Origin of the sequence: Parapedobacter sp. ISTM3 (assembly GCF_016533505.1) — a bacterium.
Taxonomy (GTDB): domain Bacteria; phylum Bacteroidota; class Bacteroidia; order Sphingobacteriales; family Sphingobacteriaceae; genus Parapedobacter; species Parapedobacter luteus.
The window spans coordinates 1-115,343 of the sequence record NZ_JAENGN010000009.1; the positions used below are offsets into that span (position 1 = coordinate 1).

The 115,343-nt window shown below is 49.8% G+C and carries 86 protein-coding genes and 2 pseudogenes (1 of these 88 running past the window's edge); 64 read left to right on the top strand and 24 right to left on the bottom strand.

The genetic code is table 11. From position 1 onward, the window contains the following. Positions 1 to 177 precede the first annotated feature (177 nt). From JHJ32_RS13225 to JHJ32_RS13250, 6 genes are all read right to left on the bottom strand, one after another. Positions 178 to 813, bottom strand: coding sequence for a fibronectin type III domain-containing protein (locus JHJ32_RS13225; protein WP_200121261.1), 636 nt, complete (start codon positions 811 to 813; stop codon positions 178 to 180). A gap of 36 nt (positions 814 to 849) precedes the next feature. Next, the gene (locus JHJ32_RS13230; protein WP_200121262.1) at positions 850 to 1,434 is read right to left on the bottom strand and encodes a CHAP domain-containing protein; all 585 of its coding nucleotides are present in this window, start codon (positions 1,432 to 1,434) and stop codon (positions 850 to 852) included. A gap of 21 nt (positions 1,435 to 1,455) precedes the next feature. Beyond that, complete coding sequence (locus JHJ32_RS13235; RefSeq protein WP_200121263.1) at positions 1,456 to 1,725, bottom strand: hypothetical protein; 270 nt, start codon at positions 1,723 to 1,725, stop codon at positions 1,456 to 1,458. 136 nt (positions 1,726 to 1,861) lie between these two features. Continuing rightward, the gene (locus tag JHJ32_RS13240) at positions 1,862 to 2,116 is read right to left on the bottom strand and encodes a hypothetical protein (protein ID WP_200121264.1); all 255 of its coding nucleotides are present in this window, start codon (positions 2,114 to 2,116) and stop codon (positions 1,862 to 1,864) included. Between the two features lie 206 nt (positions 2,117 to 2,322). Then, positions 2,323 to 2,667: a hypothetical protein gene (locus tag JHJ32_RS13245; protein ID WP_200121265.1), complete on the bottom strand. Its 345-nt coding sequence runs from the start codon at positions 2,665 to 2,667 to the stop codon at positions 2,323 to 2,325. A gap of 39 nt (positions 2,668 to 2,706) precedes the next feature. After that, positions 2,707 to 3,708, bottom strand: a complete 1,002-nt coding sequence (locus JHJ32_RS13250; RefSeq protein ID WP_200121266.1) for a helix-turn-helix domain-containing protein — start codon at positions 3,706 to 3,708, stop codon at positions 2,707 to 2,709. A 178-nt stretch (positions 3,709 to 3,886) separates the two neighbouring features. On the opposite strand from JHJ32_RS13250, the pseudogene JHJ32_RS13255 reads away from it, so the two are divergent. From JHJ32_RS13255 to JHJ32_RS22870, 25 genes and pseudogenes are all read left to right on the top strand, one after another. Beyond that, a pseudogene (locus JHJ32_RS13255) lies at positions 3,887 to 4,036 on the top strand (helix-turn-helix domain-containing protein); the annotation flags it as partial. A 514-nt stretch (positions 4,037 to 4,550) separates the two neighbouring features. Then, the gene (locus JHJ32_RS13260) at positions 4,551 to 7,031 is read left to right on the top strand and encodes a bacterial transcriptional activator domain-containing protein (RefSeq protein WP_200121268.1); all 2,481 of its coding nucleotides are present in this window, start codon (positions 4,551 to 4,553) and stop codon (positions 7,029 to 7,031) included. Positions 7,032 to 7,130: 99 nt separating this feature from the next. Continuing rightward, complete coding sequence (locus JHJ32_RS13265; RefSeq protein ID WP_200121269.1) at positions 7,131 to 9,317, top strand: GH92 family glycosyl hydrolase; 2,187 nt, start codon at positions 7,131 to 7,133, stop codon at positions 9,315 to 9,317. 36 nt (positions 9,318 to 9,353) lie between these two features. Further along, positions 9,354 to 12,383, top strand: a complete 3,030-nt coding sequence (locus JHJ32_RS13270) for a TonB-dependent receptor (RefSeq protein WP_200121270.1) — start codon at positions 9,354 to 9,356, stop codon at positions 12,381 to 12,383. 10 nt (positions 12,384 to 12,393) lie between these two features. Then, positions 12,394 to 14,010 carry a RagB/SusD family nutrient uptake outer membrane protein gene (locus JHJ32_RS13275; protein WP_200121271.1) on the top strand — a complete coding sequence of 539 codons (1,617 nt, stop codon included), beginning with the start codon at positions 12,394 to 12,396 and terminating at the stop codon, positions 14,008 to 14,010. Between the two features lie 45 nt (positions 14,011 to 14,055). After that, on the top strand, positions 14,056 to 14,841 hold the full coding sequence (locus tag JHJ32_RS13280; protein ID WP_200121272.1) for a hypothetical protein: 786 nt from the start codon (positions 14,056 to 14,058) through the stop codon (positions 14,839 to 14,841). A gap of 4 nt (positions 14,842 to 14,845) precedes the next feature. Beyond that, positions 14,846 to 16,768, top strand: coding sequence for a GxGYxYP domain-containing protein (locus JHJ32_RS13285; protein ID WP_200121273.1), 1,923 nt, complete (start codon positions 14,846 to 14,848; stop codon positions 16,766 to 16,768). Further along, a complete protein-coding gene (locus tag JHJ32_RS13290; RefSeq protein ID WP_200121274.1) occupies positions 16,765 to 18,066 on the top strand; it encodes a beta-galactosidase in 1,302 nt (433 codons plus the stop codon). The genes JHJ32_RS13285 and JHJ32_RS13290 overlap by 4 nt, the downstream gene beginning before the upstream one ends. 40 nt (positions 18,067 to 18,106) lie before the next feature. Continuing rightward, entirely contained in the window at positions 18,107 to 18,748 is a 642-nt protein-coding gene (locus tag JHJ32_RS13295; RefSeq protein ID WP_200121275.1) for a Fic family protein, read from the top strand. A 6-nt stretch (positions 18,749 to 18,754) separates the two neighbouring features. Then, a complete protein-coding gene (locus JHJ32_RS13300; RefSeq protein WP_200121276.1) occupies positions 18,755 to 19,081 on the top strand; it encodes a DUF3024 domain-containing protein in 327 nt (108 codons plus the stop codon). A gap of 193 nt (positions 19,082 to 19,274) precedes the next feature. After that, on the top strand, positions 19,275 to 20,384 hold the full coding sequence (locus JHJ32_RS13305) for a Fic family protein (RefSeq protein ID WP_233632648.1): 1,110 nt from the start codon (positions 19,275 to 19,277) through the stop codon (positions 20,382 to 20,384). Between the two features lie 125 nt (positions 20,385 to 20,509). Then, positions 20,510 to 20,680, top strand: coding sequence for a Fic family protein (locus tag JHJ32_RS13310; RefSeq protein WP_200121277.1), 171 nt, complete (start codon positions 20,510 to 20,512; stop codon positions 20,678 to 20,680). A 6-nt stretch (positions 20,681 to 20,686) separates the two neighbouring features. Next, positions 20,687 to 20,962 (top strand): DUF3024 domain-containing protein, encoded by a 276-nt coding sequence (locus tag JHJ32_RS23215; RefSeq protein WP_200121278.1) that lies wholly within the window; start codon positions 20,687 to 20,689, stop codon positions 20,960 to 20,962. Positions 20,963 to 21,046: 84 nt separating this feature from the next. After that, positions 21,047 to 22,156 (top strand): Fic family protein, encoded by a 1,110-nt coding sequence (locus tag JHJ32_RS13320; protein ID WP_233632649.1) that lies wholly within the window; start codon positions 21,047 to 21,049, stop codon positions 22,154 to 22,156. Between the two features lie 183 nt (positions 22,157 to 22,339). Next, positions 22,340 to 22,915, top strand: a complete 576-nt coding sequence (locus JHJ32_RS13325) for an RNA polymerase sigma factor (protein WP_200121279.1) — start codon at positions 22,340 to 22,342, stop codon at positions 22,913 to 22,915. Positions 22,916 to 22,920: 5 nt separating this feature from the next. After that, entirely contained in the window at positions 22,921 to 24,069 is a 1,149-nt protein-coding gene (locus JHJ32_RS13330) for a FecR family protein (protein ID WP_200121280.1), read from the top strand. Positions 24,070 to 24,207: 138 nt separating this feature from the next. After that, entirely contained in the window at positions 24,208 to 27,537 is a 3,330-nt protein-coding gene (locus JHJ32_RS13335) for a SusC/RagA family TonB-linked outer membrane protein (RefSeq protein WP_200121281.1), read from the top strand. Positions 27,538 to 27,546: 9 nt separating this feature from the next. Continuing rightward, positions 27,547 to 28,905, top strand: coding sequence for a RagB/SusD family nutrient uptake outer membrane protein (locus tag JHJ32_RS13340; protein ID WP_200121282.1), 1,359 nt, complete (start codon positions 27,547 to 27,549; stop codon positions 28,903 to 28,905). 11 nt (positions 28,906 to 28,916) lie between these two features. Then, the gene (locus JHJ32_RS13345; RefSeq protein WP_200121283.1) at positions 28,917 to 30,233 is read left to right on the top strand and encodes a redoxin family protein; all 1,317 of its coding nucleotides are present in this window, start codon (positions 28,917 to 28,919) and stop codon (positions 30,231 to 30,233) included. An 82-nt stretch (positions 30,234 to 30,315) separates the two neighbouring features. Next, complete coding sequence (locus tag JHJ32_RS13350; RefSeq protein ID WP_200121284.1) at positions 30,316 to 31,011, top strand: RNA polymerase sigma factor; 696 nt, start codon at positions 30,316 to 30,318, stop codon at positions 31,009 to 31,011. A gap of 73 nt (positions 31,012 to 31,084) precedes the next feature. Then, the gene (locus JHJ32_RS13355) at positions 31,085 to 32,356 is read left to right on the top strand and encodes a FecR family protein (protein WP_200121285.1); all 1,272 of its coding nucleotides are present in this window, start codon (positions 31,085 to 31,087) and stop codon (positions 32,354 to 32,356) included. A 184-nt stretch (positions 32,357 to 32,540) separates the two neighbouring features. Next, positions 32,541 to 36,017 carry a SusC/RagA family TonB-linked outer membrane protein gene (locus JHJ32_RS13360; RefSeq protein ID WP_200121286.1) on the top strand — a complete coding sequence of 1,159 codons (3,477 nt, stop codon included), beginning with the start codon at positions 32,541 to 32,543 and terminating at the stop codon, positions 36,015 to 36,017. A 103-nt stretch (positions 36,018 to 36,120) separates the two neighbouring features. Continuing rightward, positions 36,121 to 37,482, top strand: a complete 1,362-nt coding sequence (locus JHJ32_RS13365; protein ID WP_200121287.1) for a RagB/SusD family nutrient uptake outer membrane protein — start codon at positions 36,121 to 36,123, stop codon at positions 37,480 to 37,482. A gap of 109 nt (positions 37,483 to 37,591) precedes the next feature. Then, positions 37,592 to 38,794: a TlpA disulfide reductase family protein gene (locus JHJ32_RS13370; protein WP_200121288.1), complete on the top strand. Its 1,203-nt coding sequence runs from the start codon at positions 37,592 to 37,594 to the stop codon at positions 38,792 to 38,794. A gap of 143 nt (positions 38,795 to 38,937) precedes the next feature. Beyond that, positions 38,938 to 39,321 (top strand): annotated as a pseudogene (locus tag JHJ32_RS22870) (HU family DNA-binding protein). 234 nt (positions 39,322 to 39,555) lie between these two features. Here JHJ32_RS22870 and JHJ32_RS13390 read toward each other — a convergent pair. Then, positions 39,556 to 40,425 (bottom strand): hypothetical protein, encoded by an 870-nt coding sequence (locus JHJ32_RS13390; RefSeq protein ID WP_200121291.1) that lies wholly within the window; start codon positions 40,423 to 40,425, stop codon positions 39,556 to 39,558. 398 nt (positions 40,426 to 40,823) lie between these two features. Continuing rightward, complete coding sequence (locus JHJ32_RS13395; RefSeq protein WP_200121292.1) at positions 40,824 to 45,221, bottom strand: translocation/assembly module TamB domain-containing protein; 4,398 nt, start codon at positions 45,219 to 45,221, stop codon at positions 40,824 to 40,826. Positions 45,222 to 45,232: 11 nt separating this feature from the next. Between JHJ32_RS13395 and tsaD the strand changes: the two genes are divergently transcribed. Together tsaD and mgrA are read left to right on the top strand one after the other, a co-directional pair. Continuing rightward, on the top strand, positions 45,233 to 46,234 hold the full coding sequence (gene tsaD, locus JHJ32_RS13400; protein ID WP_200121293.1) for a tRNA (adenosine(37)-N6)-threonylcarbamoyltransferase complex transferase subunit TsaD: 1,002 nt from the start codon (positions 45,233 to 45,235) through the stop codon (positions 46,232 to 46,234). Between the two features lie 37 nt (positions 46,235 to 46,271). Then, positions 46,272 to 47,303: an L-glyceraldehyde 3-phosphate reductase gene (gene mgrA, locus JHJ32_RS13405; RefSeq protein WP_200121294.1), complete on the top strand. Its 1,032-nt coding sequence runs from the start codon at positions 46,272 to 46,274 to the stop codon at positions 47,301 to 47,303. A gap of 5 nt (positions 47,304 to 47,308) precedes the next feature. Here mgrA and ggpS read toward each other — a convergent pair whose 3' ends face one another. The 5 genes from ggpS to JHJ32_RS13430 all read right to left on the bottom strand — a co-directional run bounded on the left by ggpS (position 47,309) and on the right by JHJ32_RS13430 (position 54,139). Continuing rightward, positions 47,309 to 49,564: a glucosylglycerol-phosphate synthase gene (gene ggpS / locus JHJ32_RS13410; RefSeq protein ID WP_233632650.1), complete on the bottom strand. Its 2,256-nt coding sequence runs from the start codon at positions 49,562 to 49,564 to the stop codon at positions 47,309 to 47,311. A 98-nt stretch (positions 49,565 to 49,662) separates the two neighbouring features. After that, positions 49,663 to 51,048 (bottom strand): LutB/LldF family L-lactate oxidation iron-sulfur protein, encoded by a 1,386-nt coding sequence (locus tag JHJ32_RS13415; protein ID WP_200121295.1) that lies wholly within the window; start codon positions 51,046 to 51,048, stop codon positions 49,663 to 49,665. Between the two features lie 79 nt (positions 51,049 to 51,127). Beyond that, positions 51,128 to 52,870, bottom strand: a complete 1,743-nt coding sequence (gene aspS / locus JHJ32_RS13420; protein ID WP_079717728.1) for an aspartate--tRNA ligase — start codon at positions 52,868 to 52,870, stop codon at positions 51,128 to 51,130. Between the two features lie 88 nt (positions 52,871 to 52,958). Continuing rightward, the gene (locus JHJ32_RS13425) at positions 52,959 to 53,642 is read right to left on the bottom strand and encodes a response regulator (RefSeq protein ID WP_079717729.1); all 684 of its coding nucleotides are present in this window, start codon (positions 53,640 to 53,642) and stop codon (positions 52,959 to 52,961) included. Between the two features lie 155 nt (positions 53,643 to 53,797). Next, positions 53,798 to 54,139 carry a hypothetical protein gene (locus JHJ32_RS13430; RefSeq protein ID WP_200121296.1) on the bottom strand — a complete coding sequence of 114 codons (342 nt, stop codon included), beginning with the start codon at positions 54,137 to 54,139 and terminating at the stop codon, positions 53,798 to 53,800. A gap of 316 nt (positions 54,140 to 54,455) precedes the next feature. On the opposite strand from JHJ32_RS13430, the gene mraZ reads away from it, so the two are divergent. From mraZ to JHJ32_RS13510, 16 genes are all read left to right on the top strand, one after another. Then, a complete protein-coding gene (gene mraZ, locus JHJ32_RS13435) occupies positions 54,456 to 54,929 on the top strand; it encodes a division/cell wall cluster transcriptional repressor MraZ (protein ID WP_079717731.1) in 474 nt (157 codons plus the stop codon). Next, a complete protein-coding gene (gene rsmH / locus JHJ32_RS13440) occupies positions 54,922 to 55,851 on the top strand; it encodes a 16S rRNA (cytosine(1402)-N(4))-methyltransferase RsmH (protein WP_079717732.1) in 930 nt (309 codons plus the stop codon). The genes mraZ and rsmH overlap by 8 nt, the downstream gene beginning before the upstream one ends. Positions 55,852 to 55,868: 17 nt before the next feature. After that, complete coding sequence (locus JHJ32_RS13445) at positions 55,869 to 56,276, top strand: FtsL-like putative cell division protein (protein WP_079717733.1); 408 nt, start codon at positions 55,869 to 55,871, stop codon at positions 56,274 to 56,276. Between the two features lie 28 nt (positions 56,277 to 56,304). Further along, positions 56,305 to 58,398, top strand: a complete 2,094-nt coding sequence (locus JHJ32_RS13450) for a penicillin-binding protein (protein WP_079717734.1) — start codon at positions 56,305 to 56,307, stop codon at positions 58,396 to 58,398. Next, entirely contained in the window at positions 58,395 to 59,852 is a 1,458-nt protein-coding gene (locus JHJ32_RS13455; RefSeq protein ID WP_079717735.1) for a UDP-N-acetylmuramoyl-L-alanyl-D-glutamate--2,6-diaminopimelate ligase, read from the top strand. Before JHJ32_RS13450 ends, JHJ32_RS13455 begins: the two co-directional genes overlap by 4 nt. Before the next feature lie 8 nt (positions 59,853 to 59,860). Further along, the gene (gene mraY, locus JHJ32_RS13460) at positions 59,861 to 61,105 is read left to right on the top strand and encodes a phospho-N-acetylmuramoyl-pentapeptide-transferase (RefSeq protein WP_079717736.1); all 1,245 of its coding nucleotides are present in this window, start codon (positions 59,861 to 59,863) and stop codon (positions 61,103 to 61,105) included. A 16-nt stretch (positions 61,106 to 61,121) separates the two neighbouring features. Further along, positions 61,122 to 62,495, top strand: coding sequence for a UDP-N-acetylmuramoyl-L-alanine--D-glutamate ligase (gene murD, locus JHJ32_RS13465; protein ID WP_079717737.1), 1,374 nt, complete (start codon positions 61,122 to 61,124; stop codon positions 62,493 to 62,495). A 49-nt stretch (positions 62,496 to 62,544) separates the two neighbouring features. Beyond that, positions 62,545 to 63,720 carry an FtsW/RodA/SpoVE family cell cycle protein gene (locus JHJ32_RS13470; protein ID WP_079717738.1) on the top strand — a complete coding sequence of 392 codons (1,176 nt, stop codon included), beginning with the start codon at positions 62,545 to 62,547 and terminating at the stop codon, positions 63,718 to 63,720. A 32-nt stretch (positions 63,721 to 63,752) separates the two neighbouring features. After that, positions 63,753 to 64,862: an undecaprenyldiphospho-muramoylpentapeptide beta-N-acetylglucosaminyltransferase gene (gene murG, locus JHJ32_RS13475; RefSeq protein ID WP_079717739.1), complete on the top strand. Its 1,110-nt coding sequence runs from the start codon at positions 63,753 to 63,755 to the stop codon at positions 64,860 to 64,862. A gap of 55 nt (positions 64,863 to 64,917) precedes the next feature. Next, positions 64,918 to 66,273 carry a UDP-N-acetylmuramate--L-alanine ligase gene (gene murC, locus JHJ32_RS13480; RefSeq protein ID WP_200121297.1) on the top strand — a complete coding sequence of 452 codons (1,356 nt, stop codon included), beginning with the start codon at positions 64,918 to 64,920 and terminating at the stop codon, positions 66,271 to 66,273. Then, positions 66,266 to 67,129: a cell division protein FtsQ/DivIB gene (locus tag JHJ32_RS13485; protein WP_200121298.1), complete on the top strand. Its 864-nt coding sequence runs from the start codon at positions 66,266 to 66,268 to the stop codon at positions 67,127 to 67,129. Before murC ends, JHJ32_RS13485 begins: the two co-directional genes overlap by 8 nt. A 2-nt stretch (positions 67,130 to 67,131) precedes the next feature. Further along, entirely contained in the window at positions 67,132 to 68,478 is a 1,347-nt protein-coding gene (gene ftsA, locus JHJ32_RS13490; protein WP_079717741.1) for a cell division protein FtsA, read from the top strand. 139 nt (positions 68,479 to 68,617) lie between these two features. Then, positions 68,618 to 70,324, top strand: coding sequence for a cell division protein FtsZ (gene ftsZ, locus JHJ32_RS13495; RefSeq protein WP_079717742.1), 1,707 nt, complete (start codon positions 68,618 to 68,620; stop codon positions 70,322 to 70,324). A 209-nt stretch (positions 70,325 to 70,533) separates the two neighbouring features. Beyond that, on the top strand, positions 70,534 to 71,778 hold the full coding sequence (locus JHJ32_RS13500) for an aminotransferase class I/II-fold pyridoxal phosphate-dependent enzyme (protein ID WP_200121299.1): 1,245 nt from the start codon (positions 70,534 to 70,536) through the stop codon (positions 71,776 to 71,778). A gap of 285 nt (positions 71,779 to 72,063) precedes the next feature. Continuing rightward, positions 72,064 to 72,249 carry a histone H1 gene (locus JHJ32_RS13505; RefSeq protein ID WP_079717743.1) on the top strand — a complete coding sequence of 62 codons (186 nt, stop codon included), beginning with the start codon at positions 72,064 to 72,066 and terminating at the stop codon, positions 72,247 to 72,249. Positions 72,250 to 72,396: 147 nt separating this feature from the next. Further along, positions 72,397 to 73,506, top strand: a complete 1,110-nt coding sequence (locus JHJ32_RS13510; RefSeq protein WP_233632651.1) for a sugar phosphate isomerase/epimerase — start codon at positions 72,397 to 72,399, stop codon at positions 73,504 to 73,506. Between the two features lie 27 nt (positions 73,507 to 73,533). Here JHJ32_RS13510 and JHJ32_RS13515 read toward each other — a convergent pair whose 3' ends face one another. Then, a complete protein-coding gene (locus JHJ32_RS13515; RefSeq protein WP_079717744.1) occupies positions 73,534 to 74,175 on the bottom strand; it encodes a response regulator transcription factor in 642 nt (213 codons plus the stop codon). Between the two features lie 288 nt (positions 74,176 to 74,463). On the opposite strand from JHJ32_RS13515, the gene mscL reads away from it, so the two are divergent. Next, positions 74,464 to 74,874 (top strand): large-conductance mechanosensitive channel protein MscL, encoded by a 411-nt coding sequence (gene mscL, locus JHJ32_RS13520; protein ID WP_200121300.1) that lies wholly within the window; start codon positions 74,464 to 74,466, stop codon positions 74,872 to 74,874. 76 nt (positions 74,875 to 74,950) lie between these two features. On the opposite strand, the gene JHJ32_RS13525 is transcribed toward mscL, so the two are convergent. Further along, positions 74,951 to 75,829 carry a ChaN family lipoprotein gene (locus tag JHJ32_RS13525; protein ID WP_079717746.1) on the bottom strand — a complete coding sequence of 293 codons (879 nt, stop codon included), beginning with the start codon at positions 75,827 to 75,829 and terminating at the stop codon, positions 74,951 to 74,953. A 130-nt stretch (positions 75,830 to 75,959) separates the two neighbouring features. Here JHJ32_RS13525 and rpmH point away from each other — a divergent pair, with 130 nt between their 5' ends. From rpmH to tsaB, 4 genes are all read left to right on the top strand, one after another. After that, a complete protein-coding gene (gene rpmH, locus JHJ32_RS13530) occupies positions 75,960 to 76,118 on the top strand; it encodes a 50S ribosomal protein L34 (RefSeq protein ID WP_079717747.1) in 159 nt (52 codons plus the stop codon). A gap of 65 nt (positions 76,119 to 76,183) precedes the next feature. Then, on the top strand, positions 76,184 to 76,603 hold the full coding sequence (locus JHJ32_RS13535) for a ribonuclease P protein component (RefSeq protein WP_079717748.1): 420 nt from the start codon (positions 76,184 to 76,186) through the stop codon (positions 76,601 to 76,603). Further along, positions 76,590 to 76,844 (top strand): membrane protein insertion efficiency factor YidD, encoded by a 255-nt coding sequence (gene yidD, locus JHJ32_RS13540; protein ID WP_079717749.1) that lies wholly within the window; start codon positions 76,590 to 76,592, stop codon positions 76,842 to 76,844. Before JHJ32_RS13535 ends, yidD begins: the two co-directional genes overlap by 14 nt. A 58-nt stretch (positions 76,845 to 76,902) precedes the next feature. After that, entirely contained in the window at positions 76,903 to 77,604 is a 702-nt protein-coding gene (gene tsaB, locus JHJ32_RS13545; protein ID WP_079717750.1) for a tRNA (adenosine(37)-N6)-threonylcarbamoyltransferase complex dimerization subunit type 1 TsaB, read from the top strand. A gap of 90 nt (positions 77,605 to 77,694) precedes the next feature. Here tsaB and JHJ32_RS13550 read toward each other — a convergent pair whose 3' ends face one another. Continuing rightward, a complete protein-coding gene (locus JHJ32_RS13550) occupies positions 77,695 to 78,597 on the bottom strand; it encodes a CorA family divalent cation transporter (protein WP_200121301.1) in 903 nt (300 codons plus the stop codon). A gap of 127 nt (positions 78,598 to 78,724) precedes the next feature. On the opposite strand from JHJ32_RS13550, the gene JHJ32_RS13555 reads away from it, so the two are divergent. Further along, entirely contained in the window at positions 78,725 to 80,221 is a 1,497-nt protein-coding gene (locus JHJ32_RS13555; protein ID WP_200121302.1) for a glycoside hydrolase family 130 protein, read from the top strand. On the opposite strand, the gene JHJ32_RS13560 is transcribed toward JHJ32_RS13555, so the two are convergent. From JHJ32_RS13560 to JHJ32_RS13570, 3 genes are all read right to left on the bottom strand, one after another. After that, on the bottom strand, positions 80,210 to 81,220 hold the full coding sequence (locus JHJ32_RS13560; protein ID WP_079717753.1) for a glycosyltransferase family 4 protein: 1,011 nt from the start codon (positions 81,218 to 81,220) through the stop codon (positions 80,210 to 80,212). The genes JHJ32_RS13555 and JHJ32_RS13560 overlap by 12 nt on opposite strands. Beyond that, a complete protein-coding gene (locus tag JHJ32_RS13565) occupies positions 81,171 to 83,459 on the bottom strand; it encodes a glycosyltransferase family 4 protein (RefSeq protein WP_079717754.1) in 2,289 nt (762 codons plus the stop codon). The genes JHJ32_RS13560 and JHJ32_RS13565 overlap by 50 nt, the downstream gene beginning before the upstream one ends. Positions 83,460 to 83,717: 258 nt before the next feature. After that, a complete protein-coding gene (locus JHJ32_RS13570; RefSeq protein ID WP_233632652.1) occupies positions 83,718 to 84,335 on the bottom strand; it encodes an OmpH family outer membrane protein in 618 nt (205 codons plus the stop codon). A gap of 323 nt (positions 84,336 to 84,658) precedes the next feature. On the opposite strand from JHJ32_RS13570, the gene gyrB reads away from it, so the two are divergent. After that, positions 84,659 to 86,617 carry a DNA topoisomerase (ATP-hydrolyzing) subunit B gene (gyrB, locus tag JHJ32_RS13575; RefSeq protein WP_079717756.1) on the top strand — a complete coding sequence of 653 codons (1,959 nt, stop codon included), beginning with the start codon at positions 84,659 to 84,661 and terminating at the stop codon, positions 86,615 to 86,617. 106 nt (positions 86,618 to 86,723) lie between these two features. On the opposite strand, the gene JHJ32_RS13580 is transcribed toward gyrB, so the two are convergent. Beyond that, entirely contained in the window at positions 86,724 to 87,611 is an 888-nt protein-coding gene (locus JHJ32_RS13580; RefSeq protein ID WP_079717757.1) for an AraC family transcriptional regulator, read from the bottom strand. Between the two features lie 300 nt (positions 87,612 to 87,911). Here JHJ32_RS13580 and JHJ32_RS13585 point away from each other — a divergent pair, with 300 nt between their 5' ends. From JHJ32_RS13585 to JHJ32_RS13635, 11 genes are all read left to right on the top strand, one after another. After that, the gene (locus JHJ32_RS13585) at positions 87,912 to 89,477 is read left to right on the top strand and encodes a sodium:solute symporter (RefSeq protein ID WP_200121303.1); all 1,566 of its coding nucleotides are present in this window, start codon (positions 87,912 to 87,914) and stop codon (positions 89,475 to 89,477) included. Between the two features lie 99 nt (positions 89,478 to 89,576). Then, complete coding sequence (locus JHJ32_RS13590; RefSeq protein WP_200121304.1) at positions 89,577 to 90,533, top strand: dihydrodipicolinate synthase family protein; 957 nt, start codon at positions 89,577 to 89,579, stop codon at positions 90,531 to 90,533. A gap of 69 nt (positions 90,534 to 90,602) precedes the next feature. Beyond that, on the top strand, positions 90,603 to 91,772 hold the full coding sequence (locus tag JHJ32_RS13595) for an exo-alpha-sialidase (RefSeq protein ID WP_217698152.1): 1,170 nt from the start codon (positions 90,603 to 90,605) through the stop codon (positions 91,770 to 91,772). Between the two features lie 216 nt (positions 91,773 to 91,988). Next, a complete protein-coding gene (locus JHJ32_RS13600) occupies positions 91,989 to 92,369 on the top strand; it encodes an SRPBCC domain-containing protein (protein WP_079717761.1) in 381 nt (126 codons plus the stop codon). Positions 92,370 to 92,487: 118 nt separating this feature from the next. Next, a complete protein-coding gene (locus JHJ32_RS13605) occupies positions 92,488 to 93,795 on the top strand; it encodes a metallophosphoesterase family protein (RefSeq protein WP_200121305.1) in 1,308 nt (435 codons plus the stop codon). A 16-nt stretch (positions 93,796 to 93,811) separates the two neighbouring features. Further along, a complete protein-coding gene (locus JHJ32_RS13610; protein ID WP_079717763.1) occupies positions 93,812 to 94,993 on the top strand; it encodes an exo-alpha-sialidase in 1,182 nt (393 codons plus the stop codon). A gap of 52 nt (positions 94,994 to 95,045) precedes the next feature. Further along, positions 95,046 to 97,313: a hypothetical protein gene (locus JHJ32_RS13615; RefSeq protein WP_200121306.1), complete on the top strand. Its 2,268-nt coding sequence runs from the start codon at positions 95,046 to 95,048 to the stop codon at positions 97,311 to 97,313. Between the two features lie 285 nt (positions 97,314 to 97,598). Continuing rightward, positions 97,599 to 98,711 carry an acyltransferase family protein gene (locus JHJ32_RS13620; protein ID WP_079717765.1) on the top strand — a complete coding sequence of 371 codons (1,113 nt, stop codon included), beginning with the start codon at positions 97,599 to 97,601 and terminating at the stop codon, positions 98,709 to 98,711. A 103-nt stretch (positions 98,712 to 98,814) separates the two neighbouring features. After that, positions 98,815 to 102,147, top strand: a complete 3,333-nt coding sequence (locus JHJ32_RS13625) for a SusC/RagA family TonB-linked outer membrane protein (RefSeq protein WP_200121307.1) — start codon at positions 98,815 to 98,817, stop codon at positions 102,145 to 102,147. Positions 102,148 to 102,183: 36 nt separating this feature from the next. Beyond that, a complete protein-coding gene (locus tag JHJ32_RS13630) occupies positions 102,184 to 103,872 on the top strand; it encodes a SusD/RagB family nutrient-binding outer membrane lipoprotein (RefSeq protein WP_200121308.1) in 1,689 nt (562 codons plus the stop codon). 97 nt (positions 103,873 to 103,969) lie between these two features. Continuing rightward, positions 103,970 to 105,286, top strand: coding sequence for an acetylxylan esterase (locus tag JHJ32_RS13635; protein ID WP_200121309.1), 1,317 nt, complete (start codon positions 103,970 to 103,972; stop codon positions 105,284 to 105,286). A gap of 68 nt (positions 105,287 to 105,354) precedes the next feature. On the opposite strand, the gene JHJ32_RS13640 is transcribed toward JHJ32_RS13635, so the two are convergent. After that, positions 105,355 to 106,965, bottom strand: coding sequence for a M20/M25/M40 family metallo-hydrolase (locus JHJ32_RS13640; RefSeq protein ID WP_233632653.1), 1,611 nt, complete (start codon positions 106,963 to 106,965; stop codon positions 105,355 to 105,357). A 234-nt stretch (positions 106,966 to 107,199) separates the two neighbouring features. On the opposite strand from JHJ32_RS13640, the gene JHJ32_RS13645 reads away from it, so the two are divergent. Then, positions 107,200 to 108,606 carry a DUF3748 domain-containing protein gene (locus JHJ32_RS13645; protein WP_233632654.1) on the top strand — a complete coding sequence of 469 codons (1,407 nt, stop codon included), beginning with the start codon at positions 107,200 to 107,202 and terminating at the stop codon, positions 108,604 to 108,606. Positions 108,607 to 108,640: 34 nt separating this feature from the next. Here the strand turns inward: JHJ32_RS13645 and JHJ32_RS13650 are convergent, their stop codons facing one another. Then, a complete protein-coding gene (locus JHJ32_RS13650; RefSeq protein ID WP_200121310.1) occupies positions 108,641 to 111,373 on the bottom strand; it encodes an outer membrane beta-barrel protein in 2,733 nt (910 codons plus the stop codon). A gap of 250 nt (positions 111,374 to 111,623) precedes the next feature. Between JHJ32_RS13650 and JHJ32_RS13655 the strand changes: the two genes are divergently transcribed. Beyond that, positions 111,624 to 112,865, top strand: coding sequence for a cysteine desulfurase (locus JHJ32_RS13655; RefSeq protein WP_200121311.1), 1,242 nt, complete (start codon positions 111,624 to 111,626; stop codon positions 112,863 to 112,865). Between the two features lie 83 nt (positions 112,866 to 112,948). Beyond that, on the top strand, positions 112,949 to 113,374 hold the full coding sequence (locus JHJ32_RS13660; protein WP_079717769.1) for a SufE family protein: 426 nt from the start codon (positions 112,949 to 112,951) through the stop codon (positions 113,372 to 113,374). Between the two features lie 53 nt (positions 113,375 to 113,427). Here the strand turns inward: JHJ32_RS13660 and JHJ32_RS13665 are convergent, their stop codons facing one another. Both JHJ32_RS13665 and lysS read right to left on the bottom strand, forming a co-directional pair. After that, a complete protein-coding gene (locus JHJ32_RS13665; RefSeq protein WP_200121312.1) occupies positions 113,428 to 114,252 on the bottom strand; it encodes an MOSC domain-containing protein in 825 nt (274 codons plus the stop codon). A 9-nt stretch (positions 114,253 to 114,261) separates the two neighbouring features. Further along, positions 114,262 to 115,343 carry the 3' portion of a lysine--tRNA ligase gene (lysS, locus tag JHJ32_RS13670; RefSeq protein ID WP_079717771.1) on the bottom strand. 637 nt of this gene lie beyond the right edge of the window, so only the last 1,082 of its 1,719 coding nucleotides appear in the window; its start codon lies beyond the right edge, outside the window; its stop codon occupies positions 114,262 to 114,264.

The following is a 115,343-nucleotide window of genomic DNA, read 5'->3' on the forward strand; positions in this document are numbered from 1 at the left end:
TTTGCACGTAGCTGCTGTCCCGGTGAGATATTTGCCGGATACGATGGGTTTGGCAGGCACACAAAAGGCAGAGCAGCAACAATAGTAAACATTTCATTTTCTTGTTGATTAATCAGCCCCACCGGCAACATAGGGCCGCCGGCAGGGTTGGGGTTCATGGCTTCACACTATCTGTAGCTATCGGGCAATCTGCGAAACAGGGTCGCTCCAGTCGCTTACCCCCTGCGGATTGCGTGCGCGTACACGCACATAGTAGGTTACCGCAGGTGTAAGGGAGTCGATGATGTTGTCGCGTTTATTTCGCCCATTGCGGAGCGAAGCCATTTCGCTCCAGGCAATTTCGCCGTCGACCATCGTACCCACGTGGTACTCAAACTCCGTTGCGTTGGGTACCGGGTCGAATAAGAGTGCCAACTGACCGCTCAACTCGCCATCCACGAGGCGGGGACGGGTAGGTGTGGTCGGCACGGTAAGACCTTTGGGGAGGTTCTTGAGTCGGAACCCCGAGCTGAGCAATTGGTGCACCACACCGTTACATGTGGTATTTACGTAAAAGGCCAACCTGCGCAGTACGTCAACCAACACCGCTTTGCTGGCATTCTTGGCTTCGGAATCGTACGGGCTACCCTTCCGGTTGGTAAACTGCATCTTCTCGTCGTAGTCCGCAATGGCGGCCTCCAGTTCCGCCAGCGGCGGATTGGGTTCGGTGAAAAGCTCCGCATTTTCGGTGATTGCCTGGAGTACCGTGCTGGCGAGGTAACCCAGGTCAGCATCGCGGTAATCTGCATAGTTGATTTTTACTTGTCGTTTCATGATTGAAAAATTGAATGTATTAAATGAAGTAATTAATTAATGGGTGCCGGACTCCGATAGCCAATCGGCTACGGCATGCAGGCTTCCGATGTGTCGCCTTTTCCGGAGCACCCGGTTGTCCGCGTTGCCCTCTACGGTAACCAACCACTCGCCATCTATCCGGTCTACGAATCCTACGTGCGCAATGCGGTTCAGCGTGGGATAGTGGATGCCGAATACGTCGCCCTGCTTTATCGCCCCGGCGTAGCCTCCCTTTTTCCAAACCGTACGGCTGGCGGGGAAGAGTGCCGGACTCCAGGGGTTGCGCGGCTGCGGGTACCCCGCTTTGCCGAAGCACCAACTCACATAGGCTGCGCACCACGCGTAGCCGGGCCCGAGGTCGCAGTAGCGGAGGTACTCCTCCACGCTTGTGCCGTCGTTCCAGCCGGTGGCTTCCTTCACACCCAGCTCAGCCAGGTAGATGCTGCGAATCCGTTGACGGTCATTGGTTACGGCCTCTTCGAGGCTCGCCCCGACTGCCGGTGTCGTGGGGTGCGCATCTAGAGCAGTGCGATAAGTACCAGCACAAAGCCCCAGAACAACGAGCAGAACAAGGCCAGCAGCAAAAGCAGGTGTTGCCATGGTTTCATCGGATTTAAGGGTTTAACCATAGCAGCGGTAGCGTGTCGCGCCAACGCTGTTGTAAGCAGTCGGGCCAGTAAGCTGGCTGCCAGCACCGCGGCGACGGCATAGGCCAGCGCTTAATAAACCGACGTCGAACGGTGCGGCCGTGGCGTCCAACTGGCGGAGCAATGACCCGCTGAAGACGAATGCTAGGAGCGTGCATAACAACATGGACACGTCCAGCGCGATGCGCCCACCGCTCCAGGGAATGGTGCCCCGTGGGGCAGCTAATAGAATTGATTTTAACATAATAATTGTTTTTAAAGTAATTAACTCGTTCCTACTCTCATTCGCAGGTTTTCGGATTTCCCCTGGTCGTTGCAACAGACAGGGGCAAACATAGGCCGGGGGGTGCGCCGCTTCAATTTTTTAGACAAGGATGAACTTACTTGAACTGAAATGGAATGACTTGCACTTCGGAAGTCGTTGCTTCCGGCTCACAAGCAGTCCCTTTCGGGGCGTAAGCCGTTACTTCCGGTACGGTGGTAACCGCTTGTGGATGGGAAGCTGCTGCTTCCGGTACGCGCGCCATCGCCTGCGGCATGGAAGCTGGTGCATGTGGGTCGGCCACTGTTACTTCCGGTGTGGTGGCTACGGCTTGTAGGTGGGAAGCGGTTACTTCTGGTAGGGCAGTTGTCACTTATGCGGCAGAAGCCGTTACTTTCCGAACTAAGGTAACGGCTTGTGGGTTGGAAGCCATCGCCGAAGACGTGGACGCTATCGCTTGCCGTACGGAAGCCGTTGCTTCCGGGTCGCCGGTAATCCCTTTCGGGGATGAAGCCGTTACTCCCAGGCCGCACGCAATGGGTTATGTATCGCAAGCCATCGTTTATGGGAGGGAAGTGATCACTTATCCGCTTTCTTTTTCCGGTCCGTGTTTAGTTTCTTGAACCCGAGATGCTTCTTTTTGCGTTCGGTCATCAATTCGATGACGTCCGATTTCAGGTAATAGGGGCGGCGGCCAATGTTCAGGACGGCTTCCAGCAGCTTGCCATCCACCTCGTTGTAAAAGGTGCCCTTGGAGATGCCGAAGTAATCGGTCAACCACGTGATGTCTACATGTTCGGGTAGCTCGTTGGCCGGTCGCGGCGCAGGGTTTACTTGGCCGTGCTTCGGTAGGTGTTCGGCCAGCAGGTCGCGGATTTTTCTGGTTTCTTCCAGCAGGAGGGTCAACACCAAGTTTGTTTCCATAATAGATGATGCAGATAATCAGCAAGCAAATTTCATCCATTATCGGTTCGGCAGGTAGTTTGTTACGGACAAATGCGGGGGGATATTTCGGACAGTCGACGCTTCGGATGGCAGGTGGCCAAACACCCGGCGGTATGCTTTTGAGAAGGTCGACTTATCCGCGTACCCCATTAGGTGGGCGACCTCCTGAACGGAAATAGGTCCGTTTTGCGAAAGCAGTTCGTGGGCGGTCGCCATCCGGAGGTTGAGGAGCATGCGACCAGGGCTAATGGTACCTTTTGAAACGCGGTGAAAGGCACGGTTCAACGTTTTGGGCGAAACGTGCATGGCGGCAGCAATGGTTTCGACGCAGGAAAATTCGGCAAGGAGGAGGGACTGGTTGCAACGGTTGATAAATTCGCGGACGATATGCGTATAGGTACGGCGCGTTGCCGATTTCTTTATGGTTTCTGCCAATAAATGGTCGTAATGCGCCATGATCCGGTTTAGGTTATGGAAGTGGTCCAGCTCAGTAGCAAGCGTTTCGTTGGCCGATTGATAGGTGATGGCAAGGAGGTGCTTTGCAAATGCATCGGGCAAAGGGTAGTTGGGGAAAATGATGGCTTCCTGATGCGGCAGCATGGCTCCCGAAATTTCGTTGATGATTGGCAGCGTTTGCTTGATGCGCCTGATCCACGCGGTAGCGGATGCGAAGTAAACCAGCCGATGCCTACCAGGGGAAAACGTGACGGCGTAGTCGCCCTTGCACAGATAAAGCGACTGGCAATGGTTGGCCGATGAAGAAACGGGGATATCTGCTGTGTCTGTGCGCTTCATCAGGAGTTGGCCTTTGATTAATACAAAAAGGTAGAGGCCGGTTTCGGATATGGTTACGGTCGCATGCGTGGTTGCGGGTGTGTCTATGTTGACTACCATTTGTCTATAGTGAACAATAGTCGCTGTTTTGGCGGTTGCGGTAATTTCATCGGAATCAGTCTCTACGATGGCTCTTGCCTCCGGATCGGACAGGGCAGGGAAGCGTATGGCTACGGTCGGTTTCATGGCGGATGTTTTTCATTCTAGTAAATGGGAGCTATGAAGATAGCGAATTTTGTTTTAAACCCCAACAGTTTGGGATTGAATAAAAGGTTATTGTCCTAAATAGGCTTATCGTCTTGGTGTTAAAGGCGTCGAATTCGATGCCTTTAGCATCGCTTAATGTACATACGAAAAAGGCGTTACACAAACCCGGCTTGCTGAGCAGTTGGGTAAAAGTTATAACATGGTGAATGCCTATGTGCAGAACCGGCAGCAGCCAAGGCTGGAGGTGCTGTTTGAGATAGCGAGGATTTTGGAGGTGGATGTGAGGGAATTATTGAAAGTTGAGTGATGTGACTAGTACTAATATGGAACAATTGCAAAAAAGGGGACAGGTTTCAATACCCTAAAAGCCAAGTGGTATTAAATGTCTGCAAACGCACCTACTCGGAAGTTGATCTTAGAATCGGCGGAAACATTATTCTAAAGTGAATAATTCGGAAAATTAACGCCTGCACGAAAACCATAGCCCAGTTCCTGGGCAAAAGCGGGTAGAGAAACCAGCGCAAACGCAGCGGCGGCAAGAAACAAGAAATAAACGGGAAGGGTGCTTTTTTGAAAGATGCATAATTTTAGAATATGATAGTTACGTTGGCTAAGTTCAGTTCAATAAATCCCGCTTTTTTAACCATATTTTTCAAAGATCGCAAAATGCAGCATTAAAAAGCTACGCTCAATGTTAATGGCATACGCCTGCACAGCCAGATCGCACAACCTACGGCCGACTTCTCAAAACTTCCTGTATCTTTGCCGCAAAGACTAAATCTCTGCGTAGTTGTAGGGGTTACGCAGGTTATGAACAGGATATGTACGCTTTACTCCTTTCGGGTTTCTTTGGATTGATCGCCCTATTTCCGATTATGGCTGCTGACCAGCCGGCATCGGGGCTGAAATTCGTCAGCCATGACCGGCTGCCGGACGAGCGGACCGGGCTGAATATCACGGCAAACCAACCCTTCTTTCCCAAGGGAGATTTTTGCATATCGTTTGATTTTCGGTTTGAAGAAGGGCATATCGTGTACTTTGGCTACATTTTCCGCATCATCAACGGGCAGACAAACTTCGATTTTCTGCTTTACGACGATACGAAGGTGCTGAATACCCATCTCGGGCTGGTTGCCGGCAATACGGAGCGCCCGGTCGTGATTGATATGCCCCAGGCCGATTATTTCGGCCAATGGGTGACCATGACGGCCCGGTTTGATTTCAGCAGGCAGGAAGTCGTTTGTACACTCAATGACAGGCAGTATGTCATGAAGCTGCCCCTGAGACGTGACGAACCTTTTCAATTGCTGTTCGGTGCACATCACCATGACCAGTTTTCATCCAATGACGTGCCCCCCATGACCTTGCGCAACATTCAGCTCTACAACGCCGACCGGGTGCTTGGCCATTGGCCGCTGGATGAGGATGTCGGCCGGACTGCCCATGACAAAAAAGCGGGCAACCACGGGTCGGTGAGGAATCCGGTATGGACCAGGGCCGAACACACACGCTGGAAACCCCTGCTGTCCCTAAAAAGCTCACCCGCAACAAGTGTGGCATTTGATGGAAATACGGACAGGTTGTTTATTGTGGGCACTGATTCGTTGATCATCGTGGACGTGGCCACCGGCACGCCGGAAGTGATTACCTACAGGACTCCCCGAGGTACCCCGAAAGTGGGCAACCAGTCGCTCTATATCGCACAGCAGCGTACGCTGTACAACATTTACCCCGATGACCGGCTGCTAACGGCATTTGACTTCACCGACCGGTCATGGTCGGATGTTTTCCGCAATGCGGATAGCATTACCGCATACTGGCATTTCAACAAATTTTATAACCCTGCGGATTCCAGCATCTATCTGCTCAACGGGTATGGTTACCGGACTTACAAGAATACGGTATTCCGAGTGCACACCCGTAGCGGCAAGTGGGAGAAGGTAACGCCAAAAAATGCCCATACGCCACGTTACCTGGCTGGTTTAGGAAGCCTGGGAGACTCGGCCTATTTCATCGGCGGTTATGGCAGCGAAACCGGAAACCAGCTGGTAAATCCGAAAAACTTGTATGACTTCATATGTTACCATACGTCTGATTTCTCGACACGTCGGGTGTATTCCTTGGCTCCGGGCGAGCGTGGCTTTGCCTTTGCCAACAGCCTAGTCATCGACGGCAAAGACCGGTTCTTCGGCCTTGTTTTTCCGAATAACCAGTACGAGGGGTCGCTGCGGCTGGTGAGCGGATCGCTAAACAAGCCCGGCCTGACGTTCTTGGCAGACAGCATTCCTTACAAATTCCTAGATATCCGGTCGTTTGCTGACCTTTTTTATGCCCAGCATGCGCAACAGCTGGTAGCTGTCACCATCCTAGAAAATGAGGAGGAGGCTACCGTATCTGTGTATACGCTGAAAACACCCCCCGCTGAACGCTCCGCACCACCGAACGCCGCCCGCGGCTTGTCACCGATGCTGTGGTGGTGTGCCGCAGGCGCCATCCTGCTCGTGGTGTCGTGGCTCATGTGGCGCCGGTTCAAGTCGCGCAAAGAACGGCCTGACACACAAGTGGCTAGGCCTGTAAGCAACGCGATTTTCCTCTTCGGCGAATTCCAGTTATTTGACCGGGAAGGTAACGAAATCGTGCAGCGCATGCCCCCGCTGCTTAAAGAGTTCCTCCTGTTGGCACTGGTGCACAGCACCCGGCATCAGGCGGGCATCAGCTCCCGGTTGCTCTACGAGACCCTGTGGCCGGACAAGCCGACAAGCAGTGCGCGCAACAACAAAGCGGTAAATGTGGCCAAGCTGAAAAACCTGCTGGAAAGCGTGCCATCGATCAGGCTCGTATCCGAGCACAGCATGCTCCAGGTAATATTCGATCCGGAAATCATATACTTCGATTATAAAAAGCTCCTAGACGTGCTGCATGCCGCTCCTGAAAAAGCCGGCCCCGACCTCGAAACGCTGATTCCCATCCTCTCACGCGGACCGTTTTTGCCGCACTTGGACTACCCGTGGCTGGATCAGATCAAGGCGGAAGTGGCCAACGAGGTGATCGACCTGCTTTCACACCAGCTCAAGACAGGAAAGTTATCCAAAGACCCTGAAACACAGATCAGGTTCGCCAACTGCATATTCCATCTCGACCCGGCCAATGAGGATGCCATGCGGTTGAAGTGCAGGGCACTGGCCGCCCTCGGCAAACATTCGCTTGCGAAGCAGACATTTGATGATTTTGCCCATCGATATGAACAGATCTACGGCGAAGCTTTTCCCTTAAGGTTCACAGACGCGATGAAAGATTTTTAAGATTAATCCACTTTTTTCTGATTGTTAATCGCTTTGCTAATGGCCTTGTTAAGCCCCGGGGCGTAGTTTTGCCTGTATTATAAACTTAATTATTATTGCATGCCTTTCAAATTTTTGAGCGCTTTGGGTGGGATTACCGCGTTTGCTATATTAACTGTTCTTGCGCAGGAGCGACTCCCTGCCAATGCTTCCTACATGGATCCGCGCATTGGCAACGTGGGCCATATCCTTGAACCGACACGACCCACCGTACATCTGCCGAATCAAGCCATGCGGATGTACCCGCTGCGCAAAGACCAGCTAGACGACCAGATCGATGGATTCCCCCTCTTGGTGGTGTCGCACCGTCTGGGAGAAGCGTTTGTCATCAAGCCGCATGCAGGCAGTATCGGGCCAGATGCCTGGGATCAACGCCTGTTACGCGATCCTGATCTGGAAGTTATCCACCCGTGGCATTATGCAGCGCGGTTGCTGGAGCCAGACGTAGACGTCGCCTTTGTCCCTGGCAATAAAACAGGAATATTCCGATTTTCGTTTCCGACGGCAGATGCTCATCACCTGTTGCTGAGCCTGCGCGGCGATAAAGGAAGCTGGCGCTTCGACGGCGATTCGGTGCTTTACGGCACCGAAATATACCGGCCGAATGTAAACGTATATGTCTATGCCCGCTTGCAGGCCGCCGGAAAGGTGACCATGCAGGTACACGGAGATTCCGGAAGGGCACATGTGTCCCTGCCGGCAGGTCAGGACGCGCAAGCGGAGTTCCGCTATGCGATCTCATTTATCGATCACGAACAGGCCCGGCGCAATTATGAGCATGAGCTTGCTGGCACGTCTTTCGAAGCCATGCGGGCCCGTGGCGAACAGGTATGGCATGAAGTGGCCGATCAGATCCAAGTAAGTGGCGGCACGGAAGCGCAACGGCGCGTTTTTTACACCGCATTATACCGCTGCTACGAACGCATGGTAGACATTACCGAAGATGGCCGCTACTACAGCGGCTATGACAACCGTGTACACCAAACGGACAGGCCATTTTACGTAGACGACTGGGCTTGGGATACGTATCTTGCCCATCACCCACTGCGCATTATCCTCAACCCTGCTCAACAGGCGGACATGCTGAACTCCTATCTTGCCATGTATGCACAAAGCGGATGGCTGCCCACGTTCCCGGTGGTATTTGGCGACCATGCGTGCATGAACGGTTTCCATTCGTCCGTCAATTTTCTGGATGCATACCGTAAAGGGGTGACCGGCTTCCCTGTGCATCAAGCCTATGAAGGGATGCGCAAAAACGCAATCAGCGCCACCATGATACCTTGGCGAAATGGCCCCGCCACGTCGCTGGACAGCCTATATGAACCGCTGGGCTACTTTCCCTCGCTACATCCCGGCGAAGCGGAAACAGAGCCGCTGGTCGACGGATTCGAAAAGCGGCAGTCGGTTGCTGTGACCCTCGGCCATAGTTATGACGACTGGGCTTTGGCGGAAATGGCCAAACTGCTTGGGCATGATGCGGATGCACAGCGTTTTGGTAAGCGGGCGGATTATTACAAAAATCTGTGGCATCCAAAACACCAGCTGTTTATGCCCAAAGACGCCTTGGGCAACTGGATCGATATCGATCCCAAATTTGACGGAGGAATGGGCGGCCGAGATTACTACGATGAAAACAACGGCTGGACCTATGCGTGGCAGGTTCAGCACGATATACCCGGCCTGATCACCCTTAACGGAGGCAAGGCGGCATTCGAACAGCGGCTCGACCAGCTCTTCAGGGAAGGCCTGGGACGGCCCAAATACGAATTCAACAGCAAATTCCCTGACGCTACTGGTCTGGTGGGACAATTCTCTATGGGCAACGAACCTTCTTTTCACATCCCTTACCTGTATAATTACACCGATTCCCCCTGGAAAACACAGAAACGGATACGGATGCTGATAGACACTTGGTTTAAGGACAATGAGTTCGGGATACCCGGCGACGAGGATGGTGGCGGGATGAGCGCATTTGTGGTATTTTCCATGATGGGCTTTTACCCGATTACACCGGGAATACCGGAATATACCATCGGCAGCCCCGTATTTGAAGAAGTACGGATAGCCTTGCCGAATGGCAAAACCTTCACCGTAAAGGCCCCGGGGAGTTCCCCCCGTAACAAGTACATCCATGCGGCAAAACTAAACGGGGAGCCGCTGTCCAACCTGTCATTTACCCACGATGCGCTGGTCGCGGGCGGCACGCTGGAATTGGAAATGGCGGAGACGCCATTACGCCGATAATTTATAACCAATTAACTAATATCAAACTATCGAAGCATGAAACAAAAATTACTTTTGCTGCTCGCATTAACGCCGATGCTGACTGTAGCGCTATGGCTACCCCTCTCAGCCCAATCAGGGCAGATCGAGGTCAGCGGTACCGTCACGGATGCAGAAGGGCCGGTGGCCGGAGTTTCCGTGACACTTAAGGGAGCACCTTCCGTAGGAACAAAAACGGATGAAAACGGTGCGTACTCGCTATCAGTACCCGAAAATGGTACATTGGTCTTCTCCTATGTAGGGTACGTAACTGCCGAAGAACCTTTGGCAGGCAGGAGACTGATCAGCGTGACCCTAGCCACTGATGACAATCAAATGGATGAAGTGGTGGTAGTGGCCTTCGGCCAACAGAAAAAGGTGAGCCTCACCGGCGCGATATCAACCGTAGGCACCCGAGAACTTCGGCAGAGCCCGGTAGCTAACTTAAGCAATGCGCTGGCGGGCCGGTTGCCCGGCCTGATTACTTTCCAGCCTAGCGGCGAGCCGGGCAGAGATCTATCCAACCTTTATATCCGGGGCGTATCTACCTTTTCCAACGCCGGGCCGCTGGTCGTGGTAGACGGCGTACTCGGCAGGGACTTCGCGCAGCTCGATCCCAACGAGGTAGAAAGCATCAGCATCCTTAAGGATGCTTCTGCCACCGCGGTATACGGGGTCCGTGGCGCCAATGGAGTAATCCTTGTCACCACCCGGCGGGGGGTGGCCAGCGATAGGCCGACGATTTCCTTTTCATCAGAACTGGGATACCAAAGTCCCACACGCCTTCCGGACTATCTGAGTTCGTACGACTACGCGCGACTGTACAACGAGGCGCTTGCCAATGATTTCCTTCCACCGAAATACTCCGAGCAAGACCTCGAGTACTACCGGATTGGGGCCGATCCCTATCTTTACCCGAACACCGACTGGTTTGATGTCTTCATGCGCGACTTTACGCCCATGTCGCGTGCCAACCTGAACATCAACGGCGGCGGCGACCGCGTGCGGTATTTCGTGTCGGCAAGCGCCCTCTTCCAGAACGGGATGTATAACTTCAACGACCTGAATGAATACAATACAAACGCCAAGTTCAACCGCTATAACTTCCGGTCAAACATCGACATCGACCTCAATAAGAACTTTTCGGTGGGCTTGGACCTTGCCGGCCGAGTGGAAAACCGCAATTATCCCGGCAAGGACACGTGGCACATCTTCGAAATCCTAAACCGTATCCCACCCAGCTACCCCATCTACAATGCCGATGGCAGCCTCGCCGGTGATGGCCTTAATCCGGACAACCCGATGGGCATGATCGCCCACTCGGGCTACCGCAACCTGTACGGCAATTTCCTGCAGGGCACCTACCGCATGGCGCATAAGCTGGATTTCATCACGGAGGGGCTTTCCGCCCGCGGAGCATTTGCCTTTGATGGCGCTTTTGACTACAATATCAACGCCAGCAAGGACTACGCGGTATACCAACTGCGCGAAGACGGAGGCTACAATCAATTCCGCAACGACACCGAGCTCGGCATCGGCAAAGGCTATGCGTACGACAGAACGGTGAACCTCGAGTTTGCGCTGGACTACAGCCGCACCTTCGGCGAACACCAGGTAACCGGGCTGTTTCTCTATAACCTCAACCGCCGGGTAGAGCACGACGATGCCTACAACATCCCGTTTGGCTACTTAGGCTACGTCGGCCGTATTACTTACGCCTACAAAAACACTTACTTCGGCGAAGTAAACATGGGGTATAACGGCTCCGAGCAGTTTCCAAAAGGGCAGCGGTTCGGCTTCTTCCCCTCGTTGTCCATGGGCTGGGTGGTAAGCAACGAAAACTTCATGGAGGGCCAAGACCGGTTCATCAGCTTCCTCAAGCTCCGCGGCTCATACGGCGAGGTGGGCAACGACCGGTTCGGCTCGCGCCGCTTTCTCTACCAGCAGACCTACGGCGGTTCCAGCGGCTATCGGTTCGGGTTAAACCAGGCCGGTTATGACGGCTTTGGTGAAGGGCAGCTTGCCAACCACGATATCACCTGGGAACGCGCCAAAAAGGCTAACGTCGGCATCGAATTGGGCCTGGCGCAAGACCGCATCTTCCTCACGGCAGACGTGTTCCAGGAGCGGCGGGAAGACATTCTCACCACCCGCGGCACCATCTCCGAAATCCTGGGCCGCTCGGGGGGCGACCTGCCGCCGGTAAACATCGGCGTGGTCCGCAACCGGGGGCTTGATATGGAGCTGACCTACCGCACCCGCGCCACCGATACGTGGAACTTCAGCGTAAGCGGCAACCTCACCTTTGCCCGAAACAAAATTCTCTTCATGGATGAAGAACCACGCCAATACGACTACCAATACCGCACAGGAAAACCTGTTGGTCAGCCGTTTGGCTGGGTAGCCATCGGCTTCTTCCAATCGCAGGAAGATATCGACAACAGCCCTAGGCAAACCTTCGTCAGCCAAGAATCGCTGCGTCCGGGAGACATCAAATACCAAGACATCAACAACGACGGCGTGATCGATGCCAACGACCAAGTAGCCATCGGTTACAACGGCGGCGTGCCGGAGCTGATGTTCGGCCTCTCCTCGCGCATTTCATACAAATCGCTGGATTTCAGCTTCCTATTTCAAGGAGCCGGCCGGTCGTCCGTGTTTCTGGACAACTTCCCCGTCTGGGAATTCCGCGGCGGCAACGGGAAGGCTGTGCGGTGGCATCTCGACCGCTGGACACCCGAAACGGCCGAAACCGCCACCTATCCCCGGCTTTTCGTCGGTGACAACAGCAACAACCATCGCTTCGGCACATTCTGGATGCGCAAACGGGATTACCTGCGGCTGAAAAACGTTGAACTGGGGTATACGCTGGCCAGCAACTTCATCAAAGACCTGCGTATCCAGAACATCCGGCTTTATGCCAATGCCTATAACCTCTTCACCTGGGACCAGGCGAAGATAACCGACCCTGAGCTGCCGTCTTGGTCGGGCAACAACGACTATCCGCAGCAACGCGTCATAAACTTCGGAATCACCGCTAATTTTTAAACCGATCGTCATGAAAAAAATACTTGCCATACTAATCACGGCCGCTGTGTTGTCCGGCTGCAGCAAAAGCATCCTCGATCGCCAGCCAAACGACCAGATCACAGAAAAAGAAGTCTTCGGCGATATCCTGATCACCGAAAAATTCCTGACCAACATCTACTCCGAACTGAACGGCGCAATCTACAACCGAACGCCGAACTACCTGCTGTCTGGCACCACGGACGAGGCAGAAATCGGCATCATGAATACCGGAGGGTACCACTTCAACACGGGCTCGTTCAGCCCGGTCGACTTTCCTTTGGGCAATTACTGGAACATTTATTACAGCGCCATCCGGAAAGCCAATATCTTCCTGGCAAACATAGACAACGTACCAGGCGACCCGGCGTTGGTGGAGCGGATGAAGGGAGAGGCGACATTCCTGAAAGCATGGTTTTACCAGCAGCTGTTCAAAGCGTTCGGTACGTTCGTCATCGTAGACCACGTATTAAGCGTAAGCGACGACCTCAACCTGCCACGCGGCTCGGAAGCGGAATGCGCGGCCTATATCACCAGCCTTTGCGACCGGGCGGCCGCGCTGCTCCCTGTTAGTTATCAGAATAGCCAACTGGGCCGGATCACCAAAGGTGCTGCCCTGGCACTGAAAGCAGAATGCCTCCTCTTTTTTGCGAGCCCGCTCTACAACCCCGAAAACGATACCCAGCGGTGGGCCAACGCGGCAGATGCAGCAGCAGCCGTTATCAACGATTCCGAGCTGGGTTACAACCTCTACAGCAACTATACCAACCTTTTCCTGGCTAACCACAATGAGGAAGTGATACTGGCCTTCAATGCCGGGTCGGGCACGAAAGCCATGGAGTCGGCCAACTCGCCCTCCAGCTTCGGAGGAAACTGTGCCATCTCGCCGACACAGGAGCTCGTCGATGCGTACGAAATGGCCAATGGACTGAAGCCCTTCAACGATGACGGCACCGTCAATGACGCTTCCGGATATAACCCCGATGCCCCTTACGCAAACCGTGATCCACGATTTTATGCCACTATACTCTACAACGGGGCTTCGTGGCAGGGCCGCACCATTGAAAGCTACGTGGGCGGCAGTGACGAAATCGCCGTAGGGTCACACACGCGCTCGCAAACGGGGTACTTCCTCCGCAAATTCCTGGACGAATCCATTGTCGTAAATGGCCCCCAGGTACGCGGCGCCACATGGATCCTCTTCCGCCTGGGCACCTTGCTGCTTGACTACGCCGAAGCGCGCAATGAAGCCAGCGGGCCGGATGAGACGGTCTATCAAGCAGTAAACCGCATCCGGGCCCGCGCCAACATGCCCGAGCTACCCACCGGCCTCAGCAAAGCCGAAATGCGCGAACGGATCCACCACGAAAGACGCATTGAAATGGCTTTTGAGGACAACCGTTTCTGGGACGTACGGCGCTGGAAAATCGGCGTACAAGCATTTGAAAAGACCTTCCACGGGATGCGGATCACCCGCAACGGGTCCAACCTCAACTATGAGCGTGTAGTGGTAAGACCCCGTGTTTTTGACGAGCGCCGCCACCTGTTCCCGCTACCGCAATCGGAAATCAACAAAAACTCAGAGTTGGTACAAAATCCTGGCTGGTAGCAGGCAATGGCAATTACGTATCATTCACCCAAAATTTTAACCGCGATGAAGAAATCGATCACAAATAACTCCTATATAATAAAGGCGAAAGCAGCAGGGATTCTTTTGTTTACGCTGCTGTGGGCATCTTGTGCCGAAGAAACCAAACTGCCACCCTGCGTTTCGGATTTTTCCTATCCGGAGGGATCATACAGCCAAGATAATCCACAGCATGCGGCGCCAATATATTCGGCCGGCGCCGATGTGCCCGGCATTTTCTCCAGCACCGACGGATTGGTATTTGCCGATACCCATACCGGCGAGATCGACTTGGCAAACAGCCTTCCCGGCTCTTATACCGTGCGCAAAACCATGATCGGCAACGCGAGTTGCGGCAATCGGATTACGATGGCACGCATCACCATCGTGCCTCCAGCTAGCGCACCGAAAAAGGTAACTATTAGGTTCCCCATCACCGGCACTTACTTCATTACCCTGGCCGATAACCGCATCGGGGGGCCGCATGGCGGCCCGGAAGCAGACCGCTACTTCGAATGGTACCAGCTCGACAACGGTTATCACGCCTTCCGGTCGCTGAAGAACGGGCAATTCCTGCGGGCCAGCCATGATCCGGGCAACTACCTTGTCGCAAACGGCGGAGAAGAGGCCGACGAGGAATGGGAACAATTTATCCTTGAAGTATCCGACAAAGGCGAAGGCGGCCATGCGATCAAATGCGTAGCAAACAACCTGTACCTCAACGTCGAGAACGTGCCGGACTTCCTGTTGCGAGCTGTGGCGGGCGGCGTTGATACCTGGGAAACGTTCCAGATTTCGGAAATCCAAGAATAAAACGATGGAAAGCAAATACCGGTGCAAGAAACACACGCTCCTTTTAGGGCTGTTATTCCATTTAACCTTGGCCTACACTTGGGCGAAAAACGATGAGCCGGTAGCCCTTTTTGACCTCGGCTATACGTTACGTATGGATTATAGCCATCCGGAATCGGTCAGGCGGGCGTGGGACCACATCCATGCATTGAGCTCCCTGCAGGGGATCGTAAATCGGGAAGCCCCACGCCTTTACCTATTTTATATCGAAACCCAAGGTATCCATATCGATCGATACTGGTGGGAGAAATACCGGCAGCCGGGCAAATGGTTACATGGCAGGGACACCGTTGTATACACGGACCTCGTAGACTTAATCCAAGCCTACTCCGATGCGATCAAAGGGGCCGTTGTCTATGACCCAAATGTGCCAGCCACCAGCAACGTCGCTTCGGCCGTTGCGGGGGTAGAAAACCTTATAGCGATTCGGTATGATCCGTCGCCAAGCAGCCTGTATAGCCAAGTGATCAAGAGCGGGCCCCGGATCCCTGTCAACATTTGGCTGACCAAACCCGATGGCCGGTCTCTCTTTACAGGGCAAGGCAATATCCCCGGGACCCGCAGACCGTCAAGCGGATCAGCCAAAAATGACGCTTACCGCTGGTTCATCGAGCACTACCTCAAACCGGGTAAATGCAATACCGGGTATGGGGCGTATTACATAGACCAGCTATGGATGGAAAACCCCAAAGCGACCAATTTAAACCACCATACGCTTACAAACCACGATTTCTTTATCAGCAAAAAGGCGTTTTTCTTTGATCTGAGTCCATGGGGAGACGAGCCAGCCACGGACGAACCCGGGCAACGCACCGGTACCGACCTCGAAACGCTGAAGGAAATGCTGTTACTTGCCTATCGGCAAAACGATAACGGCCAGCAGTTTACCTACATCGGCGGTTTTCCGCCCTGGGCGTTTAAATATACCCAGCATGCCGGAGGCGCACATGAGGATGTCCCTACCGAATGGGAGTATTCCCGGATTATCAGTGCCTACAACGCTTTCAAAGATGCAGATGCCATAGGATACGGCGCACTGGCCAACGCCTCGTTTTGGCAGCATTATCCCCTTCAGCCGCATTATCCCCAAAAGTGGATAGATACGGAGGCATTAAAGCAAAAAGGATACGTAAATCAGCAGGGCGACCTCACGATTGAGGGGAAAAACTTTATCATTTTCTATGTAGGCGATTACGATGCATCATCATGGCTTTCACAGACCACTCCGACCATATGGGATCATCCGAAACGGGGGGCCGTACCGCTGATGTGGAGCATCAGCCCCGTGTTGGCCCAGCGGGTCCCCATGGCAATGGCCTACCGGCGGGAAACAGCCTCGCCAAACGACTATTTCGTTGCCGCAGACAATGGCGCCGGATACCTCATGCCCGGCATGCTGCAGGAACCACGTCCCATTTCCGGCCTTCCTGACGGCTTGTCGGCCTGGGTCAAGCACAACCAGCCCTATTACCGGCAGTGGGGGCTGTCCATTACCGGCTTTATTATCGATGGCGAAGCACCAGGGTTGAATCAACAAGGGCTAGACACCTACGCTTTGTTCAGCCCCAATGGTATCGTGCCGCAGAAGATTCCACTCACGCTTTTGCACGGCGATATGCCTGTGCTCCGTGCCGATTACGATATCAATCAATCAGATCCTGAAGCCGCCGCCAATCAAATCATAGCGCGGGTAAGCAACCGCCCTATACCGTTTCATTGGTTCCGGAATATACTGAAAGACCCCGATTGGTATACGCAAGTAGTCGCTTCGCTGTCTAAGAAGGATCCGAACATTATATTAGTAGATGCCCCGACTTTTTTTGAGCTGTATCGGCGATACCTGAAGGAAAACGATGCGGCGGCCGAAGGAAAAATAAACTTAAAATGAGAACGTTATACTTTATTCCCTATCTGCTTTTTGTCTTGCATAGCTGTAGCTGTGCTTCCGAAAATACTTCCGCTATGCCGGATGAACCCGATATTTCCGAACCCAAACGGGAATGGAAAATCGAAAATGGCCGCTTTTATGAAAACGGCAAGCACAAATTTCTGAAAATAGCCAAGCCCCTGCGCAATTTCGCTGACCGCGGGCAGATTGATCAATTGATCGCACAGTTGGATGTGTTCAAGAGCAAAAAGTACGATGTCTTGTCCCTCAACTGCTATTGGCACCACTTCGACACCGACGGCGACGGTATCCCCGATAAGCCGGTCGAACCCTTGGCCCGCCTCGTAGACGCGATTTACGAGAAAGGGATGTACCCTGCGCTTTCCGTTGAAACCTACTCGGTGGGGGGCGGTAACATGCCCGCTGGCTTTTGGCACCACCACCCAGATGCCTATGCCATCAACCACCGCGGCGAACAGGTGAAAGACACCGAGTACGGATTCAATACCGCCGTGGTATCGATATTCCATGAAGGATACCGACAGCGCGCCCATGCGTTTATCAAAAACCTCGCGAGGGCGATAGACACGGATAAGATCGTCTATTTCGAAACAACGGTTGAACCCCAGTATATGGGCGAAGTGGAACTGTGCTACAGTGATGCCGCACGCGCGCAATATCACGCCTGGTTGGCCGAAAACCAGCTGGACGTACCGGAAAACCGCATGCCTATGCAGTTCCCGATTCCCGAGTCATTCTTGCACAACGCGGCATGGAATAAGTTCCGCGCACAATTTCTCGCCAAATGGGTGAATGAGGACGCCGCCGCTTACCGGGAGGTGGCCGGACGGGAGGCTTACATAGCGGTTGATTTTCTCGATGCGCACGAGTCTACCACACGTCGTAGAAACGGAGATCCTATTGAATTCCTTTCACACCTCTCGGCACCGGATATCATCCAGGTAAATTGGCACTGGGATTTAATAGAAAAACAGCCAAACCACAAAGCGTATAACCGGGTGAAGCAGGTAAACGACACGTACGGCCGCAACTGGGCAATTACCGAACATATGACCTTCAATGGCAGCGATTTTACGGTTTATGGCGACGAGCAGTTGGAAGCAATACTCCGCAACACCCTAACGCAGGGAACCGGATTTGGCTGGGAGTTCGTTAACGTGGCTAACAGTTCGTCAGACCCGTTTGCATTGTACCACGACGATTGGACTCCGAAACGAGTGGTCCGTGTGGTAGACTACCAGTGGGACAATTGGCTGAAAGAAGTGTACGGCAACTAAACACGTTGAACACAGGCAACGTAATTTACTCAAGTCCGAATTGGAAAACCGGACAGCAACGCAGATTACGTCCAAAGAACGGATAGACCGCAGGCTTTGGAATCCGGTGGCCATCCGCGAGGCCGTGATAAACTCGATTGTGCATAACGATTTTACCCGTGAGGTACCACCCAAATTTGAGATTTTTGCCGACCGTATCGAAATCACTTCCGCAGGTACATTGCCGGAGGGGTTGAGTGAAGAGGATTTTTTTGATGGGGTTTCCATCCCAAGGAACCGGGAATTGATGCGCGTGTATCGGGATTTGGAATTGGTGGAGCAACTTGGTTCAGGTGTACCTCGAATTTTAGAGAGTTATGGAAAGGAATGCTTCCGGTTTATGGGTAACTTTATCCGCATGACGTTTCCGGCTTCGGAAGTGATCACCCCCCAAGTCACCCCCCAAGTCACCCCCCAAGTCGAACGGCTATTGTCTGTATTTCTGGGAGAACACAATAGGCAGGAATTACAGGATTTTCTTGGTTTATCAGATAGGAAGAATTTCCGCGAAAAATATTTGAATCCGGCCGTCGAAGCAAGGCTCGTAGAATTGGTTAACCCCGATAATCCAACAAGCAGTAAGCAGCGTTATGTATTGACAGCGTCGGGAAAACGGTTGGCAGAAAAGATTGATAAGGATTAAAACGGCATGAGCATAGAGAAACCACTTATCTCAATGATAGAAGTCCAATTAAGGAGCTTTATTGAAATCTTACGGCCAGCGGATGAAGAAACCCATAAGCAATTGGATTTTGGTTATTCTTGGGATGGACAAAGTGCTTTATTGTTTGAGATCAGACCGCAATGGAATGATCCGACGAAAATCTTAGAACTACCCTTTGCGAAGCTTCGTTTTGTTAAATCTTCCAAAATATGGAAATTGTATTGGATGCGTGGGTCAGGCAAGTGGGAAGCCTACGAGCCGCTACCAGAAAGCACTGATTTACATAAATTGTTGACCGAAATTAAAAAATGACGCGTACGGTTGTTTTTTCGGATAATCGGTAACTGAAACGCTTCAGTTTGGGAAGTGTATTCCCGTTTGCGAACGCATATGCGTTTTATCCACGCACCACGTTTTTTGAAAGACTGATCAATGAGCCGAATAATACTTGTAATCGGCTCATTTTTTATTTATATTTGAGCCGATTAAGAAATGCAATCGGCTCATGATGTATAATTGGCAACTACAGGGATGGCCTGACTTTACTTACGACGTCGCGGAGGTTCAGCCATCTATTCTTGCGTTTGCGCAGGAAACCGGGGAGGTGAATGGGCTTATCCAAGGGTTGCCGGATACGCTCAAGCAGGAGACATTGCTTCAACTAATGCTTTCAGAAGCGGTGAAAACCTCCGAAATCGAGGGAGAGTACCTGAGCCGTGAGGATGTGATGTCTTCCATCCGGAATAACCTGGGGTTAAATGATACCCCTGTTTTCGTAAAAGACCAGCGGGCATCGGGCGTAGCCCAATTGATGGTGGAGGTTAGGAAAGGCTTTCAGGAGCCGCTGACATTGGATATGCTCAAAGACTGGCATCGCTTACTCTTTGCCAATGCAGCAAGCCGTGTCAATCCGGGTGAGTGGCGGCAGGGCGATGCTCCCATGCAGGTGGTTTCAGGTGCTTACGGACGGGAAATCATCCATTACGAAGCACCGCCATCGACACGGGTACCGGAAGAAATGGAACGCTTTGTCGGGTGGTATAATTCAGCATCCTTGTTGGTAAAAGGGCAGGTGCCCGAAGCCATACTAAAATCGGCAATCGCCCACCTGTATTTTGAATCGATCCATCCGTTTGAGGATGGCAATGGTCGCATCGGCCGGACGATAGCGGAGAAAGCACTGTCGCAATCACTCGGTCGTCCGATTATGTTAAGCCTATCAAAAACCATCGAGGCAAACAAGAAAGCGTATTACGATGCGTTGAAAGAAGCACAACGCGCATTGGACATTACCGCATGGATGGCTTATTTTTCCGGCGTAATCCTGGATGCGCAGCGCGATGCCAAAGCAATGGTGCTGTTTACGTTGAAGAAAGCGCAGTTTTATGACCGTTATAAAGACCAGATTGACCAGCGGCAATGGAAGGCGATCAACAAAATGCTGGACAAGGGAGCAGAGGGTTTCGAAGGCGGGATGACGGCAAAGAAGTACATGGGCATTACCAAGGTTTCCAAAGCCACCGCCACGCGCGACTTGCAGCAATTGCACGAACTGGGGGTACTGGTGCAGGAAGGGGCTGGCCGTTCCGTGCGGTATCAATTGAACCTGCCATAGCTATTTGTTTGCCCCTTATTTGTACCTTATTTTCATAAAGAGTTATCAATCAACATAAACTACATATTGCATCGGAAAATAAAGGACATTGGGTACTTACAAGGTGCCACGGATTTTGGAGGGTTATGGAAGGAATGCTTCCGGTTTATGGGGAATTTCGGGGGCATTATTTGAATCAGGCTATCGAAGCGGTGCTGGTAGAATTGGTCAACCCTAATAATCCGACAAGTACCAAACAACGTTATGTATTGACAGCGTTGGGAAAACGGTTGGCAGAAGAGATTAATAAGCATTAAAAAGGCATGAGCATACCCCAATGGAATGATCCGGCGAAAACCTTAGAACTACCGTTTACTAAGCTTCATTTTGTTAAGTCTTCCAGAATATGGAAACTCTATCGGATGCGTGGTTCTGGAAAATGGGAGTCCTATCAGCCGAAACCGGAGCGTGCTGATCTGCATGAATTGTTGACTGAAATTCAAAACGACGCATACAGTTGTTTTTTGGATAGTGGGAAAAGGCGAACAGGAACCTCAGTTGGAAGCGTACTTTCGATTGCGAATGCACCGCGTTTTTAAAAGATTAATAGATGAGCCGAATAACATATATAATCGGCTCATTTTTTTATTATATTTGAGCCAATTAAGAAATGCATTCGGCTCATGGTGTATAATTGGCAACTAAAAGGATGGCCTAACTTTACTTACGACGTTGCGGAAGTTCAGCCATCTATTCTTGCTTTCGCGCAGGAAATGGGAGAGGTCAATGGCCTTATTCAAGGGTTGCCGGATACGCTCAAGCAAGAGACGTTGCTCCAGCTTATGCTTTCAGAGGCGGTGAAAACCTCTGAAATCGAGGGAGAGTACCTAAGCCGTGAGGATGTAATGTCTTCCATTCGGAATAATTTGGGTTTAAACGATACACCTGTCTACGTAAAAGACCAGCGGGCATCAGGCGTGGCTCAATTGATGGTGGAAGTAAGGAAAGGCTTTCAGGAGCCGCTGACACTGGATATGCTAAAAGCGTGGCACCGCTTGCTTTTTGCTGCCACTCCAAGTCGTGTCAATCCGGGCGAGTGGCGGCAGGCCGATGCCCCCATGCAGGTGGTTTCCGGTGCTTATGGGCGCGAAATCATCCATTACGAAGCACCGCCATCCGTGCGCGTACCGGAGGAAATGGAACGCTTTGTCGGGTGGTACAATTCAGCAACTTTTCCGCAAAAAGGACAGGTGTCCGAAGCTATATTAAAATCTGCAATCGCTCACCTGTATTTCGAATCCATCCATCCGCTTGAAGACGGCAACGGCCGCATCGGACGGGCGGTAGCGGAGAAAGCACTATCGCAATCGCTTGGCCGTCCTGTTATGCTGAGCCTTTCCAAAACCATTGAGGCAGACAAAAAAGCCTATTACGATGCATTGAAGGAAGCGCAGCGTGCGTTGGATATTACCGCATGGATGGTTTATTTTGCTAATGTGATTCTGGATGCGCAGCAGGATGCCAAAGCCATGGTAATGTTTACGTTGAAGAAAGGGCAGTTTTATGATCGGTATAAAACCCAGCTTGACGAGCGGCAATGGAAAGCGATTAACAAAATGCTGGACAAGGGAGCCGAGGGCTTCGAAGGCGGGATGACGGCGAAAAAGTACATGGGTATTACAAAGGTTTCAAAAGCTACAGCTACGCGCGATTTGCAGCAATTGCACGAAATGGGAGTATTGGTTCAGCAGGGATCGGGGCGTTCTGTAAGGTATCAATTGAACCTGAAATAGCTGTCTGGCTTCCAGTTGTACCCATTTATCATAAATCACTACAATCAATAAAAACTACATTTTGCATCTTAGCTGGGGACAAGATTTATAGAGCAATAAAAAAGGAGGGAAGCCATTCAAATGTAGCAATGCTAACGCTGACCGATTTGAAATCTCATAAATAACCAATAGCTTAGCGCGGAGATGAACGCGCAACCCGACAACCTGCTGCTACTCCAGCTCAAACGCGGAGACTTACACGCCTTAGAAGCTGTATATCGGCGTTTTCAACCGGTGTTACTGGCCAAAGCCGTGTTTATGATGCGCGACCATGCTACCGCGGCTGACCTGGTGCAGGGGCTATTCATCGAATTTTGGGAGAAACAATTGTATCAACAGATTGAAGACAACCTGGGAGGTTACTTATACCGTGCGCTGCACAACCGTTGCCTCAACGCGCTGAAGGCTCAGCAGACACAGCACGAGCGCATAGCGGGCTACCACGAGCAATATACCGATTATGATGACGCTCCTGACGTCGAAATCGGATTGGAAAAGGGAGCAATTGCACGATTAATGGATCAACTGCCGCCGCAGAAGCGCGAGGTATTGACACTCGTGGTACTTGAAGACCGCAAATATCAGGAGGCAGCCGATATTATGGGGATATCCGTCAATACCATAAAAACCCACCTGAGGTTGGCATTGCAGCAATTGCGCGAACAGGTAAAAAATCAGCGGAGGTCACCCGATAACGGGGAAGAAAATGTCTTAGGATAGGAACGATGGCATACACCGATTTACATATCGAAGAACTGATGTTCAAAAAGGCTACCGGCACCATTAGCCCCATCGAAAACGAGCGACTGCAGGCAGCGTTGGACGGTGACCCTGCGGCGCGTCGTCATTGGGAGGAAATCCAGCATAGCCTCGGTACACCTGAAGCCTCTGCATTCCTTCAAGAGCATACGACTGATAAGGGTTGGAACGAACTGACTACATTGTTGGAACGGACAAACTCCCTGCCAAAATCCCGAAGAAAGTGGTGGCAATACGCGGCCGTCGCCGCCGCAGTCATTGCCGTCACGATCGGTGTCTGTTATTATCGTCCATCCGCTAACGGGTTGAAATATGTTGCACAAGATGTGCAAAAATTGGTGCCCTCGCCGGACTCAATCCGATTGCTACCCGAAGGAGGCGAAGCTATAAACCTAAGCCGAGCGGTGGCAACTCTTCGAGTTGGAGATTTGTCCGTAACGGTGGATAGCACCGGCCTTCGTTACCAATCGGCCACAGCTAACTTCCAATGGGCAACGCTACAGGTGCCCGCACAGCAGCAATACCGTATCGACCTGCCGGATGGTACTAAGGTATGGTTGAATGCGGTCAGCTCACTGCGATTTCCATCGGCTTTCAGTGCCAATATACGGGAGGTCTATGTATCAGGTGAAGCCTACTTCGAGGTCGCACACGACAGTGAAAAACCGTTTGTTGTGCACACCGAAAAGCAGGACATCCGTGTGCTGGGTACTTCGTTCAATATCAACGCGTATGAGCCCAATCGTCCCGTCACAGCATTGGTTTCCGGACGCGTGGAGCTGATTGCAGGAGGGCAGGTGAGTACCGTCCTAGCGCCGGGAGAAGCGGGTGTTTTCCGCGATAACCGTGTGACCGTTCAGGTTTTTGACCCGACGTTTACCCTCGCATGGATGGAAGGGATACACTATTTCTACAATGCACCCTTACGATCAATAGCACCCATTTTGTCACGGTGGTATGGTGTCGATGTGCACTTTGATAACATCGAAGTGGCAACACGGCCATTCAGCGGTAGCATAGATAGGCATCAACCGCTGCAAGATTTCCTTGATAACTTAGTGGCCATAGCGGATATTCGGCCCGAAATTCGAAATGGGGTGCTGCATTTTCGGTAACACCCGAGGAAGTCGTTTATAATTTCATTCTTGATTATTAATGGATTGTGAATAAATCTTAAAATTTATTGGCCTAGCCTCACCCTTTTTTTCAGAAGATTTTGTCTGTTGGTTGAATTTAATTACAAAAGCAACCATATGAAGCAAGATGTACCTAAAAGTTTAATGATCTATATCAAAATCTTTTTATTGTTGGCGGTGATATGCGGTGTCGCTAGGCAATTGAAAGCCCAGCCTACACCTACTATTACTTTAGTTGGTAAGCAAACAAGCATCCAGGACATTTTTGATGCCATTCGTAAGCAAACCGGCTTGGTAGCTATGTACGATAACCGCTTGCTCAACGCCGAGGCGCGTATGGATGTGGCGTTTGAGGGCGCTTCACTTGCACAGGTGATGGACGAAGTGCTAAAAGGCAAAGGTCTGCAGTGGACGGTTCGCGGCAAGAATGTCCTTGTTCAAAAAAAGGTCGCTCAATCTGGTGATGGAATTTCAGCTAATGATAGCCACGCGCGGCATGAAGTAAGGGGGCGGGTGGTGGATAGTGTGGGCAATCCATTGCAAGGGGCATCGGTAAGTGTGCTTAAAGCAGAGGGAATACGTACGGCACTGCAAACGCTTACCGATAGGGACGGGTATTTTTTACTGCGCAATGTGCCTGAGGATGCGATGCTGGAGATTACGTTTGTGGGATATGTCACCGAGAGAGTACCAAGCGCACCTCAAATCGACACGGTGATATTAGCGAATTCGCAATCGAGTTTAGACGAAACAGTGGTGATGGCTTATGGTACCACAACACGTAGGTTTAATACTGGCAATATTGCTAAACTAAGCGCCGAAGAAATAGCTAAACAACCAGTAGCCAATCCACTATCTGCCTTAAGCGGACGGGTACCCGGCCTGGTAATCACACAAAGTAGCGGGGTAGCTGGAGCAGGAATTCGTGTACAACTGAGAGGGCAGAACTCTTTGTTTCAAGGGTCGCAGCCATTGTTCATTATTGATGGCGTCCCTTTTGCTAATGGAAATAATGCAATCAACCAGCTCAATTCGGCCGCAGGAGCTGCTTCGGAAGGGGCGGGTATGAGCCCTTTCAATCTCATAAATCCGAACGATATTGAAAGCATCGAGATACTCAAGGATGCAGATGCTACCGCTATCTATGGTAGTAGGGGAGCCAACGGCGTCGTATTAATTACTACAAAGAAAGGACGGCAGGGTAAGGGTACCTTAGGACTTAACTTTTATAGTGGCTTAAGTACACCTACACGCAATATGCGTATGCTAAATACGCAAGAGTATCTTATGATGCGTAGCGAGGCCTTTGCAAACGATGGATTAGAGCCTACTACGGCGAATGCACCCGACCTGCTCTTATGGGATACTACGCGTTACACCGATTTCCGGAACTTGCTTATAGGCAATACCGCCGCAACGAACGATGTACAGCTATCGTATTCTGCCGGAACCAAGCAATCGCAGTTCTTACTTCGTGGGTCTTATCACGATGAAGCAAGCGTGTACCCTACGAGTTTAGGTGATACAAGGGGCGCATTGCATGCGCAGCTGGGCCATCAATCGGCCGATAACAAATTGAAATTGAATTTTACAACGTCGTTTTCGGTTAATAGAAACAACTTAACGGCTTCAGATTTGGCGGGTTACGTTAATACAAACCCCATGTTAAAACTTTATGATGAAAATGGGCAGCTTAATTGGGAAGAAGGGGGCATTTCATATACGGCTATGGGATTTCCGAATATGAATCCACTGAAGTTTCAGTACGAAACTTATGAGGGTAATTTTAAAAATCTGAATAGCAATATGGTGGTTGACTATCGCTTGCCATACCACCTGACCCTCAAAGTTAGCTTAGGTTACAATATGATGCTGAGCGATGAATTAAGTACTTTTCCCTCGTCTTCATTGAATCCTTACAATAATTTAAAACCATCAAGTAATTTTGGTAACCGCAGTTTGAACAGTTGGATTGCGGAGCCTCAGTTAACTTATGAAAATCAATGGGCGGTATCGAAAGTTAATGTATTGCTTGGCGCAACTTGGCAAAACCTTGTATCTAAAGGCAGTACTACCTATGCCGCTAATTATAGCAACGATCTGCTGTTGGAGAGTATTGCAGCAGCAGGAAATATCACGGCAAGTAATTCGCATACTCAGTATCGCTATCAGGGAGTCTATGCGCGTATAAATTATAATTTACTGGGGCGTTATGTGTTGAATGCCAGTGCCCGTCGTGATGGCTCTAGCCGATTTGCACCGCAAAACAGGTTTGCGAATTTTGCAGCGCTGGGTGCGGCCTGGTTATTGTCTGAAGAAGATTTTTTTAAAAATCGAATACGTTTCCTTTCATTCGCAAAGATCAGAGCTAGCTATGGTATTACCGGCAATGATCAGATAGGCGATTATCGGTATTTGGACACCTGGACACCTGCAGTGGGAAGCAATTATCAGGGCGTTGCCACGCTTAATCCAACGGCTTTATTTAACCCCTCTTATGCATGGGAGAAAAACAGGAAGCTTGAGGCAGCGCTAGAGTTGGGTTTGTTGAATAACAGGATACTATTATCGTCTACTTTTTACCGAAATATCTCAAGCAACCAGCTGGTTAACTATACGCTGCCCACACAAACGGGCTTTGCATCTGTATTGGCGAACTTAAATGCTAAGGTTCTGAACCAAGGATGGGAAGGGCAGCTCGAAACGAAGAATATACAAGGTAACCATTTTTCGTGGAACACTCTTTTTAACGTGACGCTACCAAGTAATCGCCTCTTGGAGTTTCCGGGGTTGGAACAATCAAGTTACCGGAACGTGTATGAAATCGGTCAACCGCTTTCGATAAGCAAAATGTACCACTATCTAGGCGTTAATCCGCAAACGGGACTTTATGAAGTGAGGGATGTAAATGAAGATGGCGTATATGATATGGCCGATCGTACGAATTTAGTTAATACGGAACCTAAGTTTTATGGTGGATTGCAAAATTCCTTTCGGTATAAAAGCTTTCAATTAGACGTGTTTTTTGAATTTAGGAAGCAAATGGGCAGAAACTATCTAAGTAATCTCGGATCGATTGTTCCTGGCTACCGCTATTACAACCAACCGGCTATTGTATTGGAAAGATGGCAAAAACCGGGTGATGTTGCCGATATCCAGCGTTTTACCGCTAACAATAGGGATGCACTGCTTGCTGCTTCGCAAATGCGCCTCTCAGACGCCATATTTTCCGATGCTTCTTTCTTGCGCTGTAAAAATTTTGCAGTTTCTTACTTGGTACCTGCACCTATAGCAAGCCGTATAAAGCTTGCGACGTTACGTGTTTATGCACAGGCGCAAAATCTATTTACACTGACTAATTACGTGGGAGGTGATCCGGAGAATCAGAATTTTCTAATACTGCCACCTTTACGTACCATCACTTTAGGCCTTCAATTGACGATTTAAATGTATTCTATGAAATATTTATTCTTTATTGTAATCTTTTTTTGGAGCTGTACGGGCTTCGTTGATATCGACCCACCTTCACAGCTGGTTCAAACGAAGGAGATCTTTAAAACCGACGAAACGGCACTCTCGGCGGTGAATGGTGTATACGCGCAAATGCGCTATGCTAACCTCGCGTTTGCAAATGGTGCTATGAGTGTATATCTGGGCTTATCGGCTGATGAGCTGGAAAATCCGGGAGCAAGTTCCGTATACGCTCCTTATCAGGATAATGCGCTACAGAGCGAAACAACCACACTGAACACAACTTTCTGGACAGAGCCTTACCATTTGATTTATAGGACGAATGCAATAATGGAAGGGCTTTCTGAAAGCACGTCGGTTACTGAATCGGCAAAACGGCAATTTACGGGAGAGATGCTTGTAGTACGCTCGCTTTGTTATTTCTATTTGGTGAATGTATTCGGAGATGTCCCTTTAATCCTTAGTACTGATTACAACGCTAATGCTCAGTTACCTCGGGCACCGCTGCAGGAGATTTATGAACGGATGATTGCTGATTTGGAAGCTGCCATACCGTTGTTAAGCGATACTTATCCAAGTGGTGGTAAACTTCGACCAAATAAAGCTGTAGCTAAAGCATTACTGGCCAGAATTTACCTGTACACGGAAAAATGGCAGCAAGCTGTTTCCTTGGCCGAAGAACTGATCAAATCAGGGCAATTTGAGCTTAACCAAAATTTATCGCATGCTTTTGCGATTAATAGCACGGAAACTATTTGGGAAATAGCCAGCAGAAATGAAAGCAGTAACACAGCGGAGGGAATCAATTTCGTGCCTCACTCGGAAACAGTAGTTCCGGCTTTTACGCTTGCTACAAGCTTAATAGTCGATTTCGAAGATACGGATAAGCGTTTTCAGGATTGGGTAAATGTAAATGTGGTAAATGGCAAAATCTATTACTATCCGTTTAAGTATCGAAACAGAAATTTCAGTACTCCCGTAACCGAATATAATGTCGTTTTACGCCTGGCGGAGCAATACCTGATAGCTGCGGAAGCTAATAGCCACTTGGAGAAGCTATCTGAAGCAATGACCATGCTGAATCTAATTCGAGAGCGAGCAGGAATCAAGCCTTATGACAGGGAGCTTTCTAAAGAAGCCTGTTTAATGGCAATAGCAATTGAGCGGAGAAAGGAATTCTTCGCCGAGTGGGGACATCGCTGGCTCGATTTGAAGCGTACGAAAAGCATTAATGCTATACTGGAACAGAGGAAACCCTCATGGCGTCCCGAAGCAGCACTTTTTCCTATCCCTTTTAATCAAATACTTACTAACAGTAACCTTTTACAGAATGCAGGTTATTAAAACTATTGAATATGTTGGCCTCTTTTAAACGTAAATTGATACTCTTTTTTTGTGGATCGTTCCTCTTTTCTTCTCTTTTGGCGCAAGAGTTGCAGGTAGGCGATCAAATACCGGATGTTGATTTTAACGATATCTGGAATTGGAATAGCTCCTCCTTGCGATTGAACGAATTTAAAGGAAAGCTGATAGTTCTTGATTTTTGGGGAGTGTTTTGTGTGCCATGCTTGGAGGGCTTCGCTAAAATCGACTCACTTCAAAAAAAGCTGCATAATAAGGTGCAGTTTATCGCAGTTAATAAAGGCTTCGGGGTTGATTCCACGCAAAGCTTCTTTAAATATCACCCTAAAGTACATCGGCCTTCGATCCCATTTATTACGAATGATACGCTCCTTCACCGATACTTTCCGCACCAGGGTAATCCTTATTACGTTATACTTGATCAAAGCGGAAAGGTTCTGATCAAAGCAGATTATTTTGAATTTGCAGAAAAGACTTTCGAAGAGCTTTTAAAAGGTAATACCGATGGGGTAGTACCCGAATATGATCGTGTTGAGGTGAATACCTTATTTGATTCACCGTGGGACGGAATGGTCGATTTTGCATCCTATATTGTACGGGCACCGCTTGAAAGTGGCTTGAATATAGAGAGTGGTTCGCCTAATGGCAAAAACCTTGTTGAATCAGGTTCGATAGAACAGCTCTATCGTTTTGCCTTTGAAAACTTGTACGATAAAAAGTTAGAATTGCACCGACCTGGTAGGGTGCAGCTATTGGTTGGAGACAAGGATCGATTTACTAAACCTAGTGGCATCAACGGTTTGGCACGTTTTGCATGGATGAGGGAAAACTATTACAGATATGTATTACGGGTGCCTGAAAAATATACAAAAAACCCTTACCAATTGATGTTGGAGGATTTGAAACGTTATTTTAATGTAGAAGGAAAAATAGTAACCCAATCGGTTGACCATTTGGTGTTAATAAACTCGAAAGATGCCGAGAAACTTCTTCGTACCAAGGGTGGCGATCCCAAATTTACCTTTTTAGGAAACTCGCTGCGGATGCGCGATAACGGTCCGATAAGAGAGATTAGAAATTTGCCATATGCAAGATTGTCATCTGCTATCAAATCGCGGGTCGAAAATATATTGGGATTACCTTTTGCAGATGAAACTGGGATAACCGAAAATATTGACTTTGCCATGAAGGGTACCGATCTGGACAATTTAACGTTGGAAATATTAAAAGAAAATTTAGAAAGGTATGGATTAACGTTGATAACAAAAAAGCTACCTGTACGTGTATTGGTACTGAAAGAAGTCCCATAAAGCGCAGCTATTCTCACCGCCCGGGCGGCGGCAAGTACACGTCGTCAGGTATTGACGGTTTGCCTTGCCCACGGCGACTTTCATGAGACGAAGCTTGCCCTCGCTCTGCTTTTTGTCTATGTCCGGGAGTGGCCTCATCGGCCCGGGTGCATATCATGCATATGCGTTTGATAATTTCGTGCTAATACCGTACTTTTCCGCCGTGGGAATTGCCAACCGATATTTTCAGCAGTTCAAGGCCGGTCAGCCGCAGGGCCTGGATCACTATGTCCAAGAGCATATCCGCCCGCTTACGCTGTTTGCCGCTAAGTTGGTGAGGAGCGAAGCGGTAGCGGAGGAAATTACCGGTGACAGCTTCCTGAAGCTCTGGGATGCTAGGGGCAGGCTGGAAAGCCCCGATCATATCCGGTCGTTCCTCTACAGGATCACCAAAAATGCCTGCCTGAACTACCTCGATTCTCCCCAAAATCGCGTGCAATATGAATGTGACTTTGACGAGAATCTAACGGTTCCCGATGGGGACACGCTTACACAGATGGTTCATGCCGAATTAATGCAGCTGCTATATGACGAGGTAGAAAAACTGCCCGGTCAGCAGGCGACCATCTTTCGCATGAGTTATCTGGAAGGTTATAGTACCGAAGAAATCTGCACAGCGCTGGGTACCACCGCCAACAACGTCTTTTACGCTAAAAGCAAGGCACTGGCCACGCTAAGGCAGGTATTCAAAGATAAGAATATGCTGATTTACTTGGTATTGATCAAACTGATGTGTTAAACGTAAAAAAAATAAATTTTCACTAAGATTTCCGCACGAATCCTGTATCTACTCATAGAAACAGGTGATAAATATGCAGGCCCCCCGACAAATTGCTGCCGTGATCCGGAAATATCTCCGCAACGAGTTGACCGAAGCTGAAGAAGCAACGCTTCAACAATGGTTGGATGCCGACCCGGCACGGAAATCTTATCTAAACAGCGTCATTGAAGGAGATGGTTTGTTGGATGATCTCAGGCTGTACCATACCCTTTGGGGCAAAGACCATGGCGATGCCCGCATGGTTCGTATCCACCAACGTATCCATCAAGGTCTATCGCAGCAGTCGGTCCCATCAAAAATATATCGTCCGCTCAAATGGTTACCCTACGCTGCTGCGGTGCTTATTGCAGTGTCTGCCACCGCCTATTTTTTTCTTGATGATCCCGTTGTCGAACAGCAAATTGCAGTAGTTAACGCGGAAGCAATCGTGCCCGGCGGCAACCGTGCTACTCTCACGTTTGCCAATGGCCAGACGATTGATTTGAGCGCGGAGCAGGGCGGAATTGTGGTGGGCGACGGCGTTACGTACCTAGATGGAACGGAGATTTTAGACGACAAACAGGCAGTCAGAAAGGAAAGTCTCGCGTCTGGTGTCTCGTATCTATTGTCTTTAGCCACCCCCAAAGGAGGCATTTACCAAGTGACCTTGCCAGATGGTACAAACGTATGGCTCAATGCCGCCTCCACGCTGAAATACCCATCGCAGTTTGATGATAAGGAACGGGTAGTGGAATTGGCGGGAGAAGCATACTTCGAAGTTAAACCGACACCCATGTCCCAACCTTTCAAGGTAGTTACCCCCGGTCAGACCGTCCAAGTCCTCGGCACGCACTTCAATATCTCCGCTTATCCCGATGATCCCGAAACCAAGACCACATTGGTAGCGGGCAAAGTAAAGGTGTCGCTTGCCGGCAGCCGGCAGAAAAGTGCATCTGACTCCCGGCTCCGGCCCGCAGACTACGTGCTCCGGCCCGGTGAGCAGGCCATAAATCGCGGCGCGCAGATCCAGATCGTGGATGTAAACACCGACCAATATACCGCGTGGCGCTCCGGCCGTTTCAGCTTCAATGGCAAGCCCTTTGACCAGATCATGAAAGAGATGGGGCGTTGGTATAACTTCACGGTCCGGTATGAGGGAGATATACCACCTGATCGGTTCTTGGGTGATGCCTACCGTACTGACAACCTTGGGACGGTGCTCCAGTTTTTGGAAACCAGCAACATCCGTTATCGGGTTGAGCAGGCATCAGCTGACAGCTATTTATTGATCATAAGCAACGGAAAGGAGGCAACAAAACCCTGACGATCGGCCTTTTGGCCACTAGGAGGTCGCCACAAAAAAAAACACAACAGCGACGTGGGCTAGCGTCAAAAAAACAAGGGAAGTGCGCTCAACACCTCCCTCAAATGGCCTGGATCGTACCGTTTTTGTTTCACCATCCAAACACTAAGCAAACTTAATGAAAATACGTTACTTATTAAGAGTAATGAGGCTACTTGTACTCTTTTTTGTGGCCGGATTGATGCACCTCAGTGCCGCCACCTATTCCCAATCGGTTACGCTCCACGCCAAGCGCGCTACGCTGACTGATGTCATCCAAGCGATACGGCAACAAACGGGCTATGCCGTATACGCCAACGTTTCCCACTTGGCGGAAGCCAAACCCGTTTCCATTGATGCAGACCAAATGCCGCTGGAACAATTTATGACCCTAGTTCTGAAAGACCAACCGTTGGAAGCCAAAATAGCAGATAAAACCATTATTCTCGCACGGAAAGCGACTACTCCGGCCCCGTCAACACCACCGCTCATCCTTGCCTACCCCGAGGTGCGGGGTAGGGTAGTGGATAGCTTGGGCAACCCCTTGGAAGGCGCAAGTGTGCGTGTGCTCAACGCCGAAGGCAAGCGTACGACCTTGCAGACCCTAACCGACCGCGATGGGTATTTCCTTCTCCGCAATGTGCCCGAGGATGCGAGCTTAGAAATTACGTATATAGGACACCTGAAGCAAACAATAGCGGCTGGAGCCGTGGTTGGCAATGTGATGCTGAAAACCACACAGTCGGAGCTTGAAGGAGTGGATGTTGTCGTTAACACGGGATATCAGAGCTTGTCAAAAGAGAGAGTCACTGGTTCATTCGATTTCATCAACAACCGGGCATTTAACGAACAAGTAAGTACTGATGTACTAAGCAGACTTGAAGCGATAGCCTCCGGTCTATATGTAAACAGAACAACAGGTTTTGGACAAGGTATTACTGTGCGGGGTATCAGTACCTTAAGTGGCCCAAGGTCACCATTAATAATTATTGATAATTTTCCTTATGAAGGGGATTTGTCAAACCTTAATCCAAATACCATTGAAGACATTACCATATTGAAGGATGCGGCTGCATCTTCAATTTGGGGAGCAAGGGCCGGAAATGGCGTCATTGTCATCACGACCAAGAAACCAAGTAAAAATACACCGTTAAAGATCGATTTCAACACGAATATTACCATTGGAGAGAAACACAATCTTGGATACCTTCCACAGATATCATCAAGCGACTTCATTGATGCTGAGCTGATGCTGTATGCGAATGGTTTTTACAACAATGATTTAAACTCAATAGCCAAGCCTGCCCTTTCACCGGTTGTGGAAATCCTTGCCGGCGCAGATGGTATTATGACCGATGGACTGCGTGAAAAAATTGATGCATTTAGGCAATATGATGTCAGGGATGATTTTGCCCGGTATATTTACCGTCCTTCCCTTAACCAGCAGTATTCTCTTGGTTTTAGCGGTGGCGGGGAAAGACATTCCTGGTTGTTCACCACGGGGTATGATAGTAATAAAGACAATCTTGAGGCACGGTATAACCGTTTGAACCTTCGGTTTAGTAACAACTATGAAATCACAAAAAGAATAAATTTAAGCGCCGGTTTAAACTATACAAACAGTATCGCCGAAAGCGGACGTTTAGGTTACGGACAAATCAGCACCAAAGGCAGCAATTCATTATATCCTTATGCAAGGTTTGCGGATGATGAAGGGCATCCCCTGGCAGTCAATAAGGGGTATAGCGGTCCATACCTCGAAAGTATAAAAAACGTTGGGCTGCTGGATTGGAAATATTATCCCCTGGACGACTATAGGTATATTAAAAACACGAACAACCTAAATGATCTGGTGATAAACACTGCGCTTGATTACCGTGTCGTTGGCGGCCTGAAGGTTGGGGTTCAGTACCAGTATGAGAGGCAGGGAATTAATACCGAAAATAACAATGGTGTCAACAGCTTTTTTACGAGGGACCTCATTAACCGTTTTACGCAAATTAGTGAGGGAGACGTAATACGAAAGATCCCATATGGCGATATATTGGATTTGACAAACCAGGTGCTCAACTCTCATCAGGTACGTGGGCAGCTAGACTATTCAAGAACGTGGTCCCGTCATAACATAGCCCTATTGGGAGGAACAGAGATACGGAGGGCCTACGGCGATAGTTATAGAAATCGCACATATGGATATAATGGCGAGAATAAGAGTTACGGTGTAGTGGACTATACCCGAACCTGGCCCACTTATGTTACGGGATCAAGCAGCTACATCCCGTCAAACACATCTTTCGATGGACATGATAATCGCTATGTCTCTTTATATGCCAACGGAGCATATACTTTCATAGAAAGATATATAATTACATTAAGTGGGAGAAGAGATGCATCAAACCTGTTCGGTGCAAGCACCAACAATAAATGGCAACCACTATGGTCGGCAGGGATGGGTTGGCTTGCTTCAAAGGAAAGCTTTTTGAATTTCAATTGGTTAGACAATCTCAAATTTCGGATTACATACGGATTCAGCGGAAATACCGATCCGGCGAGATCGGCGGTTACCACAATCTACAATATGGGATTGTCTGAATACCTTCTCTCCCCTTATTACATGTTTCAACAATATGCAAATCCGGAACTGAAATGGGAAACCGTAAAGCAGGCTAATTTTGCCCTTGACTTTTCCATCTTGGGCGGCCGCGTTTCCGGCTCCTTCGATTATTACACAAAAAAGGGTAAAGATCTCTTCGGTGTAGTTCCCATCGACTATACCGCAGGGGTGGGAAGACAGATAACCAAAAACGTTGCCTCCATTAAAGGGAATGGGTTTGATCTGATATTAAATACGGTAAATCTTAGGAAAAGTGGTTTCGAATGGCAAAGCAATCTCAATGTAAGCAATCACGTCGATGAAATAGTTGAATACTACCTCGGCAATGTTCAAGGCAGGAATTTCGTGAACACCGGTTCTCCTCGTGTATCCGGAAAAAAGGGGAACAGTATCTATAGCATCTATTCTTACCGGTGGGCCGGATTGGACGGTCAAACCGGGGAACCGCAGGGATATCTCGATGGGGAAATCAGCAAGGACTACAGCCAGATAACCGGAAATGGCACTGCAGTTGATGACCTTGTGTATCATGGCTCCGCTTTGCCCCGCTTTTTCGGTTCTTTCGGCAATACATTTACCTGGAGGGATTTTTCCCTGACCGCAAGAATCCTCTTCAAATTCAACTACTATTTCAGAAGGGAAACCATTAACTATGCAAATCTCTACAGCAGCTGGCAAGGGCACCGTGATTTTTCCGATCGATGGCAATCGGCAGGAGAAGAGAACCGGACGGACATACCCGCGATGATCTATCCGTTGCCCAACGGCATGGTAAATTTCTACACAAATGCGGAACCCTTTGTGGAAAAGGGCGATCATATACGTTTACAGTATATTACGTTCAATTACACATTGAGCAAAAAAAGGTTTGCCAAACTACCGATGTATGCACTTGATCTGTACCTGAATGCAAACAATCTAGGAATAATCTGGAAAGCCAACAAAGCAGGAATCGATCCGGAATATCCAATCAATAGTTCAATCCCTCCATCGAGGACAGTATCCATTGGGCTGAAAGCAACGTTTTAGAACTTTAATGAATAAGCGAATGAAACCTGCATAAATTGCCATCAATAAAAGAGCATGAATAATATATGCAAGCTTCATTGCCACTAAAAAGCAATTTATTCTGATGAAAAATTATAGACATATCATAAAGGGTTTAGTGACACCCATTGCTGTTCTTTTATTTAATTCCTGCGAGAAATATCTTGATCAGAAGCCTGACGACAAACTAAGTACTCCGACAAGCTTAGATGAATTACAGGGATTGTTAGATAACTACTCGATACTCAACCAGGTAAGCAGTGGTTCGGGAGAGGCAAGTGCTGATGATTACTATCTTACAGATGCTGATTGGAAAGGACTTTCGCAGGAAAATCATCGAAGATTGTATTTATGGGAAAAGGACTATCTGTTTAATCTGAACGGTTCAAATGAATGGACGGTCAATTACCAGGCGATATATTATGCAAACAGCGTGTTGGAAAATCTAACAAAAATTCCGGGAGGGGACAGGTTAAAAAGAGCCGATATAGCGGGACAGGCTTACTATTATAGGGGACAGTATTTTATGCGGACCGCATTTCTATGGGCACCTGTGTATGATGAAAGTATATCCGGTGAGCAGATGGGAATACCTCTGAGGCTGTCGGATGACTTCAATGCCCCCTCCGTTCGTGCCTCTTTAAAACAGACCTATTTACAAATTATAGAAGACCTCAAAAAAGCATCCGGGCTACTCCCGGTCTCTACTGCTCATCCCGCAAGACCGGGTAAAGCGGCGGCTTATGGACTTCTTGCCAGGGTCTATCTTTCTATGGGACACTACGAGGAAGCCGGGCTTTATGCTGACTCCTGCCTGATGTTAAAGAGTGATCTGATGGATTTTAATTCCCTTGACCCGTCGCTTAATTATCCGATTGGTCAGTTCAATAAAGAAGTCATACACTGGAACCGGATTTTGGCTCCGGCACCGATAGAAAATAGCAGAGCGAAGATCGTAGATGAGCTTTATGACCAATATGAAGATAATGATCTACGAAAGGGAATATTTTTTGGGTTTAACTCCGACAGTACCGTGTTTTTTAAGGGATCTTATGAAGGCCTTTCAACTCCCTTTGGAGGAGTAGCTACCGATGAGCAGTTCTTAATCAAGGCCGAATGTTATGCAAGGTTGGGTGAAAGTGGGAAGGCGATGGAAATCATGCGGACATTGTTGGCTAATAGATACAGGTCGCATGGTCCTGATCCGCTATCCAATGTTTCAAACCTGCTGGATTTCATATTGAAAGAAAGGAGGAAAGAACTGCTAATGCGTGACCTTCGATGGATGGACCTGAAGCGGTTAAACCGCGACGGCGCAAACATAACGGTTAAAAGGACGATGGAGGGAAAGGAATACATCCTACTGCCAAATGATCCCCGTTACGCATTACCCATTCCAGAGGATATTATAGAGATGACAGGAATGCCGCAAAATTCACGAAACTAAATGAGCTATGTTATTTTTAAGGAAATTAGGTGTGCGAACCGCTAAAGTGACTGTCTTCACGCTATATGCAATTGCCTGTATACGATTAGCGCCCGCCCAAACGCTTCCCATGAAGGCGCTGACCATAGGTGAAAGCATTCCAGCAGAAATACGAAGCGCTAAATTCCGCTCGGTTAGCAATATTTCCGGTGAGTCAATCGTCAAGTTAGACCAGTATGCTGGTCAGGTATTGATCATTGATTTTTGGGGGACATGGTGCAGCAGTTGTATTGCTGCAATGCCTAAGTTACATCAGTTGGAAGAGTATTTTCAGGGAAAAGTTGCTGTTCTGGCAACTACTCCGGAATCAGGTGAAAAGGTAACTCCATTTATGAACAAGAATAGTATAATCAAAAACTTAAATGTAAATACAATAGTTGGCGATACGATTCTTTCAAAATTATTTCCTCATAAAACTGTACCCCACTACGTTTGGATCGACGAAACCGGAATAGTTCGCGCTTTTACTTCTGTTGAAGCTATAGAAATTGAGGGGGCAAAGAGGATAATCGAAGGGAGAGCAGACGATATTATTATGAAAGTTGATGTAGACAGGTCTAAACCTCTTTTTACAGCCCCTACATTACCCGAGCGTTTATTAGCGCAATACTCCATTTTGCTAAAAGGGAACCATCCTGGTTTGCCCTCCGGGGTTTTATATCCAGAAGATGAAAAAAGCATTGGTATAGTGATCACTAATTCGTCGCTGAGGTACCTTTATGAACTTGCTGCCAAAAAGCTATATAACATTTCTCCCAAGCTAGTTTTTATCGATACAAAAATTTCAAGGGCGGTTGAAAGCCCCATGGATAAAGAAAAATTGCCACAATGGAAAGAGGAAAATTATTATTCCATTGAATTGCGGGTTCCCAAGCATCTCCAAGATAGCCTTTACCATAGATTTCTTGAATATCTTAATTCGTATAGTGGTTATTTTGGGAAATCGGAAAATCGGAAAGTAGAATGTCTGGTTTTAAAATCAACGAAGAACGCCCATCGACGATTGAAAAGCTCAGGAGGGGAGACAGTGAATAACCACAATTCCGAAACAAAAAAATTGGTTATTCAAAATAATACCATAGCTGCTTTGGTTGGTCGATTATATAACACATTGCCGGATTACGTCGTTGATGAAACAAATATCAAGTATAATATTGATTTAGAGATATCATTGAATGATATCGACCTGTATGAAATTAATAAAGAACTGAAAAAATACAATTTAACATTGTCTAGGGATTTTCGAGAATTAACTATTTTTAGTATCCGTTAGAAGATGGACTCGTTCGGAAAGGTGTTCCTTATCCTTCCGACAACGCTTCTTGAAACGTTGCGGAACTTTGTAACGCCAAGGGAAAGGTACCGCCCGCGGCGGGGAGTATGGTTTTTTATTTAACATTTTTAATGAGAATTAACATGGCAATTAAGTATAATATTCTGGAAATCGGCAAACCGGGAGATCCGGCAGCACCGAAGAAATTCTATGCACGGCCGGTCCATGCAGGAGAGATTACGATCGAGAACCTGCCGGCAGACATCTCGTATCCCTCATCGCTTACCGAGTCTGACGTCTATGCTGTTCTGTAGAGTTTGGTGCGCGAAATTCCGCGTAACATCTCCCACGGGTATATGGTCCGCTTGGGTAACCTCGGCGCATTCCGCCTAGAGAGCAACAGCACAGACTGCGACATGGAGGAAGACATGACCGCAGCGAACATTTTCCGAAAACGCCTGCTGTTTTATCCCGGCAAGCATGTCAAAGCGGTGATCGATCGTCATTTCCTATTGGTCTTAACATAACTCACTGTTCTTGCGTCAATTTTGTCATATTCCTTATGAGTACCGAACCATACCACAAATACAATCTTTATCGATATTCAATATCGACGATCAGGCGATACCTATTATCATGGATATGGGCATAGCCCAACTGATGGTGGCAGTAAGGGAAAGTTTTCAGGAATAGTTGACATCCGATAACGGCCGCATCGCCGTGCCATAACGGAAAAGCGCTATCGTAAGCCGGAAATAACGCTACCTTTTTGGCGCATTGGCTTTTAACCGTGATACTCGCTGCGAGATTTGCTGCCGGGTATCTCCAAAGGATTGAAAATCTTCATCTGACGGTGGTTCGAGCAGATCGCGCGCTCCCAATGCGGCCATTTCGGGCGTCACATGGAAGGCATCCAAAATGATAGCGGGATAGAAGGCTTTGTCGGTCGTTTGTGAGCGTTGTCCCAGCCAGTTCAACGTGAAATAACGCAAATTCAACACGACAAACACGATATACCCTTCGGGCAGCAGTTTGCTGCATTGCCAATCGATTTCGGTATAGTCATGGTCGGTTTTTGCAACATCAAATCCTGCACAGTCTATGATGTACGCATTGCCTTCCCTAAAATCGAGCGCCGTAACGAAAATACCGAAACCGCAATTGGGCCGCAAGAAATTCGGCGGATAAACGATATCGTCCGCTGGAATGAAAGGCCCTAGCTTGAATCGGATGGTGCCGTTGGGCGCCACATTAAAGGACGGCGGTACAGCGACAAGTTTTTCAAATAGTGCGTTCTCGTTAAATGAAAACCCCTTCAATTGGTTGAGGTCAGCATCGTGGAGATCCCGTTCGCCAATCTCCGATTCGGCCGTACGGATGCAGGCCGCTACCTTCGCCGTGAGCCGCCGTACCATATTGCCGTCATATTCCTCATATACGTTATCGAAAATGCTGCGTATGAATTTAGCTTGCCTCGCAGCCAGGCCAAATTCGAGTGCACTCAGTTTTGTGGAAAGCGTCTGTTTCACTCGTTTGGGCGCAATTTGCATGATTTGCTTTTCTTTATATCCCCGGTAGACGATGTTGTCGATTTTGCCCCGGATTTTCCCGTTTTTATCCCGTAATGCCATGATAATGGTTTTGACGTGTTTTTAATTATGTTATCTTCGTATGTCAACTACCGTAAGACCTGTGGTTACCTTTCTTTTCTGCCGCGTAAAGCTCCAAGCAAGGCCATGTTCGATATACCTTCGCCATGTCTAAATTGCGTAACCATAAACAATCCATAATGACTCCATAAATAATGCCCAAATAATGGATTCATCATGGACTCTTTATGGACTTATTATGGACTCATCCCGAAGGAATCTCCCGGAAATCGCGAAGCTCGTGTATTTATGTATCGAACAATCATTAGGGTACGTTCAGGGCATCGGTAGACGCTACCCAAAATTAAACAATCGATACCGATTATCCAAATCTGTTTCAGCACAAATAGGTCATCACGGCTCTTGTGTTGATGGCTTCGCTATTGTGCATCGGCTTCTTCTTTCACCGTCTTCCGCCGTATTGCAAATAACCGCCGGAAATACTCTTGAAAGGTATAAAATTCCTGCCGATAGACCAACCCCAAGGCGCTGACATAATTTTCATTCATTGTCAGTGGCAGGAAGTTGCGGCTGTTCAACCGGTTTGAACCGCGTAGCACCAGTCGCCCATCCTTGCGGATGAGGTACAGCAATTCGGCATCGGTGACAACGCGATCGCTGAATACATTGAGGTCATTAAGATTCCGCCTGTCGGTGACTCCGCCGGTAAAAATCAATCGGTCGTTAAAAAACCTGAATGACGCACTGGCGTCGTTGAGTGACCGGATATTGAGATCGACAAAATTTAAGTTGAGCGACTGGGCAATGAGATTGTTGAGCTGATTGAAAGCAAGCTCCGTGCCGGCACTCAGCAGCGTGTTATTCAGTTCCCTGCTGAAGTCGGTAGCCGAACCCGGGGCAAAGCTGCGGCGCACGATAAGGCTAAGCGCCTGTTGGTTGATGTTGTTAATGTCGCTAAGGTAACTCTGAAGCTCGTCTTTCACATACGGATCATTTGGGAAGTTGAGCGCAAACGTGATATCCGGACGCATGAGGTTGCCGTTAAGGTTCATAACGGCTTGGGCCAATACGCGTTGTTCCACAGTTTCCCTGCCCGCGGCATTGTACAACGGGGCAAGGCTGGTACGATGTCCATAGACGGCCGAAAGGCTGATCGTAGCATCAGCGGGCTGCCCTGTCCAACGGATCGTCCCCCCCTGATTGATGTCAAAGATCTTATTGATGAAGTCCTGTGCGACAAAGGTGAATTTGCCCGTATTTATCGAATAATCACCGAACATTTCGAAGTCGCCGAGACTGGAAATGCGTAGCGACAACAGCCCTTCTCCCCGCCCGGAAAGCTCGCCCAGGTCGGTATATAAACTGGCTTCCGCCTCTGGTGTGATCTGTAAATCCATGTTCATGCTCAACCCCTTGAACAGGCGTGATTGGGGACGCTGTGTGCCCGATGTATCATGGCTGACAAACCGGATAAAATCATTGTCGCTCACCGTACCCACTGCATTGAGCGGAATATGCAGGCTTGTCTTATCGTTTGTGCGGGCCTGCACATTAATGGTTATCGCGTTTGTCGGGCCATTGAATGTAAACCTTCCGGTGCCGTACGCGGTTCCATAATATAGTGAATTGTCCCTGAATGTGGTATTAAGCAGCAGGAAATTGGTAGCATCAACGGCGACGTCGATATCCGGTACCTGTGGATTGCTCATGTCCACTTTTCCGTTGGCGATGGCTTTATTATTTCCCGGGTCGGTGATCTCCAAATCGTTAAACATGATGGTACTGTTTGACAACGACACTTCGTCGTTGATACGATAAGGTGTTTTTAGGTAGTTGACCGTAAATCCGGCATGATGTAAGTAGCAGGTGCCATTTATTTGCGGTGCCAGCACCGAGCCGGAGATGCGGAGATTCGCAGAGACCGTGCCGCTGATATCCGAAACAAGGTTGCTGAGAAACGGTTGGAAAACGACCAGTTCGCTTTGGTTGAGCGTGGCCTTTACGTTCAATTTGTCTGTTGCAGCGGCGGCATTGTAGGTGCCGGTGGCGCTAAGGGTGTTCACTTGGCCATTGACCACTTCCAGTCTTACATTCACCAATTCGGTGGTCCGGTCAAAATCGGCCTGCAATAATACATCGCCCAGCGCAGTGCGGTTGAAGTGCACGCTCCTGGCTTCCATGTCGGCTAAAGCGTAGGGGTTTTTCAAGACGGACGAGACATCCATGCGGCCATTCAGTATCCCCTCAAGCTCGATGCCCGAGGGCAAGGTCAGGGAGTTCAGCGTTTTCAGGTCGAAGTTTTCGAAGGTCAGTAATGCGTTGTCACTTGGCGCGGATGAAATCGTTCCATCAAGTTGGACAACCTGATTGTCGTTTGAAATTTCGAGGCCATGTACGGTAACCTTGCCTTCATTGAGGTAAAACAAAGCCTTCTCATCGAGCCGCCATGGTTCCTTATTCAACACCAGTGCCGAAGGAAGCAACTGCATCCGCAAGGGTACGTTTCTTTCAAAATTTACCAACCCGTTTAAATCCAATTGGTTATGGGCTGTCACATCCGCAAGTTTCAAATTGAACAACAGGCTGTCATTTGCAATGACGTTCGCCAGATTTACGTTGTCTACATAGAGGCTGTCGGTGAGGCTCAGGCGATCGGCGGTAACCAGTAGCCGCAACATCCCTTCGCGCGTGGATTCGTCGATAATCAATCGTTTCAGGCTTATGTTGCCATACGACAATTGGGGGATCAGGAGGTTGACGTAAGTCGATGTGTCTGTCGTGGAAAAACGAGCCGTCATCGATACTTCGTCAGACAAGGTAAGCTTCGGCACGAACAAAGCGGCGACGGGCGCGACGTCTTTAAGGGTCACATTGAAATCAAATGCCTGTTTTCCGGTGGCTCCTACATCCCATCCCAAGGCTGGGACATAACGCATGGCATTGGCTTTGAAGTCGTCGGCCAGTGTATTTAAATCGACTGTTCCGGTTAAGGCCGCATCGGCGATGGTCGAACGCAGCTGAAACGTCCGTCCTGCTCCTAATCCTGCTGCGGTAAGTACCAGCGAGTCTACGGTATGTGTATCATCGCCCACCTGAAAGCTAACGTTATGCATAGCAACCGCGCCTTGGAGGGTATTTAACGTGTTGCCCGTCAACTGAGTCGTCAAGTCAGCCTCTTTAACCGTAACGGGATCATTTTCATACCAGTGGATGTTGCGCAGATGCGCGTATCTTACATGGGCATTAAATCCGTATTCAGGCTGTTGGGGGGAAAAGTTGATGTCGCTATCGACGGTCAACTGTAGGTTCGGGTCGTTTATCGCTGCATTACCGATAAACCGCATTTTTGCGAGCGCGCCCTTTGCGTCGATGTGGGAATAGCGATACCCCTTGAAGTCCAAGTGGCTGATATAGCCCGCCGCCCGGCTATCCATCTCGTCGATGACCAAGCCCGTGCCGGCTATCGTAACATCGAACCCCGTATGGCCAAGTTGCATCCCCGGAAACAATACCCCCACATTGAAATTTTCAGACGATAGCTTTCCCTGATAGCGCCCTCCATCACGGATGTCAAGGTTTATATCGGCAGTGATTGATCCTAGCGCGGTTTCAACCGTGCCGTCGGCAACGAAATCGTAGTAAAAGCCCTTGAGCGTACCCTGGTAAACGATGGTTTCCATCGGGTCGAACAGCGCTGGCAAAACCAATTCAGGCATACCACTGAGTTGAGGCACCAACGATTCGATTTCTTGGCTGCTGGTGACCAGTCGGCGGATTTGCATGGCAAACACCGTCTGGCTGATATCCGGTAATCCGGCAACGGTAACATCGCCATGTAATTGGGTATTGCTGCCGAGTTGCATGGCCACACGCCTGGCCACGAAGGAGGCGACTTGACCCTTAAACGTGCCCGAGAGTGCAACGTCAAAACGGGTGGTCGCAACGTTTGGCGCAAAAAATGCGATATCCTCAGAATGGAGCTGCGAGCGATCGAGATTCAATTCCACCGTAACATCGTGGACAAAATTGTTGAACGCCGAAAAATCATCATACTCGAGCCGGAGGTAATCCCGCAGCCGGCTCCGGTTGGTTTCGACATACAGCTCCTGCAGCTCAATACTACTCGTGTCTACCACCGCCTTTGCATTCATTTCGCGAAGGACAAACCCGCTTTTCTCGCGAAACGAAAGGTTTTTGATGGTTGATTTAAACAGATGATTGGTAAAATCGATTTCAGAAAAATTGCCCTTAAGCGCTGTCAGTTGAATATCTTTGAAATTGATGCCGCTTACAGCCGAACGGTCTTCCAGGTCCGTATACTCCAATGTGATATTGGATAGGTCCACGGAACTGATTTCCAACGATATATGCCGCTTTGAAGATTGCGACGGCGCGGTGGGGCGGAAGTAATCCAGAATAAACGAGAGGTTGCTGCCGTTTGCAGACCGTTTGAGATACAGGCCGCCATCAGCGAGTTTTGCATGTTTGACGACCACCCGGCCCTCACGCAGTGTCCATAAATCTACCGCTGCGGTCAGCTGACGCGAATACAACAGCGTGTCGCCGGTGGTGTCTGCTACAAATAGCCCATTAAGCACCAGCGAGGAAAACGGCCGGAAATATAAGCCTTCCAACGACACGGTGGTGTGCAGCTCCCGGGAAAGGTAGGCAGCGGCTTTTTTTGCGAAATAGGTCTGGACAGCCGGGTACCGAAGCGAATAGGTCAGCCCGGCAAGCAGTAGCAACAGCCCGGCCAGCGTCCATAACGTTATTTTTAATACTTTTTTTATATTTTTGTTTCGTTTAAACGTATCCAATATCGTGTCCCATGCCCGTCATCCTCGGTATCGAATCATCATGTGATGAAACATCAGCAGCCATTAGTATAGACGGAAAAATCCGATCGAATATTATTGCGAACCAGACCGTCCACGAAAAATTTGGCGGCGTAGTGCCGGAGTTGGCTTCACGCGCACACCAGCAAAACATCATTCCAGCCGTCGAGCAGGCCATTCGCGAGGCAAAAGTACATAAAAATGATATAGATGCGGTGGCTTTCACGCGGGGTCCGGGCTTATTGGGCTCGCTGCTGGTCGGAACTTCGTTCGCCAAAGCGTTCGCCCTTGCACGCCATATTCCCCTGATTGAAGTGAATCATATGCAGGCGCATATTCTCGCTCATTTTATAGAGGAGCCGGTGCCTGAATTCCCTTTTCTGTGTTTGACGGTCTCCGGTGGCCATACGCAATTGGTGTTGGTTAAGGACTACTTTAAGATGGAGCTGCTGGGGCAGACACTGGATGATGCAGCAGGTGAGGCATTTGATAAAACCGCCAAAATCCTTGGCCTTCCTTATCCTGGCGGTCCATTGATTGACCGCTATGCCCAGCAGGGCAATGCAAAGGCATTTGCATTTCCCGAGCCACAGATTCCGGGGCTTAATTTCAGCTTCAGCGGCTTGAAGACAGCCATCCTTTACTTCGTCCAGCAAAAGGAACAGGAGGCTCCTGGGTTTTTGCAGAGCCGGCTCCACGATATCTGTGCCTCGGTACAGGAACGTATTGTCTCCATTTTGCTAAACAAACTCAGGCGGGCGGCAGAGGAGGCCGGCGTGCGGGATGTCGCCATCGCCGGTGGAGTTTCCGCCAATTCGGGCCTCCGCAACAGCTTGATAACGCTGGGCGAACACTTGGGATGGCGGGTGTTTATCCCGCGCTTTGAGTATTGTACGGATAATGCAGCCATGATAGCGATTGCGGGGCATCATAAATATCGCGCCGGTGATTTTGTGGGGCAAGATGTGGCACCGCTGGCGAGATACAGTGTATAGCATCCGGCTGAAAGCCAATAAAAAACATATAGAAAAAATGAACTGGAAACCCAATGTCGACCGTTACGAAAACATGCCGTTCAACCGTTGCGGCAAAAGCGGGCTGAAACTTCCTGCTATTTCTCTTGGTCTGTGGAACAATTTTGGTGACGATGTGCCGCATCAAACCAAACAAGCAATATGCCGGCAAGCGTTGGACTTGGGCATTACTCATTTTGATCTGGCCAACAACTACGGCCCCCCGCCGGGAAGCGCCGAGCTGGCGTTTGGCCGTATACTGAAAGCGGATTTCGCCGGGCTTCGCGATCAGTTGGTCATTTCTTCGAAGGCCGGCTATGACATGTGGCCCGGCCCTTATGGCGAATGGGGGAGCCGTAAGTATTTAATTGCCAGCTGCGACCAAAGCCTGAAGCGAATGGGATTGGATTATGTGGATATCTTCTATTCTCACCGGTTTGACCCCGAGACGCCGCTTGAAGAAACCATGATGGCGCTGGATCACATTGTGCGTTCAGGCAGGGCACTCTATGTAGGCATTTCGTCGTATAATACGAAGCGTACCCGGGAGGCGGCGGCTATCCTCAGCGAGTTGGGTACGCCCTGTCTCATCCACCAACCCAGCTATTCCATGCTCAATCGTTGGATAGAAACGGACGGATTGTTAGCGGCGTTGGATGAGTTGGGTATGGGATCGATAGTCTTTTCGCCATTGGCGCAGGGCTTGCTTACCGATAGGTACTTGAATGGCATTCCGGCGGATAGCCGCGCCAATACCAGGGGCTTTTTTCAGCGAGCGTTTCTCAGCGAACAGAACTTGGCCAACGTGCGGGCACTTCATGCCATCGCACAGCGGCGAGGGCAAACACTTGCGCAAATGGCCATTGCTTGGGTGTTGCGGGATAGCCGTGTGACGTCGGCATTGATCGGCGCCAGCAGGCCCGAGCAAGTGGTTGATTGTGTGGGTGCGCTCAGCAAACTGGATTTCTCAGCGGATGAATTGGCCGAGATAGACAACCACGCCAAAGATGGCGCTATCAATATCTGGGCTAAATCGGCCGAATTGGAATAGCCCAGCTATCGCAATGGCTCACTATGCGCAGCGTACTCCAGTTCCTGGATGAATTCTTTTCCCCATCGTTCGATATCATAATAAGAAATGATTTCGTACAGCCTTCGCATGCGCAATACACGCTCGCTCTTCTCCATGTGGATGGCATGCAGTAAGCTGTCCTTGAGGTTTTTAGCATCATAGGGGTTGGTCAGTACAGCGTAAGGGAGCTCGACAGACGCGCCGGCAAACTCCGACAGAACCAATACACCGTCGGCGTCTTCCTTCTGGCCTTGAACGGCTACGTACTCCTTGGCTACGAGGTTGAGCCCATCACGCAGCGGGGTGATCCATGCGATATCAGCAATGGCATAGTAGGTGACCACCTCTTCAAATGGTACAGAACGGTAAAAATACCGAATGGGCGTCCATTCGAGGTTGGAGTACCTGCCGTTGATTTGGCCGACAGCACGGTCGAGCTCTTGCCGTATTTTATCGTATACTTTCATGCCCTGTGAAGGGGGCGTACAGATATTTATCAATTCGATTTTCCCGTGCAGTTCGGGATGTTCGTGCAATAGCTCGCCAAAGGCTTGTATTTTTTCAAGCGGACCCTTTACATAATCTAATCGCTCCACAGAAAGCACAATTTGTTTTCCGCTGGTGCGTTTTTCCAGGGTAGCAATGCGTTGTTTCGTTTTTTTGAGTGCATAGATGCGTTTGATATTGTCGACATTGATGCCCACTGGCTGAGCTCCCAATCGAATTAGGCGGTTGCCAACCTCGACTTTTTTGGTCATTTGGTCGATACCCAACGCGCAACTGTACGTAAGAAATTGCTTTGCCGCATTGACCCGTTCGATCACCTTTACAGGAGCATGGCTGCGCAAGACATCCACAAAATTCTCAACGTATCGAGGAATGTGAAAACTAACAAAATCGCACTGCAATAGGCTGCCGATGATTTCGCGTCGCCAGGGAATGATGTTGAAAACGTCTGCTGGTGGAAAAGCGGTGTGATGGAAGAATCCTATCTTTACGTCAGGGCGCAGCTGCCGCAGGAAGCCGGGCACCATCCAAAGATTATACTCATGTATCCAGACCAGCGCATCCTGGTCGGCTTCTTCGGCGATGCGGTCAGCGAATAACTTGTTGATTTTGACGTAATGCGCCCAATGGCTGTGGTTGAAGGAGGCCTTGTCTACAAACGAAAAGATCGTCGGCCAGAATGCTTCTTTTGAAAAAATGCGGTAAAAAAGGTCGATGTCCTTCTTGGAAAGCGGTATAGCCGATGCAATGAGATTGGGATACCGATCTTCATTGATGTATTCATTCCTGGCGAGGCCCGTTTCATGCTTTTCAACGACATCCTCGCCGATCCACACCCCGGATCGTCCTTTTTCGAAAAAGCCCAGCAGCGAGGGGATGATGCCATTCGGGCTTTTAGGCGGTACACGTCTTTCGACGCCGTCAACTACCTCTTTGTCAAACGGTAAACGATGATACACCATCAGCAATTGTGTTTCTCCCGATTGCTTGATTTTCTTTTTGGCCCCGGCCGTCAGGTAGAACTTCCTGAAGTCGGTGTAATGCTGGATAGCTTCGATGATGCCGCCAGCCCCCGGTGCCTCCGCCGCATACACCGTCGGATTGCCGGAGGTGGCCTCATACAAGGCTTCCTCGGCTTGGCCGACCACTACGCCTTTATATCCGGTTTGATACAGCGATAGGTCGTTCAGCGTATCGCCGGCGACCAATACCGCGTTATCGGCGATGCCGATGTGTTCGACCAATTGCCGAAGCGTACTGCCCTTACTTGTACCATTAGGCAGGATGTCAAGGTACTTGCCCGCCGAAAGCAATACATAGCAGTTCATGGCACTGGCGATGGCGTTGACAGCGTCTAAATCGGTGCTGTCATCATAATAAAATGAGCAGCGCCGTTGCTGCGGTACCTCCTGGAACCGCAATCCTTCGATGTTGCTAAAGGCCTGCTTAATGGTGAAAATACCGGGCCACTTGTCCTCTATCCCCGCTTGGATAGGTTCAACGGGTTCCAGTGTATGGCCATCTACGACGGTCGCACCAACGTCGCTGATGACGTAGGATGGACGTGGGATAATGGGATGATTGAGCAGTGGAAGAACGGTCTCCACGCCTCTTCCGGTGACGAAGACCAATTTGATGTTTTCATTTTGGCGGATAAGGCGATACAATTGAAGCCTATCAACACGTTTGCCGCCCAAAAAAGTACCATCGAGATCTGTAGCTAATAGCATCATATTGACTTGATTTTGGACCATTGCATGATGAAAGCGATAATGCCGCAATGGTGATGAAAGGTGGGCAAAGATAAGAATTTCTCAGGCCAATGGCAAATTTAATCGGCCTTGTCCTTAGCCTTCCACTGTTGGGCGAATGACTTTGGGGCGACGAAAGGCAGGTTTCTGCGCTTTCCCCAAGCCTTTTTGAAAAAACGGCTGAGCAGTATGTTTTTTAGTTTTCCACCTAATAAGTCGACTACCCAGCGCTTCGTCATGGCAAAAGTAAACCCTTTCCATGTTGCCTTCTCAGACTTGGAAACGATGTTGCTTGCTACTGCATCGCGCCGGTTGAGTAACAGCATCTGATGGATGTCTATTTTTACGGGGCACACTTCGGTGCACTTGCCGCACAGGCTTGAAGCATAGCTTAGGTGCTTGAATGCTTCCATTCCCCGAAGGTGGGGGGTAATGATGGAGCCAATAGGGCCGCTATAGGTGGTATTGTACGTATGACCGCCTACATTTTTATAGATAGGGCATCCGTTAAGGCATGCCCCGCAACGAATGCAGTACAAGCCTTGGCGCTGTTCCTTTTGTGCGAGCAGATCCGTACGGCCGTTGTCAAGTAGAACAACGTACATTTCCTCGGGCCCGTCGGTCTCGCCTTCTTGTCTTGGCCCGCCGATGATGCTGTTGTAGACCGTAAGCCGCTGTCCGGTGCCATGAGTAGCCAGCAGCGGCCAAAAGAGATCAAGGTCGGCCAAGGATGGAATGACTTTCTCTATGCCCACGATGGCGATATGTATTTTTGGAAATGTGGTGGTCAGCCGGGCATTGCCTTCATTTTCGGTAAGTGCGATGCTACCGGTATCCGCAATGAGGAAGTTGGCACCAGTAATACCCACGTCCGCTGCTGTGTACTGCTCACGCAGGAGCTTACGTGCCTGCAGGGTGAGGTCCTGTGCCGTAGCATCCGGCGGGGTGCCGAAATGCTGGTGGAAGAGCGCCGCGATATCCTGCAAGCTCAGGTGCATGGCCGGCGTCACAATATGGTATGGCTTTTGGTTTAACAGCTGCACGATGTATTCGCCCAGATCGGATTCCACCGTTTTTACACCTTTTCCTTCGAAAAAGTGATTCAACTCGATTTCTTCGGTGGTCATCGATTTGGATTTAACGACAGTCTTGGCGCCCGAGCGTTCCATGATTTTCCAGATTTCCTGGCGAGCTTCCTCGGCGTCGTTGGCCCAGATAACTTTGCCCCCTTTGCGCAGAAAGTTCGATTCGAACTCGGGCAATAGCTTGTCCAGGTTTTCCATCACTTTCCACTTGATGATATGGGCTTTCCGCTTGGCGTTTTCAAGGTGCTGAAACTGTAGCAGACCGCTTTGTACAGCTACGTCATATTTATCAATGTTGTAATTGATAATCTGCCGATGGCGCATGTCAAAGGCCTTTGCGGCACTGTCTTTCAGAAAAGTGGTTTCTTGTGCAGACGACATACGTATCGGTTTTTCTTATTATGATAACGTTAAAAGACGGAAAGTGTTGTGCCGGAGCTTAATGCCGGCACCGTCCGGGTCACTTGACCGAAATTGCCAGCTCGGCCAGCTGCCCGTCCGATATCGGCGCGGGTGAATCAATCATCACATCCCTCCCCGAGTTGTTTTTCGGGAAAGCGATCACATCGCGTATGCTATCGAGCCCCGCAAATATGGCCACAAGCCTGTCGAAGCCAAACGCAATGCCGCCATGGGGTGGTGCGCCGTAAGTGAATGCATCTAACAGGAAGCCGAACTGCTGCTGTGCCTCCTCCGGCGAAAATCCAAGATGTTTGAACATCAGCGATTGCAGTTCGCGGTCATGGATCCGGATGGAGCCGCCGCCGATTTCCGTGCCATTGATGACGAGATCATAGGCATTTGCCCGTACATCGCCCGGCTGGCTGTCCAACAACGGAATGTCTTCGGGTTTTGGCGATGTGAATGGGTGATGCATGGCATGATAGCGCCCACTTTCTTCATCCCATTCCAATAGCGGGAAGTCCACCACCCACAGCGGCGCATACGTGTTTTTGTCGCGCAGCCCCAATTGGGCAGCCAGCTCGAGCCGCAGCTCGTTTAACTGCTTGCGTACTTTATCGGCCTGGCCGGCCATCACCAACAGGAGATCGCCTGGCTTTGCATCAAATGCCTGCGCCCATTTTTGAAGTTCCTCGGGGCTATAGAATTTATCGACTGAGGACTTGAGCGAACCATCTTCGTTGACGCGGACATAGACAAGCCCTGTTGCGCCGATTTGAGGCCGTTTAATAAAATCCGTCAATGCATCCAGTTGCTTACGCGTATAGGATGCGCATCCTGCCGCATTGATGCCCACAACCAGCTCTGCACTGTCAAAGACGGGGAATCCGGCCCCTTTGACGATATCATTGAGCTCCACGAAGGACATCCCGAACCGAAGGTCAGGTTTGTCGGATCCATACAGTCGCATAGCCTCATCGTAGGTCATGCGCGGGATTGCGCCAAGGTCGATGCCTTTGACCGCCTTAAACAGGTGCTTCACCAGTCCTTCAAAGAGGTTAAGGATGTCTTCCTGTTCTACGAAAGCCATCTCACAGTCTATTTGTGTAAATTCGGGCTGCCTGTCCGCCCGAAGATCTTCGTCTCGGAAGCATTTGACAAGCTGGAAATAGCGGTCAAATCCCGATACCATCAACAATTGCTTGAACGTCTGGGGAGATTGCGGTAAGGCATAGAACTCACCAGGGTTCATACGGCTCGGGACCACAAAATCGCGGGCCCCCTCTGGGGTGGATTTAATCAATACCGGCGTCTCCACCTCCAGGAAATGCTGGGCGTCAAGATATTTGCGGGTTTCCTGGGCAAGCCTGTGTCGCAACACCAGGTTTTGGCGGACAGGATTGCGGCGGAGGTCGAGGTAGCGGTATTTCATTCGCAGATCGTCGCCGCCGTCGGTATCATCTTCAATGGTAAAGGGGGGAAGTTTTGCTGCGTTAAGCACCTCCAGCGACACAACTTTGATTTCAATTTCTCCGGTAGCCAATTTAGGGTTTTTGCTTTCCCGCTCAATGACGCGCCCGGTGACTTTGATGACATATTCCCGGCCAAGCTCCCGCGCTTTACTGCGCAGTGCCCCGTCATCGGCGGTGTCAAAGACCAGCTGTGTTACACCGTACCTGTCGCGCACGTCGATGAATGTCATTCCTCCCAAATCACGGGATTTTTGGACCCATCCGCTCAATACAACCGTTTTTCCTAAATCAGCGATGGTCAGTTCGCCGCATGTATGTGTTCTATGCATTTTACCATTTGTCTTAAGCGGCAAAAATAGCGGTTTTTTAAAAAGAACACGCAGCGTTTAGCTTAGGAATTTTTCAGCACTGCGCCGATTAGCATAAACATCCGGCGTAAGCTCTGCCCAATGGGACGTTTTCCCCGTTGTTTAGCAGGATATTGGACGCGCTACGCGCACGGATGGCATCTCTGTTGACTAAGTATGATTTGTGTATCCGCACAAACTTCTTGTTGTTCAAGATCGTTTCGGAAACTTCTTTGAGGCACTTGCGGAGTACGATTTTTCGATTGGTTGTGATAAACGTCGTATAGTTCCCCTCGGCGTGCGCGTAGATCATTTCGTCTATGTGGATTTTAGTCTTGTGTTTCCCGTCGGGAAGAAAAATGTTGGCGCTTTCGTCATGCGCCTCGATGTTGTTGAACGCAATTTCAATGGCTGCGTATACATCATTCCGGTTGAACGGTTTGACAATGTACCCCGCCGGCCTGGTGGATTTGGCAGCCTCGATCGTACTGCGATCGGCATGCGAAGTAAGGAAAATAAATGGTATATGGAATGTGCTGTTGATTTTGTGGGCAAGATCGATTCCCGTTTTTTCGCCGGAGAGAATAATGTCAACCAGGATAAGATCCGGCTGGCTGCTTTTAATGGCTGCTATCGCATCTTCGTAGGTTGTAGAGACGCCGCATACTTGGTAGCCTAATTCTTCCAGCATGTACTCCAGATCCATGGTGATGATAAGTTGATCTTCTACGATAAGTATTTTTTTTCTTTTCATGGGGTTAATCCGGTTATCCTACGTTATTATTCAGTTTCGATGCTTATCTAAATGTTGCAACTAAAGTATGCAGGTTGTACGTAATTTGCTGTAGGAATATGGCTACATTGTTGTAAGTCGCTTGTAATTAAGTGGTTTAATGGTGGGTGTGTCGGTTATTCGCAAACGCCGTCCTTCAGTATCCATACTTTAGAAACGCTGCTGCTCAGGAGGCCTGGTGCCTCGCCATGCTCCTGTACCTCATACGTCAGTACGATACTGCCTTCCTTTGGATTGCCCTTTGCGGTAAGGGCCATGGGTTGGTCCTTGTCTAAATGGACCGTGGTGCTAAACGGAAGCTCCGGGTTCTGTGCGGTCATCAAGCCGGAGCTCGTCCGGTAGGTAATGGATGATACCGTGGCCCCCTCTTGGGCAAAAACTCGGTACGTGACTGAACTTGGCTTGGAAAGCCGTATGACGTCGATGTCACAGTCGCACTGCCAAGGGAACAACTCCATGTTTTTATCGCAAGACAAAAACGGGAATAGAATGAAGGCCATCAGTTTTATAATCGCTAAGCGCATAGTCGTAGACAGGTATTTAACAGCGCAAAGATGCCGATAAAACACCCGTAATATCGACAAACCTCGCGGCTATTTTTTGTTTTGTAGGCGATCCACTACAACCTCTACTGCCTTCGTCATGCGGGTAAAATTGGTTGGTGGGCAGCCGGAACTCACTGAAACTAAATGTGGAAAACTTTTTTGTGGGGAAAAGTGGGAGAAAGTGGAGCAAATGCCTACTTTTACATCTGATTATGGGTGAAGTGTATTTATGGGGCATTTGATTGGCGAATTTGATTGCAAGCTGGATGCAAAGGGAAGGATGGTTCTTCCCGCCGCGCTCAAGAGACAAATAGTTGATGTCGAGCGTGATGGGCTTGTTGTCAGTCGTGGTTTCGAGAAAAACCTCGTGCTTTACCCAAGGAGTGAGTGGGATAAGATTACGCGTAAGCTGGCCAAGTTAAATCAATATGTGGCAAGGAACAGGAAGTTTATTCGCGATTTTACCCGGGGTGCCACTGAATTAACGCTCGATTCGGCAGGGCGCTTGCTGCTGCCCAAATCCTTGCTTGAATACGGAGGTATTGAGACGGATGTCAAACTCCTGTGTCAGTTTAGTAAGATTGAGGTATGGTCTAAAGAAGCGTATGATAAGTTGTGGGAGGATGGTGAGGATGATGACTTCGCCGAACTGGCAGAAGCAGTAATGGGGGATGATAACTTGGCTGACGATGACGATGAATGACGCATACCACGTGCCGGTGATGTTGCGCGAATGCATGGATGCATTGGCGATTAAGCCTGAAGGGATTTATGTGGATGTGACTTTTGGGGGCGGGGGACATTCCAGGGAGTTGTTAAAACACCTGAAGGAAAAGGGGCGGTTGTTTGCTTTTGATCAGGACCCCGATGCGTTGCGAAACGTCATAGATGATGAGCGGTTTGTGCTTATCCATCAGAATTTTAGATTTTTAAAAAACAACCTGCGGCTTCATGGCGTGAAGGAGGTAGACGGTATCTTGGCCGATTTAGGCGTGTCCTCGCATCAGTTTGACGATGCAGCGCGAGGCTTCTCGACGCGGTTTGACGCGGAGCTGGACATGCGTATGGACCAGACAGGCGAATTGGACGCCAAGCAGGTGCTCAATGCCTATCCGGAAGCCGAACTGCATCGTATTTTTGGCATGTATGGCGAATTGCAGAACGCACGGACGCTCGCGAAGGTCATCGCTACGGCGCGTATTACGCAGCCAATCCGTACAGTTGGCGAATTGAAGACGGTTGTAAAAGTTGTGGTGCCCCGCGGCAAGGAGCATAAATACTATGCTCAGTTGTTCCAGGCATTGCGTATTGAGGTCAATAAGGAATTGGATGCGTTACAGGAGTTCCTTCAACAGAGCGTATCCGTCTTAAAACCGGGTGGGCGGCTGGCGGTCATGTCATACCACTCGCTGGAAGACCGGTTGGTGAAGAACTTTATGGCGAAGGGGAAATTCAGGGGTGAGGTCGATAAGGATTTTTTTGGCAATGAGATTAAACCGTTCAAGGTTATCAGCCGCAAAGCGTTTACCGCAAGTGAAGAAGAGGTAAGCCGCAATAATCGGGCACGAAGTGCAAAATTAAGGGTGGCGGAAAAAGTTAATGAGTTCCGGACTTTAGACAGCTGATTTCAGATGAATTGACTATGGTAAGAAATGCGTACAAACAGCAGCCGTTGAGTGATGAACAGCAGGCCGAATTACAGGAAACTGTGGAGGAAAAGGCGGACGCCACGCGTACCTTTTTTCAGTCGCTCTTTGCTTCCGATCGGTTTTCATCTTCGGCGTTTGTCGGTTATATCCCTTTTATCGCATTCGTTGGGCTACTGGCGATCATTTACATCGCCAACCGGCATTATGCGGAACGCACCGTTCGGGAAATTGATCGCTTGGGCCGTGAAGTGAAAGAAATGAACTGGGATTACAAATCGCTTTCGGCGGATCTGATGAAGCTGACGACCCAAACGGAAATTGCCAAACGGGCCGATAGCATTGGCTTGAAAGAGCGGACAGAACCGCCAAAAAAAATAGTCGTTGTAAAATCAAAAAAATAGAAAAAGTATTTAATATAATATACGTGGCATGAACATCAGGACCGACATACTGCTTAGGGTATATTTGTCTTTTGGGCTGATTGTCCTTATTGCGATAGCGGTGTTGGCCAAGCTTTTTCATCTGCAATATGTAGAAGGGGCTGAGTGGCGGGAGATGGCCGATAGCCTTTCCACGCGTTATGTGGATGTTGAAGCCGTGCGGGGCAATATTTTCTCAAACGATGGCAGCTTATTGGCTACGTCTATACCGGAATATGATTTGCGGATGGATTTGCTGGCTCCGGGTATTGAATCAGATGAGGTGTTTTACTCCAAAGTGGATTCATTGGCTGCTAAGCTTTCCGCATTTTTTAACGATAAATCTTCAGCCCAATATTCACGTTTGCTCAAGGAGGCACGCAAGCGCAAAAATCGGTATTACTTGCTCAAACGCAATGTCGGTCATCAAGCGTTAAAACAAATCATGGAGTTTCCGATTTTTAACCTCGGCAAATATAAAGGGGGGTTGATAGCCGAGCGTAAGAACAAGCGGATACTTCCATTTACGAATCTGGCCGCGCGGACGATCGGATATAAGATACCTGCGGAAAATGTGCACGTGGGTCTGGAGGGCGCCTATGGCGAATATATTGACGGTAAGAGCGGCAAGCGTTTGGTTCAACGCATTGCCGGTGGTGTATGGATGCCGGTAAATCGCGAAATTGAAGTCGCACCGGTGGATGGTGCAGACATCATATCGACCATTGACGTCAACATGCAGGACATGGCCCAGCGGGCATTGGAAAAACAGCTCATCGCCAGTAATGCGGACAATGGTTGTGTGATACTGATGGAGGTGGCGACAGGCGAAATTCGGGCCGTAGCCAATTTTACGAAAGATGCAGACGGCGTCTACCGCGAAAAATTCAATTATGCCATTGCACAAAGTGCCGAGCCGGGCTCGACGTTCAAGCTGGCTTCATACCTCGTGGCATTGGAGGATGGAAAGATAGACACGAACACGGTCATAGAAACCGGCAACGGTACGTATCAGGTACACCGCCATACCATCAGGGACACCCATGCATACGGTACGGTGACGGTGAAGAAAGCTTTCGAGGTTTCTTCCAACGTAGCCATCACGAAAATTATCAATACACATTACCGGGAAAATCCGGCAGCATTTACCAAGCGCCTGCACGCGTTGCACCTCAACGAGCCACTTGGTTTGCAAATTCCCGGAGAGGGCAATCCGTTGATCAAAACACCCAGCAGTAAGAGCTGGAGCGGGCTGTCATTGCCACAGATGGCGTACGGATATGAGTTGAAGATGACACCGCTGCAGATGCTTACGTTGTATAATGCCGTTGCCAACAATGGCAAGATGGTGGCTCCGCTGTTTGTGAAGGAAATCCGGCACCTGGGCAATACGGTTGAACGGTTTGAAACGCGGGTCATTGAAGAACGGATAGCGTCCGAGCAAACAATTGGCAAACTGCGCGCCATGCTGGAAGGTGTCATGGTTGAAGGCACGGGCAAGCGGTTGCGCAATCCGCAATTTGCCACTGCCGGAAAAACCGGTACTGCACAGATGGCCGATGGCGCTGCCGGATATGCCAATCGCCGGTACCAGTCGTCGTTTGCAGGTTACTTCCCGGCAGACAACCCGAAATATTCCATGATTGTTGTCATTCGGAATCCGCGCAATGGATATTATGGGGCCTCCATAGCCGGGCCGGTATTCCGTGAACTGGCAGATATGGTTTATGCAAATGATCTCAACCTGCATCAGGATTTCGAACGGATGCGGTTCGTGGGAAATACCGAACCTCCTCCCTCGCTTAAGGGATCAAAAGCCGCTACATTGCGCGTCTTCAATGCACTGGGAGTCAAGACCACCTATGCGTCTGCGGAGCCAATGCAGCATATCGATACGGTGAAAGGTATTTCGTTTTCGGATGAAGAGATTAAGGAGGGAATCGTGCCGGATGTCACAGGTATGGGGCTTATCGATGCCCTCTATGCCCTTGAAAACTCGGGCTATCGAACCAAGGTAAAAGGTAAGGGAAAAGTAATCGCGCAATCGTTGCCCGCGGGGCAAAAAGTAAAGATGGGCGCATCGGTATTGATTGAGCTGAAATGATTGAGCTGAAAGACATACTTCATGGAATTCCGGTGCGTCAGGTCATCGGTAATTTAAACGTGGCCGTTTCTGACCTGAATTTTGATTCACGCAAGGTGATGCCCAATGGTATGTTTGTGGCGGTCGCAGGGCTGCATACGGATGGACATCAGTATATTGATGCGGCCATAAACCAAGGGGCGACCGTAGTGCTCTGCGAACAATTGCCCGAAATAACAAAGGACGATATTACCTATGTGCAGGTCGATGATAGCGCTTTTGCACTGGGCGTTTCGGCATCCAATTATTTTGGAAATCCTTCCAGGAAATTGCGCCTTGTGGGGGTAACCGGTACCAATGGGAAAACCACGATAGTCACCTTACTTTATAAACTGTTCCGTAAACTGGGATACGAGGTGGGGTTGCTTTCCACTGTACATAATCTTGTAGGCGACCGCGTGGTAGCTGCAACGCATACCACGCCGGATCCGTTGGCCTTGAACAAACTTTTGCATGAGATGGTCGACGCCGGATGCGACTATTGCTTTATGGAAGTAAGCTCGCATGCAATTGTACAGCAGCGGATAGCCGGGTTAAATTTTGCCGGAGGAATCTTTTCCAACATTACGCACGATCACCTGGATTTCCACAAGACATTTGACGAGTATATTAAGGCCAAAAAGACGTTTTTTGACGGCCTTGATCGGTTTGCTTTTGCGCTTTCCAATGCTGACGACAAACATGGCGCGGTGATGCTCCAAAATACGTTTGCGCATAAAAAGACGTACGGGCTTAAACACATGGCCGATTTCAAGGCTAAGGTAATCGAAAGCCACTTTGACGGCATGCTGCTTTATCTCGATGGTCAGGAGGTATGGGTGAAGTTGGTCGGTAATTTCAATGCCTACAACATCTTGGCCGTATATGGAGCGGCCATACTGCTGGAACAGGAGACGATGAAAATACTTACCGCACTTAGTAACATTACCGGGGCGGAAGGCCGGTTTGATACCACCATTTCCAAAAACGGGGTTATTGGCATTGTGGACTACGCGCACACGCCGGATGCGGTACAGAACGTGCTGGAGACCATCGGGGATTTGCGCAAGAACAAGGTACATATCATCACCGTGCTCGGGTGCGGTGGCGACAGGGACAAAGCAAAGCGGCCGGTGATGGCAGCTGTCGCGGTGAAGTACAGTGATAAAGTGGTTATCACATCGGACAATCCGCGCACGGAGGACCCTATGCAGATCATCCAGGATATGGAAAGCGGTATCCCCCAAGACAAAAAACGCAACGTTTTTTCCATTGCTGACCGCCGCGAAGCGATACGCGCGGCGTGCCATCTGGCCCAACCCGGCGATATCGTATTGGTCGCGGGCAAGGGGCACGAAAAATATCAGGAAATTAAGGGGCAACGCTATGACTTTGATGATAAGGCGGTTTTAGTCGGTGCGTTTAACGAACAATAACACGCGATATGTTATATTATTTATTTACTTGGATAGAAGAACATACACACATTCCCGGATCGGGATTATTCCAGTATATCTCGTTCCGTACGGCTATGGCGGTTATTGTGTCGTTGGTGGTCACTACCGGTTACGGCAGTCGGCTGATTCGCATTTTGCGAGCCAGGCAGGTCGGGGAGACTATCCGGGATCTCGGGTTGGAAGGCGAAAAGCAAAAGCAGGGTACACCCACGATGGGCGGGTTGATTATCATCGCCGGCATTATGTTGCCCACCTTATTGTTTGCCAAATTGGAAAACATCTATGTTATTCTGATGCTGGTCACGACAGTATGGATGGGGACAATTGGTTTCGTGGACGATTACATCAAGGTATTCCGGAAAAATAAAGAAGGCTTGGCCGGACGGTTCAAAATCGTCGGTCAGGTTGGATTGGGTGCAATTATAGCCTGCACCATGCATTTCCACCCCGATATTGTCGTTCGTGAAAAAGTCGCAAATCCAACACCCAACAGCGAGGTGCAGGTACAGGTGCAGGAAGACACAGGTCGAAAATTTTATACGAGGGGCGTCAAATCGACGAAAACAAATATCCCTTTTTACAAAAATAACGAATTTGACTACGCCAAAGTGCTTAGTATATTCAACCTCAATGGCCCTACAGTTACCTTTATCGTTTTTTTAGTATTTGTTGTTTTTATTGTAACCGCCGTATCCAACGGCGCCAATATCACCGATGGTATCGATGGGCTCGCTACGGGCACGTCGGCTACCATTGGTGGTACACTGGCCATTTTGGCATATGTGTCGGGCAACGTGATTTTTTCAGATTACCTGAATATCATGTATATACCCAATTCGGGTGAGCTGGTGATTTTTGCCGGAGCTTTTGTAGGTGCATGCACGGGATTCCTGTGGTATAACTCATACCCTGCGCAAGTATTCATGGGCGATACGGGCAGTTTGACAATCGGGGGGATTATTGCGGCATTCGCCGTACTTATCCGGAAGGAATTGTTGATTCCTATTCTCTGTGGTGTATTCCTTATCGAGCTTGTCTCGGTCATCCTGCAGGTTTCTTACTTTAAGTATACCAAACGGAAATACGGGGAAGGACGGCGGATTTTCAAGATGTCGCCTTTGCACCACCACTATCAGAAAAAAGGATACCACGAAGCGAAAATCGTTACGCGGTTTTGGATTGTGGGCGTTATCTTGGCGATTTTAACGATTGTGACATTGAAAGTAAGGTAAAAACAGAAACAAGTCAATGGCAATTATACCTGCATATCATTATCCGCAACAGGGCAAACTCGTGGTACTCGGTGCCGGGGAAAGCGGTGTTGGAACGGCTGTATTGGCCCAAAAGAAGGGCTTTGATGTGTGGGTGTCTGATGTCGGGCGCATTGCCGACCAATATAAAAAACAATTGGAGGAGGCGCAGCTGGCTTATGAGGAAGGCCAGCACAGCGAAGCGCAAATACTGGCGGCGGACTTGGTCATTAAAAGCCCAGGTATACCCAACACCGCGCCGATCGTACAGCAGCTTAAGGACAGGGGGATACCCGTGATAGCGGAGATAGAATTCGCCGCTCAATATACGGATGCCAAGCTGATATGCATTACCGGTTCGAATGGCAAATCGACGACCACGATGCTTACCTGGCATATCCTCCGGCAAGGTGGGCTCAACGTCGGCTTGGCGGGCAATATCGGGCGTAGTTTTGCTTTGCAGGTCGCCAACGAGCAATATGATTATTACGTCTTGGAGTTGAGTAGCTTTATGCTGGACGATATGGAACACTTCCGGGCGGATATCGCCGTGCTGCTGAACATCACACCGGATCACCTGGATCGGTATGATCACAAGCTGGAAAACTACGTGGATTCCAAGTTCCGTATTATCCGCAACCAACGGCCCGAAGACCACTTTATCTACTGCCTGGATGATCCGATTACCAAAGCCGGACTGGAACGCCACCAACCCGCGGCAATGACGTTGCCGTTCAGCCTTACCGAAAAGGTCGTGCCAGGGGCTTACTTGGATGAGAAAAACGAATTAGTGATTAACGTACCACAACAAGAACTATTTACAATGGATATTAATGAACTTTCCCTTCAGGGTAAACACAACATTTACAACAACATGGCTTCCGGTTTGGTAGCCAAAGTACAGGAACTCCGCAACGCTTCGATGAAGGAGAGCATGGGGTCGTTCAAAAATATCCCACACCGCCTGGAGTTCGTGGCCTGTATCGCGGGTGTCAACTACATTAATGATTCCAAGGCGACCAACGTCAATGCCGTGTGGTATGCGCTGGAAAGCCTGGCTCCACAGATCGTGTTGATTATGGGTGGCGTGGATAAGGGCAACGATTATGAAATGCTGCGGGATTTGGTGCGGACCAAGGTTCGGGCAATTGTGTGTATTGGGAAAGACAACTCACGGATATACGATTCGCTGGAAGATGATGCACGGATTATCGTAAATAGCTCCAGCATGCGCGATGCGGTGGAAATCGCTTCGCATCTGGCACAAAAGGGCGATACCGTACTGCTCTCGCCCGCTTGTGCAAGCTTTGACTGGTTCAAGAATTTTGAAGACCGTGGCAATCAGTTTAAAGAAGCCGTGATGGATTTGTGATCAGTAACCGGTGATCGGTGAAACGATACCAAATTAATAGGGTTAAGAAATGGAACAAGCATTTTCAAAATTAAAGGGTGACCGATGGCTATGGATTATCATTATCGTATTGTCCGTATGGTCGTTGCTTGCGGTGTACAGTTCGGTGGGTACGTTGGCCTATAAAGAAGGCAAGGGTACGGAAGTATACCTTATCAAGCATACACTGCTTATTTTCGGCGGCTTTGCGTTGATGTACATTTCGCATTTGCTGGACTACCGGTGGTACGCTGGGATCTCAAAGATTTTGATGGCGATTACCATCCCGTTGTTGTTGTATACCTTGATCTTTGGGAATACCATCAATGAGGCCAATCGATGGGTGACGATTCCGGTTATCAATCAGACGTTTCAGACCTCCGATTTGGCGAAACTGGCATTGATTACTTTCCTTGCGCGGACGCTGACGCGCAAGCAAGAAAATATCAAGGACGTGAAGAAAGCGTTTTTGCCCATTATGGGGGCCGTTTGCTTAATCTTCGCGCTTATAGCGCCTGCGAACCTCTCAACGGCGCTGTTGCTGTTTGGCGTAAGTGTATTGTTATTGATCATCGGCCGAATCAGTATCAAGCAGATTTTTTACGTGTGTTCGGGAGTTTTTGTGCTGCTCATTTTGATTGTGGCCCTCGGGCCGCGCCGGCAGACCTATATGTCGCGTGTCGAAACCTATCTAAGTGGCGAAGCTGCTGATGACGATAAGTCTTTCCAGTCCGATCATGCCAAGATTGCCATCGCTTCGGGTGGATTGTTTGGAAAAGGGCCGGGCAACAGCACGCAGCGCAATGTACTGCCGCACCCTTATTCGGATTTCATTTTTGCCATTATCGTCGAGGAATACGGTACTATTGGCGGCGTTGTGCTGGTTTGTTTGTATGTGGCGCTCATGTTTCGATGTATCCGTATTGTGACCCTCAGTCCCAAGGCGTTCGGAGCGCTGCTTGCAGCGGGCCTGGGCTTCAGCCTTACTTTGCAGGCACTTGGAAACATGGCGGTTGCGGTAGGTCTCGGTCCCGTGACCGGTATCCCGTTGCCGCTTGTAAGTATGGGCGGAACGTCTATCTTGTTTACTAGTGTAGCTTTCGGTATTATATTAAGTGTGAGTCGGAATATTGATGAGATGAAGGGAAAAGTAGTCGCAGAACGAAATAAAAAGGTCATTGTTGGCGAGATTCCAGTCATGGAATAACGCACGGCCAACATCATTAATCAAACAGCATTATGGCGGGTATCAAGACAAAACGGATCATCATCAGCGGAGGCGGCACGGGAGGGCATATCTTTCCGGCTATAGCGATTGCTAATGCGCTGAAACGTTTGGCGCCCGACACCGAACTGCTGTTTGTAGGAGCCGAGGGCAAGATGGAGATGGACAAGGTGCCGGCTGCAGGATATGAGATCATCGGCTTGGATATTCAGGGAATCAATAGGAAGTCGTTCTGGAAAAACCTAATCTTGCCGTTTAAGTTGTACAAAAGCATCCGTAAAGCCCGGCAGATTCTCCATGATTTCAAACCCGACGTCGCCGTGGGGGTAGGCGGATATGCATCTGGTCCGTTGCTGCATACGGCTGTGCAAATGGGTATCCCTTGCCTGATTCAAGAGCAGAATTCATACGCTGGTATTACTAATAAGCGCCTGGGTGCGAAAGTGGATAAGATATGCGTCGCATTTGAAGGCATGGATAGGTTTTTTCCGAAGTCAAAGATCCTGCTGACCGGAAATCCCATTCGGCGCGAGTCAGTGGATATCCGGAATAAACGGTTTGAAGCGGCGGAATTGCTGAGTCTCTCGCCGCATAAAAAAACCATCTTATTGACGGGCGGAAGCTTGGGGGCGCGTACATTAAATACGTGCATGCGCGACGGATTGGATAGGTTGGCAGCCGCAGATGTACAGCTTATTTGGCAATGCGGCGGCTATTACTATGATGAACTTCGCGAAGCGCTCGGCAATGGCCATGAAGGCGTGAAGCTGACGGCTTTTCTCCACCGGATGGATCTTGCTTATGCGGCGGCAGATGTCATTATCGCCAGAGCTGGAGCCGGTACCATTGCCGAATTGTGCGCAGTAGGTAAGCCCGCTATTCTGGTACCGTCGCCTAATGTTGCTGAAGATCATCAGACAAAGAACGCAATGGCCTTGGTCGACAAGGATGCCGCTTTAATGGTGAGCGATATGGAGGCTCCCCAAAAGTTGGTGGATACCGCATTGGCGTTGCTCGACGATGAGAAGCGCATCAAGGTGTTGCGAGCAAATATCGGTAAACTGGCCATATGGGACGCAGATGAAATTATAGCCAGGGAAGTGTTGAAACTGGCAGGGGAATGAAGCATGACATGAGCAGCGAACGAATCAAGTGGTCGCTAAACAATACTAAAATAACATGAACATAGATAACATCAAGCAGGTATATCTTATCGGGGTTGGCGGTATCGGCATGAGCGCCCTGGCGCGTTATTTCCGTCATTTGGGATGCTTGGTGGCAGGTTATGATAAAACGGAAACGGCATTGACTGTGCAATTGGGTGCTGAAGGTATCCCGGTGATTTATTTGGATGATTTCGATTTGGTCGCTGATGCGTTTAAGACCGCAGGCGAACATACACTTATCATTTATACACCGGCGGTGCCTGGTGGATTGGATATTCTTAACCAGTTTCAGCGGCTTGGCCATACGTTGTATAAACGTTCGCAGGTACTCGGGTTTATCAGCCGGAGCAGGTTTACTATTGCCGTGGCCGGAACGCACGGCAAGACCACTACATCCACACTTGTTGCCCACCTGCTTAAGGATAGCGGCTATGATTGTTCGGCATTCCTGGGGGGGATCAGCACCAATTACAACAGCAACGTACTTTTTTCGGAAAATGATGTGGTCGTCGTAGAAGCAGATGAGTATGACAGGTCTTTCTTGACATTACATCCCGATGTGGCGGTAGTGACTTCGGCTGATGCGGACCACCTTGACATTTACGGGGATAAGGCACACCTTGAGGAGTCCTTCAATTTATTCCTGCACCAATTGCAGGCAGGCGGTACTGCCATCGTGAAAGCAGGGTTGCCGTTTGAAGCAACGATCCGCTATGCGGCAGACGGTCCTGCCGATGTTTATGCCGAAAATATCCATATCGTAGACGGTGCGTTCTTCTTTGATTATGTCTGGAGTGGAGGAAGGATGGGCGGCCTGCACCTTGGCGTGCCCGGAAAACACAACATTGAAAATGCCGTGGCTGCCATTACCATCGCCCGGCAACTGGGCATTGCGGCAGCTGATATCCGGCGTGCGTTGTCTTCATTCGCCGGTGTGAAACGCCGTTTTGAATACATTGTAAAAGCGGACCATAGCGTATACATCGACGACTATGCCCATCATCCCGAAGAGCTGCGGGCGTTTCTGTCTGCCGTGAAACAGCTTTATCCCACCAAGAAACTTACGGCGGTCTTTCAGCCGCACTTGTATACCCGTACCCGCGATTTTGCCGATGAATTTGCTGCGGTATTGGCCATGGCTGATACGTTGTTGCTGATGGATATTTATCCTGCGCGGGAACTTCCCATAGATGGGGTGGATGCACCGATGTTGCTCGGCAAGGTGGTGTCGGAAGATAAGCGTATTGTCAGTGCAGACGACGTAAAGGATTATGTACGTGCGCATCGTCCCGAGCTGTTGGTGACCATGGGCGCGGGCGATATTGATTTGTTGGTGAAACCGTTGAAGTCGATTTTGGAACATGTTTAAACAGTTGTCAAACCGGATTTTTTGGCAGCGGCTGCTGTATAGTGTGGTAGCGCTCATAGCACTGACGGGGCTCGTCACGCTCATGGGTTTTATCAACAAAAAGAGCAGTGAGCAAGCTTGCACGGATGTGCATGTCGTGGTGCTGGGCGATGAGTCGTTTGTCGAACAGAAAGACATCGTCGCCATGCTTGTGGAGAAGTATGGCGAGCTTCAGGGCCGTACGTTGGAAGCGCTCCCGACCCATGAAATGGAAAAGGATTTGCGTCAGATCCCCTTTGTGTTTTCGGCCATGGTAACCATTGATATGGACGGGCTGCTTACCGTACGGATCGTGCAACGGGAAGCGGTGGTACGTGTAATCAATAATAAGGGGCTTGACTTTTATATCGACAGTCAGGGGCATAAAATGCCCGTGTCGCTGAAATATGTGCCGCGTGTGCCTGTCGTAAACGGGTACATCACTGAGCCGTACAACGGCACGCTTGACACCATCGAGAGCCAACTGGTAAAAGACATTTTCAAAACCGCGCAGTTTATCCGTGCAGATAGCGTATGGAGCAGCCAAGTCGTGCAGTTGTATGTCAACGAATATCAGGATATCGAATTGGTGCCACGAGTGGGGAGCCAGCAGATTATATTGGGCAACGCCGATTCGCTCGATCGCAAGTTCGAAAAACTCATGCTGTTTTATAAAAAGATTGTGCCGAAGACAGGCATCGAGGCCTATAAGTCGGTGAACCTGAAATTTGCCGGTCAGATTGTTTGCGAACGAGACGAGCGGTTCAAACCCGAAGATTTAATGGTCACGCAGGATTCTACATATCATCATACAACAAATAGCATCAATACACAATAGTTATGAAGACAAAAATAACAACAGAAAGAGACTCGCCTATCGTCGTGGGGCTTGATATCGGAACTACGAAAATATGTGTTACCGTGGGGAGACGGAGTGGTGCCAAAAAAATAGAGATTCTTGGGGTAGGTAAAGCCGAATCATCGGGAGTAAGCAGGGGCGTAGTGGCTAACATCCAGAAGACGGTGAATAGCATCATGCAGGCGGTCGAAGAAGCCAGTGCGCAATCCAACGTGGATATCAAGGTTGTCAATGTCGGAATAGCTGGCCAGCACATCAAAAGCATCCAGCACCGGGGTATCCTGACACGAAAAGACGACAATGAAATCAGCCGACTGGATATCGAACGGCTCATCGAAGACATGTATAAACTTGTGCTTCCTCCGGGCGAGGAAATTATCCATGTCCTTCCGCAGGAATTCACGATTGATAACGAACCGGGCATCAAAGACCCTATCGGGATGGCGGGACGGCGGATGGAAGCCAACTTCCATATCATTTCAGGTCATGTAAGCGCCGTCAAAAACATCAAAAAGTGCATCGATAATGCGTCATTGGAAGTGCAGGATCTCATCCTTGAGCCTTTGGCATCCTCAGAAGCGGTGCTTGACGAAGCCGACAAAGACGCGGGGGTGGTGCTTGTCGATATCGGCGGCGGAACCACCGACGTAGCCATCTTCCACGAAGGGATTATCCGACATACGGCAGTTATCCCGCTGGGAGGCAATATTGTCACGGAAGATATCAAACAAGGCTGCTCAGTACTGCGCAACCAAGCTGAATTGCTGAAAATCCGTTTCGGTTCAGCCCTTGCCGATGAAAACAAGGAAAACGAAGTCATCTGTGTGCCCGGGCTGCGAGGGCGTGAGCCCAAGGAAATCTCGGTTAAGAATCTTGCTTACATCATCCAGGCGAGGATGGAAGAGATTATCGAACATGTATATTATGAGATCAAATCCTCAGGTTATGAAAATAAACTAATCGGCGGTATTGTAATTACTGGCGGCGGGGCCCAATTGAAGCATTTGGTACAGTTGGTTGAATACATCACCGGTATCGATTGCCGGGTGGGATTCCCCAACGAACACTTAGCCAAAAACGAAGTGCTTCCAAAGAACATCTACGATGAATTGAAAAGCCCGTTATATGCCACCGGTATCGGCTTGCTGATCAAGGGCATCCAAGCGGAAGAGGAACAGGCCGAAATGAACGAAAAAACAAGCGCTCCGCTATCAGTAAAAGACATTACCGAGAAGGGTTACAAAGAAAAAGGTTTCTTCAAATGGTTCAAAGACATCATCAAAGATGGCAATGAAATTGACGATGAAACCTACTTGGGCAAGAAATAGTTTTCAACAACAGCTGTTTTTTCCACATTGTTAACAGTTGTGGAAAACTATTGTGTAAAAAGTGCTATTATTACACTACGATTAGCGGGTCGAAATGGTTTTTGTATCACGCTCAGTTGGAGCAAAATACGATTGAGATATGTCTTTTAAGTTTGAAATGTTAAAGGAACAATCGGCAATTATCAAGGTAATTGGCGTAGGTGGTGGTGGTGGTAATGCTGTCAACCACATGTATAAGCAAGGTATCAGTGGCGTGGATTTCATCGTGTGCAACACGGATGCGCAGGCACTCGAATTAAGCCCGATTCCTAATAAAGTACAGTTGGGTGCAAGCCTTACCGAAGGCATGGGGGCAGGTGCAGACCCGACGGTAGGTGAAAATTCGGCCATTGAGAGCATTGAAGATATCAAACGCATGTTGGGCTCGAATACCAAGATGCTGTTTATCACTGCCGGGATGGGAGGCGGCACGGGAACCGGTGCAAGCCCGGTGCTGGCTAAGGCTGCAAAGGAGTTGGGCATTCTTACCGTGGCCATTGTGACCACGCCGTTTGCTTTTGAAGGCAAAAGACGGCGGATGCAGGCCGAAGAAGGGTTGGGCGAATTAAAGAAATACGTAGACTCGTATTTGGTGATTTCGAATGATCGCCTTCGCGATATCTTTGGCAACCTGACCATGACGGCGGCTTTTGCCAAGGCTGACGATATCCTCACCACCGCGGCCAAGGGTATAGCCGAGATCATTACGATACCCGGTTATGTCAATGTGGATTTCAAGGACGTACGCACCGTAATGAATGACAGCGGTGTTGCGATCATGGGCAATGCGGTGGCAGAAGGCGAACAACGCGCACTACGCGCGGTAGAGGGGGCGCTTGCTTCGCCGTTGCTCAAAGATAATGAGATTGAGGGTGCACGTTATATATTGCTTAATATCACATCGGGCAAACAAGAGGTGACGATGGATGAAGTGACCATTATCACCGATTACATCCAGGAAAAGGCTGGTTTATCCGCTGACTTGATTTGGGGCAATTGTATTAATGAATCACTGGAAAATGAATTGTCCGTAACCATTATTGCCACCGGATTTCAGACTTCCGAGGAGCGCAAGAAAGAGAAAGAAAATGAGCGGATTGAAATACCGCTGACTCCTGAAGAGCCGAAGGCTCCTTATGTCAAGCCAATTAATCAGTTTGTGCAAAAAGATAAAGGAGTCGCGGATCCGGCGCCTGTAGCCGCCAAGCCCGCTGTGACCGAAGAGCCCACGATACGGCCGGTGACGCAGCAGGTAGACTTGTTCAGCGCGCCTTCGCCTTCTTCTTCGAAACCTCAATTGCGGAACAGCACACCGGATAAAGACGGCATCATTCGTCATACGCTGACTCCCCAGAATGAGCAGGCCAATGAAGACGAACAGGCAGCGGATGGATTTGAAGTGAAAGTGACCCCTTCGCCGTTCCACTTCGAACTGCCGACCAGGAACGACGAAATCCGTGAGCCGGACCCCGAGCCGGAGGCGTATAAAGAAAAACTGGATAATGTGGCGAGATCCCCGGAACAAGGTTATCAAGCCAACGACCATAGGACACCGGAAGAGGTAGAGAAAGAACTGTTGACGGTCAAAGATCGGATTTTCCGGCTGAAACAACTGAGTTTGAAATTGAAGTCGGCCAATGGCCTGCAAGAACTGGAATCCGAGCCCGCATATCGGCGCAAACAACTGGCATTGGATGATGTACCGCACTCATCCGAATCGCAGGTGTCGCGGTTTACGCTATCTACCGAGGAGGGCATCACTGAAATCAGACCAAACAATTCATTTCTGCACGATAATGTAGATTAACGCATTTTCGTCTGCCTATATAATACGTACAACTGTTTGGTGAGGATTTAGCAGAATCAAGCCAAACAGTTTTTTTGTATAGATGCGATGTAACCCTGCACAGACAAAACACGCTGCCAGACGCGGCAAATAACCAGAGCAAGTTGGCAGCTTTTGATTTAAAGTTTATCTTTGCAACAATTTTTGTACAATTTATTAATAGACAGGTATTGGACTTATTTGATAAAATTGCGAAAAATTTCGGGCCAATTGGCCAGCACTATGAGTGGTCACACGGCTATTTTTCATTTCCTAAACTTGAAGGCGATATCGCGCCCCGTATGCTATTTAATGGGAAGGAGCATCTCGTTTGGAGTCTCAATAATTATTTAGGGTTAGCCAATCATCCCGAAGTCCGGGAAGTGGATGCGAAAGCCGCCGCTGACTTTGGCATGGCCTATCCCATGGGAGCCCGGATGATGTCCGGAAATAGCTCGTATCATGAAGAACTGGAACAGGATCTCGCCACCTTTGTCGGCAAAGAAGATGCTTTTTTGCTCAATTATGGGTATCAAGGAATGGTTTCCATCATCGACGCACTATTAGACCGTAATGATGTGGTGGTCTATGATGCGGAATCCCATGCTTGTATTGTAGACGGTGTGCGCTTGCATATGGGCAAGCGATTCGTCTATCGGCATAACGATATCGAAAGCTGTGAAAAACAGTTGATACGGGCGACCAAATTGGCGCGCGCCAATGGCGGTTCAGTGTTGTTAATCACCGAAGGTGTGTTCGGCATGTCCGGCATCCAAGGGCAATTGAAAGAAATCGCTGCCTTAAAAAAGCTGTACGGTTTCAGGATGCTCGTTGATGATGCTCACGGCTTCGGTACCATGGGGCCGACGGGCGCAGGTACGCATGAAGAGCAGGACTGCATTGACGATATTGATATCTATTTCGGGACCTTCGCTAAATCCATGGCCGGTATCGGCGCATTTGTGGCCTCAACGAAGGAAGTGGTCACCTACCTGCGCTATAATATGCGCTCCCAGACGTTTGCCAAATCGCTGCCTATGCCCATGGTTATCGGGTTGAAAAAACGCTTTGAGCTATTGAAAAATAGTCCCGAACTCAGGGAAAGGCTGTGGAATGTGGCCCGCACGTTGCAGAATGGATTACGTGAGCGAGGGTTTGACATCGGGACGACCAATACCATGGTCACACCCGTGTTCCTTAAGGGTGATCTCAACGAAGCTACGGCGCTTACCCGGGATCTGCGCGAAACGCATGGCATATTTTGCTCCATTGTTGTATACCCTGTTATCCCCAAAGGGTTAATCGAGTTGCGGCTTATCCCTACCGCGATGCATACGCTGGAGGATGTCAACTATACGTTGGAAGCGTTCACCGCAGTTAGCGAAAAATTACAGACCGGCAATTACAAACAGACGGTTTCCTTGCCATCGGAATAGGCGTAGCATCGAAAATAGCGACCAGTGGGCTATAACACGCTAAAAAAGCCGGCTCGGGCTCTTTATTTTGTTGATAGGTGATTTAGTTGTAATTTGCTGTATATCAGTAGTTTGTGATTTGTTTGCGCGGAACATATAGCTGTTGTTTCGTGAGATGTGGAAAAAAAAGTGCATTTACAGCCTGTTTTGCATGTTTTATTGTTTTTTTTTCCAAAAAAAGATTCTACTTTTAACGCACTGTAGATTATTAACTTAATTAAATTCAAACTTAAAGGAGTATTTATTATGGCAAGTATTCAGAAATTTAATGAGCTTAAGAGCTTAATCGACGGGCTGGAAGGGGATGCTGACAAATTCTTCAATAAAGGCAACAACGCGGCCGGGACTCGCGTGAGAAAAGGCTTGCAAGAAGTTAAAAACCTGGCTCAAGAAATTCGCTTGGAGATCCAGGATGCGAAAAACGCAAAGTAAGCGTACTTTTTTGATATGCATTAGTGCTTTCAAGCCCTGAGATGTCAGGGCTTTTTTATTTTGGTATTTTCCGATCGCTACTTTTTTTGTATTATCGCTGCAAACAATATGATGATGGCTCGTAAATTAAATAATCCGATTTGGGTCATGAGTTCAGCCTTCGACCAATTGTCGTTGGCGGAGCTTATTGAAACCGCTCCGCAGTTGGGCGTCCAGGGAATTGACTTGTGTGTTTTCCGGCGTGACGGTACACGGCAGGACCATGTAGCGACTCATTTGGATTATGATCTTTTTACCTTGGATACAGCCAAGCGGTTAATCGACGATTTCAACGCGGCCGGACTAAGGCTCTCGCTGGGCGCTTTCGAAAACATGATCGGCGGAAACCCGGTGGAACGGATTAAAAACCAAAATCACTTGCTTAAGTTGATTCGGATTGCACATCTGCTCGGAGGCGACGAAAACGATATAAAGGTGGGTACATTTGTCGGATATAACCATGAGCTCGGTGTCGCTGAATATGGTTTTCAAAAGAACCTTGATGAATATAAGCGGGTGTTTGAGCCCATTGTTAAGTACGCCGAAGATATGGGGGTGACCATCTTGTACGAAAATTGCCCCATGGAAGGGTGGCGGCCGGCGTCTTTTACAACGACTTTCAATAATTTGCCCGGTGTGCTGGCGGCTCGAAAGTTGATGTACGCCCTGATTCCGAGCAAAGCGCACGGCGAAATATATGACCCTTCACATGACATTTGGCAGCATACAGACCCCGTGGACGTTATTGCACAGAGTGACATCTCCAGGATTCACCGTATCCATGTAAAGACCACGCGTAACCTAAAAACCAAGGCCCGGATCGATTGGGGTGGCATGTATCCCATGCAGGCTGTGGAGCAGGCACTGGCAGATAAAGCGGGGGTGGCGGTTCCTTCAAACGATTGGGATCGGCACCATTATGAAGCCATGCTGCCCGGTTTTGGGGGATCCGATAGCATGGACTGGCGGGCATTTGTGGAGTTGCTTGCCGAAAAAGGTTTTGACGGGCCATACGAAATCGAAAACGAAGCACGGAATTCCAAAGACACCGGCAATTTGCAGGCTATCATACAGGGATATCAGGCGACCGTCAGGTTTCTGTCGCCAATGCTCTGGGCGTTGGATGAATCAGTTGGTTATGCTTATCGTAACGCCAAGCCTTTAGTAGCCAGCAGGACGCACGATGTGCCGGTAAAGACAATCGACCAGCTGCAATAATATCCGGTAGCTGGGCGCCCCGGGTGGCTAAACACCAGAATGCAACCGGAATTTCTCGATCAGTTCGGCGATGTTGTCGACCTGTAATTTCTCGAAAATCCGGGTTTTGTAGGTGCTTACCGTTGACGTACTCAGGCTGAGCGCCTTCGATACTTCCATGATGCCCAGCCCCTGTACTAAGTACTTGGCTACATCCACTTCCCTGTTGGAAAGTTTATTCAGCGGATTGTCTGCCTTCAAGACAGATTTTCCCATGGTCAATGTGTTGTAATATAATTCTCTCACTTCCGGGCTCATGTACTTGCCACGTTGGATGACCGCAAGCAAGGCTTCCTTTAAATCGGCTTTCGATGTGTTTTTGTTGAGGTAGCCAGCCGCGCCCGCCTGCAGGTAACGCAGCGCGTAGAGCGTTTCATCGTATGATGAAAAGACCAGGATTTTGATATTTGGCTGTACAGTCAACACTTTTTCGACCATCTTTATGTTGTTCCCTCCTGGCATATTGATGTCCAAGAGTAGGAGTTCGAATTGTTTTTCCGATAATAACTTGATCATTTCGTCAAAGTCTTCCGCTTGCGTGACTTTTGCTAAGGGCAAGGTTTCTTTTACCACTATCGACGTGCCCAGCCTAACGATACCGTGATCATCTGCTATTAATATCTCTGTCATGTGAATTTAAAGTTTGTCATAGAGGCGCCACACGGATGACGCTTGGTCATTTCATAAGCAAGGATGTCTTCGTTGCGAACAATCGCAAATATAAAGTTAAAATGTTAATATACATCAATCTCTGAGGTTAAATTTAATGCGTAAGCAGCAAAAATATATGCTGGATGGTTAATTTTAGGGCAATGCTATCGCCTTGGCTATTTATGAATGAAAAAAAAATTTGATTACTTGCCAAAAATATCCATTTTAGGGTTCAGAAAAAACAAAAACAAATTAACCTTTTAATTTATGGGAATGTTGAAAGAATTCAAAGAGTTTGCCATGCGGGGAAGCGTGGTAGACCTTGCAGTCGGTGTAATCATCGGTGGTGCTTTCGGTAAAATTGTCACATCCTTGGTGAATGACATTATCATGCCCCCGATCGGATTCTTAACCGGAGGAATAGATTTTTCCGAAATGAAATACGTTATCCAGCCGGCGGACGAAGCCAACGGGGTGGCGGAAACGGCCATCAATTTTGGTAACTTCATCAATATTGTCATTGAATTTATCATCATCGCATTTTGTATTTTCATGGTTATCAAGGGTATCAATTCGCTGAAACGCAAAAAGGAAGAAGCGCCTGCTGCACCACCCGCACCCACTAAGGAAGAATTGTTGTTGACCGAGATCAGGGATTTGCTGAAGGCAAAGCAATAATGATGAACAACCACGATAGGTGTGCGTTTCTGCACACTTATCGCTTATCGCCGTAATCCTCGCTTTTCACTGCGGGTCAAAACGTCTTAGCTACCGCCGGATCGGTAAGAATGACAAAATCGCCCAAATGGCTAAAAGAAGACCAGTCCGGCTGGTCGATGCTTTCATGGGGGAAGCAGGAGATGTTTAAAACCGCAAGCTTTGGCGCATATTTCGTTAAGTGGGCGACTGTTCCTAACCGCTCGTCGCTGTGAAAGCGGCCATTAAGGTGCAGGATTTTCTTTACGGACTTCTTTTTTGCCATTTTGCTGATCCGGTAAGCCATGGTCGCATCCCAGAGGTTTTGGCTTTGATATATTTTTGAGTTCCCCATCCCTTCATGTCCGCCCAAGAGGCCGGCAAATTTCTGGTAATAGGCGCCGGTTAGCGTATCTACTGGAAGAGGGGCAAGCAAAGCCCGGGCGGCTTTATCCAGCGCTGACAAGCTCTCCAGTCCCTCGCGGGTCACCCTGTTGGTGTAACGGCTGGGTGCATTTGCCGCCAGGACAGGCAGGTGGTGGTCCTTTGCATACTCCACCATGGGGCGGTAATCATCGTAATTGTTCCATAGTACGGCATCTTTACGCAGGTTGCGTTCGGTGATGAGTCCCGAGAGGTACTCATCCAATACCAATTGATCATCGCTCACAAACATTTCCATGGAAAGTGCGACGCCGGCGTATCGTTCGTTCAGCGCAACCAGCAGTTCATACTGCAACACATGGGCAATCGAATCATTGTGCTCTTCACCGAAGAATACCACGTCGGCGCGTTGGATTGCCGACGCCAAATCCTGCAATCCGATTTCCCGTTTTTCCTGTGTGTCGTATATCCGGTAGCGGATGCTGTCCGGCTGCATGGCTGCGGCAGCTAACGGGAACAGACCCAATAAGCAGCAAAGTATCCTTTTTGTCATGATGCGAATATACGGGTTTTTACAGATCGGTAAGCGGAAAAAAATGTGGGATAAATTTGATATTTATCCTATTAACCCGTACATTTGCGCTCTCGTTTTGGGATATAAACAAAAATAGATATTAAGCGTCATGAAGAGAACATTTCAGCCGTCGCTACGGAAAAGAAGGAATAAGCATGGATTCAGAGAGCGCATGAGCAGCGCTAACGGTCGCCGTGTGTTAGCCGCAAGGCGTGCAAAAGGAAGGAAACGCCTGACCGTATCGGACGAAGGCCGCCATAAAGCCTAATCACGATATTGCCGGTGACCGCTTGCGTCCGGAGCCTTCAGCCGGTTTCGCGTAAGCCATCGAGCATGAAAACATATCAATTTCCAAAAGAAGAACGGTTGTGTAGCAAAAGGTTGATTGATAGCCTTTTCCACAATGGTTCTTCTTTTTTTATTTATCCTTACCGTGTGGTGTTTATACGGGTGACGGGGCTGGCCCCCAAGGTCCAGGTGGTGTTGTCCGTTTCAAAACGCCGTTTTTCCCGTGCTGTGCATCGAAACCTGTTGAAACGCCGGATGCGGGAGGCTTATCGCCTGCAGAAGGGGCAGTTGCTGTATCCATCGCTCGAAAAGCAACCCTACGGGTTGGCTGTAGCCATCCAGTATGTGGGTAAAACGTTGCTGGACTATCCGATGATGCATGTGCGGATGGCTGATGCGTTGGCGAAACTTCGGGATGCGCATCTCTCGGAAGGGAATATACCGGATAGTCATGAGCGTGGTTAGTTTCATTTGGGAAAAGATGATCAAGGCAGCACTTGGAAGCGTTTTTTTGGTGCTGATTAAAGCCTATCAGCTATTGTTGTCGCCCATGCTGGGTGCTTCATGCCGTTATAGCCCTACTTGCTCGCAGTATGCCGTAGAAGCGATACGGAGGTACGGGCCGTTTAAAGGTGGATGGCTTGCCATCAAACGGATAGCCCGTTGCCATCCTTGGGGAGGGCATGGCCACGACCCCGTTCCTTAATCCCGGACCACCGCCTACCCATGACCGATTAACAAAAAATCACTAACTTCGCCGCCATATGCCAACGCATTTTATTCTGCAAATCGAAACGGCTACACAGGTATGCTCGGTGGCCCTGTCAAGAGATGGGACCACGATAGCGTTCCGCGATATCGACGAACCCAACGTGCATGCGTCGCAGCTGACGTTGCTGGTAGAAGCGTTGTTACGCGAGGCCGGTCTGACGTTCGCAGATTTATCGGCAATTGCCGTCAGTAAAGGGCCGGGGTCCTATACCGGTTTACGCATCGGTGTTTCCGCTGCGAAAGGGCTGTGTTATGCAACGGATCTCCCATTGATCGGCGTGGACACCTTGGCGGGCATGGCTGCCGGCTTTGCAGCCAAGCATGCGGAAGAGATTGAGCCAAAGGCGTGGCTGTGCCCGATGGTCGACGCACGCCGCATGGAGGTGTATACAGGGATGTACGACCACCGGCTTAAACCGCTGAAATCCGCCGCCGCCATCATTATCGATACCCATTCGTTCAGCGAATTGCCCGTCGGCCAGCGGGTCCTTCTCTTTGGGAATGGTGCGGACAAGTTTCAGGAGCTGTTTGCAGCCAACGAACGGGTGGCTGTGATTCCGCATTTCAGGAATTCGGCACGTTACTTAAGTGGCTGCGCATACCAGGCGTTGCTGGACAAGCAGTTTGAAGACGTTGCTTATTTCGAGCCCTACTACCTTAAGGACTTTGTGGCGACTACGCCGAAACAACGGTGAGCGGCCTAAGTGCCCAAGGCGATCCGGTGGGCCACTGGGCGCGGCGGCGAGCTAAAAAGAAATGCCGGTATGGCATCGAAAACAAAAACTTCACAACCAGCCCTTCCGTTTGAACCAAAAATAGATGCCGGCGGAAATGCCCACCATAAGCGCTATGGTAACCGGATAACCGTAATGCCATCCGAGCTCAGGCATAAATTTGAAATTCATTCCATAGACACCCACGATGAAGGTAAGCGGCATGAAGAAGACTGAAAAAATAGTCAATACGCGCATTATCTCGTTGGTGCGTTTTGACGATATCGAAAAATAAACGGATAATAGCTGGCCGGTATTTTCGGAGAGGTTGTCGAAAATAGTCTGTGTACGGATGTAAAGATCACGAAGGTCACGGGTATACGCATTGCTTTGCTCCACTGAATCGATACTGTCAACGATTTCATAGGAAAGCAGCATCAACCTTCTGATAACATCGATCTGGCGTTTTACGTAATACAGATTCCGGAGTATCGGCGATTCCGGTTGTTTCAGAAACACTTGTTCCTCGTAATAATCCAAAGATTCGGACAGCTGCCATGCCGGTCGCTCAAAGGTCAGAATCGATTCCCTGATCAATGCCTGGAGTAGATGCTGCGTCGTGGTGCACTTGCCTGTATTGATACGATTAGTTTTGACGGTGTCAATTAAATTGTATTCGGCACGGTGCACGGTGACGAGGTAATCGCCTGTGAAAAATATGGTAATCTTATTGGTCAGCTCCTGGATGGTGTCTGCCTCATCACCCTGGTCAGGCGAAAAAACCCTGAAGATGATAAACGTATAATGGTCGAATAGTTCGTATTTGGGCAAATGGTCCGGTTGCATGCAGTCTTTAATGGACGCCTCGTGCAGCGCATATTGGTCGGCTACCTGCCTGATGTCCGCATCGCTCGGTGCCGATAAATCAACCCAGTCGAAGCCATTCGTGCTTTTGGATGCCAGTAGCTGTATCATGAGCCTTTATCATTTAAATGCGATGACCGAATGTCTAAAAAAAACTTTGGTTTTATGTTATTTTTTCTGACAAAAATCCTTTTTTTGTTGTTGCAACAACAAGAGAATTGCGATAACGAACAAGTACATGCCAGTAACAGTAATCAGAAAGGAAAAGATATTTGAGCCAGATTCCAGCCGTGTCATTGCCAGGTTTTTCTTTGCCGGCGAAGAGCGGGCCAAACGGTTGATTATGGCGTTGATGGCGCTCAGTGATGAACAGCAGCGTGACGTCCTTAGTCAGGTATTGCGCAAATATTCGAAGCGCCATCGCAGCCTTAAAAAGATATTTGCAAACCATTTCGCACGGTTGATTCCCGTGATGGAGTTGATGGAAATTGATCATGCGAAATTGCCTGATCACCTGAAGCAGCTTATCGGGGCGTATTTCACCATGGAGTATTCCATCGAGGCCGCCGCGTTTTTCAATCCGTCTATCATTGAACATCCGGACCAAACATCACTTGGGCGGGGCCAGAAGCGTATCATTATCAGTTTCAGGGCTACGGGAGAGGGGCATATTTCATCGATTGCGTTCAGGCAAGGTGTACTCGATAGCAACATGGATATCGATGTGGAGCCTCCGGGGAAAATGCTGGAGGTACCCGAGCAGGTAAAAAACCATACCTATCATAAAAAATCATTCCTCCGTAAGCTGCGTGAAATGTGGGGTGACAGCGGTTACCGTAATGACGAGGCGTACGAAATTATTAGCGATCAACTGCAAGACACGTTTACCTATGAGGAGTTAAAGCATGCATTGAAGGAAGTGCAGGTAAAGCTGGAGCCCCGTCAGGATAACCTGGCCTTCCTGCAGGAGGTGCGGTGGTTGGCATCATCCCATTATGAGATGACATTTTCTACCGATACTTCGGTGTGCGAGCGGGTTATCTTCCCCATTGCTGATACCGAGAAAAACGGCATCGAAGACGCCAGGTTTGTCCGTTTCATCGGCGAAAAGGGAGCTGTTACTTATTATGCTACCTACACCGCTTATGATGGGATATCCATCCTTCCCAAGCTGCTGGAAACCAAGGATTTTCGTCACTTTAAGGTAATGCCCCTGCATGGATATATTGCCCAGAATAAAGGTATGGCGTTGTTTCCGCGCAAGGTTAATGGGAAATATGCCATGTTATGCCGTATTGATGGGGTGAATAATTATATCGCGTACTCCGATACGGTCAATGTATGGCGCGAAGCCAAGCTGATCCAGACGCCACATGAACCCTGGGAATTGGTGCAAATGGGTAACTGTGGCTCTCCGCTGGAAACGAAGGCCGGCTGGCTTGTGCTTACGCACGGTGTCGGGCCCATGCGCGAATACGTGTTAGGTGCTTTGCTGCTCGATTTGGAGCATCCGGAGCACGAAATCGGACGTCTGAAAGAACCATTGCTTGTGCCTAATCGGAAAGAGCGTGAGGGGTATGTGCCTAACGTTGTGTATTCATGCGGTGCCTATATCCACGAAGGAAAGCTGATTGTCCCATATGCCATGTCGGACTATGCGTCCACTTATGCGGTGGTAGATGTGGATGAATTGTTGGAAAAGCTACTTGACAATGGCAGCGAATCAGCTGGCTAAGATGTGTCGGTAAACGTCAAGGTAGCTATCCACCATCTTTTCCCTGGAAAACATGGATCGTGCCCAGTGGCAGCAATCCATGCGGGATAATTGTCCGACCCTTGCAACCGCCGATACGGCTTCATCCACGCCGGATACCAGGAATCCGGTTTTGCCGTCAACCACCAGTTCCGGCATGGAGCCCCTATTGATGGCGATTACCGGTGTGCCGCAGAGCATGGCTTCGGCGACGCTCAGGCCGAATGGCTCATCGAAACCAATCAGGTGCAGCAGCACCGCGGCGTTGCCCAATAAGCGGTTCCGTTCATCCGGACCGACATTGCCCACATATTGAATCTGGTGGCCATCTATATGAGGCGATACGCTGGCGTCAAAATAATGCTCATCTTGTACCAAGCCGGCCATGATAAGCCGGCGTCCCGTCCGTTGTGCCACCTCGATAGCGAGGTGGGCTCCTTTTTCTGGATGTATTCGTCCAAAATACAACAGGTAATCGTCCGGCTGCTCGACCGCATCAAACAACGACGTATCAATACCGTTGTAAACCGTGGCCAGGTAGTCGAGCGCCGGTGACCGGTCGGCATTGCTGATGGAAATATAGGTGCTTGTCCGGTTATATCGCTTGTATACCGGGACAATCCTGGGTGAGGAAAAGCCATGGATGGTGGTGACCACAGGGGTGCGGATTAACCTTGAATAGGTCAGTGGAAGAAAATCAAAATGGTTGTGGATGATGTCAAATTCATTTGCCGCTTCCATGACCTGGGCAATATGCAGGCATTCCTCCACTTTGGGATCGAGCGCTGGATCCTCGGCATACCCCCGAGGTGCAGTATAACGAAGTTTGCCCGCAGTGATGGAGTCTGCTGTGGCAAACAAGGTTACATCCAAGCCTTTTTGTACCAGCCCTTCCGCAAGTGTAGAGGCAACCTGCTCCCAGGGGCCATATTTACGAGGCGGCGTCCGCCAAGCTATGGGAGCTAATATGGCTATCTTCATTGGTCTCCTGTGAAAGTATACGATTCGTGGGCTTCTCAAATGTCTGCTGTACAGCCAGGTAAGAAATCAAATACGCGAGGGTGCTTTCCGCTCCCTGATTGCGATTGACACCGTCCTTTTCCAGGCCGTCGCAACAACCGCCGGTCTCGAAGTCGTAAAGACTGATGCGTAAATCGTTTTCGCCCAAAAACCACATGAAGGCCGTATATACAGACCGTAGGTAATGCGGATCGCCGGTGTTGTTGTACGCTTGGAGAAACAACAGTACAGTGGCCATGGCATCGACGGGTTGCTGGTCAAACCGTGAGCATGTCCCATCCTGTTTGAACCATGCTTCGTTGCCTACCAGGCTTAGGTATCCCTTATGCATGGTGTGTGTTTCTAAGAAGGCCATGCTTTCAAAGCCGACTTGCCGAAAGGTATCATCATTGAGCAATTCGCCGGCCCGCATCATCGATAGCGGCAGCAACGCGTTGTCATAAGCCAACAGCGACTCGTACCAATGCCAATTATCCCGCCGGTGGATGGTATATTCCCGATGGAGGCGGAGTGCAAGCCGATGGGTGAGCTCCATCATGCCGTCATCTGTCGGATGGCTTTTCAGGTAATGGTATAGTCCGAGGATGGTATTGGCAATGCTGCGGATAGACTGCAGGCGCTCGAATTGCGGGACGGCCTTGAAAAACACCTTGCGGGCTACCTGGAAATAGGCATCTTTGGGTGCGTGGGCCATAGCGTAGCCGATGGCCCAGATAGCCCGGCCGAAGGCATCTTCCGAGCCCACTTTATCGAGGAAATTACGGTTGAATCCCATGAAATTGCGGAAGGTCCCATCGTCGTTTTGCGCATAATGGATATAGGCAAGGTATGTCGGGATATAACGCAGGGCTGTTTCATCCTTGGCACGCCGATAAGCCATGAGCGCCATCAGCAGCGCCCGCGCATTGTCGTCCAGGCAATACCCTTCATGGTAGTTGGGGATGCCGTATGTCGCGTGCTGGAAAATGCCGGTACTGTCCGTGAGCCGTACGACATGGTCCAGGCGCAATGGCGGGAGGATACTTCGGTCGAATGCGGGATCCTTTCTAATCGGATGGATTAAAGCGTGCTGGATGACCTGCCGGAAAAGATCGCTGTAAAGCTCACCGATCTTCGGCCACGTAATCAGTTCGCCAAATTCGAGCGCTCGGGATCGCATGGCCGCCAACTTTTCCGGATGGCTGAATAGATCGATCAGTACCGCAGCAAGCTGTTGGCTATCGTTGAAATCAAACAGTGCTCCCCTGCCATCGGCAAGGAGTTCGGCAGCATGCCAGTAGGGGGTCGAGACGACGGCGGAACCCACGCCAAGCGCGTAAGACAACGTTCCACTGGTGATCTGCGCCTCATTGAGATAGGGCGTAATGTAGATATCCGAAGCAGTGAGGTATTTGAAGAGTTCGTGTTGCGATGCGTATTGGTTCAGGAAAACCACATGTTCTTCCAATTGGAGCTTTTTGACCAGCCGATGGAGGAACAGGCGGTATTCTTCGCCAGCATGCTTGATGACGTTAGGGTGGGTTTTCCCAAGCACGATATAGCGGACATCGGGATGCTGATGCACTACGGCCGGCAAGGCTGTGATCGCCGTTTCGATACCTTTATTGCGGCCGATGAACCCAAAGGTCAAAAGTACTTTCCGGTCGGTTAGCTTCAGTTCCTGCCTTACTGCCCGCCGGTCGTATTGGATATCCGGAACGCCGTGGGGTATCACCACAATTTTACTGGCGGGAATCTCGTAAATGGTTTGAAGGAGCTCAACCGCTTTATCAGCCATGACCACTACGCGTTGCGCTATCTTCGTAATTTCCTTAAGGATATACAATTCGTTGTACGAGGGTTTTTTGAGTACGGTATGGAAGGTGGCGACAACCGGAATTTCCAGGCTATGCAGCAAGGCAAGAATATATACGCCGTTTTGTCCGCCAAAGATCCCGTACTCGTGTTGGATTAGGCAGAGGTCTGCACCGCTTTGATTGATAACATCCGCCGCTTTCAAATAGGTATCGTGATCGTCTTGGCGGATAATATGCTTCACCTCGGCAGGGTAATTGTATTCGCCCCCCGGGTCATTAATGGCTACCACGAAGTTTTGAGCGGTGTTTCCGGTGTCGGAAGATAAGGAGTCAAACAGATTTTTTGAAAAAGAACCAATACCGCATTGCCGCGGCGTGTAGGTGCCAATTAATGCAATCTTCATCGTGTTTTCGTAATGGTAAAATTTATTCCTAACAATAAACGTTCGTGTTCTTTTAAACTTAAAAAACGGTAATTAGTTTCGATTTTCACCAGAACTGACAAAAATTCAGTTGACTGCAGCGCTATTTCCTTACTCATCCATGCAATACAGCTTAATTAGCATGAGCTAATAGGATGCCAAACTTTGAATAAAAAAAGAGGCTGCCGAAAAGGCAGCCTCAGGATAATGTCTCATGGCGCATCTCGCCGCATTTGCTTGCTATTTTTTCTCTTTCGCATAGTCTGCATTCAGCGCGGAAAGCACCTCATTGGTGATTTCTAAGCTTTCATCGGCATAGAGCACACCCGGATTGGCCGCAGAGTAGGTTAATACCAACTTGTAACCGTTCTCCTTTGCATGTTTTTTCAGGTAATCCGTGATCCGCGAATACAATTTCTCGTTTTCAGCGGCCTCCTCCTGTGCGAATGAAGCGCTTGCATTCTGGTTATGGCGGGCCAGTTCGTCCTGTTTGCGGGCCAGACGCTCCTCGGTGCTTTGCCGATCAGCGGCGCTCATGGTTGCTGCCTTTTGTTGATAATCCGCGACTTCGCGCTGAAAAGCATTGCTGCGGGATTGCAGGTCGGCCTGTGCTTTCTTTGCCTTGTCCTCCAGTTTGGTCCTCACATCCTTGAAGTATTCGAATTTTTCGAGCAAGGTATCTATGTTTACATAGACAATCTTTTCGGCGTTGTTGGCTTGGAGTGAGTCTCCCCCTGGGGCAGCTGCCGATGGCTTTGTTCCTTGGTTATTGCAGGACACTACAGTGGCGGCCAGCAATGCACATATTCCGGCTTTTGCAATAAATGCGAACGCGTTTTTCATACTTCTCTTGTTCATTTTCTTAATTAAAGGGCAAACCTAAGATAAAAATCCCATATTTCCCGCACTAAATTGCGATTTGCAGGCGCCATTTTGACGCGCGGCGCCGTCCGGTCATCCGCCATCCGGCGGCTCTTAGGCGACGCAACATGGCGAAACGGTGGCGGTAAGGGGGTATTTACGCAGGCTCGTGCTTGGTACTGCAAATCATAGCGAAGCAGTAATTGCTCACCTCGCCGGTCGCTACTATTAACGAATAACGGGACGTACAGCAGTGCGCGAATACTATTTCATTTCTTGCACATTTTTCGTATCTTTGGGCACCGAATTTAACAACAATAATGAACGAAGAAAATAAGAAGCAATCAACTTATTCAGCAGATAACATACAGGTATTAGAAGGATTGGAGGCCGTGCGTAAACGGCCTTCCATGTATATCGGTGACACGGGCGTCAAAGGATTGCACCATTTGGTATATGAAGTGGTAGACAACTCGATCGATGAGGCCGTTGCCGGTTATTGCGATGATATCCATGTAATTATCCACAAAGACAATTCCATTACGGTTGAGGATAACGGTAGAGGGATTCCCACCGGGATTAATAAGAAAGAAAACAAATCGGCCCTTGAATTGGTCATGACGGTGCTTCATGCCGGGGGTAAGTTTGATAAGGATACCTACAAGGTTTCCGGCGGTCTCCATGGCGTGGGGGTATCCTGCGTAAACGCCTTATCCACGGTGCTGATAGCTGAGGTACACCGTGAGGGAAAGGTATTCATGCAAGAATACCACAAGGGGAAGCCGCAGTACGACGTGAAGGAAGTGGGCGAGAGCGAGCGAACCGGTACAAAGGTGACGTTTCATCCCGATCCGGAAATATTCACGACCACAACCGTATACAATTATGACACGCTGGCAAGCCGCCTGCGTGAACTGGCATTCCTGAATAAAGGTGTGCGGCTGACGCTGGTTGATGAACGTGAGGAGCAAGAGGATGGTTCGTTGCTGAGCGATGTGTTCTATTCGGAGGGCGGATTGAAGGAGTTTGTCAAGTACCTTGATGGCACCCGCCAGCCGCTCATTCCGGATCCCATCTATGTCGAAGGCATCAAACAGGGGATTCCTGTGGAGCTGGCTTTGCAATACAACGATACGTACTCCGAAAATGTGCATTCGTATGTCAACAACATCAATACCATCGAAGGCGGTACACATGTGGCGGGGTTCCGCAGGGGGCTTACCCGTACGTTGAAAGCCTACGCGGACAAATCCGGCCTGCTTAAAAACATGAAGGTAGAAATCACGGGAGACGACTTCCGTGAGGGGCTCACGGCGGTAATTTCGGTGAAGGTGGCCGAGCCGCAGTTTGAGGGACAGACCAAGACTAAGTTGGGCAACAATGAGGTCATGGGTGCCGTAGACATGGCCGTCGGTGAAATTCTCAGCAATTATCTCGAGGAAAACCCCAAGGAAGCCAAGGCTATCGTTCAGAAAGTAATTATTGCGGCGCAAGCCCGTGCTGCGGCACGCAAGGCCCGCGATATGGTGCAACGCAAGAACGTGATGGGAGGCAGCGGCCTACCCGGCAAATTGGCGGACTGCTCGAACAATGATCCGTCGAAGTGTGAAATATACCTCGTGGAAGGGGACTCTGCGGGCGGAACCGCCAAACAGGGCCGCGACCGGGAGTTTCAGGCTATATTGCCGCTCCGAGGTAAAATCCTCAACGTAGAGAAAGCGATGGAGCATAAGATCTACGAAAACGAGGAGATTAAGAACATGTTTACTGCTTTGGGTGTAAGTATCGGCACGGAAGACGATGCCAAAGCGCTGAATCTGGATAAGTTGCGATATCACCGGGTAATCATCATGACCGATGCCGACGTGGACGGTTCGCACATTACCACGTTGATCCTTACCTTCTATTTCCGTTATATGAAGGAGCTGATTGAAAACGGTTATGTGTATATCGCCACGCCACCGCTGTACCTGGTCAAAAAGGGTAAGGAGCAGGAATATGCTTGGAATGATGACCAACGGGATGCGGCAATCCAACGACTGAAAGGTGCCGGCAAGGAAGATAGTGTCCATGTGCAGCGGTACAAAGGTCTCGGCGAGATGAACGCGGAGCAACTTTGGGAAACTACAATGAATCCCCAGACCAGGACGCTGCGGCAGGTGACCATAGAGAATGCAGCGGAATGCGATCGGATTTTCTCTATGCTAATGGGTGATGAAGTAGCGCCGAGACGTGAGTTTATCGAGCGCAATGCCAAGTATGCGAAGATAGATACATAAGTGGTCAGTGATGGGGGGTCAGTGGCCTGTCTTATGACGGCTACCGATCACCCATCACGGTTCACTCATCACCGTTCGCTGTTCACCCGCCACCGAATACCGCCAGTCAGATCCCTACAGCGGCCTTTCTGTGCAGGTACTTCCTTTTATACTCCAGTGGGGTCATATCCGTGACCTTCTTGAAATGCCGGTAAAAATTGGACACATTGTTAAACCCGCACTCGAAGCAAACGACTTCCGTAGGTAGGATGTCTTCTACCAATAGCCGGCATGCATGGCTAATGCGTATTTCAATCAGGAAGTCGTAGTAGGTTTTTTTGGTCATCAGCTTGAAGTATCGGCAAAACGAGGTTACGCTTAGGTTGGCTATCGAGGCGATCTCATCCAGGGAAATTTCCTTTTTATAATTGCTTAACGTATAGGTGCATACCTTGTTGATGCGCGCGGCGTCCATTTCATTGGAGTTGTAAAACGCATGTGCAGAAGCAATCGATACATACTCATCGGTTTCTGCCATCGTTTTGAGGATAGACAGGAGTATAATCAGCCGTTCCATGTTGGTTGCCGACGTTGCGCTGTGCATTAGGTCGATCAATTTGGTGCGGCTTCTGCCCGTAAATTTCATTCCTTTGCGGGCCTTTTCAAACAGCTTGGGAATCAAGTAGGTTTCCGGTAGGTTAAGGAAGTCACGGCCAAGGCAGTCGGGAAGAAAATGAATCACAATAGCTTCCACCTTCCGATCCGGATGGTTTTGGTAATATTCCTCGTTGCACTGCCACATATGCGGTAGGTTGCCGCCCAGTAACAGCACTTCACCTTCCGAAAAGTTGCCGATATTATCACCGATAAAGCGTACGCCTTTGCCCCGGATAACGTGATGCAGCTCCAATTCGGGGTGGTAATGCCATAGTGATCCGAAATTCGCCAAGACGTCGTGCCGCGCACTGAATGATGACTGAATTTGGGTCGGTACTTTGTGGAAAAGTGGTTTCATGGCTTAAAATCGTTGTTTTTTTTCTTCTTTCGGCGTTGAAAAAAAAGGTCTATAACCTGTGTACTTCACGGCTGAGGATCTGTCACCCCAGCACGAGTCCTAAAATATAGAATAAAAATCCGATTTCCAAGGAAATGGCAAGATTGTACAATAAGAAGGCAATAAATTCCAATCTATCCGGGTTTGGGTTGCCCCGGGGAAGCCAACATCCTATAGGCAGTGGGAAAAATAGTAGAACGATTTATATCGTCAAGGCGCTATCTTTGCTTCCACAGACTAAATATCAAATAATAAACCTTGATGAAAAATCTACCCCTTATTGATATTGCCGTAATCATTGCTTACTTGGCCGCCATGGTGCTGGTGGGCGTATGGTTTTCAAGGAAAAACAAGAGTGCCGATCAGTTCACGAAAGCCTCGGGCCTGATTCCCGGATGGGCGATCGGGCTTTCAATCTATGCGACATTCTTAAGCAGCAATACATTTTTAGGGGTGCCGGGCAAGGCGTTCGGCAGCAATTGGAATGCCTTTGTGTTCAGTGTTTCCATGCCGTTGGCAGCCTGGGTGGCGGTCAAGTATTTTGTGCCTTTTTACCGGGCAACGGGCGAAGTCTCCGCGTATACCAATTTGGAAAAGCGATTTGGCCCCTGGGCGCGCAGTTATGCGGTCGTCTGTTTTTTGCTGACGCAACTTGCCCGAATGGGGTCGATTTTCTTCGGGATAGCGCTCAGTCTGCAAGCGCTTACCGGCTATTCCATGGAGACGATTATGCTGATAACCGGTATATGCATCATTATCTATACCGTGATGGGGGGCATTGAGGCCGTCATCTGGACAGAAGTGGTGCAGGGGATTATCAAGACACTTGGGGCGGCCCTGATTGTTTTCCTGGTGGTCAGCAATATGCCGGGAGGTATTTCGAAAATTGTTGAAATCGGTCAGGCTGACCATAAATTTGGCCTGGGGACATTTTCGCTTGATTTTACTTCCTCGTCGTTTTGGGTGATTCTGTTATATGGGTTTTTCATCAACCTCAACAACTTCGGGATGGACCAAAACTATGTGCAGCGTTATCACACCGCCTCTTCGGCCAAAGAAGCTGGTAAGTCGGTTTGGCTCTGTGTGTGGATCTATGTGCCAGCTTCGTTGCTGTTTTTTATCATCGGCACCTGCCTGTATGCTTATTACCAGACCAATCCGACGTTGATCGAACCCGTCAAGATACAGACAGCAGCTGAACGCCTGGGAAGCTCGGCCACGTCGGTGGAAATCGCCGCACTTGCAGCGACCCTGAAACCCGAAGACTACGGTGATAAGGTCATGCCGCATTTCATGGTTACCGAAATTCCCGTAGGCCTTGTCGGGCTGATTGTGTCGGCCATCCTATCCGCCGCAATGAGCACCATCAGCTCGGGGATGAACGCATCAGCTACGGTGTTTTCCGAAGATATTTACAAGCGGTATATCAACCCAAAGCTGGAAGGTAAGGGCCAATTGCGTCTGCTGTACCTGGCGACCGCGGTCTTCGGTTTAGCGGGTATGCTGACCGGCGTGGCCATGATCGGCATTAAAAGCGTGCTCGATGTGTGGTGGCAGCTTTCCGGTATCTTTGCCGGCGGCATGCTGGGGCTGTTCCTATTGGGGATCATGAGTAAAATGGCTCGCAATAGCGATGCTATCGTCGCTGTGATCACCGGTGTACTTGCCATACTTTGGATGACTTTTTCATACCTGATACCCGAGCAATACGGTTACTTGAAATATCCGTTACATGCCAATATGATTATTGTGGTCGGAACCCTGGTGATTTCGTTAGTGGGAATCGGGTTGGCAAATGTCCGCCGACAGAAGCAATCATTTCGCTAACATCCTACAATACACCGCCAATTTGCTACAGAACAGCGGCTACTGTACTGCCTACCTTTGAATGTGTCATTTATAAGGTAGATAAGTACCCTGATAGCGATGAGCAATAAAGATAAAGGATATATTCCCGTCATGTTGACTCCGTTTGAAGAGAACGGAGCGGTAGATTATAAAGGGCTGACCAAATTAACGGAAAGCTATCTGCGTGCCGGCGCTGCCGGCCTATTTGCCAATTGCCTTTCGAGCGAAATGTTTGAGTTGAACGAAGTGGAACGTTTGGCGGTGACGCAGCATGTGATCAACGTGGCAGGCGGGGCTGTACCCGTGGTGGCTACCACCACGTTCGGGGGGACCGTTTTTCAGCAGGCGGACTTCACGAAGCGGATGTACGACGTGGGTATCGATGCGGCTATCGTGATCACCAATATGCTGGCCGGAGCGGCCGAAGCAGACGAAGTGTTTGAAGAAAACGTTTTCAAGTTGTTGGATGCCACCAATGGAATACCACTTGGATTCTACGAGTGTCCCGATCCGTTTAAACGTGTGCTTTCAGCGGCGCAACTCAAGCAGTTTGTCGACACAGGCCGGGTAATTTATCACAAAGATACCAGCCTGGATATTGAACAGGTGCGTGCCAAACTTGAAGTCACCCGTGATGTGGCCGCTTTCGGCTTATATGATGCTTACATGGTACATGCTGTCGAATCGCTGAAAGCCGGTGCTGCGGGGTTATCCTGTATCCAGGGCAATTACTTTCCGGAGCTGATCGTATGGTTATGTGAAAATTATGACAACACAGCACTGGCTAACGAAGTTGCCCGAGTGCAGCAGTTTTTTATTGATCACATGGATGTCATGCACGCCGTATATCCGGTGGCGGCCAAGTACTTTTTGCAGAAACGTGGTATGCCGATCGCGACATTTACCAGAAGGGATGTGGGGGTCTTTGATGAACAGGTGAAGCAGCGTGTGGAGGTACTTTATGATGCGTATCAACAACTGTTTCAACATATCGAAGTGAGCGGCGTTGACGGATTGCCAGATGGTGGAAAATGAAGCCCATGTGGAAACAGATACGAAGCGTGCATTCGTACCGTTAAGCATTTAAAGCCTTTACGAAGTAAAATGAATAATAATTTACAGATGAAACAAGTGTGCTATATAAAGCTGGTGGGAATAATCTTTTTATCGCTTGCTTGCGGAGGGAACGCCAAGCATCGGGGTCAACTTAACGGTGATTCCGATACGCTTGCCGAGCAGTTGCCTGAACGGGCAACCATCGGCGAAGGCGCCTATTTAAAAGGTGAGCTCCTTTATCCGCTGGATAACAGGCCTACGCCGGAGTGCCATGCGTCAACAATCGTTGAAACACCTGATGGGCTGGTCGCCGCGTTTTTTGCCGGTACCGAAGAGGGACATCCGGATGTGGGCATTCGTGTATCGCGATTGGTAGACGGTACATGGACATGGCCTGAGGAAGTGGTCAACGGTGTACAGAACGACACATTGCGTTATCCGTGCTGGAATCCGGTGCTGTTCCAACCAACGGGTGGGGATTTGATGTTGTTTTATAAAGTCGGGCCCAGCCCGCAAACCTGGTGGGGGATGGTCATCACGTCGAATGACAATGGTGTTACCTGGTCACAGGCTCATAAATTGGGTGAGGACGCCGCCGTTGGCCACTTGCTTGGCCCTATCAAGAACAAACCGGTTGAGTTGGCAAACGGGACCATCATCAGTCCGACAAGTATTGAATATCCTCGTGACGGCGACGATCAAGACTGGCGCGTATATTTTGAGATCAGCAGCGATAAAGGGCAAAGCTGGGAAGTGGTGGGGCCCATCAATGATGGCATCGAATTCGATGCAATCCAGCCCAGTATATTAACCTATCCAGACGGCAAATTGCAAGTGATTTGCCGGAGCCGCGAGCATGTGTTGGTCGAAAGCTGGTCCGAAGATCAGGGGAGGACCTGGAGTAAGGTGACGGCGACCGGATTGCCTAACCCCAACTCGGGGACGGACGCAGTAACGTTACAGGATGGCCGTCAATTGCTGGTATATAATCATTCGACCCGCCAAGGGGCAGAACCTAAAGGAAGGAATATATTAAATGTCGCATTGTCCGATGACGGAAAAGATTGGACGCCGGTGATGACATTGGAAAACGAACCTATCCAAGATGGCTACGCCTATCCAGCTGTTATCCAGTCGGCTGACGGACTGGTTCATATCACATACACGTACAACAGAAGAACGATAAAGTATGTGGTATTGGATCCAAAACAGTTGTAGCAGGGCCCAGCGGTACAGCGGCAGGAACGGAGAAAACGTTCAGATGTTGAGAAATTCCCGATGTTTCCAGCTGTTGGAGTTTGGGCTGGAACGCTCACTTCGTTCACGCTCCTAGGCCCAAACGCCAACAGCTGGAAACAAACCGGCATTTGTTGCACACCCAGCTGTAGCTGCATATCGTCCGAAATACCTACTTTTGTTGCGTGATCCAATGCGATGAAAGACTACAAAGCATATTTTATTATCCCAGCGCCCCCCGAACAGGTTTATTTGGCCCTTACCACGGCGGAGACCATCCGGCTTTGGACGGGCGATGAGGTCGTGATGGTTGCCCAACCCGGCACGGAGTTTTCGCTGTGGGACGGCGCAATAGTGGGGAAGAATCTGTCGTTTGAACCCGGCAGAAAAATCGAACAACAGTGGTATTTCGGTGAGCAGGAAGAGCCCTCCATTGTGACCATCAAGCTCCATGAACATAAGCACGGGACTTCAATGGAGGTAAGGCAAAGCAATATTCCCGATGAGGAGTACGATAACATCGTGGATGGTTGGCGTACTGAATATGCCGCTTCGCTTATCGACTTTTACGCGGATTGACCAGCGGGGAGATGTTTTTTTTTCCATAAGGATAATATCATACAATCCCTCGCTAACTTATTATATTAAGGCTCTTCCTGCCGTGTCTACATTTGGGGAGTAAAACGATGTAACAACGATGAAGCCCTCCCTGAAAAATAGTTTTCTATTACCTTTGCTTTTTGTGGTCTTGCTTTGTTGTCGTGGCGTTGGCATTTATGCGCAGGGCCAGCAAACCGTTGCATATCCTCCTTCACCAATCCCTGATAGAATCGTGCTGAACGTGACGGAAGATCTTTCCACCTCCATGGCGGTGACGTGGCGTACGAGCCGGGACGTCTCGGCTGGTGCTGCCCAGATAGCTATTGCGGATGCAAACCCTGCCTTTGCTGGCTCGGCAAAGACCGTCACGGCAGCGACACACTCCCTGCATGTTGAAGAGGTAGGGGCCAACTATCATGCTGTTGTATTCAACGGCCTCCGTCCCAATACCACTTATGCATACCGTGTAGGGAACGGTGAGTATTGGAGCGAATGGCTCCACTTTACGACAGCCGGAAATCGAGGAGAGAAACTGACGTTTCTGTATTTCGGTGATGTACAGGCTAATATCCGTCCATTGTGGTCGCGGGTGATTCGGCACGCCTACCGAGTGGCACCCGAAGCGCGGTTGGCGTTATATGGGGGCGACTTGGTCAACCGGGCAAATCGCGATGTGGAGTGGGGAGAATGGTTTGCCGCCGGTGGGTTTATCCACGGCGAAGTGCCGGCTATGCCTACCCCGGGCAACCACGATCATGCCGATACGGAGCAAGGGGATGATCGCATCAGTGTATTCTGGCGGCCGCAATTTACTTTGCCTGAGAATGGGCCAAGCGGGTTGGAGGAAAGCTGTTATTTCATCGATGTGCAGGGGGTGAGGTTCATATCCATCAACACCGAACGCTATGACGTCTCCAATGACGACCGGAAGAACCAGCGGGAGTGGTTGGAACGGTTACTGGCCGATAACCCCAACCGGTGGACCTGTGTCGTCATGCACCACCCCATTTACTCGACCAAACGCAATCGCGACAACGCCGAACTGCGGAAGGACCTGAAACCATTGTTTGACCGATATGGCGTGGATTTGGTTTTACAGGGACATGACCACACCTACGCCCGCGGTATGACAAGCATTCCCATGGATGACGGGAAGTCGTCCGGCACGATGTACGTCGTATCGGTAAGCGGCCCGAAAATGGCTGATGTATTGCAAGCCGATTGGATGGAGCGTAGCGCCGACCACACCCAATTGTTCCATGTGATCGACATCGAAAACGATGTGCTGCGTTTTAGGGCGTTGACAGCAACAGGCGAACGTTATGACGAATTTGAACTACATAAGACGCCGGGCGGTATAAACCGGCTGGTCAATCAAATCCCGATCCATGCCGGATCGCAATAAATATATTCCTTAATCAATGATGAAAAGCCTATCCATATTCTTGTTTTGCCTGTTTGCAGGCTGGAGTTCGTCGGTGGCGCAAGTAGTACCGTCCACAACAATCACGGTAGCCGACTCCACACTGGTATTTCCCTTGCAGTCTCAGCACGTGCATGGAAGCAGCGTCGTGCAATTGCCAGACGGCGATTTGTTGCTGGCGTGGTTCGAGGGGAGCGGGGAACGGACGGCGGACGACGTACGTATCATGGGCGCGCGCCTGAAGAAGGGCAAGCGTCAATGGAGCAAACCTTTCGAACTGGCCGATACCCCTTACCTGCCGGATTGCAACCCGGTACTTTTCATGGCAGGGAATAAACTTTTCCTGGTATGGATTGCTGTGCAGGCCAATAAATGGGAGCATTCCATACTTCGGATACGGTCGACGTCGACGTATACCGGCGAGGGGGCTCCCACATGGCAGTGGCAGGATAATATCCTCTTGAAGCCTGATGAAACGTTTGCCGCGGAAGTGGCCGGGAAACTTCGTATGTTACCGCCGTTACAGTCCGGTTGGTCAGAGTATGCACCGCAGTACGATAAGTTAATCATTGCGGCTAGCCAAGATATTACCAAGCGGAGCACCGGGTGGATGACGCGGATAAAGCCACTGGTGTTTACTGATGGACGGATTCTGTTGCCGTTGTACTCGGACGGATTTAACCTGTCGATGCTGGCCATTTCCGATGATGGTGGTGCCTCCTGGCAACCCAGCCGGCCGATCGTGGGCAGGGGTCCGATACAACCTGCGTTGGCCCGACGCAAAGATGGCAGCATCGTTGCCTACATGCGGGACAGCGGCGATGCGCCGACACGGGTGCAGCTTAGTGAGTCTCGAGACGGTGGCAAAAGCTGGAGTGTCGCCCGCAAGACGGAGATACCCAACGGCGCAAGTGTGGATGTCGTTGTGCTGGACGACGGCAGGTGGGCCATGCTGGGCAATGACGTAGATGACGGACGCTACCGGCTGAGCCTTTACCTATCGGCCGATGAGGGGAAAACCTGGCCAATACGCTTCGCGGTTGAAGATGATGTTTCCAAATCCGGCAGGTATAGTTATCCCTCCCTGATCCAAGGGATGGACGGGCGGCTCCATATGACGTATTCATTCCACCTTGATAACGACCGGAAGGCAATTAAGTATGTGGTAGTAACGCCTTGAGCATTGCCGCAAGCATGAACCGAGAACCAAAAAAACACTAAACACGATAACCATGATGAAATTCAACGTAACGATCCTTTGCTCTTTGGCGCTATTGATAAGCGCCTGTAGCAAGCCCTCGTCAACCCATACTGCATCGTCGTCCTATGCTGATACGGCGTTTCTGCAGGATTACAGCGTGAAGTACCACGTCGATGAAAAAGATGCCGCATTGTGGCGGGTATATGCCAATAAAGAAGGGAAGATACAAGTACTGGCTTCCACCGGTCTGAAACAGCTTCATGACGGCCGGTTTTTATACCCCGGGAGGGTCGTGGCCGACCATACGTATCGTTTTATGGCGGCAAAAAATATTGTGGATATGGCGCTGTGCCAGGGGCAATTTGTCTATTTGGATGGGCATACCATCTTCAGCAACGCCTGGTCCGGGAGACTCCACGTCGAACACCAACTGGATAATCCAACAGCGTTTGCAGCTAACGGTAGTTTGGAGTTTTTGGTGACCAATGGGCATGTGCTCCATTTTATACGACGGCACGCTGTGGCGTGGAGAGGACAGGTCCCCGAGGGCGGTGTGTTGCAGGTACTTGGCCATCCGGAAGATCAGTCGCTTTTCTTCCTGTTGGCCCCTGAAGCGCTGTACCGGTTTTCCGCAGCGACCAACCAATTGGAGAAAATCCACGAGGGGACCGATTTTACTGCCTTTGACATCGATGTGCGGAAAAACCAACTGGTCATAGGAACCGCCGATGGCTATTTACGCTATGGCTTGGCAGAAGGTAAGCAGGTGGGTGAGAGACAAAGGGCGCTTCCGTGGACTGAAATCACCGCTGTGCAAGTCATTGACGGCAACAGCTGGTTTGGTACACCTAAGGGTGCATTTTCCGTAAAGGAGAACGGCAATATCACTTATTATGCCAGCAAGCGTTGGTTGCCCGATGATCAGGTGGTAGCCATTGCTCCAGGTGGCGACGGCGCCGTCTTGGTATTGACCCGAAATGGACTGGGGCACATCTGCTTCAAAAAGATGACCCTGCATGAAAAGGCTATGTACTACGAACAGCAGGTGAGGGACAGGCATATCCGAAATGGTTTTAATGCTACGCTCACGGGCATGACTGACGGTGATTTCAGTACAGGATACCTGGGCGATTCGGACAATGATGGTCTATGGACTTCGCTATACCTGGCTGCGCAGGCATTCCGCTATGCCACGACGGGCGAGCAACAGGCCTTGGAACACTGCATGGAATCGCTGGATGCCATGGCCCGCTTATACGATATCACTCCCGTTCCGGGCTTCCCTGCCCGTTCCTTCGAACGGCGCGGCAAAGGCGATACGCGCCATATGCTGTCTGATCCCGAGCGTTGGCAGCTGGCGGAACATCCCGATTGGTATTGGAAGGCAACGACAAGCAGCGATGAAGCGATTGGGCATATCTTTGCCTTCGGTGTTATTGCTGAACTGGTCGATCACAAAGAAACGCGGGATAAGGCTATCCGGCTGATTGATACATTAATGGGCCACATCGTGAAAAATGATTACTACTTGGTCGATTATGATGGGCAGCCGACCACGTGGGGCAAGTGGAATCCGGAGTATGTGAATGGATTTCCCACGACTGTGGGCGACCGTAAACTGAACTCATCCAATATCATCGGTATGTTGCAGACCGCCTACCATTTCACGGGAAAGTCGGTATACAAGGAAAAAGCCTTTGACCTGATGGACAACCATGGTTACCTTGAAAACCTGATGCGACCGATGAGCGAGATAGGGAAAGCCCCGGAAGGCGCAGATGATTGGAGTAAGCTGCTTTCGGGTTCGTGGAACCACTCGGATGACGAAATGTATTTTGCGGGTTATTGGGGCCTGTACAGGTATGCGTTTAATGATACCTTGAAAGTGAAATACAAGGAGGCTATCCTCGATCATTGGGAAGCCGAACGCCCCGAAAAAGAAGGGGCTTGGAACATCTTTACGGCCATTACGGAGATCGATACCTTTGACCTGGACGAAGCGGTGTGGTATCTGAAGGAATATCCACTTGATTTGGTACAGTGGACGGTTACAAACAGCCACCGCAAGGACATTACCCTGTTGCCTCCCAACTTCCGCAACCAGACCATTGAAACGGTACTACCACCCGATGAGTTGAAAATCTCGCGGCACAACGCTAACCGTTTCATCCTGGATGGCGGTAACAACGGCGCTGCCGAAAACAGTGCTGGAGACATCTGGCTGTTTCCGTATTGGATGGGGCGATACCTTGGCGTGATTCAACCGCCCGCTGATGAACAGACACCATACACCAAGTAGGAATATTGATGATTTTTTCATGCAGCCTTTATATCAAATTAATATGCATTTACGTGTTGTAAATCAGTAGTTTGTGCTCGTTTAAATGGTAAGATATACAATTTAAATGCTAATATCCTACAAGTATCGTGGTACACTTTAAGTTAAATTTGAAGCGTTGTTCAAGCAATTGCCTTATCTTGAAAGGGGCCAAGAAAGACGAACGATAGCCGATTCTCGTAAAGAATTTTGTATAAATGGGTGATGAAAATGCAGTAAGTGCATGTAAACTCGTAATGTCGATTTATGGCTGAAAATAAAAACACCGAAACGCCGGGGCAGGGGAAATCAACAAGACGCTTGGTTTCGCTGGATGCTTTCCGAGGCTTTACCGTGGCGGGGATGATTGTGGTAAATAGCCCGGCAAGCTGGGAGCATGTGTACCCGCCTTTGCTGCATGCTTCCTGGCACGGTATTACACCTACGGATTATGTCTTTCCCTTTTTTATTTTTATTGTGGGTATCTCCATTGCCTTGTCGTACGGGAAGCTCAAAGCAGCGGGTGTCGCTACCGGCAAGGTACTTGGGAAAACGTTCCGGCGTGCCTTTCTCATTTTCGTCATTGGTATATTCCTGAGCTTGTTCCCTGATTTCAATTTTTCGGAAATACGTATACCTGGGGTATTACAGCGTATTGCCATTGTGTTTTTGGTGTGCGCGGTGTTGTTTTGGTATACCAACTGGAAGCAGCAGGCCGTCGTCGGTGCCGCGGCGTTGCTGCTTTACTGGATAGCGATGGTATGTATTCCTGTTCCCGGTGTGGGTACGGGTTTGCTGGAACCCGGTAAAAATCTTGCCGCTTGGGTAGACAGCGCGCTGGTACCGGGCAAAATGTGGCAGGGTACGTGGGATCCGGAAGGCGTATTGAGTACGGTACCGGCTATTGCATCGGGAATTTCCGGGATGCTTGCCGGCAGGCTTATTGCGGCCACGGCCATGTCACAGGAGCGAAAGGTGATCTGGCTCTATATTGCCGGGTTATGTGCCTTTGCCCTTGGTTCAATATGGGGATGGGGGTTTCCAATCAACAAAAACCTTTGGACAAGTTCATATGTGCTGTACACATCCGGGTTGGCATCGATGGTGCTGGCGTCTTTGTTTTTTGTCATTGAGGTGCAGGGACACGCGGCATGGGCTAAGGTTGGTGTGGTCTTCGGGAGTAACGCCATCGTGGCTTACGTGATAGGCAGCATATTGCCGGATTTGCTGATGCCATTGAATAGCTGGTATGTCGGCAGCGTGGTGGAAGGGGCGAATTGGCCTCAAATGGCATCACTGCTATGGGCTTTGGGGATATGTGCGTTGTGCTACATACTCGTTTATCTGCTCTATCGGAGGAAAATCTTCATTAAAATTTAAAAAGGATCTGGAGGCAATGACGACACCTTTGGTCAATAACATCACGGTAAGAAAACAACAACCATAATCGAAAAAATATGCTACTTCCTAAAATGAGATGACAATGAAACAACGTTTTACATTCAAGATGAAATGGGCAAATATGCTGTGCATTTTGCTTTCGGCCTGCATGTTGCAAGGCATTGCCAATGCCCAGCAGCAAAGCAGGGCTGTGTCGGGTGTTGTAAGGACCAGCACCGACGGCGCCCTCGTCGAGGGGGTTAGCGTAGCGGTCAAAGGTGCGGATACCCGGGCTGCTACCGACGCCAGCGGCAGATACACGATCAACGTTTCGGGAGACAATCCGGTGCTGGTGTTTACGTCGGTTGGCTACCAACAGCAAGAAGTTGCCGTAAACAACCGGCAGGTGGTGGACGTTTCGCTCGTGCCATTGGAAGAGATGCTCGGCGAGGTCGTAGTGACGGCGCTCGGTATCGAGCGGGAGAAGAAATCCTTGGGGTACAGTGTGGGCGTAGTGCAAGGCGAGGACATGGTCAAGGTTGCCCAGGAGAATATTTTCGGGGGACTATCTGCCAAGCTTCCTGGTGTCACGTTGAACGAAACGAGTGGGCCCGGCTCGTCGGTCAGCATGATTATCCGGGGAGCCAACTCCCTGACGACGGACAACCAACCACTGTTTGTCATTGACGGTGTGCCCGTGTCCAGCGGACTGAATAACCAACGGCAGATGGGCGACCGCAACATCGTGGACTACGGAAATGCGATCTCCGACATCAATCCGGATGATATTGAAAGCATCTCGGTATTAAAGGGGCCAAGTGCAGCGGCATTGTACGGTTCGCGTGCCGGTAACGGTGTTGTGTTGATTACCACAAAATCCGGAAGGAAGGGTGAACGTACTACGGTAAATTTTTCAACGAGCAACGTGTTTGAGCAGCCAGTTAAATTCCTGGACTTCCATTATATGTACGCTTCGGGGAATAGGGGCAATTTGCTTGACGAGGGTTCGGCCTACTGGACCGGACTCCCATTGGATCGCGGCATCACCGCTGTGCAATGGAATAGTCCTCTGGATGAAAACGGTGTGCCAATCCCTACTGAGCTCCGTTCGTATAAGGACAATATGAAGAACTTTCTGCGTACCGGGATAACATCGACAAACAACCTGTCGGTCAGTGGCGGCGGAGAGCGCAGTTCATACCGCCTTTCGTTCAATAACATGAGCCACGGCGGTATGATACCCAATTCCAACCTGCAACGCAATTCGTTGTCGGCTGTGCTGGCCTATGAGCTGAATAGCAAATTAAAATTGAGCACGAACATCAACCTTGCGCGATCCAATTCGGATAACAGGCCAACCACAGCCAACCGTACCGCCAATCCATTAGATGCGGTGATGGCTTATCCGCATGTCAACATTCTCGAACTCAGAGACTATTGGCAGCAAGGCCAGGAGGACATCCAACAGCGGTCGGTACACAACAATACGGACAATCCTTATTTCCTTGCGTATGAACTTAATAATGGTTTTGTGCGGGATCGCGTTTATGGAAATATCAAGCTGGATTGGAACATTTCTCCCGAATTTTCGGCATTCGGACGGGTAGCGTTGGACAAATCGAATGAAAACCGAGAGACTAAAATGCCCAAAAGTTATTCCCGGGCCGCACAGGGAGGGTACTACCTTCAGGATATCGCCAGTGCGGAATTGAATACCGACTTCCTGGTAACGTATCGCAAAGCACTTGCGGATGTGGATCTAAGTTTTTCGGGCGGGGGCAATTACATGCGCCAGACCTATCGCGACGCGTATATGGGCGGTGCTGCATTGACCATCCCCGGGCTGTACCGGATAAGTAACGTGCCGGCCAATCAGCTCCAGTACTCCAACGGTACCTCGGACAGGGCAATTTACAGCCTGTATGCCATGGGATCCATTGGCTATCGTGGGATGCTGTATTTGGATTTGACGGCGCGCAATGACTGGGCCAGCTCGCTGCCCGAAGATGGCCTGTCTTTCTTTTATCCATCTGCTTCCTTGAGCTGGCTGGCTAATGAGACTTTCAATTTGCCGAAAACCGTTTCATTGCTCAAATTCCGGGCCGGCTGGGCACAGGTAGGCAATGCACCTGGTGCTTACCAAATACATCAAATGCTGGGTACAGGCTTATATGGCAACCTGATTACATCTTCGGTACCTGCTGATTTGCGCAATCCAACCCTAAAGCCGGAAATAGCGACATCTGCCGAGTTTGGCGTGGATTTGAACCTTTATAATAATCGGCTGCGCTTTGAGGGAACCTATTATAACGTAGGCAATAAGAACCAGCAGCTGCCCATTCCACTGCCTGAATCGTCGGGCTTTTCCAGTACGTTTGTCAATGCCGGACTCATCGTAAGCAAAGGGTGGGAACTGAGCCTTGGCGGCACACCCATTCAGAACAGCTCGTGGACATGGGACGTTAATGCTAATTTTTACCGTAACCGTACTATCGTGGAGGAGCTTACCGAAGGCTTCCCCATCCTGACCATGTGGTCAGATAACGGCGGCGGTTCCTTTGCCCGGGAAGGTGAACGGCTGGGTAACCTGTATAGCAGGGGCTATGCATTTGTCGATGACCCCAGTTCGCCTTATTACCGATGGCCGATTCTTACTGAACGGGGTGAGTATATTCCGGTCAACGATCCGGATTCGCGGATGCTCGTCGGAAACTACAATCCTGATTTTCAGGTGGGGCTGCAGACCACCCTGCAATACAAGCGGTTCTCGCTCGGCCTTAGTTTCGACTGGCGCCATGGCGGACAGTTTATGTCATTTACGTACCGGTATGGCGGCTCCGACTGGAAGTCTGCCAGACAAATGCGCGAACTGATACCGGGTGGCTTGTATGACGAGGCTGATTTGGCGGCCATGCTAAGGTCGGATCCCGAGCGGTATATCATACCAAGAAACGGACATTTCCCGCGGGTAGGCGGATATGAGCAATCGACAGGTGGTTATCTTAATGACAATTTCGGCAGTCCTAACCAGGCTTATGACGGTGCGTTCATCCCCGGTGTGATTGCCAATGGCGACGGTACATACCGAGAGCACCTTGGTGGCCCAGGTACGGTTATCTATCCGGTGTCTAACTTGTTCCCCTGGAGCTACAATCAAGCCGTTACCTTTGATGCGTCATTCATTAAATTGCGGGAAGTAACCCTTGGATACGACATTCCCAAACTTTGGGGCTTGCGCAATGCGCGGGTTTCCGTGTTTTCGAGAAACATCGTCTTATGGACCGCGGCCAAGATTGGCATCGATCCCGAACGGGCGTTCCAAGCGCAATCCGGTGTGCAGGGAAACACCTCAACGATGTATCGCCAAGGCATAGAGCTGCAGAATATCATGCCCATGACCATGCCGGTAGGGTTTAAACTGGATGTCACGTTTTAATTTGGATAACGTAAAAACAAGACTAAAAAAAACACCATGAACAAGGGTAGTAAACTATATAAGATCATCGTGAGTATGCTGCTCATGCTGAGCTTCTCGTGTAAAGACCGGTTGGTCGAACTTAATGAAAATCCAAACGCGGTTGCCCCGAATTCGGCAAACCCGAATTTGATGCTTGCCCCCGTATTGTCTCAAGCCGCCAAGGGCTATTTACGACTTGGATTTGGAACGGTCGGCGGGGTGATGCAGCATATGCAGGAAGATGGCTGGTTCGCCGGCTATAACCATTACCAGTGGGCACCGGAAAACTGGGGGGGATGGTACGGGCCGCTGCGGACAAACGAATTGATCCTCCGACGTGCCGAAGAGCTGGGCTGGCCGTTCCACGCTGGAATTGGATTGACCATGCGGGCGTTCCTGTTTGGAGTGATTACCGACTTATGGGGGGATGCCCCTTACACGGAGGCCTTAAAGGCGGGGAGCGCAGACGCCATTACCCATCCGAAATACGATAGCCAGGAAGTTATTTACCTGGGGATCATCGAAGATCTCAAAGCAGCAACCAATATTTTTGCACAAAGGAATACGAACGGTATCATCGCCGAATATGATCTCTTCTACGGGGGAGATGCTGAAAAATGGCACCGTTTCGCCAATTCGCTCTTGCTGCGGTATTACATGCGCATTTCCGAGAAGCTCCCCGAGGTGGCGCGACAAGGAATAGAAAGCGTTTATCAAACAGGCATCTATATCCAAGATGCGGCGGATGACGCTACTCATGATTTCCTGGGCACCGACCGCGACAACTCCTGGCCTACGGCGGGAGGATTTACGTCGGACGATACCGATTTCCGGCGGCGCAAGCCATGCAGCACATTGCTTGATATCATGTTGGCCAACAACGATCCGAGGGTGCCAGTTTGGTTCCAGCCCGTGTATTGCCGTTGGGTAGCCGATCCTTCGCTCACTGTGCCCGTGGATCCGTATATCAGGAGAAACGGCGTACTGACCAATATCGTGTCATTGACGGATGTCCAGTATAGGCAGGAAATTGCCAATGGCAATACCTTCACACGACACTTTAACCCCAACACGTTTACGACAGCTGTGTTGGATACACGGGAATATGTGGGTATACCGCCGGGGCTCAATGCTCCTGATACCTATAATTACAACCCCACTCCGGGGCAAACCGTCGAAAATCAACATGTGTCGCAGCTCGCGCCAATCTTTAGGGAACGTACGGGCGGCGTACTCACCATGCGGTTGATGTCGGCCGCTGAGACTGCCTTCATCTTGGCCGAAGCGGCATTAAAAGGTTGGTCTGTGGGTGACGCGGAGACGCATTACAACAACGGTGTGCTGGAGTCGCTGAAAGCTTGGGAAGCTGATAACACGTATGATGCATTCATTGCACAACCCGGTGTTGCCTATGATGGCACGCTTGCGCGCATCATGGAACAAAAGTGGATTGCAAGTTTCGCGGCCGCCACCGAATCGTGGTTTGATTACAGGCGGACAGGATTGCCAAATTTGACGCCGGGCCAGGCTGCACAGGAACGCTACATGCCGTTGCGTTTTATCTACGGTGAAAATGAGCTGAATAACAACACCGCGAATCTTCAGGAAGCTTTAGGCCGGCTGGAGCCCCTATCACAGGATAGGGGGGCGAACAGCCAATGGTCAAAGCCGTGGATAGTGCAAGGCACGGGGAAACCCTGGTAACCGATTGCTTGGTGAAGATAGGAATATTGCTTATCACATTGTCGCGCGTCAATAAAATATGCATATTCGCGGGAACGATTATTAAGCTTATCCTGTAATGATGAATAGACTATCCTTCATTCGAACGGTTGCATTGGTTTGCAGCCTTTTGTCCCATTCACTGGGCGTTTTTGCGCAGTCGCGTTCCAATCAACTTATCCAAGTGGTTGTTTCTCCGGAAAGGCCTGATTGGACTTATGCGGTAGGCGAAGAGGTAAACTTTTTTGTGACGGTGCTCAGGCATCAAGCCCTGATGGAGCATGCTGAAGTGACCTACTCCATCGGTTTGGAAAAGATGACGCCGTTGCAATCGGGAAAGGCCACATTGAAGACCGGTACGGCGGCAGTCGGTAAAGCGCTTAAGCTGGATGAACCGGGCTTCCTGCGCTGCGAGGCACGCATTACCGTGGACGGTGTGGAATACCGTGGCATTGCCACGGCAGCAGTGGCCCCGGAAAGTATTCAGCCTACACAGCAACTGCCGGACGACTTCTGGGATTTCTGGAACGGTGCAAAGGCCGAAGCGGCCAAAGTACCTTTGGACGCCAAGCTGACGCTGCTTCCTGAGCGCAGTACTGCGAAAGCCGATGTATACCATGTGAATATCCAGAATTTCGAGACCGGCGCACGTCTTTATGGCATACTGGCCAAGCCCAAGGCTGCAGGAAAGTATCCCGCGGTATTGCAGGTGCCGGGAGCGGGTATCCGACCTTATGCTGGCATCGTGGATTTGGCTGAAAAAGGCGTTATCACCTTGCAAATCGGCATACATGGCATACCCGTGATTTATGAGGCAGGATTGTATGACGACCTGCGCGCGGCATCATTGAAAAATTATCAGTTTTTCAATATGGATGATCGCGACCAGTATTATTACAAACGGGTTTACTTGGGCTGTATAAGGGCTATCGATTATCTGTATTCATTGCCTGAATTCGACGGAAATACGCTGGCTGTATGGGGCGGCAGTCAAGGCGGCGCCTTATCCATCGTCACGGCGGCGCTGGACAACCGGGTGGATTACCTGGTATCATTGTATCCGGCCCTGTGCGACTTGACCGGCTATCTTCACGGGCGGGCAGGGGGCTGGCCGCATATGTTCAACGAAGCAAATGCCAAATTTATGGCAAAAGATGAGAAGATAGCCGTGTCCGCGTATTACGATGTGGTCAACTTTGCCCGTGCGGTCAATGTGCCCGGATTTTATACGTGGGGCTATAATGACGAGACCTGCCCTCCGACCTCCTATTATGCGGCTTACAACCAAATCGATGCACCTAAAGAACTTTTCCTTGTGCAAGAAACGGGGCATTGGACATTCCCTGAACAGCAAACGAAAATTCAGGAGTGGTTGTTGGCAAAGCTGCAACCATAGTTGTCCTCGGTCGAAAGCCAACGGTCTATAAGCAACAAAGCCCACGTGAATCTCACGTGGGCTTTGGATTAATAGCCGACGCCTGTACGCCTGGGTTGGCGGATGGTTGGCCATTGCTGCGGCTGCCCATCCCTGCCGGGGGGAAGCACGCGTTTTTCCCGATTGACCAATTCCGGTTCTTCACTAGCTTTGTAAGCAAGCGTCGCAATAAGGATGACGTTGGATTTCAGATCGTCAAAAATCAGCTTGTCATACGTGTCCAGATTGGTGTGCCACGTGATGGTACTATACCCCCAGGATAATGAACTCATCATGAAGGCTGGTATTCCTGCAGCAACAAAGGAAGCATGGTCGGAGCCGCCACCTCCCGGAGATCCTGGATAATCGGTTTGAATATCCCGGGTGATGTCGCGGGGGGCAGCTGCCATCCACCGGCCCATGAAATCATAGGCATGTAAGAATCCTGACCCGTTCAGATTGGCCACGCGGCCGGTACCGTTGTCCTGATTAAATACTGCTTGCGTCTTTTCCACGATATCCGGATGGTCAAGCACAAATGCCCTTGAGCCGTTCAGCCCTTGCTCTTCGCTCCCCCAATGCCCGATCAGGATGGTCCGTTTGGGATTGGGGTACACTTTTTTCAAGATGCGGGCTACTTCCATCATCGTTATCGTCCCTGTCCCATTGTCGGTAGCACCCGATCCGCCTTCCCAGGAATCAAAGTGTGCGGAGAGGATGACGTATTCATCGGGTTTCTCGGTACCTTTGATTTCGGCAATGGTATTGAACGTCGGTACGGTTCCCAGATCCTTGGAGTCCGTTTCCACCTTGATGCGCGGCTTATGACCATTTTCGGCAAGCCGGTATAAAATACCATAATCCTCCAGGGAGATGTCCAATGAAGGCACTTTGGTGGTGCGCGATCCGAAAATTTTGTTGGAACCAAACTCACGCGACCAATAGCTGGAAAGGATTCCTGCGGCTCCGGCATCTTCCAGTATGCGTGGAAGTGAGTTGGCTGAAACGCCCGTTGCCTGAATCTTCTGGTTCCAGGCTGCTGTCAACGAATCGCGTTCTTTCTTCATCTTTTCAATGGACTCGGGACGCCCGAATTGTTCCCAGTTGTGGTCGGGCCGTCCGGTAGGCTGCGGCATGGATATCAATACGTATTTACCCTTTACATTGGGTAGCCAGGCTTTGAAGGCCACGGAATCCCGTACATCGGGCAATGTAATGACTTCTCCTTCTACCGCCTTGCCGCCGGTAGTGGGACTCCATGCCAATTGGGTGCCTGCCAGTGTCTTTACACGTGGGTAGACCATATCGATGTGCGAAATGCCGCGGTCCCATCCCCGCCATTCGCCAAATTCTTCATAACGGGCTTCAATGCCCCACCCCTTGTATTTGTCAACCGCCCAATCGTGCGCATTTTTCATCTGCGGAGTGCCTACCAATCGCGGTCCTACCACGTCCAGCAGTTCGTGAGCAAGCTGTTCCAGTTGTGAATTGTTATTGGCTTCGGCTACGATCTGCTCTACGATCGGTTCGAGCTTTTGCTCCTGCATCATCCATTGCGGTTGTGCGGATGCAGTGGTCAAACCGGAGAGCCCCAACAGCAGGGACAGCGCTACCGGCTTAGCTGAGGGAAGGGGTTTTCGTAAAAAGTTCACATGTACCATGTCATTTTGTTTTGGGTTAATAAGCACTTTTGCGTTTAAAAAACGGACGATTCTAACGAAAATAGTTTGAAAAAACGATTGTATGGCAGAAATTTTACGAAGATTGTTGAATCTTTGCGTTGTTTTGCGATATGCTAAAGCCAATATGCTATATACTTGTACCAATATTGTACAAGAAGCATTGTGACGGGTGGATTACTTTTACGTTGTTTTCAAAACCTCAAGCAAACAGTTATGAGCCCACTACCGGCGGTCATAGCCTACGGACTAGGGACATTGGCGCTGGGCTGTAGCCTGATGGCTTGCCGTATAGAAGAAAAGCCGATGAACGTAAACGAAATACAGCTTACCAATGCCCCGCAGGGGCATACCATCCACAATACGCAAGTATTTTCTAAGGACGGCCAATGGATTGTTTTTGATACGCGAAATGATGATACCCAAATAGGCCGTACGGGTCGCATAGCGATGGTCAACGTGCACACTGGAGAAACGCGTACGCTGTATCAAACGCCAAACCAGTCGCCCGATGGTCCGGGGGTGGGAGCCGCGACATGGTCACCCGTGGCCGATCGGGTGCTATTCATCCATGGAATCCGGAATGCGGATGCTTCCCGGCCATACAGCATGACACGCCGTACGGGAGTCGCCATCGATATAGATCTGCCCGGACAACCGGTGTTTATGGATGCCCGGAACATTATACCGCCATTTACGAAAGGGGCATTACGCGGGGGCACACATGCGCATACGTGGAGCGGTGATGGACAGTGGATTAGCTTTACATACAATGACCATGTGATGGAGCAATTGGCTCAAACGGATTCAGCCGTAAGCGATCTGCGCATGGTAGGTGTGATGGTGCCCGGGAGGGTGGCCGTACCGGACGATGGATCTTTGGAAAACAACAGCGGGGAATATTTTGCTGTGGTCGTGACAGCGGTGACGGAATGCCCTACACGGGGAACTGATGAAATAGAACGGGCTTTTGACGAATGCTGGATTGGTACACATGGCTACCTCAAGCCGGATGGCAAGCGGCAGCGCCGCGCTATCGCTTTCCAGGGCAAGGTACGCAACGCCGAAGGCCGGGCGGTCACGGAGGTTTTTGTGGCGGATTTGCCGGATGATCTGACGGAGGAGGCCGATGGGCAGCCGCTGGCGGGTACCGCCACTACGCGCCCCTGTGTACCCGTTGGTGTAATCCAGCGGCGGATCACCTTTTCTGTAGCGGGCATAGAAGGCCCCCGGCATTGGCTCCGGACGACACCAGATGGCGAAATGATTCTCTACTTGGCAAACGATCACCGAGGCATCGTGCAATTGTTCGGCGTGTCGCCCAATGGTGGCGAGCCGCGGCAACTTACGGCCAATCCCTTTCCGGTACAGGGGCCATTTAACAGCGACCCGGATGGACGATGGGTAGCCTATACGGCGGACAATAGCCTATTCATCACCGAACTGGCTACCGGCGATACGCATCGCCTCACAGCGCGGTTTGAAGATGCGGATAAGCCCGTTGGTGCACCGAACTGGTCGCCCGATGGGAGCACCATTGCATACAACCGGTATGTAGGCGAAGGGGATGGGCGGTTTTTGCAGATCTTTCTACTCACCTTTCAGGAGCCATCGGTTTATTAAGCATCAGCATGCGCACCCACCCGGTTTGTTTTCATCAATTATACATGTTCTCGTAGTCCTCCATGGTTGTCCCTTTGCCAAAGTACCTAATATTGTAGGTAAAGCTAAGCATAACGTACCGCTGCAATACATTGGACTGCGAATCCTGGATATACGTCTCCGTGATATCACGCCGGATGTTGTTGTTCTGCCCGAAAAGGTCATATACATTCAGGCTGACTTCGGCTCGTTCGTTTCTGAGCAGTTTCTTCCCGATGGACATGTTGGCCAGAAAAATGCTGTTGTCATAGCCTTCTGACAATCCCGTATTAAGCTGGTGGTTGACGTCCAGCCGGTAGATCAGGTTCTGCCAGAGGATCCAATTAAAATTGATGCGGGTCGTCTGATTGAAAAAATTGTTGTCGAGCGTAGGACGCAGGGAATTCTGGACGGTATTGTACGACGATCGGGTCCAAATGTTGAAATCAATCCGGTCGCTGATATTGCTGCTTAACGAAATGCCTCCATTATAGCGGGTCGTGTTTACAGCATTTATTTGATCATTGATCATCCCCGGTCTGTGGGTGTAGGAGATACCGCCATGCAGATTGAAATTGGTTGGTAAAAAACGTATAGGCAAACCGTAGTGGAAAAATGATCGCAAATCCCAGTAACCATCCAGGTTGACCGGACGAGTGAGTTGGGAGCCCCGTTCGAGCACAATACCTTCTGCCAGCTCAATAGGTGCTTCTGCGATAGTCGTATTGGTGACCACATTGTTGGAGGTGACGGTAGACCGTACCATGGCAAAGAAACTCCGCTCGGTCTTCGGATTGTAACTCCGGTAACGGAGGTTGAACCGGTTGCTATACGATTGGTCCAGGTTTGGATTTCCGGTACGGAGGTGCAGGGGGTTCGAATTGTCGATAACCGCTTGCAAGTCCCCGACGCTTGGGGCGTTGGTGCGTGCGTCGTAATCAAATTCCAGGTTTTTAGCGTCTGTGATTTTATAGTCTAACCTTACCGAAGGCATTACGGCCCGGAACGTGCGCTGTAATGCGAATGGCACCGGGAATGCTTGGTCGTTTTTGAGCTGGGCATGCTGAAACTCCGCTTCGACCTGAATGCGGAGTCTGTCCAAGGAATATTGATAGCCTAACTCGGCTTCCTGGGTCAGGTATTTACTGTCGAAGGTATTACTGAGTACGGTGTCCAGTCGCACGCGGTTTCCCCAATCGTCTGTATCGTACGTCAGTTGGTCCGAGTCGTCTTTGCGTGTACCGATTTGATACTCCAGTTCGACCATGCCATGCTTGCCAAGCGGTTCTGTATAGGCCGCATTGGCTTGCCAGTCAAATCCTTTGCGCGTGCGCACAATTTGCTGGCTGATGTTCTCGACGCGCTCAGCGGGGTCAAAAAATACATTTTCTGCCTGTCTGTCGGCGTCATCATCATTTTTGTGATTGCCTGTCACCAGTCCCAATCGCATGCTCCGCCCGCGCTTTGCGAATCGGCGGGTGTACAACAGCCGGCTATTGAAGTCAATATCCGAGTTGTCGGCCAGGCGGCGGTTTTCAGTTTGGTTTATCGGACCCGGGTCTGCTAAGGTATTTCCGGTGAAAAAGCTGTTTTCCTTGTCATTTTGGGCAGAGAAGTTTGGCCGGAAAAGGATGCGGTTATTGCTGTCGATTTGGTATTCGAACCGCATATTGAACCGGTGGGCTGCGTTCCGGCGAATATTCGTGCTCGATTCGGTATAACGTTGCCCATCACTGTCCGGAAGCACGTATTCGCGGAAAAGCGAAGATTCGCCGAAGTTTTTGCGATGATTGAATAAGTAGCTGGCGTTGATTGCTATCTTTTCGCCCCAGTTGTCGGTGTAGTTCAACCCGATGCGGTTGGTGTTGATGATGCCATTCTGTGGGCGTACCTCGCCCTGGCTGTTTGCGTCTGCCGAAAAGTCTACCGCGTTGATGTTATTGGTCAGCCCAGTAATGGTGAGCCGCTGGCCCTCATTGAAGGCGTTTACGCTGGCTCCTGCCATATACCTTTCGCTGTCGCCGTACCCGGCGGACGATTTGCCAAAGAGCCCTTTGCGGCTATTGGGCTTGGTGACAATATTGATGGTTTTCAGGCGTTCGCCGTCATCAAACCCGCTGGCCTCGGCCTCGTCGCTTAGTTTGTCAAACACCTGGATGCTCTGGATAATCTCGGCGGGTAGGTTCTGTAACGCCGCTTTGACGTCGGTCCCGAAAAACGGCTTACCATCCACCAGGATCTGCGCGATATTTTCACCCTGTGCCTGAAGGTTGCCATCTTCACTGGCCATGCCCGGCATTTTCTCGATGAGGTTCTGCGCGGAGGCATCTTTCATCGTCTGGAATGCAGCGGCGTTGAATTCGGTCGTGTCACCGCGCTGCTTGCCTACCGGAGGCCGTCTGGTGATGGTTATTTCGTCAAGGAACCGCGATCCTTCACGGAGGTATAAGGTGCCGATATTGATATCATCGTTGATTTCCAGTGGCTGTTCTGTGTTTTCATAACCGAGGTATTGTACGCGGAGGACGTATTCTCCGTCTTCCACCTCTTCCAGCTCAAACGTACCGTCCGAATAGGTCACCGTCTGCCGGATAACGAGTGAGTCCGGCGCGTGAAGTAAGGATATCGTTGCATTAGGGAACGGAATGCTGTCACTGGCAGAGCGTACTTGCCCTTTGAGGGTGTGCTGCTGGGCCATGGCTGACTGCAGATATAAGCATGACAGCACGGCATAAAGTAAATATTTCATTAATGAAAGTATTGTTTTAGTATCTGGGCGCAACCGCACAAATATCAGACCGTCGTCGGCTGAATCGGCCGTCAAGCCCGCCTTGTCACGCGTTCGTTATGTAAAATAACTGTTAACTTACCGTATATATGAAAACGGCATATATGAAAACGGCGCAACTGTCATCCGATGGTTAGTTTTGCGCTATTAGGTTAGAACGGTCTGTGCTTCACCGGTGAGAAAACAAAAATTACTCGTACCTTTGTAAACTATGGAACGGACAGCAGTACTGGAGCAATTTGACGTCATGCGTGTAAGAAAGGACTTTCCCATACTCACCCGTACGGTGAATGGAAAGCCTTTGGTATACCTTGATAATGGCGCTACCACGCAAAAACCCCAGCAGGTGATCGATGCGATTGTAAACTATTATACGCAAATGAACAGCAACGTACACCGGGGTGTACACCACTTAAGCCAGCTGGCCACGGATGCGTTTGAAGTGACACGGCATAAACTGCAACCTTTTATCCATGCCGCCCATGAGCACGAAATCATCCTCACCAAAGGGACAACCGAAAGCATCAACTTAGTGGCGAATTGCTATGGTAAAGCGTTTGTCCATGCCGGGGATGAAATCATCATCTCTGCCATGGAACATCATTCGAATATCGTTCCTTGGCAGATCATGTGTGAGGAGCGTGGTGCGTTGCTCAAGGTAGTGCCCATCAATGACGCGGGAGAATTGGATATGGATGCGTACCGTTCAATGCTGAGCGATCGGACCCGGCTGGTAGCGATGACTTATGTGTCCAATGCGTTGGGGACCATCAATCCGGTTAATGAAATCATTGCGTTGGCCCATGCTGCGGGGGCGCCGGTACTGCTCGACGCTGCCCAGGCTGTACAGCACTTAACCATCGATGTCCAAGCGTTAGATGTGGATTTTTTGGCCTTTTCCGGACATAAAATGTATGGACCTACCGGCGTCGGTGTGCTCTATGGAAAGGAAAAATGGCTGAACGCCATGCCGCCTTATCAAAGTGGCGGTGAAATGATCAAAGAGGTGACGTTTGCCAAGACCACTTATAACGAGTTGCCATTCAAGTTTGAAGCAGGGACGCCGAATATTGAAGCGGGCATCTGCTTAGCACATGCGATTGATTACCTCATGGATATAGGCCTGGATAACATTGCACGGTATGAACATGAACTGTTGGACTATGCGACCCAGCGTTTGCTGCGTATCCCCGGACTGCGCATTATCGGCACCGCTAAGGAAAAATCGAGTGTCGTATCGTTTCTGCTGGATGGGGCGCACCCGTATGATGTGGGAGTTATCCTCGATAAGCTGGGTATCGCTGTCAGGACAGGGCATCACTGCACGCAGCCGCTAATGGATCGCTACGGTATCCCCGGTACGGTGAGGGCGTCCATAGCCCTATACAACACGCGGGAAGACATCGATGCGTTGGTCGCTGGCGTCGAAAGAGCGGCTTCAATGCTTATTTAGATCGGGATGCCGGGGGCCGAAGACGGAAGCCTGAGCGATGGGGCATTCGAATCACGGACTGCCGGCAATTGAACACAAAAAAAATGACCATAAACGAAATACAGGACGAACTTATTGATGACTTTGCGTTCTTTGATGATTGGATGGCCAAATACGAGTACATCATCCAGCTTGGTAAGGAGCTGCCGCTGATTGACCAACAATATAAGAAAGACGAGTACCTCATCAAAGGCTGCCAATCGAAAGTGTGGTTACATGCGGACCACCAGGACGGAAAGGTCTTATTCACAGCGGATAGCGATGCCATCATCACCAAGGGGCTGGTCGCCTTGATGGTCAAAGTATTATCTGGTCACACCGCGGAAGAAATAGCGGGTAGCGACCTTTATTTCATTGACCAGATCGGATTGAAGGAGCATTTGTCGCCCACCCGTGCGAACGGCTTATTGGCAATGGTGAAGCAAATGAAGATGTATGCTGTAGCGCTGCATCGGGCCTCGCTGTCGTAGCACTGGACGCTAGCGCACTACCCTCCTGTGTGCTTGCACTCACTCCGCAGTGCTTAAAAAACCACAAATCGGTCATCGTCGTGCATATATTCTACCGTGATGGCATCGCCCACACGGATCATACCCGTGCCTTGGTGAATGAGGTTTTGTCCGAATAGGGTTTTGTTGTTTTTACTGCGGTAGGTAGCGAGTGTTTTCAGCGGTTCTTTGCCTCTTTCTCCAAACTGCTGGTCGATGGTGGTAATCACACACCGGGCACATAACTTTACACCATGGAAGCGGATAGGGCCGATCCGGAAACCGCCCATCCGATCTTCTTCATACGGTTGCCCTCCGGTAAAGACGATGTTCGGCCGGAAGCGATTTATCGGCAGGGGTGTTTCCAGCCGGCTATTGAGGTCGTCCAATGACGCCTGCCCGATCATCAGGAAGGGGTAAGCATCTGCAAAGGACGCGATATGGCCGGGGGGTGCATAACGCGGATCGACGGCTCGGCGCGTGCTTTCTGGCATGTAAACCAGCCTGCACTCGATGCCAAGAACATGGCTAAACCATCGGTGATACATTGGGGGCGCCAACATGGCGGTACAGGTGTCGTCCCATATGGCTACGGTTTCCGCTTGTTCATACACTTGTGTGAAGGGAATATGTAGGGGGCGGACGCCCTGATGGGTAACATGCAGCCCGTCGTCGGTCAAGTGGACCTGTATCAATGCCATCCGTGGCTGTTGGCGTTGGCTGAGAAAACGATGATGTGCATCAATCAGCATCCAGCGGCGGTCGTACAGAAGACCACGCTCCGCTACCATTGCTTCTTGCAGCGAGATACCCCCTAATGATTTAATGGGATAAACATATAGTTTACTGACGCGGAGCATGGCGCATCCTTAATCGAACCACTTTAATACCTCATCTTTTGTAGGCATTGGCATCTCAAGTTTCATTTTCTTGCGCAGACCGCCCAAATCGTTGAATACTTTATTCGGGTTGGCTGCTTTCAACGCTTCTATCGTGTTAAGTCCCATTTTCTGCAATACCGGAATCCACTCCTCAGGCACTCCCTGCGCCTTATAGTCGGCCACGCCGGCTTGTTTCACAACTTTCTCGGGGCGCATTTGCGGAAAAAACAAGACGTCTTGGATACTCTGCTGATTGGTCATCAACATGGCCAATCGGTCGATGCCGATGCCGATGCCTGCCGTCGGGGGCATGCCATATTCCAGCGCCCGAAGGAAATCATGGTCGATAAACATGGCCTCGTCGTCACCCCGTTCCATCAATTTGAGCTGTTCTTCAAAGCGAATCCGCTGGTCAATGGGATCGTTGAGTTCGCTATAGGCATTGGCCAGTTCTTTACCATTGATCATCAGTTCGAAACGCTCGACCAAACCCGGTTTTGAGCGGTGTTTTTTGGTGAGCGGGCTCATCTCAACCGGATAGTCGATGATGAAGGTCGGTTGGATGTAATGATGCTCGCATTTCTCGCCAAAAATTTCATCGATCAGTTTTCCTTTGCCCATACTTTCGTCGGTGGGAATGCCAAGTTGCTTGCAGACATCACGCAAGCCTGCTTCGTCCAAGCCGTCTACCTCGAATCCGGTATGTTCCTTGATAGCGTCGTAGATACTTATCCGCGGATAGGGGGCGGCAAAACTAATTTCGTTATCGCCAACCGTCAGTTTTGTTGTTCCATTGGTCTCAATGGCAACGTGCTCGAATAGCTTTTCGGTGATGTCCATCATCCACCGATAGTCTTTATAAGCGGTATAAAACTCCAGTACGGTAAATTCCGGATTATGTGTGCGGTCCATTCCTTCATTGCGGAAGTTGCGGCTGAACTCATATACCCAATCGTAGCCGCCGACAATAAGCCGTTTGAGGTAAAGTTCATTGGCGATACGGAGGTACAGCGGAATGTCCAACGCATTGTGATGTGTGATGAAGGGGCGTGCAGCCGCACCACCGGGTA

Excerpts from the sequence above, each read along its gene's own strand:
- JHJ32_RS13225 (WP_200121261.1), bottom strand. The coding sequence starts at position 813 with ATGAAACGACAAGTAAAAATCAACTATGCAGATTACCGCGATGCTGAC.
- JHJ32_RS13230 (WP_200121262.1), bottom strand. The coding sequence starts at position 1,434 with ATGGCAACACCTGCTTTTGCTGCTGGCCTTGTTCTGCTCGTTGTTCTG.
- JHJ32_RS13235 (WP_200121263.1), bottom strand. The coding sequence starts at position 1,725 with ATGTTAAAATCAATTCTATTAGCTGCCCCACGGGGCACCATTCCCTGG.
- JHJ32_RS13245 (WP_200121265.1), bottom strand. The coding sequence starts at position 2,667 with ATGGAAACAAACTTGGTGTTGACCCTCCTGCTGGAAGAAACCAGAAAA.
- JHJ32_RS13250 (WP_200121266.1), bottom strand. The coding sequence starts at position 3,708 with ATGAAACCGACCGTAGCCATACGCTTCCCTGCCCTGTCCGATCCGGAG.
- JHJ32_RS13260 (WP_200121268.1), top strand. The coding sequence starts at position 4,551 with ATGTACGCTTTACTCCTTTCGGGTTTCTTTGGATTGATCGCCCTATTT.
- JHJ32_RS13265 (WP_200121269.1), top strand. The coding sequence starts at position 7,131 with ATGCCTTTCAAATTTTTGAGCGCTTTGGGTGGGATTACCGCGTTTGCT.
- JHJ32_RS13270 (WP_200121270.1), top strand. The coding sequence starts at position 9,354 with ATGAAACAAAAATTACTTTTGCTGCTCGCATTAACGCCGATGCTGACT.
- JHJ32_RS13275 (WP_200121271.1), top strand. The coding sequence starts at position 12,394 with ATGAAAAAAATACTTGCCATACTAATCACGGCCGCTGTGTTGTCCGGC.
- JHJ32_RS13280 (WP_200121272.1), top strand. The coding sequence starts at position 14,056 with ATGAAGAAATCGATCACAAATAACTCCTATATAATAAAGGCGAAAGCA.
- JHJ32_RS13285 (WP_200121273.1), top strand. The coding sequence starts at position 14,846 with ATGGAAAGCAAATACCGGTGCAAGAAACACACGCTCCTTTTAGGGCTG.
- JHJ32_RS13290 (WP_200121274.1), top strand. The coding sequence starts at position 16,765 with ATGAGAACGTTATACTTTATTCCCTATCTGCTTTTTGTCTTGCATAGC.
- JHJ32_RS13300 (WP_200121276.1), top strand. The coding sequence starts at position 18,755 with ATGAGCATAGAGAAACCACTTATCTCAATGATAGAAGTCCAATTAAGG.
- JHJ32_RS13305 (WP_233632648.1), top strand. The coding sequence starts at position 19,275 with ATGATGTATAATTGGCAACTACAGGGATGGCCTGACTTTACTTACGAC.
- JHJ32_RS13310 (WP_200121277.1), top strand. The coding sequence starts at position 20,510 with ATGGAAGGAATGCTTCCGGTTTATGGGGAATTTCGGGGGCATTATTTG.
- JHJ32_RS23215 (WP_200121278.1), top strand. The coding sequence starts at position 20,687 with ATGAGCATACCCCAATGGAATGATCCGGCGAAAACCTTAGAACTACCG.
- JHJ32_RS13320 (WP_233632649.1), top strand. The coding sequence starts at position 21,047 with ATGGTGTATAATTGGCAACTAAAAGGATGGCCTAACTTTACTTACGAC.
- JHJ32_RS13325 (WP_200121279.1), top strand. The coding sequence starts at position 22,340 with ATGAACGCGCAACCCGACAACCTGCTGCTACTCCAGCTCAAACGCGGA.
- JHJ32_RS13330 (WP_200121280.1), top strand. The coding sequence starts at position 22,921 with ATGGCATACACCGATTTACATATCGAAGAACTGATGTTCAAAAAGGCT.
- JHJ32_RS13335 (WP_200121281.1), top strand. The coding sequence starts at position 24,208 with ATGAAGCAAGATGTACCTAAAAGTTTAATGATCTATATCAAAATCTTT.
- JHJ32_RS13340 (WP_200121282.1), top strand. The coding sequence starts at position 27,547 with ATGAAATATTTATTCTTTATTGTAATCTTTTTTTGGAGCTGTACGGGC.
- JHJ32_RS13345 (WP_200121283.1), top strand. The coding sequence starts at position 28,917 with ATGTTGGCCTCTTTTAAACGTAAATTGATACTCTTTTTTTGTGGATCG.
- JHJ32_RS13350 (WP_200121284.1), top strand. The coding sequence starts at position 30,316 with ATGAGACGAAGCTTGCCCTCGCTCTGCTTTTTGTCTATGTCCGGGAGT.
- JHJ32_RS13355 (WP_200121285.1), top strand. The coding sequence starts at position 31,085 with ATGCAGGCCCCCCGACAAATTGCTGCCGTGATCCGGAAATATCTCCGC.
- JHJ32_RS13360 (WP_200121286.1), top strand. The coding sequence starts at position 32,541 with ATGAGGCTACTTGTACTCTTTTTTGTGGCCGGATTGATGCACCTCAGT.
- JHJ32_RS13365 (WP_200121287.1), top strand. The coding sequence starts at position 36,121 with ATGAAAAATTATAGACATATCATAAAGGGTTTAGTGACACCCATTGCT.
- JHJ32_RS13370 (WP_200121288.1), top strand. The coding sequence starts at position 37,592 with ATGAAGGCGCTGACCATAGGTGAAAGCATTCCAGCAGAAATACGAAGC.
- JHJ32_RS13390 (WP_200121291.1), bottom strand. The coding sequence starts at position 40,425 with ATGGCATTACGGGATAAAAACGGGAAAATCCGGGGCAAAATCGACAAC.
- tsaD (WP_200121293.1), top strand. The coding sequence starts at position 45,233 with ATGCCCGTCATCCTCGGTATCGAATCATCATGTGATGAAACATCAGCA.
- mgrA (WP_200121294.1), top strand. The coding sequence starts at position 46,272 with ATGAACTGGAAACCCAATGTCGACCGTTACGAAAACATGCCGTTCAAC.
- ggpS (WP_233632650.1), bottom strand. The coding sequence starts at position 49,564 with ATGATGCTATTAGCTACAGATCTCGATGGTACTTTTTTGGGCGGCAAA.
- JHJ32_RS13415 (WP_200121295.1), bottom strand. The coding sequence starts at position 51,048 with ATGTCGTCTGCACAAGAAACCACTTTTCTGAAAGACAGTGCCGCAAAG.
- aspS (WP_079717728.1), bottom strand. The coding sequence starts at position 52,870 with ATGCATAGAACACATACATGCGGCGAACTGACCATCGCTGATTTAGGA.
- JHJ32_RS13425 (WP_079717729.1), bottom strand. The coding sequence starts at position 53,642 with ATGAAAAGAAAAAAAATACTTATCGTAGAAGATCAACTTATCATCACC.
- JHJ32_RS13430 (WP_200121296.1), bottom strand. The coding sequence starts at position 54,139 with ATGGAGTTGTTCCCTTGGCAGTGCGACTGTGACATCGACGTCATACGG.
- mraZ (WP_079717731.1), top strand. The coding sequence starts at position 54,456 with ATGGGGCATTTGATTGGCGAATTTGATTGCAAGCTGGATGCAAAGGGA.
- rsmH (WP_079717732.1), top strand. The coding sequence starts at position 54,922 with ATGAATGACGCATACCACGTGCCGGTGATGTTGCGCGAATGCATGGAT.
- JHJ32_RS13445 (WP_079717733.1), top strand. The coding sequence starts at position 55,869 with ATGGTAAGAAATGCGTACAAACAGCAGCCGTTGAGTGATGAACAGCAG.
- JHJ32_RS13450 (WP_079717734.1), top strand. The coding sequence starts at position 56,305 with ATGAACATCAGGACCGACATACTGCTTAGGGTATATTTGTCTTTTGGG.
- JHJ32_RS13455 (WP_079717735.1), top strand. The coding sequence starts at position 58,395 with ATGATTGAGCTGAAAGACATACTTCATGGAATTCCGGTGCGTCAGGTC.
- mraY (WP_079717736.1), top strand. The coding sequence starts at position 59,861 with ATGTTATATTATTTATTTACTTGGATAGAAGAACATACACACATTCCC.
- murD (WP_079717737.1), top strand. The coding sequence starts at position 61,122 with ATGGCAATTATACCTGCATATCATTATCCGCAACAGGGCAAACTCGTG.
- JHJ32_RS13470 (WP_079717738.1), top strand. The coding sequence starts at position 62,545 with ATGGAACAAGCATTTTCAAAATTAAAGGGTGACCGATGGCTATGGATT.
- murG (WP_079717739.1), top strand. The coding sequence starts at position 63,753 with ATGGCGGGTATCAAGACAAAACGGATCATCATCAGCGGAGGCGGCACG.
- murC (WP_200121297.1), top strand. The coding sequence starts at position 64,918 with ATGAACATAGATAACATCAAGCAGGTATATCTTATCGGGGTTGGCGGT.
- JHJ32_RS13485 (WP_200121298.1), top strand. The coding sequence starts at position 66,266 with ATGTTTAAACAGTTGTCAAACCGGATTTTTTGGCAGCGGCTGCTGTAT.
- ftsA (WP_079717741.1), top strand. The coding sequence starts at position 67,132 with ATGAAGACAAAAATAACAACAGAAAGAGACTCGCCTATCGTCGTGGGG.
- ftsZ (WP_079717742.1), top strand. The coding sequence starts at position 68,618 with ATGTCTTTTAAGTTTGAAATGTTAAAGGAACAATCGGCAATTATCAAG.
- JHJ32_RS13505 (WP_079717743.1), top strand. The coding sequence starts at position 72,064 with ATGGCAAGTATTCAGAAATTTAATGAGCTTAAGAGCTTAATCGACGGG.
- JHJ32_RS13510 (WP_233632651.1), top strand. The coding sequence starts at position 72,397 with ATGAGTTCAGCCTTCGACCAATTGTCGTTGGCGGAGCTTATTGAAACC.
- JHJ32_RS13515 (WP_079717744.1), bottom strand. The coding sequence starts at position 74,175 with ATGACAGAGATATTAATAGCAGATGATCACGGTATCGTTAGGCTGGGC.
- mscL (WP_200121300.1), top strand. The coding sequence starts at position 74,464 with ATGGGAATGTTGAAAGAATTCAAAGAGTTTGCCATGCGGGGAAGCGTG.
- JHJ32_RS13525 (WP_079717746.1), bottom strand. The coding sequence starts at position 75,829 with ATGACAAAAAGGATACTTTGCTGCTTATTGGGTCTGTTCCCGTTAGCT.
- rpmH (WP_079717747.1), top strand. The coding sequence starts at position 75,960 with ATGAAGAGAACATTTCAGCCGTCGCTACGGAAAAGAAGGAATAAGCAT.
- JHJ32_RS13535 (WP_079717748.1), top strand. The coding sequence starts at position 76,184 with ATGAAAACATATCAATTTCCAAAAGAAGAACGGTTGTGTAGCAAAAGG.
- yidD (WP_079717749.1), top strand. The coding sequence starts at position 76,590 with ATGAGCGTGGTTAGTTTCATTTGGGAAAAGATGATCAAGGCAGCACTT.
- tsaB (WP_079717750.1), top strand. The coding sequence starts at position 76,903 with ATGCCAACGCATTTTATTCTGCAAATCGAAACGGCTACACAGGTATGC.
- JHJ32_RS13550 (WP_200121301.1), bottom strand. The coding sequence starts at position 78,597 with ATGATACAGCTACTGGCATCCAAAAGCACGAATGGCTTCGACTGGGTT.
- JHJ32_RS13555 (WP_200121302.1), top strand. The coding sequence starts at position 78,725 with ATGCCAGTAACAGTAATCAGAAAGGAAAAGATATTTGAGCCAGATTCC.
- JHJ32_RS13560 (WP_079717753.1), bottom strand. The coding sequence starts at position 81,220 with ATGAAGATAGCCATATTAGCTCCCATAGCTTGGCGGACGCCGCCTCGT.
- JHJ32_RS13565 (WP_079717754.1), bottom strand. The coding sequence starts at position 83,459 with ATGAAGATTGCATTAATTGGCACCTACACGCCGCGGCAATGCGGTATT.
- JHJ32_RS13570 (WP_233632652.1), bottom strand. The coding sequence starts at position 84,335 with ATGAACAAGAGAAGTATGAAAAACGCGTTCGCATTTATTGCAAAAGCC.
- gyrB (WP_079717756.1), top strand. The coding sequence starts at position 84,659 with ATGAACGAAGAAAATAAGAAGCAATCAACTTATTCAGCAGATAACATA.
- JHJ32_RS13580 (WP_079717757.1), bottom strand. The coding sequence starts at position 87,611 with ATGAAACCACTTTTCCACAAAGTACCGACCCAAATTCAGTCATCATTC.
- JHJ32_RS13585 (WP_200121303.1), top strand. The coding sequence starts at position 87,912 with ATGAAAAATCTACCCCTTATTGATATTGCCGTAATCATTGCTTACTTG.
- JHJ32_RS13590 (WP_200121304.1), top strand. The coding sequence starts at position 89,577 with ATGAGCAATAAAGATAAAGGATATATTCCCGTCATGTTGACTCCGTTT.
- JHJ32_RS13595 (WP_217698152.1), top strand. The coding sequence starts at position 90,603 with ATGAATAATAATTTACAGATGAAACAAGTGTGCTATATAAAGCTGGTG.
- JHJ32_RS13600 (WP_079717761.1), top strand. The coding sequence starts at position 91,989 with ATGAAAGACTACAAAGCATATTTTATTATCCCAGCGCCCCCCGAACAG.
- JHJ32_RS13605 (WP_200121305.1), top strand. The coding sequence starts at position 92,488 with ATGAAGCCCTCCCTGAAAAATAGTTTTCTATTACCTTTGCTTTTTGTG.
- JHJ32_RS13610 (WP_079717763.1), top strand. The coding sequence starts at position 93,812 with ATGATGAAAAGCCTATCCATATTCTTGTTTTGCCTGTTTGCAGGCTGG.
- JHJ32_RS13615 (WP_200121306.1), top strand. The coding sequence starts at position 95,046 with ATGATGAAATTCAACGTAACGATCCTTTGCTCTTTGGCGCTATTGATA.
- JHJ32_RS13620 (WP_079717765.1), top strand. The coding sequence starts at position 97,599 with ATGGCTGAAAATAAAAACACCGAAACGCCGGGGCAGGGGAAATCAACA.
- JHJ32_RS13625 (WP_200121307.1), top strand. The coding sequence starts at position 98,815 with ATGAAACAACGTTTTACATTCAAGATGAAATGGGCAAATATGCTGTGC.
- JHJ32_RS13630 (WP_200121308.1), top strand. The coding sequence starts at position 102,184 with ATGAACAAGGGTAGTAAACTATATAAGATCATCGTGAGTATGCTGCTC.
- JHJ32_RS13635 (WP_200121309.1), top strand. The coding sequence starts at position 103,970 with ATGATGAATAGACTATCCTTCATTCGAACGGTTGCATTGGTTTGCAGC.
- JHJ32_RS13640 (WP_233632653.1), bottom strand. The coding sequence starts at position 106,965 with ATGGTACATGTGAACTTTTTACGAAAACCCCTTCCCTCAGCTAAGCCG.
- JHJ32_RS13645 (WP_233632654.1), top strand. The coding sequence starts at position 107,200 with ATGAGCCCACTACCGGCGGTCATAGCCTACGGACTAGGGACATTGGCG.
- JHJ32_RS13650 (WP_200121310.1), bottom strand. The coding sequence starts at position 111,373 with ATGAAATATTTACTTTATGCCGTGCTGTCATGCTTATATCTGCAGTCA.
- JHJ32_RS13655 (WP_200121311.1), top strand. The coding sequence starts at position 111,624 with ATGGAACGGACAGCAGTACTGGAGCAATTTGACGTCATGCGTGTAAGA.
- JHJ32_RS13660 (WP_079717769.1), top strand. The coding sequence starts at position 112,949 with ATGACCATAAACGAAATACAGGACGAACTTATTGATGACTTTGCGTTC.
- JHJ32_RS13665 (WP_200121312.1), bottom strand. The coding sequence starts at position 114,252 with ATGCTCCGCGTCAGTAAACTATATGTTTATCCCATTAAATCATTAGGG.